Source organism: Bradyrhizobium sp. BR2003 (genome assembly GCF_009720285.1).
Classification (GTDB): Bacteria; Pseudomonadota; Alphaproteobacteria; order Rhizobiales; family Xanthobacteraceae; genus Bradyrhizobium; species Bradyrhizobium elkanii.
This window is the reverse complement of sequence record NZ_SMYJ01000009.1, coordinates 1-111,831: the sequence shown is the minus strand read 5'-3', so window position 1 is coordinate 111,831 and position 111,831 is coordinate 1. Positions and strand designations below refer to the sequence as shown.

Annotated in this window: 112 protein-coding genes and 1 tRNA gene (1 of these 113 only partly in view); 47 read left to right on the top strand and 66 right to left on the bottom strand. The window is 64.8% G+C overall.

What is annotated here, in order from left to right:
- Nucleotides 1–184, bottom strand: partial view of a RelA/SpoT family protein gene (locus E2I15_RS04960; protein WP_137477714.1) — the start only. 2,108 nt of this gene lie to the left of the window's left edge; the window shows 184 of its 2,292 coding nt (coding positions 1–184); the start codon lies at nt 182–184; its stop codon lies off the left edge, out of view.
- 210 nt (nt 185–394) lie between these two features.
- Nucleotides 395–787, bottom strand: coding sequence for a DNA-directed RNA polymerase subunit omega (gene rpoZ, locus E2I15_RS04955; protein WP_016844003.1), 393 nt, complete (start codon nt 785–787; stop codon nt 395–397).
- 360 nt (nt 788–1,147) lie between these two features.
- On the opposite strand from rpoZ, the gene E2I15_RS04950 reads away from it, so the two are divergent.
- Nucleotides 1,148–1,780 (top strand): LabA-like NYN domain-containing protein, encoded by a 633-nt coding sequence (locus E2I15_RS04950; protein ID WP_016844002.1) that lies wholly within the window; start codon nt 1,148–1,150, stop codon nt 1,778–1,780.
- Entirely contained in the window at nt 1,761–2,420 is a 660-nt protein-coding gene (locus tag E2I15_RS04945) for a uracil-DNA glycosylase (protein WP_137477713.1), read from the top strand. Before E2I15_RS04950 ends, E2I15_RS04945 begins: the two co-directional genes overlap by 20 nt.
- 181 nt (nt 2,421–2,601) lie before the next feature.
- Here the strand turns inward: E2I15_RS04945 and E2I15_RS04940 are convergent, their stop codons facing one another.
- The 4 genes from E2I15_RS04940 to dapA all read right to left on the bottom strand — a co-directional run bounded on the left by E2I15_RS04940 (nt 2,602) and on the right by dapA (nt 5,125).
- On the bottom strand, nt 2,602–3,183 hold the full coding sequence (locus E2I15_RS04940; protein ID WP_137477711.1) for a peroxiredoxin: 582 nt from the start codon (nt 3,181–3,183) through the stop codon (nt 2,602–2,604).
- Nucleotides 3,184–3,283: 100 nt separating this feature from the next.
- Nucleotides 3,284–3,757, bottom strand: coding sequence for an SsrA-binding protein SmpB (smpB, locus tag E2I15_RS04935; RefSeq protein WP_016843999.1), 474 nt, complete (start codon nt 3,755–3,757; stop codon nt 3,284–3,286).
- Between the two features lies 1 nt (nt 3,758).
- On the bottom strand, nt 3,759–4,175 hold the full coding sequence (mscL, locus tag E2I15_RS04930; protein WP_026192850.1) for a large conductance mechanosensitive channel protein MscL: 417 nt from the start codon (nt 4,173–4,175) through the stop codon (nt 3,759–3,761).
- A 59-nt stretch (nt 4,176–4,234) separates the two neighbouring features.
- Nucleotides 4,235–5,125 carry a 4-hydroxy-tetrahydrodipicolinate synthase gene (gene dapA, locus E2I15_RS04925; RefSeq protein WP_028333835.1) on the bottom strand — a complete coding sequence of 297 codons (891 nt, stop codon included), beginning with the start codon at nt 5,123–5,125 and terminating at the stop codon, nt 4,235–4,237.
- 331 nt (nt 5,126–5,456) lie between these two features.
- Here dapA and E2I15_RS04920 point away from each other — a divergent pair, with 331 nt between their 5' ends.
- The 5 genes from E2I15_RS04920 to E2I15_RS04900 all read left to right on the top strand — a co-directional run bounded on the left by E2I15_RS04920 (nt 5,457) and on the right by E2I15_RS04900 (nt 10,099).
- Nucleotides 5,457–7,898, top strand: a complete 2,442-nt coding sequence (locus tag E2I15_RS04920; RefSeq protein ID WP_422109821.1) for a transglycosylase SLT domain-containing protein — start codon at nt 5,457–5,459, stop codon at nt 7,896–7,898.
- A 239-nt stretch (nt 7,899–8,137) separates the two neighbouring features.
- Nucleotides 8,138–8,230: transfer RNA gene (locus tag E2I15_RS04915), tRNA-Ser, on the top strand.
- A gap of 100 nt (nt 8,231–8,330) precedes the next feature.
- Entirely contained in the window at nt 8,331–8,711 is a 381-nt protein-coding gene (locus tag E2I15_RS39130; RefSeq protein ID WP_246667968.1) for a hypothetical protein, read from the top strand.
- Nucleotides 8,712–8,977: 266 nt separating this feature from the next.
- On the top strand, nt 8,978–9,652 hold the full coding sequence (locus tag E2I15_RS04905) for a hypothetical protein (protein ID WP_137477709.1): 675 nt from the start codon (nt 8,978–8,980) through the stop codon (nt 9,650–9,652).
- A 165-nt stretch (nt 9,653–9,817) separates the two neighbouring features.
- Nucleotides 9,818–10,099 (top strand): hypothetical protein, encoded by a 282-nt coding sequence (locus E2I15_RS04900; protein ID WP_137477708.1) that lies wholly within the window; start codon nt 9,818–9,820, stop codon nt 10,097–10,099.
- A gap of 428 nt (nt 10,100–10,527) precedes the next feature.
- Here the strand turns inward: E2I15_RS04900 and E2I15_RS04895 are convergent, their stop codons facing one another.
- Nucleotides 10,528–11,436, bottom strand: coding sequence for a DMT family transporter (locus tag E2I15_RS04895; RefSeq protein WP_137477706.1), 909 nt, complete (start codon nt 11,434–11,436; stop codon nt 10,528–10,530).
- Nucleotides 11,437–11,547: 111 nt separating this feature from the next.
- On the opposite strand from E2I15_RS04895, the gene E2I15_RS04890 reads away from it, so the two are divergent.
- On the top strand, nt 11,548–12,321 hold the full coding sequence (locus tag E2I15_RS04890) for an AraC family transcriptional regulator (RefSeq protein WP_246667966.1): 774 nt from the start codon (nt 11,548–11,550) through the stop codon (nt 12,319–12,321).
- Between the two features lie 19 nt (nt 12,322–12,340).
- On the opposite strand, the gene gcvA is transcribed toward E2I15_RS04890, so the two are convergent.
- Nucleotides 12,341–13,243 carry a transcriptional regulator GcvA gene (gene gcvA / locus E2I15_RS04885; protein WP_155262221.1) on the bottom strand — a complete coding sequence of 301 codons (903 nt, stop codon included), beginning with the start codon at nt 13,241–13,243 and terminating at the stop codon, nt 12,341–12,343.
- Nucleotides 13,244–13,429: 186 nt separating this feature from the next.
- Here gcvA and E2I15_RS04880 point away from each other — a divergent pair, with 186 nt between their 5' ends.
- The 4 genes from E2I15_RS04880 to E2I15_RS04865 all read left to right on the top strand — a co-directional run bounded on the left by E2I15_RS04880 (nt 13,430) and on the right by E2I15_RS04865 (nt 16,825).
- Nucleotides 13,430–13,936, top strand: coding sequence for a PaaI family thioesterase (locus E2I15_RS04880; protein ID WP_137477702.1), 507 nt, complete (start codon nt 13,430–13,432; stop codon nt 13,934–13,936).
- A complete protein-coding gene (locus tag E2I15_RS04875; protein WP_246667965.1) occupies nt 13,933–15,195 on the top strand; it encodes an MFS transporter in 1,263 nt (420 codons plus the stop codon). The genes E2I15_RS04880 and E2I15_RS04875 overlap by 4 nt, the downstream gene beginning before the upstream one ends.
- Nucleotides 15,196–15,202: 7 nt before the next feature.
- Nucleotides 15,203–15,988 carry an AraC family transcriptional regulator gene (locus E2I15_RS38985; RefSeq protein WP_210241870.1) on the top strand — a complete coding sequence of 262 codons (786 nt, stop codon included), beginning with the start codon at nt 15,203–15,205 and terminating at the stop codon, nt 15,986–15,988.
- A gap of 72 nt (nt 15,989–16,060) precedes the next feature.
- Nucleotides 16,061–16,825, top strand: a complete 765-nt coding sequence (locus E2I15_RS04865) for a sulfite exporter TauE/SafE family protein (RefSeq protein WP_137477700.1) — start codon at nt 16,061–16,063, stop codon at nt 16,823–16,825.
- 45 nt (nt 16,826–16,870) lie between these two features.
- On the opposite strand, the gene E2I15_RS04860 is transcribed toward E2I15_RS04865, so the two are convergent.
- From E2I15_RS04860 to E2I15_RS04820, 9 genes are all read right to left on the bottom strand, one after another.
- Nucleotides 16,871–17,137, bottom strand: a complete 267-nt coding sequence (locus E2I15_RS04860; RefSeq protein WP_018271956.1) for a hypothetical protein — start codon at nt 17,135–17,137, stop codon at nt 16,871–16,873.
- 1,530 nt (nt 17,138–18,667) lie between these two features.
- Nucleotides 18,668–20,155 carry an Asp-tRNA(Asn)/Glu-tRNA(Gln) amidotransferase subunit GatB gene (gene gatB / locus E2I15_RS04855; RefSeq protein ID WP_137477698.1) on the bottom strand — a complete coding sequence of 496 codons (1,488 nt, stop codon included), beginning with the start codon at nt 20,153–20,155 and terminating at the stop codon, nt 18,668–18,670.
- A gap of 118 nt (nt 20,156–20,273) precedes the next feature.
- Nucleotides 20,274–21,635, bottom strand: coding sequence for a patatin-like phospholipase family protein (locus E2I15_RS04850; RefSeq protein WP_137477696.1), 1,362 nt, complete (start codon nt 21,633–21,635; stop codon nt 20,274–20,276).
- Nucleotides 21,636–21,895: 260 nt separating this feature from the next.
- Nucleotides 21,896–22,186 carry a hypothetical protein gene (locus E2I15_RS04845; RefSeq protein ID WP_016843983.1) on the bottom strand — a complete coding sequence of 97 codons (291 nt, stop codon included), beginning with the start codon at nt 22,184–22,186 and terminating at the stop codon, nt 21,896–21,898.
- A 3-nt stretch (nt 22,187–22,189) separates the two neighbouring features.
- Nucleotides 22,190–23,665, bottom strand: a complete 1,476-nt coding sequence (gatA, locus tag E2I15_RS04840; RefSeq protein ID WP_137477694.1) for an Asp-tRNA(Asn)/Glu-tRNA(Gln) amidotransferase subunit GatA — start codon at nt 23,663–23,665, stop codon at nt 22,190–22,192.
- Complete coding sequence (locus E2I15_RS04835; protein ID WP_137477692.1) at nt 23,662–23,916, bottom strand: hypothetical protein; 255 nt, start codon at nt 23,914–23,916, stop codon at nt 23,662–23,664. The genes gatA and E2I15_RS04835 overlap by 4 nt, the downstream gene beginning before the upstream one ends.
- Before the next feature lie 78 nt (nt 23,917–23,994).
- Nucleotides 23,995–24,282: an Asp-tRNA(Asn)/Glu-tRNA(Gln) amidotransferase subunit GatC gene (gene gatC, locus E2I15_RS04830; protein ID WP_057020773.1), complete on the bottom strand. Its 288-nt coding sequence runs from the start codon at nt 24,280–24,282 to the stop codon at nt 23,995–23,997.
- A 374-nt stretch (nt 24,283–24,656) separates the two neighbouring features.
- Complete coding sequence (locus E2I15_RS04825; protein WP_137477690.1) at nt 24,657–25,736, bottom strand: NAD(P)H-dependent flavin oxidoreductase; 1,080 nt, start codon at nt 25,734–25,736, stop codon at nt 24,657–24,659.
- A 115-nt stretch (nt 25,737–25,851) separates the two neighbouring features.
- A complete protein-coding gene (locus E2I15_RS04820; RefSeq protein WP_246667964.1) occupies nt 25,852–26,868 on the bottom strand; it encodes an NAD(P)H-dependent flavin oxidoreductase in 1,017 nt (338 codons plus the stop codon).
- A gap of 118 nt (nt 26,869–26,986) precedes the next feature.
- Here E2I15_RS04820 and E2I15_RS04815 point away from each other — a divergent pair, with 118 nt between their 5' ends.
- The gene (locus E2I15_RS04815; RefSeq protein ID WP_137477688.1) at nt 26,987–27,877 is read left to right on the top strand and encodes a LysR family transcriptional regulator; all 891 of its coding nucleotides are present in this window, start codon (nt 26,987–26,989) and stop codon (nt 27,875–27,877) included.
- Nucleotides 27,878–28,145: 268 nt separating this feature from the next.
- On the opposite strand, the gene E2I15_RS04810 is transcribed toward E2I15_RS04815, so the two are convergent.
- The gene (locus E2I15_RS04810) at nt 28,146–29,426 is read right to left on the bottom strand and encodes a serine hydrolase domain-containing protein (protein ID WP_137477686.1); all 1,281 of its coding nucleotides are present in this window, start codon (nt 29,424–29,426) and stop codon (nt 28,146–28,148) included.
- 531 nt (nt 29,427–29,957) lie between these two features.
- Between E2I15_RS04810 and ruvX the strand changes: the two genes are divergently transcribed.
- Both ruvX and E2I15_RS04800 read left to right on the top strand, forming a co-directional pair.
- Nucleotides 29,958–30,440 (top strand): Holliday junction resolvase RuvX, encoded by a 483-nt coding sequence (ruvX, locus tag E2I15_RS04805; RefSeq protein WP_018271965.1) that lies wholly within the window; start codon nt 29,958–29,960, stop codon nt 30,438–30,440.
- 2 nt (nt 30,441–30,442) lie between these two features.
- Complete coding sequence (locus E2I15_RS04800; RefSeq protein WP_137477684.1) at nt 30,443–31,369, top strand: AEC family transporter; 927 nt, start codon at nt 30,443–30,445, stop codon at nt 31,367–31,369.
- 60 nt (nt 31,370–31,429) lie between these two features.
- On the opposite strand, the gene E2I15_RS04795 is transcribed toward E2I15_RS04800, so the two are convergent.
- The 10 genes from E2I15_RS04795 to E2I15_RS04750 form a co-directional block, all read right to left on the bottom strand.
- Nucleotides 31,430–32,548 carry a GNAT family N-acetyltransferase gene (locus tag E2I15_RS04795; RefSeq protein WP_349629365.1) on the bottom strand — a complete coding sequence of 373 codons (1,119 nt, stop codon included), beginning with the start codon at nt 32,546–32,548 and terminating at the stop codon, nt 31,430–31,432.
- Between the two features lie 348 nt (nt 32,549–32,896).
- Complete coding sequence (locus E2I15_RS04790) at nt 32,897–34,108, bottom strand: ABC transporter substrate-binding protein (protein ID WP_137477683.1); 1,212 nt, start codon at nt 34,106–34,108, stop codon at nt 32,897–32,899.
- Between the two features lie 199 nt (nt 34,109–34,307).
- On the bottom strand, nt 34,308–34,751 hold the full coding sequence (locus E2I15_RS04785; RefSeq protein WP_137477681.1) for a hypothetical protein: 444 nt from the start codon (nt 34,749–34,751) through the stop codon (nt 34,308–34,310).
- A gap of 334 nt (nt 34,752–35,085) precedes the next feature.
- A complete protein-coding gene (locus tag E2I15_RS04780; protein ID WP_170991438.1) occupies nt 35,086–35,415 on the bottom strand; it encodes a CPBP family intramembrane glutamic endopeptidase in 330 nt (109 codons plus the stop codon).
- Nucleotides 35,382–35,717 (bottom strand): hypothetical protein, encoded by a 336-nt coding sequence (locus tag E2I15_RS04775; protein WP_137477677.1) that lies wholly within the window; start codon nt 35,715–35,717, stop codon nt 35,382–35,384. Before E2I15_RS04775 ends, E2I15_RS04780 begins: the two co-directional genes overlap by 34 nt.
- Before the next feature lie 198 nt (nt 35,718–35,915).
- The gene (locus E2I15_RS04770; protein ID WP_137477675.1) at nt 35,916–36,686 is read right to left on the bottom strand and encodes a CPBP family intramembrane glutamic endopeptidase; all 771 of its coding nucleotides are present in this window, start codon (nt 36,684–36,686) and stop codon (nt 35,916–35,918) included.
- 10 nt (nt 36,687–36,696) lie between these two features.
- On the bottom strand, nt 36,697–38,340 hold the full coding sequence (locus E2I15_RS04765) for an acyl-CoA dehydrogenase family protein (RefSeq protein WP_137477674.1): 1,644 nt from the start codon (nt 38,338–38,340) through the stop codon (nt 36,697–36,699).
- A 145-nt stretch (nt 38,341–38,485) separates the two neighbouring features.
- Complete coding sequence (locus E2I15_RS04760) at nt 38,486–38,938, bottom strand: hypothetical protein (protein WP_137477672.1); 453 nt, start codon at nt 38,936–38,938, stop codon at nt 38,486–38,488.
- Nucleotides 38,939–38,970: 32 nt separating this feature from the next.
- On the bottom strand, nt 38,971–39,384 hold the full coding sequence (locus E2I15_RS04755; protein ID WP_092078151.1) for a hypothetical protein: 414 nt from the start codon (nt 39,382–39,384) through the stop codon (nt 38,971–38,973).
- 126 nt (nt 39,385–39,510) lie between these two features.
- Nucleotides 39,511–40,245, bottom strand: coding sequence for a M15 family metallopeptidase (locus tag E2I15_RS04750; protein ID WP_137477898.1), 735 nt, complete (start codon nt 40,243–40,245; stop codon nt 39,511–39,513).
- Nucleotides 40,246–40,514: 269 nt separating this feature from the next.
- Between E2I15_RS04750 and E2I15_RS04745 the strand changes: the two genes are divergently transcribed.
- The 3 genes from E2I15_RS04745 (at nt 40,515) to plsY (ending at nt 43,696) form a co-directional block, all read left to right on the top strand.
- Nucleotides 40,515–41,468 (top strand): aspartate carbamoyltransferase catalytic subunit, encoded by a 954-nt coding sequence (locus E2I15_RS04745; protein WP_026192854.1) that lies wholly within the window; start codon nt 40,515–40,517, stop codon nt 41,466–41,468.
- A 4-nt stretch (nt 41,469–41,472) separates the two neighbouring features.
- The gene (locus E2I15_RS04740) at nt 41,473–42,774 is read left to right on the top strand and encodes a dihydroorotase (protein ID WP_092078157.1); all 1,302 of its coding nucleotides are present in this window, start codon (nt 41,473–41,475) and stop codon (nt 42,772–42,774) included.
- A gap of 325 nt (nt 42,775–43,099) precedes the next feature.
- Nucleotides 43,100–43,696 (top strand): glycerol-3-phosphate 1-O-acyltransferase PlsY, encoded by a 597-nt coding sequence (gene plsY / locus E2I15_RS04735; RefSeq protein ID WP_137477670.1) that lies wholly within the window; start codon nt 43,100–43,102, stop codon nt 43,694–43,696.
- A 98-nt stretch (nt 43,697–43,794) separates the two neighbouring features.
- On the opposite strand, the gene E2I15_RS04730 is transcribed toward plsY, so the two are convergent.
- Entirely contained in the window at nt 43,795–45,033 is a 1,239-nt protein-coding gene (locus E2I15_RS04730; RefSeq protein WP_137477668.1) for an amidase, read from the bottom strand.
- Between the two features lie 125 nt (nt 45,034–45,158).
- On the opposite strand from E2I15_RS04730, the gene dprA reads away from it, so the two are divergent.
- A complete protein-coding gene (gene dprA / locus E2I15_RS04725; protein WP_137477667.1) occupies nt 45,159–46,274 on the top strand; it encodes a DNA-processing protein DprA in 1,116 nt (371 codons plus the stop codon).
- 151 nt (nt 46,275–46,425) lie between these two features.
- On the opposite strand, the gene E2I15_RS04720 is transcribed toward dprA, so the two are convergent.
- Nucleotides 46,426–46,833 (bottom strand): winged helix-turn-helix transcriptional regulator, encoded by a 408-nt coding sequence (locus tag E2I15_RS04720; protein WP_137477665.1) that lies wholly within the window; start codon nt 46,831–46,833, stop codon nt 46,426–46,428.
- 99 nt (nt 46,834–46,932) lie between these two features.
- On the opposite strand from E2I15_RS04720, the gene E2I15_RS04715 reads away from it, so the two are divergent.
- The gene (locus E2I15_RS04715; protein WP_137477663.1) at nt 46,933–47,541 is read left to right on the top strand and encodes an FMN-dependent NADH-azoreductase; all 609 of its coding nucleotides are present in this window, start codon (nt 46,933–46,935) and stop codon (nt 47,539–47,541) included.
- 57 nt (nt 47,542–47,598) lie between these two features.
- Here E2I15_RS04715 and E2I15_RS38630 read toward each other — a convergent pair whose 3' ends face one another.
- Complete coding sequence (locus tag E2I15_RS38630) at nt 47,599–47,757, bottom strand: hypothetical protein (RefSeq protein WP_016843954.1); 159 nt, start codon at nt 47,755–47,757, stop codon at nt 47,599–47,601.
- Between the two features lie 254 nt (nt 47,758–48,011).
- The gene (locus E2I15_RS04710) at nt 48,012–48,785 is read right to left on the bottom strand and encodes an SDR family NAD(P)-dependent oxidoreductase (protein WP_016843953.1); all 774 of its coding nucleotides are present in this window, start codon (nt 48,783–48,785) and stop codon (nt 48,012–48,014) included.
- Nucleotides 48,786–48,894: 109 nt separating this feature from the next.
- Between E2I15_RS04710 and E2I15_RS04705 the strand changes: the two genes are divergently transcribed.
- The 8 genes from E2I15_RS04705 (at nt 48,895) to E2I15_RS04670 (ending at nt 58,918) form a co-directional block, all read left to right on the top strand.
- A complete protein-coding gene (locus E2I15_RS04705; protein WP_137477661.1) occupies nt 48,895–49,371 on the top strand; it encodes a winged helix-turn-helix transcriptional regulator in 477 nt (158 codons plus the stop codon).
- Nucleotides 49,372–50,100: 729 nt separating this feature from the next.
- On the top strand, nt 50,101–52,872 hold the full coding sequence (gene topA, locus E2I15_RS04700; protein WP_137477660.1) for a type I DNA topoisomerase: 2,772 nt from the start codon (nt 50,101–50,103) through the stop codon (nt 52,870–52,872).
- The gene (gene rnr / locus E2I15_RS04695) at nt 52,873–55,233 is read left to right on the top strand and encodes a ribonuclease R (protein WP_137477658.1); all 2,361 of its coding nucleotides are present in this window, start codon (nt 52,873–52,875) and stop codon (nt 55,231–55,233) included. It begins immediately after the preceding gene.
- The gene (locus tag E2I15_RS04690) at nt 55,224–55,661 is read left to right on the top strand and encodes a DUF983 domain-containing protein (protein WP_137477656.1); all 438 of its coding nucleotides are present in this window, start codon (nt 55,224–55,226) and stop codon (nt 55,659–55,661) included. The genes rnr and E2I15_RS04690 overlap by 10 nt, the downstream gene beginning before the upstream one ends.
- Nucleotides 55,662–55,697: 36 nt before the next feature.
- A complete protein-coding gene (locus E2I15_RS04685) occupies nt 55,698–56,456 on the top strand; it encodes an NUDIX hydrolase (RefSeq protein ID WP_137477654.1) in 759 nt (252 codons plus the stop codon).
- Nucleotides 56,457–56,656: 200 nt separating this feature from the next.
- Nucleotides 56,657–57,982, top strand: a complete 1,326-nt coding sequence (locus tag E2I15_RS04680; protein ID WP_137477652.1) for an LLM class flavin-dependent oxidoreductase — start codon at nt 56,657–56,659, stop codon at nt 57,980–57,982.
- Between the two features lie 128 nt (nt 57,983–58,110).
- A complete protein-coding gene (rpmG, locus tag E2I15_RS04675; protein WP_018271988.1) occupies nt 58,111–58,278 on the top strand; it encodes a 50S ribosomal protein L33 in 168 nt (55 codons plus the stop codon).
- A 109-nt stretch (nt 58,279–58,387) separates the two neighbouring features.
- A complete protein-coding gene (locus E2I15_RS04670) occupies nt 58,388–58,918 on the top strand; it encodes a hypothetical protein (RefSeq protein ID WP_137477650.1) in 531 nt (176 codons plus the stop codon).
- Here the strand turns inward: E2I15_RS04670 and E2I15_RS39525 are convergent.
- Nucleotides 58,915–59,043, bottom strand: coding sequence for a hypothetical protein (locus E2I15_RS39525; RefSeq protein WP_256438757.1), 129 nt, complete (start codon nt 59,041–59,043; stop codon nt 58,915–58,917). The two genes, E2I15_RS04670 and E2I15_RS39525, sit on opposite strands and share 4 nt — an antisense overlap.
- Nucleotides 59,044–59,115: 72 nt before the next feature.
- Nucleotides 59,116–60,513 carry an ammonium transporter gene (locus E2I15_RS04660; protein ID WP_137477648.1) on the bottom strand — a complete coding sequence of 466 codons (1,398 nt, stop codon included), beginning with the start codon at nt 60,511–60,513 and terminating at the stop codon, nt 59,116–59,118.
- A gap of 34 nt (nt 60,514–60,547) precedes the next feature.
- Between E2I15_RS04660 and E2I15_RS04655 the strand changes: the two genes are divergently transcribed.
- On the top strand, nt 60,548–60,748 hold the full coding sequence (locus E2I15_RS04655; RefSeq protein ID WP_137477646.1) for a hypothetical protein: 201 nt from the start codon (nt 60,548–60,550) through the stop codon (nt 60,746–60,748).
- Between the two features lie 262 nt (nt 60,749–61,010).
- On the opposite strand, the gene E2I15_RS04650 is transcribed toward E2I15_RS04655, so the two are convergent.
- Nucleotides 61,011–62,243 (bottom strand): MFS transporter, encoded by a 1,233-nt coding sequence (locus E2I15_RS04650; protein ID WP_137477644.1) that lies wholly within the window; start codon nt 62,241–62,243, stop codon nt 61,011–61,013.
- 133 nt (nt 62,244–62,376) lie between these two features.
- On the opposite strand from E2I15_RS04650, the gene E2I15_RS04645 reads away from it, so the two are divergent.
- Complete coding sequence (locus E2I15_RS04645; protein ID WP_137477642.1) at nt 62,377–62,979, top strand: TetR/AcrR family transcriptional regulator; 603 nt, start codon at nt 62,377–62,379, stop codon at nt 62,977–62,979.
- A gap of 148 nt (nt 62,980–63,127) precedes the next feature.
- Entirely contained in the window at nt 63,128–64,333 is a 1,206-nt protein-coding gene (locus E2I15_RS04640; protein WP_246667963.1) for a serine hydrolase domain-containing protein, read from the top strand.
- Here the strand turns inward: E2I15_RS04640 and E2I15_RS04635 are convergent.
- Nucleotides 64,330–65,703 carry a PleD family two-component system response regulator gene (locus E2I15_RS04635; RefSeq protein WP_137477638.1) on the bottom strand — a complete coding sequence of 458 codons (1,374 nt, stop codon included), beginning with the start codon at nt 65,701–65,703 and terminating at the stop codon, nt 64,330–64,332. The two genes, E2I15_RS04640 and E2I15_RS04635, sit on opposite strands and share 4 nt — an antisense overlap.
- Nucleotides 65,704–65,718: 15 nt before the next feature.
- Entirely contained in the window at nt 65,719–66,084 is a 366-nt protein-coding gene (locus tag E2I15_RS04630) for a response regulator (protein WP_016845968.1), read from the bottom strand.
- Between the two features lie 228 nt (nt 66,085–66,312).
- On the opposite strand from E2I15_RS04630, the gene E2I15_RS04625 reads away from it, so the two are divergent.
- A complete protein-coding gene (locus E2I15_RS04625) occupies nt 66,313–66,612 on the top strand; it encodes a DUF3572 domain-containing protein (RefSeq protein ID WP_016845967.1) in 300 nt (99 codons plus the stop codon).
- Nucleotides 66,591–67,907 (top strand): DNA polymerase IV, encoded by a 1,317-nt coding sequence (locus E2I15_RS04620; RefSeq protein ID WP_137477637.1) that lies wholly within the window; start codon nt 66,591–66,593, stop codon nt 67,905–67,907. Before E2I15_RS04625 ends, E2I15_RS04620 begins: the two co-directional genes overlap by 22 nt.
- Before the next feature lie 133 nt (nt 67,908–68,040).
- Here E2I15_RS04620 and E2I15_RS04615 read toward each other — a convergent pair whose 3' ends face one another.
- The gene (locus E2I15_RS04615; protein ID WP_137477635.1) at nt 68,041–68,442 is read right to left on the bottom strand and encodes a RidA family protein; all 402 of its coding nucleotides are present in this window, start codon (nt 68,440–68,442) and stop codon (nt 68,041–68,043) included.
- A gap of 181 nt (nt 68,443–68,623) precedes the next feature.
- The gene (locus E2I15_RS04605) at nt 68,624–69,490 is read right to left on the bottom strand and encodes a cell envelope integrity EipB family protein (RefSeq protein ID WP_137477633.1); all 867 of its coding nucleotides are present in this window, start codon (nt 69,488–69,490) and stop codon (nt 68,624–68,626) included.
- Nucleotides 69,491–69,755: 265 nt separating this feature from the next.
- On the opposite strand from E2I15_RS04605, the gene E2I15_RS04600 reads away from it, so the two are divergent.
- From E2I15_RS04600 to E2I15_RS04585, 4 genes are all read left to right on the top strand, one after another.
- Entirely contained in the window at nt 69,756–70,223 is a 468-nt protein-coding gene (locus tag E2I15_RS04600) for a RidA family protein (RefSeq protein ID WP_016845428.1), read from the top strand.
- A gap of 3 nt (nt 70,224–70,226) precedes the next feature.
- Nucleotides 70,227–70,979, top strand: coding sequence for a glycerophosphodiester phosphodiesterase (locus E2I15_RS04595; RefSeq protein ID WP_137477631.1), 753 nt, complete (start codon nt 70,227–70,229; stop codon nt 70,977–70,979).
- 165 nt (nt 70,980–71,144) lie between these two features.
- Nucleotides 71,145–72,395, top strand: a complete 1,251-nt coding sequence (locus tag E2I15_RS04590; RefSeq protein ID WP_137477629.1) for a GNAT family N-acetyltransferase — start codon at nt 71,145–71,147, stop codon at nt 72,393–72,395.
- A 52-nt stretch (nt 72,396–72,447) separates the two neighbouring features.
- Nucleotides 72,448–72,873, top strand: a complete 426-nt coding sequence (locus tag E2I15_RS04585) for an HIT family protein (protein WP_137477627.1) — start codon at nt 72,448–72,450, stop codon at nt 72,871–72,873.
- A gap of 608 nt (nt 72,874–73,481) precedes the next feature.
- Here the strand turns inward: E2I15_RS04585 and tsaA are convergent.
- The 5 genes from tsaA to E2I15_RS04560 all read right to left on the bottom strand — a co-directional run bounded on the left by tsaA (nt 73,482) and on the right by E2I15_RS04560 (nt 77,326).
- Entirely contained in the window at nt 73,482–73,973 is a 492-nt protein-coding gene (tsaA, locus tag E2I15_RS04580; protein WP_137477626.1) for a tRNA (N6-threonylcarbamoyladenosine(37)-N6)-methyltransferase TrmO, read from the bottom strand.
- A gap of 3 nt (nt 73,974–73,976) precedes the next feature.
- Nucleotides 73,977–74,957: a Bug family tripartite tricarboxylate transporter substrate binding protein gene (locus E2I15_RS04575; protein ID WP_246667962.1), complete on the bottom strand. Its 981-nt coding sequence runs from the start codon at nt 74,955–74,957 to the stop codon at nt 73,977–73,979.
- A gap of 60 nt (nt 74,958–75,017) precedes the next feature.
- The gene (locus E2I15_RS04570; RefSeq protein ID WP_137477624.1) at nt 75,018–75,362 is read right to left on the bottom strand and encodes an AzlD domain-containing protein; all 345 of its coding nucleotides are present in this window, start codon (nt 75,360–75,362) and stop codon (nt 75,018–75,020) included.
- Complete coding sequence (locus tag E2I15_RS04565; RefSeq protein ID WP_137477622.1) at nt 75,359–76,111, bottom strand: AzlC family ABC transporter permease; 753 nt, start codon at nt 76,109–76,111, stop codon at nt 75,359–75,361. The genes E2I15_RS04570 and E2I15_RS04565 overlap by 4 nt, the downstream gene beginning before the upstream one ends.
- Before the next feature lie 105 nt (nt 76,112–76,216).
- Nucleotides 76,217–77,326: a lytic transglycosylase domain-containing protein gene (locus E2I15_RS04560; protein ID WP_155262220.1), complete on the bottom strand. Its 1,110-nt coding sequence runs from the start codon at nt 77,324–77,326 to the stop codon at nt 76,217–76,219.
- A 91-nt stretch (nt 77,327–77,417) separates the two neighbouring features.
- Between E2I15_RS04560 and E2I15_RS04555 the strand changes: the two genes are divergently transcribed.
- Complete coding sequence (locus E2I15_RS04555) at nt 77,418–78,353, top strand: glycine/sarcosine/betaine reductase selenoprotein B family protein (protein WP_137477620.1); 936 nt, start codon at nt 77,418–77,420, stop codon at nt 78,351–78,353.
- Nucleotides 78,354–78,734: 381 nt separating this feature from the next.
- On the opposite strand, the gene E2I15_RS04550 is transcribed toward E2I15_RS04555, so the two are convergent.
- Both E2I15_RS04550 and E2I15_RS04545 read right to left on the bottom strand, forming a co-directional pair.
- A complete protein-coding gene (locus tag E2I15_RS04550; protein ID WP_137477618.1) occupies nt 78,735–79,787 on the bottom strand; it encodes a phenylacetaldoxime dehydratase family protein in 1,053 nt (350 codons plus the stop codon).
- A 30-nt stretch (nt 79,788–79,817) separates the two neighbouring features.
- Complete coding sequence (locus tag E2I15_RS04545) at nt 79,818–80,828, bottom strand: carbon-nitrogen hydrolase family protein (RefSeq protein WP_137477616.1); 1,011 nt, start codon at nt 80,826–80,828, stop codon at nt 79,818–79,820.
- Nucleotides 80,829–81,035: 207 nt separating this feature from the next.
- Between E2I15_RS04545 and E2I15_RS04540 the strand changes: the two genes are divergently transcribed.
- The 3 genes from E2I15_RS04540 to E2I15_RS04530 all read left to right on the top strand — a co-directional run bounded on the left by E2I15_RS04540 (nt 81,036) and on the right by E2I15_RS04530 (nt 84,106).
- The gene (locus E2I15_RS04540) at nt 81,036–81,992 is read left to right on the top strand and encodes an AraC-like ligand-binding domain-containing protein (RefSeq protein WP_137477614.1); all 957 of its coding nucleotides are present in this window, start codon (nt 81,036–81,038) and stop codon (nt 81,990–81,992) included.
- A gap of 214 nt (nt 81,993–82,206) precedes the next feature.
- Nucleotides 82,207–82,560: a PilZ domain-containing protein gene (locus E2I15_RS04535; protein ID WP_137477611.1), complete on the top strand. Its 354-nt coding sequence runs from the start codon at nt 82,207–82,209 to the stop codon at nt 82,558–82,560.
- 124 nt (nt 82,561–82,684) lie between these two features.
- Nucleotides 82,685–84,106, top strand: a complete 1,422-nt coding sequence (locus E2I15_RS04530) for an MFS transporter (RefSeq protein ID WP_137477609.1) — start codon at nt 82,685–82,687, stop codon at nt 84,104–84,106.
- 99 nt (nt 84,107–84,205) lie between these two features.
- Here E2I15_RS04530 and clpA read toward each other — a convergent pair whose 3' ends face one another.
- On the bottom strand, nt 84,206–86,611 hold the full coding sequence (gene clpA, locus E2I15_RS04525; protein ID WP_026192862.1) for an ATP-dependent Clp protease ATP-binding subunit ClpA: 2,406 nt from the start codon (nt 86,609–86,611) through the stop codon (nt 84,206–84,208).
- Between the two features lie 260 nt (nt 86,612–86,871).
- Complete coding sequence (clpS, locus tag E2I15_RS04520; protein ID WP_137477608.1) at nt 86,872–87,204, bottom strand: ATP-dependent Clp protease adapter ClpS; 333 nt, start codon at nt 87,202–87,204, stop codon at nt 86,872–86,874.
- Here clpS and E2I15_RS04515 point away from each other — a divergent pair.
- Together E2I15_RS04515 and E2I15_RS04510 are read left to right on the top strand one after the other, a co-directional pair.
- Entirely contained in the window at nt 87,197–87,553 is a 357-nt protein-coding gene (locus tag E2I15_RS04515) for a hypothetical protein (RefSeq protein ID WP_137477606.1), read from the top strand. The two genes, clpS and E2I15_RS04515, sit on opposite strands and share 8 nt — an antisense overlap.
- 166 nt (nt 87,554–87,719) lie before the next feature.
- Complete coding sequence (locus E2I15_RS04510; RefSeq protein ID WP_137477604.1) at nt 87,720–89,600, top strand: TadE/TadG family type IV pilus assembly protein; 1,881 nt, start codon at nt 87,720–87,722, stop codon at nt 89,598–89,600.
- Between the two features lie 71 nt (nt 89,601–89,671).
- On the opposite strand, the gene E2I15_RS04505 is transcribed toward E2I15_RS04510, so the two are convergent.
- A complete protein-coding gene (locus E2I15_RS04505; protein ID WP_137477602.1) occupies nt 89,672–90,010 on the bottom strand; it encodes a phasin family protein in 339 nt (112 codons plus the stop codon).
- A gap of 424 nt (nt 90,011–90,434) precedes the next feature.
- Between E2I15_RS04505 and E2I15_RS04500 the strand changes: the two genes are divergently transcribed.
- Nucleotides 90,435–92,225: a serine hydrolase gene (locus E2I15_RS04500; RefSeq protein ID WP_137477600.1), complete on the top strand. Its 1,791-nt coding sequence runs from the start codon at nt 90,435–90,437 to the stop codon at nt 92,223–92,225.
- Between the two features lie 238 nt (nt 92,226–92,463).
- On the opposite strand, the gene E2I15_RS04495 is transcribed toward E2I15_RS04500, so the two are convergent.
- The 4 genes from E2I15_RS04495 to E2I15_RS04480 all read right to left on the bottom strand — a co-directional run bounded on the left by E2I15_RS04495 (nt 92,464) and on the right by E2I15_RS04480 (nt 96,351).
- Nucleotides 92,464–93,183, bottom strand: a complete 720-nt coding sequence (locus E2I15_RS04495; RefSeq protein ID WP_137477598.1) for a DnaJ domain-containing protein — start codon at nt 93,181–93,183, stop codon at nt 92,464–92,466.
- Between the two features lie 84 nt (nt 93,184–93,267).
- Nucleotides 93,268–94,008, bottom strand: a complete 741-nt coding sequence (locus E2I15_RS04490; protein ID WP_137477597.1) for a vWA domain-containing protein — start codon at nt 94,006–94,008, stop codon at nt 93,268–93,270.
- An 89-nt stretch (nt 94,009–94,097) separates the two neighbouring features.
- A complete protein-coding gene (locus tag E2I15_RS04485; RefSeq protein WP_050999547.1) occupies nt 94,098–95,039 on the bottom strand; it encodes an alpha/beta hydrolase in 942 nt (313 codons plus the stop codon).
- 388 nt (nt 95,040–95,427) lie between these two features.
- The gene (locus E2I15_RS04480; protein ID WP_137477595.1) at nt 95,428–96,351 is read right to left on the bottom strand and encodes a division plane positioning ATPase MipZ; all 924 of its coding nucleotides are present in this window, start codon (nt 96,349–96,351) and stop codon (nt 95,428–95,430) included.
- A 294-nt stretch (nt 96,352–96,645) separates the two neighbouring features.
- Here E2I15_RS04480 and panC point away from each other — a divergent pair, with 294 nt between their 5' ends.
- Together panC and E2I15_RS04470 are read left to right on the top strand one after the other, a co-directional pair.
- Nucleotides 96,646–97,497, top strand: a complete 852-nt coding sequence (gene panC, locus E2I15_RS04475) for a pantoate--beta-alanine ligase (RefSeq protein ID WP_137477593.1) — start codon at nt 96,646–96,648, stop codon at nt 97,495–97,497.
- 119 nt (nt 97,498–97,616) lie between these two features.
- The gene (locus E2I15_RS04470) at nt 97,617–98,363 is read left to right on the top strand and encodes a hypothetical protein (RefSeq protein WP_137477591.1); all 747 of its coding nucleotides are present in this window, start codon (nt 97,617–97,619) and stop codon (nt 98,361–98,363) included.
- Between the two features lie 43 nt (nt 98,364–98,406).
- On the opposite strand, the gene E2I15_RS04465 is transcribed toward E2I15_RS04470, so the two are convergent.
- The 5 genes from E2I15_RS04465 to E2I15_RS04445 all read right to left on the bottom strand — a co-directional run bounded on the left by E2I15_RS04465 (nt 98,407) and on the right by E2I15_RS04445 (nt 101,633).
- A complete protein-coding gene (locus E2I15_RS04465; protein WP_137477589.1) occupies nt 98,407–98,847 on the bottom strand; it encodes a DUF1489 family protein in 441 nt (146 codons plus the stop codon).
- Nucleotides 98,848–98,986: 139 nt separating this feature from the next.
- Nucleotides 98,987–99,931 carry a hypothetical protein gene (locus E2I15_RS04460; protein ID WP_137477587.1) on the bottom strand — a complete coding sequence of 315 codons (945 nt, stop codon included), beginning with the start codon at nt 99,929–99,931 and terminating at the stop codon, nt 98,987–98,989.
- Between the two features lie 153 nt (nt 99,932–100,084).
- Nucleotides 100,085–100,288 (bottom strand): hypothetical protein, encoded by a 204-nt coding sequence (locus E2I15_RS04455; RefSeq protein WP_018272021.1) that lies wholly within the window; start codon nt 100,286–100,288, stop codon nt 100,085–100,087.
- A 217-nt stretch (nt 100,289–100,505) separates the two neighbouring features.
- On the bottom strand, nt 100,506–100,874 hold the full coding sequence (locus tag E2I15_RS04450) for a YidB family protein (RefSeq protein ID WP_018272022.1): 369 nt from the start codon (nt 100,872–100,874) through the stop codon (nt 100,506–100,508).
- Between the two features lie 105 nt (nt 100,875–100,979).
- Nucleotides 100,980–101,633, bottom strand: coding sequence for a glutathione S-transferase family protein (locus E2I15_RS04445; protein WP_170991437.1), 654 nt, complete (start codon nt 101,631–101,633; stop codon nt 100,980–100,982).
- Nucleotides 101,634–101,753: 120 nt separating this feature from the next.
- On the opposite strand from E2I15_RS04445, the gene E2I15_RS04440 reads away from it, so the two are divergent.
- Nucleotides 101,754–102,431: a DUF599 domain-containing protein gene (locus E2I15_RS04440; protein ID WP_018272024.1), complete on the top strand. Its 678-nt coding sequence runs from the start codon at nt 101,754–101,756 to the stop codon at nt 102,429–102,431.
- Between the two features lie 13 nt (nt 102,432–102,444).
- On the opposite strand, the gene tolA is transcribed toward E2I15_RS04440, so the two are convergent.
- The 8 genes from tolA to E2I15_RS04400 form a co-directional block, all read right to left on the bottom strand.
- Nucleotides 102,445–103,353: a cell envelope integrity protein TolA gene (gene tolA, locus E2I15_RS04435; protein WP_137477583.1), complete on the bottom strand. Its 909-nt coding sequence runs from the start codon at nt 103,351–103,353 to the stop codon at nt 102,445–102,447.
- A gap of 187 nt (nt 103,354–103,540) precedes the next feature.
- A complete protein-coding gene (locus tag E2I15_RS04430; protein WP_137477582.1) occupies nt 103,541–104,326 on the bottom strand; it encodes an aldo/keto reductase in 786 nt (261 codons plus the stop codon).
- Between the two features lie 72 nt (nt 104,327–104,398).
- A complete protein-coding gene (locus E2I15_RS04425; protein ID WP_137477580.1) occupies nt 104,399–105,730 on the bottom strand; it encodes a cytochrome-c peroxidase in 1,332 nt (443 codons plus the stop codon).
- Nucleotides 105,731–105,931: 201 nt separating this feature from the next.
- Entirely contained in the window at nt 105,932–107,578 is a 1,647-nt protein-coding gene (locus E2I15_RS04420; protein ID WP_155262227.1) for a phospholipase C, read from the bottom strand.
- A 477-nt stretch (nt 107,579–108,055) separates the two neighbouring features.
- On the bottom strand, nt 108,056–108,940 hold the full coding sequence (locus tag E2I15_RS04415) for an alpha/beta fold hydrolase (RefSeq protein WP_137477576.1): 885 nt from the start codon (nt 108,938–108,940) through the stop codon (nt 108,056–108,058).
- Between the two features lie 29 nt (nt 108,941–108,969).
- Nucleotides 108,970–110,382, bottom strand: coding sequence for a dihydropyrimidinase (gene hydA, locus E2I15_RS04410; protein WP_210241869.1), 1,413 nt, complete (start codon nt 110,380–110,382; stop codon nt 108,970–108,972).
- Nucleotides 110,382–111,146, bottom strand: coding sequence for an aspartate/glutamate racemase family protein (locus E2I15_RS04405; protein ID WP_137477572.1), 765 nt, complete (start codon nt 111,144–111,146; stop codon nt 110,382–110,384). Before E2I15_RS04405 ends, hydA begins: the two co-directional genes overlap by 1 nt.
- The coding region (locus E2I15_RS04400) for a GntR family transcriptional regulator (protein WP_196238886.1) at nt 111,143–111,831 on the bottom strand (689 nt) is incomplete at its 5' end. The genes E2I15_RS04405 and E2I15_RS04400, both read right to left, overlap by 4 nt.

Here is a 111,831-nt window from a genome sequence, read left to right as displayed (position 1 = left end):
CGCGGTTGAGCAGGTCTTCGTTGGTGTCGGGGTTATAGGAGCGGACGCGCTCGACGAGGTCATATTGTCGCATCATTCGCGTCCGCGGCTTGGCCGGCCTCTCCGCCGTGGACGACGTCGGCGCCACCGCTACCGTTTCGGTTGCAGCCTGCATCTGGATGGAACTGCGGCGTCGGTACGCCATGAACTCGTTGCCTCTCGCGCGGGACCGGAACGTCCCACCTTTCCTCAATCTAGTGCGCTTTCGAATGAAGCAGCACCCCGCGCGGGCCCTGGAACCATTCAATTTCCCGCGTCCGCATAGGACGCACCGTAACAGCAAAATTGTCAACAAAAGCAAAGGCCCGGAGCAATGTCCGGGCCTTCGGCAAATCGGTTCGAAACGACGGCGAGCTTACTCGTCTTCCTCGGGCTGTTCCTCCGGGGGCGCCAGACCCTCGAGGCCCTTCAGCAGCTCTTCCTCGGTCATCCGCTCGACCGCCACCTCGGTGTCGTCGGCGTCGACGCTGGCACCGGCGGAACCGATCAACGGCACGGTGTCGGGCTCGGGCTCGTCGACCTCGACGAACTTCTGCAGGGAGTGCACGAGCTCCTCTTTCAGGTCTTCCGGCGAGATCGTCGAATCGGCGATCTCCCGCAGCGAGACGACCGGATTCTTGTCGTTGTCGCGATCAACCGTGAGTTGCGACCCCGACGAGATCATCCGGGCGCGATGCGCGGCCAACAGGACGAGGTCGAAACGATTGTCGACCTTGTCAATGCAATCTTCGACGGTGACGCGAGCCATCTCGAGGCGCTCCGTGGTAAAAGGGACCGAACATGTAGGTTATGAGGGTTAGTTATAGGCCTAGCCCCCGTTTCGCAAGGTAAATTTGTGATTTGCCTTCCGAACAGGCTCTGATAACCCGGTCTCACGGGGGCCAGAAGGGCCGGAGCGTCTGACGACATGGCTAGGTTGCTGTCCCAGGCGAGTAAATCTCTTCATTGCAATGTCAAAGGTCTAGGCTTTTTGCCCTCGCCTCACCATAATTGCGGTGGTGACTATCGTGGGGAAAGATTCACAGAACTTTAGGCAGCAACGCCGGAAATTGCGCGCGGTTGATCACCGCCGCGCTAAGAACACTAACAACCACGCGAGAACACTTTGATGTCGTCACCTGTTTCCAACAAGATCGCGCTCTTCATCGACGGAGCGAATCTTTATGCCACCGCTAAGACGCTGGGCTTCGACATCGACTACAAGCGCCTCCTCAAGGAGTTCCAGAGTCGCGGTACGCTGCTCCGTGCGTTCTACTACACGGCGATCATCGAGGATCAGGAGTATTCGTCGATCCGCCCGTTGATCGATTGGCTCGATTACAACGGCTACACCGTCGTCACCAAGGCGACCAAGGAATTCATCGACGCCAGCGGCCGCCGCAAGGTGAAGGGCAACATGGACATCGAGCTCGCCGTCGATGCCATGGAACTCGCCGAGCACATCGACCAGATGATTCTGTTTTCCGGCGATGGCGACTTCCGCTCGCTGGTGGAGGCCGTGCAGCGCCGCGGCGTTCGCGTCACGGTCATCTCCACCATCGCCAGCCAGCCGCCGATGATCGCCGACGAGCTGCGCCGCCAGGCCGACGTCTTCACCGACTTGGTCGAGCTGCAATCCAAGCTCGGCCGCGATCCGTCGGAACGTCCGGCCCCGCGCGAACCGCGCCACCATTCCCCGCAATTCTTGCAGCGCGCGACCACCATGGCCCCGCGGGGAGCCGATGACGATTTCGACGAGTAACCTCGTCGCCGCTGCCACGCGCCCCGACAGCAACTGTCCGCTCTGTCCACGGCTGGCCGAGTTCCGCGCGCAGGCGCGCGCGCGAGAGCCGGGCTGGTTCAACTCGCCGGTGGAATCGTTCGGCGATCCGAACGCGCGGCTGTTGATCGTCGGGCTTGCGCCGGGCCTGCAGGGCGCCAACCGCACCGGCCGTCCCTTCACCGGCGACTACGCCGGTGATCTGCTCTACGCGACCCTGCTCGAATATGGCTTCGCCAGCGGCGTCTATCAGGCGCGGCCGGACGACGGGCTGAAGCTGGTGGACGCCCGGATCAGCAACGCGGTGCGCTGCGTGCCGCCGCAGAACAAGCCGCTGCCGGCCGAGATCAACACCTGCAGGCAATTCCTCCGCGCCACCATCGCGACGATGCCGAAGCTGCGCGCGATCGTGGTGCTCGGACGAATCGCCCACGAATCGACTCTCAAGGCGCTGGACGTTCGCTTGGCGGCCGCGCCCTTTGTGCACGGTGCCGTGCATAGTGCAGGCAAATTCAAGCTTTACGACAGCTACCACTGCTCGCGCTACAACACGAACACCGGCGTGTTGACGGCCGATATGTTCCGCAAGGTCTTCGCGACCGTGCGCAAGGAGCTGGGCTAGCATACGCGACGCCCCCGGGGCGGAGGCCGCGCGACTTCTGGATATTAGAAATGTATCCCCGAATTGCCCGACGTGTCAAGGATGCTTGGTCGAACGCCGGTCGCCGCCGGCTACTTTGCATGGGGTTGTTTTCGATATTTTGGCAGCGTGACCTGCGACCGCCCCATCGCATCATATTGGTCTAGTCCCTCCGCGGATTGGCCTTCAGCCAAGCCAGCACGTCGCCGGCGTTCCGGTCGGGCGGAAACACCGGGTAGAACACGTGCGTGATGCGTGCATCGTCGATCACCAGCGCGAGCCGCTTGATCAGGGTCAGGCCGGCCACCGACATCGTCGGCAACCTCAGCGTGCGCGTCATTTCCAGCGCTTCGTCGGACAGTACCGGAAACGGCAGATGCAGCCGCGACGCCATCTCGGTCTGGTACTCGTTGCTTTGCGTCGACAGCCCGAACACCTGGGCAGCACCGGCCGCCTTCAGCTCGGCGAACAGGTCGCGGAATGCGCAGGTCTGCGGGGTGCAGCCGCGGGCGCCCGGGATCATGTCCCAATCGTCGACCAGCCCGATCTTGCCGGGCTCGCCGGTTCGCGGATAGGCGAACACCACGGTGCGGCCCTTGAGCGCCGACAGCGCCACCGCGGTGTCGTCGGTCGCGCGCAGCCTGACCGGTGGGATCGTCATGCCGGTCAGATGCGCCGCGCCACCGTCATCCGTGGGCGCCGGGATCTTGCTCCAGTCGACATCGGTCAGGCTCGATTGGCTCATGGCCCAAATCTCCATCCACCGTCATCGCGAGCAGCTCGCGACAAAATTGCGGAGCAATTTTGCGCTGAAGCGACGACGCGATGACGACAAATCAACCGCCCTACCCGCGCGCCCGCATCAGGCGGCCCTTCTCGCGGCCCCAGTCGCGCTTCTTCACGGTCTCGCGCTTGTCGTGCAGCTTCTTGCCCTTGGCGACCGCGAGCAGCAGTTTGGCACGGCCGCGCTCGTTGAAGTACAGCTTCAGCGGAATGAGCGTCATGCCCTCGCGGTCGACCGCTCCGAGCAACTTGTTGATCTGCTTGCGATGCAGCAGCAGCTTCCGCGGCCGCTTCGGCTCGTGGTTGAAGCGGTTGGCCTGCAGATACTCAGGAATATTGGCGTTGATCAGCCACAGCTCGCCGTTCTTGGAATCCGCATAGGATTCCGCGATCGTGCTCTTGCCGCTGCGGATTGATTTCACCTCGGTGCCGGTCAGCGAAATGCCGGCCTCGATCGTGTCCTCGATCGCGTAGTTGAAGCGGGCCTTTCGGTTCTCGGCTACGACCTTGATTGGACGTTCGTTCTTCTCGGCCACTTTAGCTCTTCTTGAGGAGGTCGCGGATTTCCGTCAGCAGCACGGCCTCGGCGGACGGCTTCGGCGGCTCTGCAGGCTTGACCTCTTCCTTGCGCTTGAACTGGTTCATGGCGCGAATGACCATGAACAGCACGAAGGCGACGATCAGGAAGTTGAGCGTCAGCGTCAGGAAGTTGCCCCAGGCCAGCACCGCACCCTGCTTCTTGGCGTCGGCGAGGTTGGTTGCGGTGACGGCCTTGGAAAGCCCGGTGAAATAGTTGGAGAAGTCGAGACCGCCCGTGATCGCGCCGATGATCGGCATGATGATGTCGCCGACCAGCGAGGTGACGATCGCGCCGAAGGCCGCACCGATGATGACGCCGACGGCGAGGTCGACGACATTGCCCTTCATGGCGAACTCGCGGAATTCCTTCAGCATGCCCATCCCCTTCTGTTCGACATTGCGCACGGCACTGTTCACGGCGGTCGCGGTCCGGCTCAGTTGATCAGGCCGGCATGCACCATGGCGCTGCGAACCGCCTGGCGGGTCGCTTCGGTGACCGGCACCATCGGCAGGCGCAGCTTCTCGTCCAGCTTGCCGAGCAGCGACATCGCGTACTTCACCGGCGCCGGATTGCTCTCGATGAACAGGTTGGTGTGCAGCGGCATCAGCTTGTCATGGATCTTCAGTGCCGTGGTGACGTCGCCCTTCTGCCAGGCGGTCTGGAACTCCGAGCACAGCCGCGGCGCGACGTTCGAGGTCACCGAGATGCAGCCATGGCCGCCATGGGCCATGTAGCCGATGATGGTGGCGTCCTCGCCGGAGAGCTGGTTGAAATCCTCGCCCATCGCGGCGCGCTGCTGCGAGACCCGCACCATGCTCGCGGTGGCGTCCTTGACGCCGGCAATGTTCTTCAACTCGAACAGCCGCTTCATGGTGTCGACCGACATGTCGATCACCGAGCGCGGCGGGATGTTGTAGATGATGATCGGAATGCCGATCGCATCGTTGATCGCCTTGAAGTGCTGGTACATGCCTTCCTGGGTCGGCTTGTTGTAGTACGGCGTCACGACCAGTACCGCGGTGGCGCCGGCCTTCTCGGCGTGCTCGGCGAGCTCGATCGCTTCCTTGGTCGAATTCGAGCCGGCACCCGCGATCACGGGCACCCGGCCCTTGGCCTCCTCGATGCACCACTCGACAACCCGCTTGTGCTCGTCGTGGCTCAGTGTCGGGCTCTCGCCTGTGGTGCCGACCGGCACCAAGCCGTGGGTGCCCTCGGCGATCTGCCAGTTCACGAGGCTGCGGAACGCTGCTTCGTCCACCGAGCCGTTTTTGAAAGGCGTCACCAAGGCAGTGAATGATCCCCGGAATTTTGTCTTGGCTGCCATGGACTTCCTCCAAACGCTTCAGGCTAAAGGCTAGGTCGACGGACCCTTGTTGTTGGCGCGCTTCAGGTCCGTGCGACCGGCACCCGATTGTTGCGAAACGCCATGAAAGGCAATTCATATCGGGTCTGGCCGGCAGGCGAAAGGGCCGTACCGTACCTATTCCCAACGGTAATCTGCGGCGCGCGAAATCGTTTCCAGCCGCGATTTTGCCGTTGTGCTGGCGCAAACAGCCGCACCGGCAGGCTTCTTAGTATTTTGTGTACGTTTTCAATCAAATAAGAACCCATGGCCCAAACGACCAGATGATTCGGGGCCGCAGAGGACTTCTGTGATCCGTTCCGTTCGCGCGAGCACATTGCGGTCGACGGCGCTGGCGACGAGCCTGGCGTTCGTTGTCGGCCTTGCCGCCATCACGGCCGACGCCTGGGCCGCCGAAGATGCTTCAACCGCAAAGCCGGCGGCCCAAGACACGGCTTCCAAGCCTGCCCCTTCCAAGACCGCGCCGAAGTCCACGGCTCCGAAGGCGGCGGCTTCAAAATCAACGGCAGCCAAACCCGGCGCTGCCAAGACTGACACTCACAAGACCGAGGCTCACAAGACCACGTCGCCCAAGTCCGGCGCGGTGAAGACCGATGGGGCCAAGGCCGCTCCTGCCAAGACCGAAGCTCACAAGGCAACGGCTCCGAAGACCCCGGAATCCAAGGGCACCACGTCCAAGACCACCGCGGCCAAGCCGGCCGCTCCGGTTGCGAGGGGAACCGTATCGAACAGATCGGTGCCCGCGCCCGCGCTGGTTCCGGCAACCCGCCAGCATGCCGCGCCGATCGCGCGAAAGCCGGTGCTGCCTGCGGCCGTGGCCGCGACATCCTCGACGTCGCAGTCGGACAAGGAAGCGCTTGCAAGCGTCGTCGAGCTGCTGCGCAAGCGCAGGCCGGCGGACGCCACCGAGGCCGAGGCCTCGATCTCCGATCCGGTCGCGCGCAAGCTCGCCGAATGGTTGATCCTGCGCAGCGAGGACAACGGCGCCTCGGTCGAGCGCTACCGCACCTTCCTCGATGCCAATCCGAGCTGGCCGTCGCAGACCTTCCTGCGTCGCCGCATCGAGGCCTCGCTGTGGGACGACCGCCGCGACGACTCCGCGGTCTGGGCCTGGTTCCAGAATGAATCGCCGGTCTCGGCCAAGGGCCGGCTGGCGCTCGCCAAGGTGATGATCGGACGCGGCGACCGCGGCAATGCCGAGCGTCTGGTCCGCGAGGCCTGGCGCAACGACGGGATGAGCGAGGACACCGAAAACACCGCGCTCGACCTGTTCGGCTCGCTGCTGACTGCCGGCGACCACAAGGCGCGCATGGACACCATGCTGTACGGCACCGACAACGAGGCCGCCGGCATGCGCGAAGCCAAACGCCTTGGCTCCGGCTACGTGGCGCTCGCGAAGGCACGCATCGCCGCCACCCGCAAGGGTTCGAACCTGCGCGCGCTGCTGGAAGCCGTGCCGAGCGAGCTCTCCGGCGACACCGGCTATTTGTTCGCCAAGATTCAGTTGCTCCGCCGCGAGGAGAAATTCGCCGAGGCCGCGCGGCTGATGCTGAGCGCACCGAAGGAAGCCTCCCGCCTCTACAATGTCGACGAATGGTGGATCGAGCGCCGGCTGCTGGCGCGCAAGATGATCGACAGCAACGAGTTTCGCACCGCCTATCTGATCGCGCGCGACGCGGCACTGCCGGCCCGCGACATCTACAAGACCGAGCAGGAATTCACCTCGGGCTGGATCGCGCTGCGCTTCCTCAACGATCCCGCCCTCGCCGCCCAGCATTTCGCGCGGATCGGCGTCGGCAGCGCCAACCCGACCGCGCTGGCGCGTGCCGGCTATTGGCAAGGCCGTGCGGCCGAGGCTGCCGGCCAAGGTCAGGAGGCACGTGCCGCCTATGCACGCGCGGCCGAACAATCCACCAGCTATTACGGGCAGCTCGCGCGCGCCAAGCTCGGCCTGCCGCAGATCGCGCTGAACAGCGCGCCGCGCGGCCGCGGCGCCGAACGGCTGGAGATCGTGCGCGCGGTGGCGCTGCTCTACGAAATCGACGCGCGCGAGCTCGCGATCCCGATCTTTGGCGACATGGGCGACAATGGCGATCCAGAGGCCCTCGCCGGCCTCGGCGAGCTCACCGCGCGCCACGGCGATGCCCGCGGCATGCTGCTGATGGGCAAGGCCGCGCTCAACCGCGGACTGCCGTTCGACCACTACGCCTACCCGGTCAACGGCATCCCCTCGTTCCGCCAGGTCGGGCCGGAGGTCGAGCAGAGCGTCGTCTATGCGATCGCGCGCCAGGAGAGTGCGTTCAATCCGGCGGTGGTGTCGCCGGCCCAGGCCTACGGCCTGATGCAGGTGACGCCGGACGCCGGACGTTACGTCTGCAAGCGCGCCGGCATCGGCTTCGACCTCAACCGGATGAAGACCGATCCGGTCTACAACGCGATGCTCGGCGCCGCCGAGCTCGGCGGCCTGCTCGAGGACTATCGCGGCTCCTACATCCTGACCTTCGCCGCCTACAATGCCGGCCGCGGCAGCGTGCGGAAGTGGATCGAGCGCTATGGCGATCCGCGCGATCCAAAGGTCGACGCGGTCGACTGGGTCGAGCTGATTCCGTTCTCGGAGACGCGGAACTACGTCCAGCGGATCATGGAAAACCTGCAGGTCTATCGCGCCCGGTTCGGCGGCGGCACCAAATTGCAGATCGAGGCCGATTTGCGCCGCGGCGCCAGCGTGGAATGAGCCGGCGCAACCGGTTTTCAACAGGCTTGGCGCCGGGCGCTTCCAATCCCCACCCAATATCGCGCTAATTGTTTGTTATATCTTGTATTTTATGCATCCGCGCGTTCCGCTGCCTACCGATTGGCACGGTGTATAAAGGTTCGGGGAAGGCCGACGGCCGAGCTGCCCTCAAATCACCTTGTCGCAATCTGAATCTGCCGCTTGCGGCTCAGCGCCCACTCGGGCATATCGGCGCCATTGGAGAGGTGGCCGAGTGGCTGAAGGCAACGCTTTGCTAAAGCGTCATACGGTCTCAAGCTGTATCGAGGGTTCGAATCCCTCCCTCTCCGCCAGCCCCCACAACTGGCTACCCAACGATGGTCCCTAGGGATCTCCGTGGAGAAATTCGGGCGTCGGCCCGCCCGGTATGAACCGGCAGTAACCTCCGCGTGAATGAAACATCATTCCCGGCGCCGCGAAGCGAGCGCGCAACAAACCGCGCCCACAATACCCGCATTGTCTTTTTCACCTGAACATTTCCGGGGTAAGGCCATGCAGCAAGACAGTGGCATCCAATTCCAGGATCTCGACCAGGTTCTGCATACCGCCCAGCTTCGCCGATCCGACGACTTAGGCTTCTGGTTGCGGCAGCGCTTCTCATCGAAAGCAGGCAGGCTCGTCGTCGCAACTTCGCTGGCTTGCATGGTTGTCATGCTGGCGATCATTGCTGCCCCACGGCCGGTCTCAAGCGCTGCGCTCGGCAGCGAGTGGAAATGTAGCAAGGCGGCGTTTGTTTTGACGACCTGTCGTCAGGCCGACCCTGCGCGCTCATAGCAATCGGCCGCATCGGCGGGCGTACGGTAGCGACGCCAATGGACAGCGGTGAAACCATTGTCCGGCGGCTCCGTAGCTGGAGCGCCGGCCCATTTCTTCCATTTTGGCACTACGGGCCGGCTGGGGCCGTTCGATCTTTCCCAGTCACGAACGGCCTCACTTTTAGGTCCATCTACGAACTCAGCTTTCCCTCGGCTTGATTATTTGGCATCAAATGATCATGAAGCGCGCTCGAAGATCCGCCGGCCGGTCGAGAGGCGAAATAGATGGATAGCCCAAGTCGCGGTCTCAGGTTGGCGATCTGTTTCGCGCTGGTTCTCGTTCTGCCTGCTGCTCAGACGCCGCCGACGCTGCATTCGCGCGACGAGTGGCGTGTGGTTGACAAGGAATGTCGCGATGTCTCGCCTGCTCAGGCAAAGATACGGGCATGCCTCAACCTGCTGACCGATCGCCGCCTCCCGACCGCCTATCTCGCGCCGATCACCGGCGAAATATCGAGCACGTTCCAAAGCTTGCGGGACTACGGCAACGCCATCAAATACAAACAGATCGAAATTGAACGTACCTCGGCGAGGCAACCTTCCTCGTCGGGTGAAGCACTTCCTGCCAGTTTTGGCGCGATGTCGCTGCGTTACACGGAGCTCGGGACACTCCTGGCGCTCAATCGCCAAACCAATTTCGGCAGTCAGTCGGATGAAGCGCGCCGAGGCGCCACTGAGGAGCAAAATAGCTACAACCTGGCGCTTCAGTACAACCCGATGAACTACAGGGCATATCGATACCGGGCTGAAATTCGCAGCCAATTCTGCCAGAGCGCGTCGGCCGCTCAGGACATGGAGGCAGCGGTTAGGTTTGCCGAACAGGCTGGAGATCAGGACGCCGCGCGAGACTTCAAACGCGTCAAGCTGGGCGCTTGCGTTCCGGCGTGGCGGCGAGACTAACCTGCGAGACCCATCGGACTGTCGTCACCCGGTGGCGCATCCCGCGCCAGACCGCCCGACCGTATTCCTACGGTCCCGCGACTGGCAGGCAACTTGCGATGTATCCGTGAATAGTTCGGCGCCGCTGTCCTCGATGTGCCGAACTCAGACATTCGGAGCACGCAAATGAACATGCATCATCGTTTTGAGACAGCTCGCGGACGTGGCGGACGAGAGTCGACGGTCAGCAAGATGCTGTCCGATCTCATCCTGGCCTGCAAGCAGATCGAAGCCGATATCGCGACCGAAGAGGCGCGCGCGGGCATTTACGACCGATCGGACGCGAGGTATCCGATCTTGGCAAGGTCCCTCAACGACCGGCACGCCAATCTCAAGGGAACGATTGCGACGCTCGAAAAGCGTGTCGCCGAGAGTTCTCAGCACAAATTGGTCACCGACGCAGCATAGCGCGGTCTTTGACCAACTGCTTGGACGCGGGCAGAGCGACCGATGCGATGAACCATCAGTGCGGGCGCTGACCGATATCAGCCGCTGCCGCGGGTGGATGGATCGAGATTTCGGTTCTCGCCGGGTGGTATCGGGCCAAAGCCCGGATACACGTACCGGTCCGGAGGAGCGACCTGTTCACTTGGACGAATGATGAGGTGCTGTCGCGCGCGACGGTGATGCCCCGTTGCGGCGCCGGCAAACGAGCTCCACAGCATCACAAGCGGCAACGTCAGGGCCAGGGAAATACGCAAGCATAGGCGCAAGGCAACACGCATCGTGATCACTCCGTCTCACCGAACTGGTGATCGCCGAGCGTAGCGCCCTATTCTGCCCTGGCCCCTCACATGCGATCAAAACGTCGAGATCGCCAATCCTTGACTTGCGAGTCATCGCGCATCGCGGGCCGTCTTGACCGGCTGCGGCAAGGCCTGCGCGCAGGCCACGCCGAGCAGCGCGAGGCCGCCGCCGATGACGTGGAATGGCCTCACCGGCTCGCCCAGCACCACGATAGCGGCCGCGGCCGTCAGCACCGGCAGCAGGTTCATGAAGATCGCGCAGCGGTTCGGGCCGAGCTGCGCGACGCCGCGGATCCAGAGAAACGGCAGCACGACCGAGGCCAGCGCGCCGGCATAGACGATCAGCGGCCACGTCTCGGCATTGACCTGCCGCAGCGCCGCCGGCGTCGCGAGGAAGGCGGGAAACATCACGGCCAGCGCGCACAGCGCCTGCATGTAGGTGGATTGCCATCCGGTGATCGGCAGATTCCAGCGCTTCAGCAGCACGCCGTAGAGCGCATAGACGATAGCGGCCAGCAGCATCAGCGCGTCGCCCGCATGCACGCCGTTCTGCAACAGCGACGACAAGTCGCCGCCACTGACGAGATAGACGAGGCCCGCAAAGGACAGCGGCGCGCCGCAGATCATGCCAAGCGTCGGCGGTTCGCCGAGCAGCGCGGCACTGAGGGCGACCGTCAACAGCGGCGTCAGCGCGGTGAACACCGCCATGTTGGTCGCGGTGGTGGTCTCGGCCGCCAGATACGACAGGCTCTGGAACAGGCACATCGCAAGGAGGCCGAGGATCGCGAGCGGACCGAGATGCGGCCAGATCGCACGGCGATTGCGCCAGGCGCCACGCGCCACGAACGGAGACATCAAGAGCACGGCGACCAGCAGGCGATAGAAGGTGATCGCCTGCGGACCGATCGTGTGCGCCGAGAGGCGAGAGACGATGACGTTGCCTGCCCACAGCACGATGGCAACGAATGGATAGAGAAGTGCAACTTTCTGCTTGAACATGACCCGGCAGCGCGTTGGTGAAGGACACACCAGCAACTAGCTGTCGCGCCAACGTCCGTCTCACGCTAGAATGACCTCGCCTAGCGAGATTGGGACAGGCGAGATGAAGACGTGTTGGACGAGCTGATCACGCGGCACCTCGGCTATCACGCCACGGCGCGGCCGATGGCGGCGATGGAGATCGACTATCCGAGCGGCGCGTCGACCGGCCTGCACGCGCATCCGCGCGGCCAGCTGCTCTACGCGATCGAAGGCGTGATGGTCGTGCGATGTGCCGAGGGCACCTGGGTAGTGCCGCCCAATCGCGCGGTGTGGCTCGTGGCCGATCTCGAGCACGAGGTCCGGATGTGCGGCGCGGTCAAGATCCGCACCGTGTTCGTGGACGCCGACGCGGCTCCCGATCTGCCGCAGGCCAGCTGCGTGTTCGCGGTCTCGCCGCTGCTGCGCGAATTGTTCGTCGCCGCGATGCGCGTCCCGCTGGACTATGCGCCCGCGACCTCCGACGAGCGCCTGATGCGCGTGCTGCTCGACCAGCTGCGCGAGGTCGATGTGCTGCCGCTGCATCTGCCGATGCCGCGCGACGAAAGACTCGCGCGTGTCTGCGCCGCGCTGGTGGCCCGCCCGGACGATGGCTCCACGGCCGAGCAATGGGCACGCCGGCTGAAGCTGACGTCGAAGACCATCCATCGTCTGTTCGCCAGGGAGACCGGCATGACGTTCGGCGAATGGCGTCAGCAGGCACGTCTGCTGTTCGCGCTCGAACGCCTCGCGCGCGGCGCGCGCGTGGTCGATGTCGCGCTCGATTCCGGCTATGCCAGTCAGAGCGCCTTCACCGCGATGTTCCGCAAGCATTTTGGCGTGCCGCCCAACGCGTTCTATCGGTAAGCCGCCACCGGATCGCTTGCTACCGCCCAGCGTCGGCTGACTGGGCGACCGGTCCCAGGATCCATTCCCTGAACGCCGCGATCTTCGGTAGCGACTGGCTGTTGTCGGGACAGACGAGATAGTACGCGAACTCCTCCAGATGCGCGGTCTCGAGCAGCTGGATCAGTTCACCGCTCGCGATCTCATTTGCCACCATCGCGGCCGGCAGCAGGCCCGCGCCCTGCCCCGTCAGCACGGCCTTCAGCAGAAGGCCGCTGTCATCGAACGAGGGTCCGCGCGGCGTACGAACTTCCGCGATGCCGTTGGCCTGAAACCACAGGCTCCATCCCTTGCGATCGGCATCATGCACCTGCGGCCAGCTCGCGAGCGCGCCAGGAGATGCCGGTCGCCCGAGGCGCGCCACCAGCGACGGCGATGCGACCGCCACCATCTCCACGGTGACGACGCGGTCGCTGCGCAGCCCCGGATAGCGGCCAAGGCCGTGGCGTACCGCGACGTCGACGCCGCTGCGCGAGAAATCGACCACTGTGTTGCTGGTGACGACCTGCAGATCGATCTCAGGATGCGCGCCCTGAAACGAGGCCATGCGGGGCACCAGCCAGGCCGACGCAAAGAACGGCGTGACGCTCACCGTCAGCGTACCGACATCGACGGATGCCGCGACGCGGCGCGAGGCATCCGCGATCTGGCGAAACGCATTGCGGATCGACGGCAGATAGTCGCGGCCGGCGTCGGTGAGATAGATGCCGCGCGGCACCCGCTCGAACAGCTTCACGCCAAGATGGGCTTCGAGCGTCTTGAGCATCTGGCTGACCGCACCCGGCGTCACGCATAGCTCCTCGGCCGCGAGCTTCACCGAGAGATGGCGAGCGGCGGCTTCGAACGCCTTGAGCGCGTTCAGGGGTGGAAGCCTGCTTTCCATGATTTAGATTTTCTAATCTGATTTGACCAGCAAATCTGGTTTGCCAACTCGGCCTTCCGGGCGCTCTATCAGCTTAATCCAATGCTGAACGCCGCGTCAACGCAGAGAAAGTCGAACCATGGAACTTAGATTTTCTAATTTCATATGGCATCCCCGGCGACCCCACTTTCTTGATGGGGCCATGCCATGACCGAGGTCGCAAACAGCCTCGCTCACCGCGAAATCGCTGCAGGCGGCCAGACCGGCCCGCTCGTCGAGCGCATCAATGCGTCGCTAGCCGGCAGCCTGCCCGGCCTTTTGGACTTTCAATGGCTCGAAGCCGGACGCGGCCACATCCGCGGCCGCTTCGAGATTGCGGCAAAACACTTCTCGCCGCACGGTCTGCTGCACGGCGCAAGCATCGTCGCATTGGCCGATACTGCATGCGGGTTCGGCTGCCTCGCGTCATTGCCGGACGGCGCCATCGGCTTCGCCACCGGAGAGTTGAAGACCAACTTCATCGGCGTCGCGCGCGAAGGCGGCGTGAGCTGCGAGGCGCGCCTCGTTCACGCCGGGCGCACCACCCAGGTGTGGGACGCCGAGATCCGCAGCGAGGCGACGGGCAAGACCATCGCGCTGTTTCGCTGCACGCAGATGCTGCTCTACCCGCCGGGCAAGGCCGGTGGTCACGCGGCACAGGGAGAACGATCATGAGGAATGTCGTCATGCACGCCGGTTATCAACGAACCAAGCCCTTCTACGGCTGGTATGTCGTCACAGCAGCCTTCGTCGTCACTTTGATCGGCTTCGGCAGCGCCTACACGTTCTCGTCCTTCGTCGAGTCCCTGCAACGGGAGTTCGGCGCCTCGCGCGGCTCGGTGTCGCTGGTGTTCTCCTTCGCGGGCTTCCTGTATTTCGGCCTGGGGATGATCTCCGGTCCGCTTGCCGATCGCTGGGGCGCACGCCGGCTCGCTGGCCTCGGAATGGCGCTGGTCGGTCTCGGCATGGTGCTGGCGGGACAGGCCCAGACCATCCTCCAAGTCTATGCCGCCTACAGCATCGGGATCGGCGCCGGCGTCGGCTGCGCCTACGTTCCGACCTTGGGCGCCGTGCAGCGCTGGTTCGTCAGGCGGCGCGGTTTTGCGTCGGGCCTCGCCGTCAGCGGGATCGGGGTCGGCACGCTGGTGATGCCTCCGCTCGCGACCTGGCTGATCACGAGCCTCGGCTGGCGTGATGCCTATGTCGTACTGGGCGTTGTCGCCGCCGTCGCGGGGATCGGTGCATCGCTACTGATCGCGGACGATCCGCGCCGCTACGGCACCGGACCGGACGGCGATCCGCTTGAGACGGTCTCGGGCGCGCCGCTCGGCCAGGGCGTCTCGATCCGCGCTGCGGTGCGGACCGCCCGCTTCGCCGGGCTCTATGCCGCCTGCCTGATCAGCGCGTTCGGGGTGTTCGTGCCCTTCGTGCACCTTGTGCCCTTCGCGGTCGATCATCAGGTCGCGCCGACGCTTGCCGTGCTGCTGCTCGGGATGATCGGGGTCGGCAGCACCGCCGGCCGGTTCTTCCTCGGCGGCATCGCCGACCGCGTCGGCCGCGATGCATTCCTGGTCGCGATGTACCTCGGCATGGCCGTCTCGCTGGCGATCTGGGCGATCGCCGGCACCTTCTGGTCGCTCACGGTCTTCGCGCTGCTGTTCGGCCTGTTCTATGGCGGCTGGGTCGCGATCCTGCCCGCTGTCGTCACCGACCATTTCGGCGGCCGCAATGTCGGCGGCATCATCGGCATCCTCTACACCAGCGTCGCTGTTGGCACGCTGCTGGGCCCAAGCGCCGCCGGCTTCGCCTACGACATCGGCCACAGCTACTTTATTCCGGTGGCGATCAGCGCAGCCGCCAACCTCGTCGCCGCCCTCATCGCAATGGCGACCATGCGAACGGCCTCGCCGATCATCTTGGTTGCGCAGGCGTGAGGCCCTCATGACGGTCGGCGATCCCTGTGCTAACGTTCCGGATCACCTGCCCGATCGCTTCAAGGCCTCCGTGATCACTCCGTTCGCCATGACCAATGCCTGGAGTTACCGGCGAGCGGACGACGCCGGCATCGTCGAGCTGGCATCGTGGCGCGGCGCCGGCTCGCTTGGCCTCAAGCCGCACTTCCATGACGAGAGCCAGATCGTGCTGGTGCTGTCGGGGTCGCGCGCCTTTCGCATCGGCGGCGCGACCGTCACCGTGCGTGCCGGCCATGCCGCGCTCATTCCGGCGGGAATGCTGCATGCGCCGATGACGATGTCGGACGAGGAAACGGTCTGCCTCAACGCCTACGTTCCAGCCGGCCGCGTCTGCTCGTCGGTGCGGATCGTCCGCTTCCGGCAGCGTTGGCGCAACGTCGACGAAATCTCGCCTGAGCAGGTCAGCGAGATCGCCGACGACATCCTGTCGTGCACGCCGTCTCACCCCGCCGGGTGCACCGACAGGACGAAGCTCGGCATCGCGCTGACCGAGAGCGTCGCGCCGATCGGAGCGATTGCCGCCGGCTTCGGGCGAAGCCGCGAAGGGTTCAGCCGCATGGTCAGCCGCGAGTTCGGCATCCCGCCGCATACCTTCCGCCTGCTGGCCCGCCTCAATCTTGCCCGGCAATTGCTGCGCGCCGGCGAGCCGATTGCGGCAGTCGCGGCCGATGCAGGCTTTTCCGACCAGAGCCACCTTACCCGGCTGTTCCGCCGCACCTTTGGCACGACGCCGGGCGTCTACTGGCGCGGCTGAACCGACGTCACAGACGTTCCAGACCGATTGGCGCGCCGCCCGCTAGCCTGCTCACCCTCAAGAGGGTGAAGGATGGATACCCAGACAAGTCTTCTGTTGCTCGCGGCCGGGGTCGCCGGAGGCATCATCAATGCACTGGCGGGCGGCGCGACGCTCATCACCTTTCCGGCGATGCTCGCTGCGGGCCTGCCGGCCGTCATTGCCAACGCGTCGAATGCGGTGGCGATCTCGCCGGGGCATTTGATCGCAGCGCTCGCCGATCGCGGCAAGATGCCGCCGCCGACGCGGCGCACGATCAGCTTCGTCGTGATCGCCACGGTGGGCGGCACGGTCGGCGCCGGCGTGCTGTTGCTGCTTCCAGAACGGCTGTTCGTGCTGCCGGTACCGGCTCTGATCGCATTTGCAACGCTGTTGTTTGCCCTCGCGCCGCGGATCCAGGGATGGACCGTCGGGTGCGAGAGGGCCGCGGCCCCGTCGTCGACCGGCGCGAGCGGTGCCGCCCTGGGATTGGCGTGCGTCTATGGAGGGTTCTTCGGTGCCGGATTAGGCGTCATCCTGACCGCGGTGCTGTCGATCACCGAGCCCAACGACATCAGGGCGATCAAGGCGTTGAAGAACCTGCTCGCGACCTGCGTGTCGCTCGCTGCCACATTGATCTTTGTCTTTCAGGGAGCAGTGCGGTGGCCGGAAACCTTGGCGATGCTGCTCGGCGCCGTGATCGGCGGCTATGCCGGAGGCTTCCTGATCCGGATCCTTCCCGCCCACATCGTCCGGCAGTTCGTCATCGTGGCCGGAGCACTGATGACCGTGATCTACGCGGCGCGATACTGGTTCTAGGTGGAGCGAGGGAGCCGAGGCTCCCATCGATATCGGTTGCCTTGCTTAGTGCGTCGTCATCCAGGCGCGGGCTTCGCGCTGGGCGGCCGCGATCTCGACATCGGACATCTGCTCGGCGACTTCGCGGCGGTGCGCGATCGCGTCGGTACGTCCCTTGAGCGCCGCCAGGTTGAACCATTTGTGCGCCGCGATGAGGTTGACCACACCGGAGCGGCCGCTCGCCCAATACATGCCACGTTCGAACAGCACGTCCTGGATTGCCGTTGCGGCAACCGGGACAGCGCTTTCCTGATCGATGACCCCCTGAAACATTCTCATTCCCCTTTTTGTTGTTGGCCGCCCTCCCCCGAGCGCGGCCCCCGTCCACTGTTAAAACTACCCTGTCATTCCCGGGCTGATCGCTTGATCATGCCCCGCGCCGATCCTTGGGATCACCGCGTGCCGTTTGCCGGCTTGTTGGGATGATCATGGCCCATCAAATTTGAAGAGCGGTTTAAGTATCGCGATGAACGGGATGTAAATCGGCACCGCCAGGTGGGCCGCCAGGAATCGTAGAAGTGCCTGTGCCGCAGGCACTTCCTTACATTCGTGAACGCCGGTTTACCCTGGTGCTTGGGACAACGATAACCATCGCGGACATTGGCCGCGGGCGCCGGCGGGTCCCGCCAGGCAATCAGTTTCGAAATTGACGGAGGGACGGCGCGACCGATTGACGAACTGCGGAACGGCGTGCGGTCGGCTGCACAGACAAAAGCAAAGCGAGGCCGTCAGGCCCAACGTCGATCCAGCAGGGGGATGGGGAAAGTGGCTGCCGGGCGCGGACTGCGCGGGCCGCCGGAACGAGGGGGTCGGCGAACACGTCAGGACCAGATTTCAGCTCGGCATTCTCGCCGGTGAAATTGCGGAACCAAGCGGGCTCCGCACCGAACGAAGAAATCTCTGTTTCTTCTGCCGGACCGGTTTTGGGAAGGTTGCCCTCTCCGAAATTCGATCCAGCCGTTTGACCTGATGTCTCGCCGACACCCTCTTTCGTCAGCCAGAGCCTTGGGTGGATGTGCCTCTCAGCAGTCCGTCCGCTGGCTCTCGCGACGTGCCGGCGTCAAGCCGCCGACAATCCTCTCGAGGCGAGAGGCTTACTTCTTCTTGGCGACCTTGCGGGTCTTCTTCGCAGTCTTCTTCACTGCGCTCTTCGCCTTCTTCGCCTTCTTCGCCTTCTTTGCCTTCTTAGCCATGTTGCCCTCCAGTATGTGAGATGGCTCTACTTCGCTGCGTGCACTCGGGAATCGATATGCACTTCTTCCCGAATACACCAACAGACCGAAAAAAACAGTGTCCCGCTTAAGGAAGTGTTGACGGAGCGGTGGCAACGCGCACAGCGCGCGTCGCCGTTCAAATCGGCGATGCATTGGCGCGACGATGCAAGAAAGCCAACAGCCGCCGACATCGGCATTTGTCAACGTTGCAGGAAACGCTTGTATTGCAGGCCTTTCTTGAATTCGCATTCAAGCCATCGACGCGCGACCTTCATTGCGTTGAGTCGCGAGCGCCGACGAAAAGCGGCGCGTCGCCGACGCCGAGTCGCAATTTTTGGCAACGAAAAAATTTTCGTGGGTAAGACGGGTTTTGCCTCGTTTGAGGTCATCCGAACCGGATTTGCGAACGAATCGCGGTTTCGGCGATTCGGCGCCGATCGCGCTGGCGCGACCGTGAACGGAGGGTGTGAGGCAGGATCACGCCGCGTTCACGCACGCGCGACGACGCCGCAGGTGACCGCAAGGAAGCATACAAGGGAGCATGATCCGGTTGGATCATGCTCCAAGGACAACATCATTGTCCTGTTGTTCAGATGCCGAGCTTCGACTTCAAGAGGTCGTTGACCGCCTGCGGGTTCGCCTTGCCGGCCGACGACTTCATCACCTGGCCGACGAACCAGCCGACCAGTTGCGGCTTCGCCTTCGCCTGCTCGACCTTGTCGGGATTGGCCGCGATGATGTCGTCGACCACCTTCTCGATCGCGCCGAGGTCGGTGACCTGCTTCATGCCGCGCGTCTCGACAAGCGCGCGCGGATCGCCGCCTTCCTGCCAGACGATCTCGAACAAGTCCTTGGCGATCTTGCCGGAAATCGTTCCCTCACCGATCAGATCGACGATCGCGGCGAGCTGCTCCGCCGACACCGGCGAGGCTGCGATCTCGACGCCTTCCTTGTTGAGACGACCGAACAGTTCGTTGATCACCCAGTTGGCGGCGAGCTTGCCGTCGCGCGCCTTCTCGGCAAGACCTGACAGCACCGTCTCGTAGAACTCCGCGCTCTCGCGCTCGGCAACCAGCACGCTCGCATCATAGGGCGACAGGCCGAAGCCCGTAATAAAACGGGACTTCTTCTCGTCCGGCAGTTCCGGCAGCTGCGCCTTGAGATCGTCGACGAAGGCCTGGCTGAACTCGAGCGGCAACAGATCGGGATCGGGGAAGTAACGGTAGTCGTGCGCCTCTTCCTTGGAGCGCATCGAGCGGGTCTCGCCCTTGTTCGGGTCGAACAGCCGGGTTTCCTGGTCGATCGAGCCGCCGTCCTCGATGATCTCGATCTGACGCCGCGCCTCGTACTCGATCGCCTGACCGATGAAGTTGACCGAGTTCATGTTCTTGATTTCGCAGCGGGTGCCGAACGCGGTCTCGCCGTAACGGCGCACCGAGACGTTGACGTCGGCGCGCAAATTGCCCTTCTCCATGTCGCCGTCGCAGGTGCCGAGGTAGCGCAGGATCGAGCGCAGCTTGGTGACGTAGGCCTTGGCCTGCTCGGCGTCGCGGATGTCGGGCTTGGAGACGATCTCCATCAGCGCGACGCCGCACCGGTTGAGGTCGACATAGGACATCGTCGGCGACTGATCGTGCAGCAACTTGCCGGCGTCCTGCTCCAGATGCAGCCGCTCGATCCCGATCGTGACGCTGCGGCCGCCGTCGAGCTCGAGCGACACCTCACCCTCGCCCACGATCGGCGACTTGTACTGGCTGATCTGATAGCCCTGCGGCGAGTCCGGATAGAAATAGTTCTTGCGGTCGAACACCGAGCGCAGGTTGATCTTCGCATTCAGCCCGAGACCGGTGCGCACCGCCTGGCGGACGCACTCCTCGTTGATCACGGGCAACATGCCCGGCATCGCGGCATCGACCAGCGAGACATGGGAATTGGGCTCGCCGCCGAACGCGGTCGATGCGCCGGAGAACAGCTTTGCGTTCGAGGTGACTTGGGCATGGATCTCCATGCCGATCACGACCTCCCAATCGCCGGTGGCGCTCTTGATCAGTTTGTGCGGGGCGGCAGATGCGGTCATGGATCTCGGTTTCCGGATAAAAGGATATCTGGGATGGATTGGGCTTCGCGCAACCAATCGCGCCAGTCAAGCCGCCTTGCCGTCCACTTGCAGCCCGCCGCCGTCGCCTGAGGCGGGATCAGAGCCCGCGCCGGAACTGCTGGTAGGCCTTGCTCGAGCGCAGCGCGTCGGCGCCGCCCGCGATCAGCTGGTCGACCTGCTCCGGCGGCAGCGACAGCCGCGTCGGGATGGCGTTCAGGATGCCGGCGCGGTCCGGTCCGAGCCGGTCGAAGCCGAGCCGCTCGACATAGATCGCGACGTCGCCGCATTTCCAGCCGGCGCCGACGCCGAGCCGGCTGCGCTCCGCCGCCGACAGCCCGCAGCGCCAGCGCTTCAGCTTGCCGGACCAGTCCTCGGCGAGCGCCGTGAAGGCGGCGTAGCTGGAGCGCACGCTGGCATCGATCGCGGTGTCGGCGGCTGCGGAAACCAGTTCGACGCCGCTCGGCCCTTCGAGCGTCTGCACGAAGTCGCCGGAGATGCCGCGGCCGGCGTCGACCACCAGGAACAGGATGCGCTTCAGCTTGGCCGCCTGCCGTTCGTTCAACGGCTCGTAGGGACGTTGCGCGGCGAGCAAGCCGATGCTGAGCCCCGACAGGCCGTAATTGTCGACAAGGCCGCCATCGAGCAGCTTGACGTAGCGCATCGAGCCGTCGCGGTAATGTGCCTGGGCCTCCGCATAGGCGCGCAGCAACGGCTGGGCATTCGGATCGTTGCGCACGCGCTCGAGCCAGGCCGGCAGCGGCGCGGCGCAACCGCCGGGATAGGTTTGCAGCACGATCGGGGCGAATGCCAGCGGCACCGCGGCGGATGCCGCCACCGCTTCGGCGACACGATAAGACCTGATGTCGCTGCACAAGGCATCGAACGATGTCTTGCCGAACACGAACGGCGTGCGGTTGTAGATATCGGACGCGTTGATCCAGACCCGCGGCCGGCGATCGTCGGCCAATGCCTCGAACCGTGCGCCGTCGAACAAATTCTGATCAAGCCAGTCGGTGAACTGGCTGTCGTTGACGCCGCCGCCGAGCGCGCGCCCGATATTGCCGAGCGAGATCCGGGTCTTCAGTCCCTCCTCGGCATTGCGCAGCAGGAAGCGCTGGCGGAAATCGTCGAGCGCCGCGCGGCGCTTCAGTCCGAAATAGGCGGCGGTGATCGATCCGCCGGAGACGCCGGAGACGAAGTCGACGCGGTCGAGCAGCGTCTTGGTGCCCGCCGCGCTCGAACGCGTATGGTCAAGCTCCTCCAGCACGCCGAACGAGAACGCCGCCGCGCGGGTGCCGCCGCCGGAGAACGACAGCGCGAGCAGCAGATCATCTTCATAGGCCGGAATGTCGCGGGCGCTGCTGTTGTCGGCGAGCGCGGCGCCGAGCGGCACATTGCCGGGCAGATTGTAGACGGAGGCGCAGCCGGCAAGGCCCGCCGCCACCACGGCCACCAGCATTGCTGACAGCCATCCCCCTATGCCCGACCCACGCACGAATACTCTCTTTTGCCGCTGGCCCCCGCCCGGTTCCATAAGCCTATCACGGCCAATCTGGGCGGCGGCATGGCGGCCGAAACAGGGTTAATGCTCGCGGTGCCTCCGCACCGGCGTCCTTCAGAGCGTTTTCGAGCGAAGTGGATGCCGGTTCGCGTGAAGAAAACGCGCCAAAACAAGAAACTAGAGCTTCGGTTCTGATGCAATCAGAACCGAAAAATGCTCTAGCCGCGCTGCGCCAGCAGCGTGGCAACGATCCGCTCCCACTCGGCCTCGAGCGTGTCCTTTGCGACCGGCTGGCCGGCCTGGCGATACCAGTAGCCGGCATTGCCGAGATCGCCCTCGACGCGATGCAGATGGGCATGCACCCAGGCCGAATTGGCGTCGCTCTCGTCCTGTACGATGCGGTGCGCCTGGTCCCAATCGCCCTTCTTCGCCCACCACAACGCGGCGAGCGGCGGTGACAGCGCCGCATCAGGCGCAGTGTCAGCGAGACTGGCGCGGAAATCCGCCATCGCTCACCACCATTTCGGCGCCGTGAACCGGCCCGCTGCCTGCTCGATCACCTCGCCGAGCGAGAACAGCGTCTCCTCGTCGAACGGGCGGCCGATCAACTGCAGACCGAGCGGCAGGCCTTGCGAGTCCTTGCCGGCGGGCACGGCGATGCCCGGCAGGCCCGCCATGTTCACGGTTACCGTGAAGATGTCGTTGAGATACATCTCGACCGGATCTGCGCCGCCCTTCTCGCCGATGCCGAACGCCGCCGACGGTGTCGCCGGCGTCAGGATCGCATTCACGCCCTTGGCGAAGCAATCCTCGAAGTCCTTCTTGATCAGCGTCCGCACCTTCTGCGCGCGCAAATAATAGGCGTCGTAGTAGCCGGCCGACAGCACATAGGTGCCGATCAGCACGCGGCGGCGTACCTCGTCGCCAAAACCATCGGCGCGGGTGTTCTCGTACATCTCGATGATGTTCCTGCCGGGTTCGCGCAGCCCGTAGCGCACGCCGTCATAACGCGCGAGGTTCGACGAGGCCTCGGCCGGCGCCACAATGTAATAGGCCGGCAGCGCATATTTGGTGTGCGGCAGCGACACCTCGACGAGCTCGGCGCCGGCGGCCTTCAGCCATTGCGCGCCCTCGCTCCAGAGTTTCTCGATCTCGGCCGGCATGCCGTCGAGGCGATATTCCTTCGGAATGCCGATCTTCATGCCCTTCACGGACTTGCCGATCGCGGCCTCGTAATCCGGCACCGCGATGTCGACCGATGTGGTGTCCTTGGGATCGTGCCCCGCCATCGAGCGCATCAGGATCGCAGCGTCGCGCGTCGTGCGCGCGATCGGGCCGGCCTGGTCGAGCGAGGATGCGAACGCCACGATGCCCCAGCGCGAGCAGCGGCCATAGGTCGGCTTGATGCCGACGGTCGCGGTGAACGCGGCGGGCTGGCGGATCGAGCCGCCGGTGTCGGTCGCGGTCGCGCCCATACAGAGCAGTGCCGCCACCGCCGAGGCCGAGCCGCCGGACGAGCCGCCCGGCACCAGCGTGGTGTTACTGCCTTCGCGCTGCCACGGATTGGTGACCGGGCCGAAGCACGAGGTCTCGTTCGACGAGCCCATCGCGAACTCGTCATTGTTGAGTTTGCCGAGCAGCACCGCACCGTCGCGCCACAGCTGCGAGGTCACCGTCGACTCGTAGGGCGGAATGAAATTGCCGAGGATCTTCGAGCACGCCGTGGTCCTGATGTCGCGGGTCGCGAACAGGTCCTTGATGCCGAGCGGGATGCCGGCGAGCGGTCCGCCCTCGCCCTTGGCAATTTTCGCGTCGGCGGCGTTGGCCATCTCGCGGGCGCGGTCGGGCGTCTCGAGCACATAGGCATTGAGCACGCGCGCGGCTTCGATCGCGGCGAGATGCGCATCGGTCAGTTCGCGAGCGGTGAAAGACTTGCTCGCCAGGCCCTCGCGGGCCTCGGCGATCGTCAGCGATGTCAAATCAGTCATTTATTGATCGGGCTGCAGAAGAACGGAGACAGGGTCTTGTCGTTGGCGGGGTCGTCTTGGCGTGCCAGGTTATTTGCCTTGGCGTTCTCCTTGGCATTTTCCTTGGCGCGCTCGGCGTCGAGCGCCTCGAGATGGTCGAGCACGGCGTCCATCGCCGCGTCGGGATCGGCGACCTTCCCCTTGCGCTCCATGGCATCGAGGAAATCCATATAGGCCTTGTAGGCCTTCTCATCGTCGCACAGCAGACACATTGGACTTTGTCGCTTTTGTTTGACGCGTTTTCTTCACGCGAACCGGTATCCACTTCGCTCGAAAACGCGATGCTTGCGTTACTCGACCACCTTCGGCACCAGGAAGAAGTCGTTCACAGTGTCGGGCGCGTTGCGGACGATGACGTCGGCGATCTCGCCGTCATTGACCACGTCGGCGCGCTTCTTCATCTCCATCGGCGTCACCGAGGTCATCGGCTCGACACCGTCGATATTCACTTCCGACAGCTGCTCGACAAAAGCCAGCATCGCGTTCAGCTCGCCCTGGAGATGGGGAACTTCGGCGTCGCTGACCGCGATCCGCGCCAGATGCGCGATGCGGCGGACGGTCGTGGCGTCTACGGACATTATATAGGGCCTCGGGGCTGAAAGGTCAGGCTGAAAGGTCAGCCTGCCGTATAGCAGAGGCCGGTTTTGCGCCGCAACCGCGCGAATTTGCCCGTCCAACGGGGCTTTGAAGCCCATCCGGCGACCGGGCAAGACATCCTGCCACGCATTCCGGCTGCGAAACGCATGACGAAACCACTTCGCGGCCACCGCGAAGTCGTCCCGAAACATTCACGGCGCCTACTTGATCCGAACAAAAAGTTCGGAGCGCGTCATGTCAATGCTCAACGGCAGCCCCCGCCCGGAGGGCTGGGACCCCGCCCTGTGGTCGATCGGCACGGCGCTGGGGGTCGCGATCCTTTACGTGGCCTGCCTCGTCTGAAAGAGCTCGCGCGTCAGGCCTGAGACAGAGCCCCCATCCGCGCCAGCGCGGCGCCGGCCAGCGCCCGGGTCAACTCCGCCGCCGGCATTTCCTTGCCCATCCGCACCGCCTGCCCGGCCCACAGATTGGTGAAATCGACCTTGCCCTGCTTTTCGGCAGCCGCCTTCAACGGTCCGAGGGCGGTCGCTGCGTGCGGGAACGCCGGCGCGTCGGGCGAAATCGGCCCGACCTCGCGCATCACGCGATTGGCGACGCCGCGCGCCGGGCGGCCGGTCATCACATTGGTGATGACCGTCGATTCGTCGCTTGCCTGCGCCAGCATCACCCGCGCCGCCGGAATGACCTTGGACTCCGGGCAGCGCAAATAGGCGGTGCCGATCTGCACACCTGATGCGCCGAGCACGAACGCCGCCGCGATCCCGCGCCCGTCGGCGATGCCGCCGGCGGCGATGACGGGCACCTTCACCGCATCGACGACCTGCGGCACCAGCGCGAAAGTGCCCGGCTGCTGGGCGATGTTCTCGGTCAGGAACATGCCGCGATGGCCGCCGGCCTCCGCACCCTGCGCGACGATGACATCGGCGCCGTTCTCCTCGAGCCAGATCGCCTCCTTGACCGTCGTCGCCGACGACAGGATGACGGCGCCAGTCGCCTTCACGCGCTCAAGCAGCTTCGGGTCCGGCAGGCCGAAATGGAAGCTGACGATCTCGGGCTTCAGCTCCTCGACAACAGCGCAGAACGCGGCATCGAACGGCGCGCGGTTCGCGGCATTGATTTGCGCGTTCGGGTCGAGCCCGTGCTCCCGATAATAGGGTGCGAGCCGCTGCCGCCAGATCGCTTCGCGCGCCGGATCGGCGTCGACCGCCTTGTGACAAAAGAAGTTCAGGTTGATCGGTGCCGAAACCCGCTGGCGGAAGGTGTGGACCTGTTCGCGCGCCTTGTCCGGCGTGATCATCGCGCACGGCAGCGAGGCCACGCCGCCGCCCTGCGCGACCGCAGTCGCAAGCTCCGCATCCATCACGCCCGCCATCGGCCCCAGCACAATCGGGAATTCGGTCTTGAACAGGTCGATAATCCGGCGGTCGGGCCACATGGTGCGTCTCTTTCGTGCTTGCTCAGAATTGCCCTCTCCCCCTGTGGGAGAGGGTGACTTCGATACGGAAGCATCGAAGTCGGGTGAGGGGTTTGTCTCCGCGGGGACAGACACCTCATCCGTCGCGGACTGCGTCCGCGCCACCTTCTCCGACAAGGGGAGAAGGAAAAAAGTTGCGCCGGCCCTGCAGCGACTGCTCGGCCTCGGCGACGATGCGACCGAGGATCTCGGCCGCAGGAACGATATCATGGATCAGGCCGACGGACTCGCCGGCAAACACCGCGGCGACATCGAAGTTGGCCGCGGCCTTCGCGGCGGCATACTCCACCGCGACCTCGTCCGCACGCTGCATCAGTTCGATCTCGCGCCCGCTCCAGCGCCGCAGATGATCGTTGGCAAGCGAACGCGCGGTGAATGGCGCCGGCCACATCAGCTTGCGTGACCAGTCGAACACCACGCCGCGCACCGTCTCGCCGCTCTTTGCCGCGCAGATCAGCTGCTTGGCCTGCTCGGCCGCGTCGGCCTCGACGCTGGCGTAGAAGCGCGTCCCCATCAGCACGCCGGATGCGCCGAGCATCATCATCGCCGCGAGGCCACGCCCGTCCGCGATGCCGCCGGCCGCGACCACAGGCACGCGCCCCGCCGCGAAATCGATGATCGCCGGCACAATGTCGAGCGTGGTGCGCGATGCGCCGTGACCGCCCGCCTCGGTGCCCTGCGCGATCAGGATGTCGGCGCCGCAATCGAGCGCCTGCTGTGCCATCTCTTCGCTCTGCACCTGGCAGATCAGCAGCGCGCCTGCGGCCTTGATGTCGGGCGCGAACGGCGCGGGATCGCCGAATGACAGCATCACCGCGCGCGGCCGCGCCTCCAGCGCGATGTCGATCAGCTCGGGCTGCCTGGCGAGGCTCCAGGTGATGAAGCCGATGCCGAACGGCTTTGCAAACCCCTTCAGCTTCGCGGTCTCGGTCCGCAGCCGCGTCTTATCGCCATAGCCGCCGCCCAGAATGCCGAAGCCATCGGCATCGCTGACCGCCTTGACCAGCCCGCTGCCGGCAATCGTGTCCATCGGCGCGAGCAGGATCGGATGCTCGATGCCCAGACGTGCCGTCAATTCGGTGCTGATCGGCATGCGTTCGCTCCCTGTTCTGGACTGGCTGTTCTGGACTTGCAGCCTAAGCGGGCCTAACATTCTCGGATAATGAATACTAGAGAACGCTACCATCTCTAAGTCAGAACGGTGGTCCCAGATGGAATTGACCGACCTGCTCACCTTTTCCACGGTCGCCCGGCTCGGCGGCATCACCCGGGCCGCCGACGAGCTGAACACCGTGCAATCCAACGTCACCCAGCGCATCAAGGCGCTGGAGGCCGAGATCGGCACCGCACTGTTCGAGCGCCACAGCCGCGGCATGTCGCTGACCGGCGCCGGCCGCCGCCTGTTGCCCTATGCGCAGCGCATGGCGGCGCTCTCGCGCGAAGCCGTGCTCGCCGCGCGCGACGATGGCGAGCCGAAGGGTCCGCTGTCGATCGGCTCGATGGAAACCACGGCCGCGGTGCGGCTGCCGACGCTGCTCGCCGAGTTTCATCGCCGTTATCCGGCGGTGCGCCTGACCTTGCGTACTGCGCCGACGGCCGACCTCGTGGCCGCCGTGCTCGACGGCTCGCTCGATGGCGCCTTTGTCGCCGGTCCGATCGAGCATGCCGAACTGTCGGCGACATCAGCCTTCACCGAGGAACTGGTCCTGGTCACCGCGCAGCGCTGGAAATCGCTCGCCGCGTTGCGCGCCGGCACACCGGAGTCGGGCCCGACCGCGCTGGTATTCCGCACCGGCTGCACTTACCGGCAGCGTCTCGAACAGGTGTTCACCGAATTCGGCTGGCCGTCGGCCGTCCGCTTCGAGTTCGGCACGCTCGACGGCATGGTCGGCTGCGTCGCCGCCGACATGGGCGTCACCCTGCTGCCGCGCGCCGTCGTCGAACGCGATCACGTCCAGCGCGACATCAACATCCACAAGCTCAACCCGCAGCATGCGCGTGTCGAGACGCTGTTCATCCAGCGCCGCACCGCGCATCAGTACAGCGCGTTGCAGGGACTGGCCGCGTGCCTTCCCGGCGACGACCGGGTGATCGCCGCCTGACCGGCGGGGCAATCACAATTGGGGGATCGGCACGATCAGTGTCTCCAAAAACTCGTCATGCCCGGGCTGATTCTAACCGAGGCAGACATCTGTTGACCACGGCGATTTGTCGCTCGTTCCGCCACCGGTCTTCACACAAAACAGAACTACTGCAAGTCTCATTGAGGAGAGAATCCGTTGTCTCTGTGGACGAGCGCCTGGAAGGCGACGGGCGCCAGCCGCTCCGCTCGCAGCCGGCTGCGGTGGCGCGCTCTTGTTCGTTGGACCGCTAACTGATGTTTGCCTGCAGATGCCTTTCGACGATGCTTGGGATGTTCGTCGAGGCGATGGGTGAATTCACGAAGACAGCGATTAAAGTATCATCTGGCGCGAAGGTGACCGAACATTGTTGCGTTCGACTCATGCCATCTGACCAGTAACCGCTCTTCATGAAGCAGTCCTGTACGCCGTCCGAGAGCTGCCACTCTTTCGTGTCGTCAAGACCGAAGTTATAGCGAAGAGCTTGATGCGATGCGGACTTGCGAACAATCCCGTCGCCGTCCCAATAAGCCGACATGATGTTAAGAATCTCATCGACAGAGAACCACCAGGCGTCGGTACCGGCACCTAACCAGGGGTCGGCCTTCCAGCCTGGCGCTCGAAGTGATGCGGAATAGGCTAGGCTGTCCTCGTCGGCGGGATGGATTTTTGCAGTGACGGAGGCGGGCCTCAGAATATTGCGGCTCACGTATTTGACGTAATCATCAACCGAGAGGGCGTCCCAAAGCGTGTCATGTGCATCGGGGTCTTCTGGAACGCCAAACTCAGCACTAGGATCGATCATGCCTGACATGACTGCCATTGCGATCCGAAGACCGATGAAGTTGCCGTTATGATAACTCCACTGACCGAAATTTGCCGGATCGACGCCGCGTTCGACGTACTGTTTAAAATCGTAATAAGTATAGCCGTCGTTTAGTCCTCCATATTGGATCTGGCGAAAGCCTGAAGTCATGGTGAGCAGATGGCGGAGGGTGATCTGCCGCGAGGTCGGAGCAACCCGAAAATGGCGTGGCAGAAAGTTTGTTATCGAGGTGTCGACATCGATACCCTTGTCGAGCAGGAGCTTCGTAACCGCCATCGACGTAACAAGCTTGCTGACGCTGGCAACGTGCATTTTGATAGTCGTGTCCCAGTTCTTTGCATCTGAGTCAGGCGAAATCCTTGCTGACCCGCCATTTAGGGTGAAGACAGTTTGTCCGCGGCGACGCACGCGCATAGAGTACCCGGCGACGCCTAAACCGCTTAGAGCCGCGCTCATGTCGGCCTCGAAATTGCTATCGTTGACGGTACGCCGAGTCTTCGGATCGGTGTTAGCTCCGATGATCGGGAAGTCTGGTTCTTTGACGTTTGGCGGAGTGCTGACAATCGTCGCTGTATCGAACGCACCGCGCGCGTCTAGATATCGATCGATGCTTCCTGGCGTTAGATGATGCTTAGAGAGAAACTTTGAGGCTTGCGCTGATCGGAAGGTTTTCCTCAATTCAGAGGATTTGCGGTTCTCAATCATTTTCACTCCTGGAAAAATTATGTGCAAGGCTGCGATTGCTTCAACACATGACTTGAACTCATCGCGATCGCATATCTGGAGTCAGTCGAAAGTCTACTGCCGGCGAGAAATCCGCCTGCTTGAGACGCTGCTCCGATGCGGTAATGAGTGTCGGCTTGATCAGGCATGATGCTCTCCGTTCAAAATCAAAAATAAATGGCGCGCCGTGAAAGCCTTACGAATTCACGTCGATGAAACGGCTGGCCGAAACGGGTCGATTGCTGCCCCGGATCATAACTTGACATAATATCGTAACAGAAATTCACGCGTATCATGTGACCTCCCTCACAAACTGAACCACAATCACAACGACAGTTTACCGCAACGTGAACGTTTTGGGTGTATGCGGCCAAGCCGGTTGATGTGACCGTGACCCAAGCCGATCGCCGACTTACGCGGGCCGCCCGCTCCCCGCGCTGTGGCGTTTTCGCATGGACGCTCGCCCGCCGCCGGGCTTTGCCTCGGCGCGCGGCTGCGTGCTAATCGCAAGGCATGCCCGCCCCCATCCTTCCCCTGATCGAAGCCGCGCCGCACTGGCCGGAGCGCGGCGCGCTTGTCGGCCTCGACCTCGGCACCAAGACCATCGGGGTCGCCGCCTCCGATCCGGACCGGCGACTCGCCACCGGCGTCGAGACCATCCAGCGGAAGCAGTTCAAGGCCGACGCAGCGCGGCTGCTCGCGATCGCCGCCGAACGCAACGCCGTCGGCTTCGTGCTCGGGCTGCCGATCAACATGGACGGCAGCGAAGGCCCGCGCGCGCAATCGACCCGGGCCTTTGCCCGCAACCTCGCCGGCCTCACCGCGCTTGCGATCGGGTTGTGGGACGAGCGGCTCTCGACCGCGGCGGTCGAGCGCGAGCTGATCGGGATGGACGTCAGCCGCGCCCGGCGCGCCGAGGTGATCGACGAGCACGCCGCGATCTTCATCCTGCAGGGTGCGCTGGACCGGCTCGCGAAACTGCGCGGAGAGCGCTGACCATGGCCGTGGTGATCGCGGCGCTGCTGCCGGTGTTCCTCTTGATCGTGCTCGGCTTCGTCCTGAAGCGCACGCTGATGCCAACAGATACGCAATGGCACGGGCTGGAGCGGCTGACCTATTACGTGCTGTTCCCGGTGCTCCTGGTGCAGACACTGGTGAAGGCCGACCTGACCAAGGTGCCGGTCGCGGGTGTCGGCGGCGCGCTGCTGCTCGCGGCGCTGGTGATGTCGCTGTTCTGCCTCGCGCTGCGCCGCCCGCTGGCGCGCGCCGGCGTCGACGGTCCCGCCTTCACCTCGATTTTCCAGGGCGCGACCCGCTGGCAGACCTATGTCGCGCTGTCGGTGTCGCGCAATCTCTATGGCAGCACAGGCCTTGCGCTGGCCTCCGTCGCGATGGTCGCGATCATCCCGCTGGTCAACGTGTTCAGCGTCGCCGTGCTGGCGAAATATGCCTCGTCGGAGAAGCGGTCGACCGGCGTCATCGTGATGACGGTCGTGAAGAACCCGCTGATCTGGGCCTGCGTCATCGGGCTCGTCATCAATGTCGCACACGTCCCGCTGCCGCAGATCTGGCATGACGTCGCCGACGCGCTCGGCGGCTCGTCGCTGGCGATCGGCCTGCTCGTCACCGGGGCCGGGTTGCATCTGGACGGCATCTTCCGGCCCAGCCTGGCTGCCAGCGTGGCATTGGTCCTGAAACTCGTCCTGATGCCGGTGCTGACGGTGGCGCTCGCGGTGTGGTTCGGCGTCACCGGGCCCAATCTCGCCATCGTCGCGGCCTGCGCCGCGGTGCCGACCTCGCCGTCAGCCTATGTGCTGGCGCGCCAGATGGGCGGCGACGCGCCGCTGCTCGCCCAGATCATCACGCTGCAGACGATTTTGGCCGCGATCACGATGCCGATCGTCATCGCCGCGGTGGGGCCTTAGAGGGCGTATCCGAGCGGCCTTGGCTGGAACCGAGGCAGCATGGCGCCGACCTATCGGATGCTACCAGACTTCGCGATAGTTCGCGAACTTGCGCAGGGTCTTGTCATAGCGGGCCGGTACGATCCAGGGCAGCAAAAGCCTGAAGATCGCGTTCGGAAGCGGAGAGCGAAGCCGCACATAGAGGTCGAGCGGATCGAGGTCATGCCGCATCCGGAATTTCGGTTCGTAGCTGAGACCCGTGCTTCGAAGCCACCTGTAACCGTTGGCGATCGCCCAATTCATCATGTCGCGAATGGTGTAGTAATAAAGATGAAGGTCGAGCGCGACAGCATAGTCGAGGCCGACATACTCCCAGAACAGACTGTCGCCCTCGACCATGCAAAGGCTGAAGGCGATCACCTTCCCGCCACGGCGCCAGATGAAGAAGCGGACCTTGTCCTTCATGTCGCTGCCGAGCCGGCGGAGATAGTCGGCTGTCAGTTTCTCGAAACGGAATTTCGAACGGTCGAAGACCTGCAGGTAGAGCGGATAGATCTCGTCGACCGCATCCCTTGCGTCGTCGGTGACGGTAAGAGCGATGGTTTCACCGTCGGTTGCCTTGAATTTCTTGCGGAGCTGCCAGCGCGCCGACCGCGGCAGCGCATTTTGCATGTAGGCATCGAAGTCGTCGTGCTCGATATTGAGCGCCGTCATCGGCATGCTCGGCGCGCGGGCGAAGCCGCGCCGGACGAAGCAATCCAGCACCGGCCTATAGCGCGCGGGAAATTCCTTCAGGACGATGAGCTGCGCCCGGCACGATCTTGCGAGAGTGACGATTTCGCTGCAAAGGATCTCCGCGATCTTGCCGGACGGCACCGTGCTTGACCCCGCAAGATGCCCTTCGCCGGCGAAGCATCCGACCATCAGGGTGCGCATTCTGAGAAATCCGGGAACGAAGCGCCGGATGCGCGCCAACAACGGCTGCCATTCCGCTCCAAGCCCTTCGAGAACGTCCTGGTCGAGAAGAAAAAACGGCTGGACGGCATGGAGACAACCTGCCCGGTCGATGATCGCGAAGTACCGGTATTCGACACGCTCGCGGAGCGTATCTTCCAGGATCTCGTAGTAACGGTGATCCTTGCGCAGGTCGGCGAAACTGGCAGCCCAGGCGGGACAACCGGCGATTTCGTCGCGCGTCACGATCTTTACGCAAAAAGGTGGTGTAGCAGCCGCCGCGTGCGCTACACTTGTTGTATCAGCCAGACTGACTGCGTCTGACGCCAACGCAATGCTCCGGGTGATGAAAAGTCTTTCAATACAGTATCAATGTACCCGATTTAGCCGGAGACTCCTGTACCATCCGCGCAACAAGTCATTTCTTTCGAAGCCGCGTCTCTTTCGAAGCCGCGTCGCGCCGGGCGGCGCGCGCTTTCCCGGAACGGACCGGCCCGCCGGTCGCAGCAGCGCCACAACGCGCCCTTGCGCTTCAGCAAGCAGCGAAGGCCCGCAACAATTGGGCGCGGCCCGTACGGCTTCTCCTGATCGTCGCTATTTCCCGGACGAACCGACGAACGCCGTATCGAGCACATCACCGATCGGCTGCCAGCTGCGGCCGTCGAACTGAAGCAACCGCAATTGCTCGACCGGTCGGAACTGAGCGGTGTTGATCTTGATGCCGGGGAGCAAGGCGGACGCCTGATAATCCCTGAGCGCCGCAGCCTGCTTCATGACGTTCTCGCGTGACAGGTCGTTGCCGCATTGCCTGAGCACCTCGACCATCGTTTCGGCGGCGGCATAGCCGTATACTGCCGCCGCGTCATCCTTGCCGCCGGCCTTGGTATACTTGTCCAGGAAGCTGTGCCAGCCGCCCTGCTCCGTCCTCCAGGCCGGATCGCTCGCATCCTTCAGGAACGCGGCGGTGATGACGCCGGTCGCATTCTCCGTGCCGGCCGGCTTGAGCACCGTCTCGATCGATGACGCCATCTGGTTCACGACAAACACCGGCCGCCAGCCGTGGTCGGCCGCGGCGCGGATCACCTTGGCGGCATTTTCCGGCACCCCGGCAAACACAAAGACCTCGGCGCCCGACTGCTTCAGGATCGAGACGTGGCCGTCCAGATGCTGATCGTCGACATCATAGGCGATGTCGACCCTGATGTTGTGGGCGACGTCACCAAGCCCTTGCACCAGTCCCTTGAACAATTCGCGCCCGAACTGGTCATTCTCCCAAAGCGCCACGATTTTCTTGCCGGGGTAGAACGCCTGGATGTAGTTGGCATAGATACGCCCTTCCTCGCGATACGAAGGCTGCCAGCCCATGGTCCACGGATAGAGCGACGGCTCGCTGAGATCATGATCGCCGGAAGCAACGAAAAGCTGGGGGATCTTCCGTTCGTTGAGATATTTCCGCACCGCCAGATTCCCCGGCGTGCCGAACGAGCCGAACATCAACAGCACATTGTCGGTCTCGACCAGAATGCGCGTGAGATCCATGGCGTTGGAAGCATCCGACAGATCGTCATAGGACATGAAGCGGATCTTGCGGCCATTGACTCCGCCGCGTTCGTTGATCATCTCGAAATAGGCGGCTTCGGCCTTGCCGATCTGACCGAAAATCTCCAGCGCGCCGCTATACGGCATGACATTGCCGATGCGGATTTCGGTGTCGGTGACGCCCTGGTCGCGCACCTGCTGCGTGATGGCGCCGAGAGACGCCAGCGCGACGACGCTGGCCAAAAGAATTCGGAACAACGTAGCCATGGGAAGAGCTCACACGACGGCAGCCGCCGCTGCCTGGTTTCGATCCGGCCCGCGCTCGTTCATTGGTCGAGATCATAGCACTCGAGGGGGCCGCTGGCATCCCCTCTGTCATCCCCTGAGCGCACGCTCGTGCGCCGACCCATACCGGCCTACAATCACGATGCCGATCGTGATTGTAGCGGGTGGCTTTGACGCCCCCTCATAAATAAGCTCGATCTCCAGCCCTGATCCAATGCCGTTCAAAGTGCACGGGCACCGTAAGGACGCAGAGCGGCGCGCTCAGCGTATCAGGAAATTCGATTTCGCAACGATCTGCGCTGTCGCTGTAGACAAGCGCCCCTTGCGAGATTCGTAGCACAATCGAACCGCGCTGCTGTTCGTTCGACCACCGATCCAGAGCCGCACTACTGTCCGGCGTCGCGAACTCTTGAAACGGTTTGATCGCGGAAACGAGCTGCTTGGCCCCAAGCACACTCCCAAAAATGCGATCAGCATCGACCGTCACCCAAATATCCTTCTCGCTTGCCCGGACTTTGATACGATCCGTCAGTCCTTGAAGCCCCCGGATGCTACCGTGCACCATGCGATGGAAATTTGGGAGCCATGGCGAGAAAAGCAGATGCCCTGCCAGTTGGTAGCGCATGTTCCCGCTCTTTGTTCGCCGCCATGGCCAAGGGCACTCCGGGCCGGTGTCGGTTGATCGAATGAAGAGTGTGCCTCTTGCCTTGCGGATCACCGGCCAGAAATTCCTCGCGGGCGATCGACGAATTGCATCGTGAAACTGTGCGATAGCGAGAGCAATAGGGACCGCATGGCCAACTCGTCGATGGCCATGGACACATAGTGACTGTGCTCGAGTATGTATTCTTCCGCCAAGGCGCGGTTCAAGCGATGAAGATGCTCGCGATACGTCCGCATATGCGCGTCGCATGCTTCGGTTGTTGGAACAGGCATCAATCATCCACCTACCGATGGGCCTAAACGTAAGGACCCGCCACGAAGCAGATGTAAGTGTTGAGTGCAGAATGCATCATGACCGTCGGCCAGGTTGAGTTGCTGCGCCAACGGCAATAGCCCAGGGCCAATCCCATCCCGAAAATCTCCAACTTCCCATAAACGTCGTACTGTGTGTGGGTCATCGCCCAGACGGAGGCGGTCAGTACGATCGCTCCGATCGGACCGAGAAACGATTCTGACCAGCCGCGATACAAGAAGCCGCGGATGAGGAATTCCTCCATGACGGGTCCGGCAATGCAGATACCGATAAGAAAGATCAGCAGGCCGCCCGCCCCGTTGACCACGTACATGCGCTGGTCATCCAAGCGGAGCCGTCGTCGCCGACACACCATTTGATGACCGACTCAATGAGCAGAATGCCGGCGAAGATTGCAAATGCGCGCATGACTTCGGCCGTGCTCGGCCAGTTGAGCGCGAGATATTCCGCGAACCCGCGGCGAACCTTCCGGATCGCGATCCAGAGCACGCCGATCGTTAGCGGGCTCGCGATGGTAAGGCCAGCGCCGTACCATCGCCCTTGAGCCGCGAAATCCCGCAATTGAGCCGGCGACATCCTGGCCACGCCGTCTTGCGCCGCGATGATGATCGTCATTGCCCAACCTCCTGCCAGCGTAAAAACGCCATAGGCGATCAGGATAACGAATGCCGTCTCCCAGAAATCCCAGGTCCGCGGCGGCGGAGCCGAAGCGGGTGTCCGCGCGCCGGCATTTTCGAAGTTCGACATATGGATTTTTTCTGCAGCAATTTTGCAGCGAAGCTGGGCCTAGGTTCAACCTAGCATAGGGAACTCTCACCCCGCCAGCCACCAGGTCTGGATCGTCGCCGCGAAATTGTTCAGCCCGTGCAGCAGGATGGTCAGCCAGGTCGAGCCGGTGCGGAAGCGCAAATAGCCGAACAGGAGACCGATCGTCAGCACCTGGCAGAGGAAGAACCAGTCGTACTGCAGGTGCATCACGGTCCAGACGATCGACGACAGCAGGATCGCGCCATAGGGACCGAGCGCGGATTCCGACCAGCCGCGGTAGAGCCAGCCGCGTGCGAACAGTTCCTCCCAGAGCGGCGCGGCGACGGCGAACGCGATCACCAATAGCCACAGCGCGCTGTGCTCCTGCGCCGATTTCAGCACGTCGCCCATGAAGCCGGGCGTCACCTCGCGGCCGGCGGCGCGGGACACCGTGTCCCAGGCGCCGACCAGCACGACGAGCGCGACGACGCCGATGATGACGTTCTGCCACGACGTCCCGCGCAGCCCGAGATAATCGGCGAACGAGATCCCCGTCCGGCGGATCGCGAACCACAGCACCAACAGCACCATCGGCAGGCCGGCGAGGACCGAGAGTGAGATCGTCAGGCCGTCGGCGACCACGTGGGTGATGCCGGCCGACGACACCTCGCCGCCCTGCGCGACGATGCGCCAGACGATGACCGCGACCTGGCCGAGGAACATCGCGGCGAAGATCAGAAAGCCCCACAGCGCGGTGCCCCAGAATTTCCAGACCCGCGGGGGGAGTGGCGGCGGTTCGATAGCGGCCGGCGGAGTATCGGGGTTGAGTGCGTCCATTAGCAAACCTTCATGGCAGCGCCCGCGCCAGCAGCGCGCGCTGATCGGCATCGGATAAGTCCACGGCGCCGTACATGCCGGCGTGGCGTTCGGCAAGCCGGCTCGCCGCGAACAGCTCGGCGTTTTTCGGCGAGACCTGGTTGAGCGCCGCGGCAGCCGCCAGCAGCGCCAGCTGCTCGACCGCAAGCCGCGCGACGCGCTCGCCGTCCGGCCGCCGGAACGACTGCCCGATCGAGGCAACAGCCTCAGCGGCGCCGGGCAGCCCCTTGGTCTCGTCGGCGAGCGCACGGAGCACCGCGAGTGCGGCATCGGCCTCGCGGCCGAGTGCGCGCAGCACGTCGAGGCACATCACGTTGCCGGAGCCCTCCCAGATCGCGTTGACCGGCGACTCCCGGTAATGGCGCGCCAAAATGCCTTCCTCGACATAGCCATTGCCACCGAGGCACTCCATCGCCTCATAGAGGAAGCCGGGCGCGCTCTTGCAGGTCCAGTATTTGATCGCCGGCGTCAGCAGCCGCATATAGGCGGCCTCGCCCGCATCGGCCGGCGCGCGATCGAAAGCACGGCAGAGCCGCATCACCAGCGCGATGGACGCCTCGACATGCAGCGCCATGTCCGACAGCACCGCCTGCATCAGCGGCTGGTCGGCGAGATGTTTCTGGAACACGCTGCGATGCCTTGCGTGATTGAGCCCATGCGCCAGTCCCGAGCGCATCAGCCCGGCGGAGGCGATCGCGCAATCCTGCCGCGTCAGCTGCACCATCTGGATGATAGTGCGGATGCCCTTGCCCTCCTCGCCGATCAGCTCGGCATGAGCGCCGTGGAATTCGACCTCGGACGAGGCATTGGAGCGGTTGCCGAGCTTGTCCTTCAGGCGCTGGAAGTGGATCGCATTGACCGTGCCGTCGGGCGCAAAGCGCGGCATGAAGAAACAACTCAGCCCATCCATCGTCTGCGCCAGCACCAGGAAGGCGTCGCACATCGGCGCCGACATGAACCATTTGTGCCCGGTGACACGCCAGGCGCCGCCGTCGCGCTCGGCGCGCGTCATATTGGCGCGCACATCGGTGCCGCCCTGCTTTTCGGTCATGCCCATGCCGAGCGTCATGCCGCGCTTGGTCCACCACGGCGCAAAGCTGGGGTCGTAGGCGCGCGTTCCGATGAGCGGCATCGTCTTCGCCAGAATATCGGGCTGCGCGGCCAGCGCCGCGACCGAGGCGCGCGTCATCGTGATCGGGCAGAGATGGCCGGTCTCGACCTGGGAAGCGATGTAGAACTTTGCCGCACGCACCACCTCGGCCGCCCCGCCGGCCGGCCTGCCGTCGGCGCTCCAGGTCGAGTTGTGCACGCCGGCATGCGCGGAGTGCGCCATCAGCTCGTGATAGGCCGGATGAAACTCGACCTCGTCGCGGCGATTGCCCCTGGCGTCGAACAAGCGCAGCTTCGGCGTGTTCTCGTTGGCAACGCGGCCGCGCTCCGCCATGGCAGCCGATCCCCAATGCTTGCCGAAATCGGACAGCTCGGCGGTTGCCGCCGCCCCGCCATTGGCAGCGACCGCCGCGGCGAGCGGCGCATCCACCGTGAACAGGTCGACATTTTCGAACGGCGGCGACTGGTTGAAGACGTCGTGGGTGGCAAACGGAGCCTGCGTCATGGTCTCCTCGGGAATGGTCTATACGCATGCGGCCCGGACAACCGGCCTTCTCTGGCCGGGATCACGGGCCAGCCGCGGCGCAATGGAATCGGAGGATCATAAGCCTGCGAGCCGGCGCGGGGCAGCGAAAAGATGCTTCCATGCTTTAGATGCTTGCGCGCTTGGGCGCGTGGCGGCCGAGCCAGCGGTCGACCCAGTCATTGACGCGGGTCCGGTTCGCCTCCTTCCTGGAAGCCTGAACAGGAAAAATGTCGCCGCTGCTGAGTTGCCGGTTATCGGGATAGGCCGCCAACTGCAGGTTGGACTCATGCGCGGCGCCGTCCACCGGCGAGATATAGGCAAACCGGATCTCGATCTTGTGCTTGATGTCGGAGCCCTGCCATTTCGGATGATGGCGCGCCAGCAACTCGGTAAGCTCGCATGGCAACAGATCGGAGGTCGAGCTTCGCGATCCCTCGGTCTTCTCCATGTAGCATTGCTCCTTGACGCTGCTGACGCGCGCGTCGATCGGCCGGAAGTTCAGCCGCTTGTCGAGCTCGCTATAGACATAGAAGCTCGCGACGGCGATAGCGATCATACCATAGAGGCCAAGGCGCATGGTCGTGCTCCCGTCCCGTCGAACCGTGGCGGTCAGATCGAACGCGTCTTGTCCGCCTTGGTCTTGGAGGCAAGGACAGGAAACACGTCCCCGGCGCGCAGCGGCTTGCCATTGGGGAAATAGGACATCTGCAGGCTCGACTGGTGCGTGGCCCCGTCGACCGGCGAGACATAGACGACCTTCACCTCGATCTTGTGCTTCACGTCATAGCCCTGCCACTTCGGATGCTCCTTGCGCAGCAGCTCGGCAATCTCGCAGCGGGTCAGGTCGGAGGTCGACGTCGTCTTGGTGATGACGCCGCGTTCGACCTTTTCCAGATAGCATTGCTCGCTGACGCCGCTGATGCGGGCATCGACGCGCTGATAATTCGCGCTCTTGTCGTGTCGATCGTAGATCAAGACGCCGGCGACGCCGACGACAACAATTGCGATGGCTGCGAACCGCATGCTGCATGCTCCCGTATTGCCCGCACCTCATACGGCCACAATTAAGGAGTGTTGAAAGCGCGCTCGGCTACTTTTGCGATGGCAAGCGTCGTCTTACGAAAATGCTTCGGATTTGAGGAAAATGCGCTATCGCGCCCGGACGATCGGGAAGTCGTAGGCCTGCCCACCTGCCCCCGGCAGCGAAAAGTGCCACCATTCCTTGGCATAGTTCGCGAACCCCTGCCGGGCCATCGCCGCGACCAGCATGGTGCGCCAGCGCCTCTGCCCAGGGGTGATCGATCCCGTCGCGGTATGGGCCTTCGCGTCGGAACAGTCGTAGCCGGTGCCCATGTCGACGCTGCCCTCCGGGGCGCGCGCGGCGGCCGGCGCGGTGCAATCGGCATAGTCCCTGGCCGGATCGAACTTGCGCGAATTGTCGGCGCCAAGATCGACCAGCGTGAGATCGACCGCGCCCCCGGTCGAATGCCCCGAATGGGTGGCGATGTAGCCGAGGCGGAACAGATCCGCCTTCGAGAAGGCCGGGTTGTAGCGCCGCTCGGCGGCGGTCTCGGTGCCATTTTTCGACCATGCCACCATGTCGGCGACGGCACGGACCGGCCGGTAGCAATCGAACATTTTTAGCGACAGTCCTTGCCGGGCCAGTTCCTGCTGCACGGCCTTGAGGCGAAGCCCCACCTCCCTCTTCACCACGCATTCCGCCGCGCCGTAGCCCGCGATCGGCCGGCCCATGAAATTGTTCGCGCTGGCGTAGCGGATGTCCTGGATGATGGTCGGGTCGATGTCGCGGAGGAACGCGAAGTCGCCGGGCAAGTTCTGAGCGAAGGCAGGCGAGATCGCCGCCGGGATCAACGCGATGGCCATCCATGCGATCACGACAATTCTCACGAGGTCTCGCTCCGGCGTCACGGACCGGGTATAGCCCGTCAGGACGACGGCGTCGCTGCCGCTCCGCCTATGCCCGGCCATCCACGTCTTGTTCCGGAAAACCCCGCAAAAGCAAGGCGCGGATGTCCCGCGGCGAGCCCTGGCAGGACCGCCGAGAAGGCGGCGACATCTTACTCGGGGAAAACTCCCGCGAGCCCTCTTCGCGCTTGCCCCACCGGCCATCCGCGCCTATAGCTCTCGCTTTAATGACCCCATCATTGAAATCGACTTTTGTCCTCGGTCACCGGCATCTGCTGGGCATCGAGGGCCTTTCCGCTGACGACATCACGGGCCTGCTCGACCTCTCCGAGGAGTATGTCGAGCTCAACCGCCAGGTCGACAAGAAGCGCGCCAGCCTGCGCGGCCGCACCCAGGTCAATCTGTTCTTCGAGGCCTCGACCCGGACCCAGTCCTCGTTCGAGATCGCCGGAAAACGCCTGGGCGCGGACGTCATGAACATGTCGGTGTCGTCGATGTCGACCCGCAAGGGCGAGACCCTGATGGACACCGCGGTGACGCTGAACGCGATGCACCCGGACATCCTGGTGGTACGCCATCACGCCTCCGGCGCGGTCGAGCTCCTGGCGCGCAAGGTTGACGGTTCCGTGATCAATGCCGGCGACGGCAGCCACGAGCACCCGACCCAGGCGCTGCTCGACGCGCTGACCATCCGCCGCAACAAGGGCCGGCTCGAGGGGCTGACGATCGCGATCTGCGGCGACGTGCTGCATTCGCGCGTCGCGCGCTCCAACATCTTCCTGCTCAACACCATGGGCGCGCGCGTCCGCGTGGTGGCGCCCTCCACCTTGCTGCCGCCCGGCATCGAGCGGATGGGCGTCGAGGTCGCGCGCGACATGCGCGAGGGGCTGAACGGCGCCGACATCGTGATGATGCTGCGGCTGCAGCGCGAGCGCATGAACGGCTCCTTCGTGCCGTCGTCGGGCGAGTATTTCCACTATTTCGGCCTCGACCAGAAGAAGCTCGGCTACGCCAAGCCGGATGCGCTGGTGATGCATCCCGGCCCGATGAACCGCGGTGTCGAGATCGACACCTTCGTCGCCGACGGCGCGCAGTCGCTGATCCGTGAACAAGTCGAAATGGGTGTGGCAGTGCGTATGGCGGTGCTCGAAGCGCTCGCCCGCAACCTGCCGAACGCGTGATGCCATGCTGACCGACCGCCGCCCTATCCTGCTCGCCAACGCCCGCGTTATCGATCCCTCGCGTGATTTTGACGGTCCGGGCGATGTCCTGATCGCCGACGGCGTCATCCGTGACGCCAAGCGCGGCATCGGCGCCGCCGGCGTCCCCGAAGGCACCGACATCGTCAATTGCGCCGGCAAGATCGTCGCCCCCGGCCTGATCGACATGCGCGCCTTTGTCGGCGAACCCGGCGCCAGCCACCGCGAGACTTTCGCCTCCGCCAGCCAGGCCGCCGCGGCCGGCGGCATCACCACCATCATCTGCCAGCCCGACACCTCGCCGGTGATCGACAATTCCGCGACCGTGGACTTCGTGCTGCGCCGCGCCCGCGACACCGCGATCGTCAACATCCATCCGATGGCGGCGCTGACCAAGGGCATGCAGGGCCAGGAGATGACCGAGATCGGCCTGCTCAAGGCCGCCGGCGCCGTCGCCTTCACCGACGGCGACCGCAGCGTCACCAACGCCCAGGTGATGCGGCGCGCGCTGACCTATGCCCGCGATTTCGACGCGCTGATCGTGCATCACACCGAGGACCCGCATCTGGTGGGCGAAGGCGTGATGAACGAGGGCGAATTCGCCACAAGGCTCGGGCTCGCGGGGATTCCCACGGCGGCCGAGTCGATCATGCTCGAGCGCGACATGCGGCTCGCCGGGCTGACCGGTGGGCGCTATCACGCGGCCTCGCTGACCTCGATCGAGTCGCTGGAGATCCTCAAGCGTGCCCGCGACGCCGGCCACAATGTCTCGGCCTCGGTCTCGATCAACCACGTGACGCTGAACGAGAACGACATCGGCCCCTACCGCACCTTCCTCAAGCTGGCGCCGCCGCTGCGCACCGAGGAGGACCGCAAGGCGCTGGTCGCAGCGCTCGCCTCCGGGCTGATCGACGTCGTGATGAGCGACCACAATCCACAGGACGTCGAGGTCAAGCGGCTGCCGTTCGCGGAAGCGGCGAGCGGCGCGGTCGGCCTGCAGACCATGCTGCCGGCGGCGCTGCGGCTGATCCACAATGGCGAGATGGACTTCAAGACACTGATCCGGGCGATGTCGACGCGGCCGGCGGAACTGCTCGGCCTGCCCGGCGGCACGCTGCGCGCGGGCGCGCCGGCCGACGTCATCGTGATCGACGCCGACACGCCCTGGGTGCTCGACCGCGACGATCTCAAATCACTGTGCAAGAACACGCCGTTCGACGACGCCCGCTTCTCAGGCCGCGTGACGCGGACGATCGTCGGCGGACGGACCGTATACGAGCACGTCTGAGGCGTTTTCGAGCGAATTGGATACCGGTTCGCGTGAAGAAAACGCGTCAAACCAAAAAACCAGGGCCCCGTTCCGATTCAATCGGAACGGAAAGGACTCTGAAACCGGGTGGAACTCAGCGCGACGCGAGTTGCGACATCGCTTCCATCGTTGTGCCAACGACGATGGCCGCGACGTAAACGACAAAGAAAAACTGCTCCAGCCGCCTGCGAACAGAAGCCATGATAAGCTCCCTCATTACCAAAGCCATGGTGCGGATTTATGGTTAATATTTCATTGACGGCATTGCCCCATTCGGGCGGGACCGACCGAAGGAACCACCGCGATGTCTGCTGATAGCTTGCTGCCGGTCGCCTTCCTGATCGGCTACCTGCTGGGCTCGATCCCGTTCGGCATGGTGCTGACCAGGATGGCCGGCACGCAGGATCTGCGCACGGTCGGCTCGGGCAATATCGGCGCCACCAATGTGCTGCGCACCGGCCGCAAGGGCCTCGCCGCGGCGACGCTGCTCGGCGACATGCTGAAGGGCACCGTCGCCGTCATCATCGCCGGCACCATCGACGGCCCGAACGCGGCGATGCTGGCGGCGCTGGGGGCTTTCCTCGGCCACCTCTTCCCGGTCTGGCTCAAGTTTCGCGGCGGCAAGGGTGTCGCGACCTATATCGGCGTGCTGCTCGGCCTGTTCTGGCCGGCGGCGCTGATCTTCGCCGTGATCTGGCTCGGCACCGCCTACACCACGCGCTACTCGTCGCTGTCGGCGCTGATCGCGGCGTTCGTGACGCCGCTGTTCCTGTGGTGGTTCGGCCACAACGCGCTCGCCTCGCTGTTCGCCGTGCTGACGCTGCTGCTGTTCTACATGCACCGCGAGAACATCCAGCGCCTGCAGGCCGGCACCGAAGGCAAGATCGGCGAGCGGAAGTGACGTAAGTCATTCCGGAGCATCGCGATGAACCCGGAACCCAGAGGTTGTGGCGCGAGATTCCGGGTTCGATGCTGCGCATCGCCCCGGAATGACCAAGCCTATCGCTTCAGCGCGTCCTCGACAAAGCTCGCCGCCGCCAGCGCCTTCGCATCATCGCCAAAACCCGCGATCACGGTCACGCCGACCGGCAATCCGCCCTCGGCGGTCAGCGTCGGCACGTTGACGCAGGGCACGCCCATCAAGGTCCAGAGCCGGTTGTAACGGGGATCGCCGGTCGATGCCAAACCCTCGGGCGCCGCGCCCGGCGCCGACAGCGTCAGCAGCACGTCGACCTCGGTGAGGATCGCGGCCAGTGCTTGCCGCGCGCGCAGCGTGACGTCCATCGCCGCATCGTATTCGGCCGGCGTGCCGCCCTTGCTCTCGTCGAGCCGGCCGCGCAGCAGCGGCGGCATCGCATCATAGTTCTGGCCGTATTCCCAGGCGAAAGACTGATGCGCCTCGAACTCCTGCACCACCGGATGGATCCGCCACGCTTCCGCGATGATCTCGGGCACAGCGAGCTCGCGCACGGTCGCACCGGCCTGCTCCGCCGTACGCGCGGCCTTCTGCAACGCCTCCGCGCCGGAAGGTTCAGGCGAGCCGGCAAAGGCCTGCGTGACCACGCCGATGCGCGGCGCGGAAAGCTTCGACGGCACCACCAGCTCAGGCCGCCTGGTCATCGCAGCGAGCCCCAGCGCGACGTCGCGCACGCCGGCGCCGAACAGCCCCACCGTATCGAGGGTCCAGGAGAAGCATTTCACGCCGACGGTCGGCAGCAGGCGGTAGCTCGGCTTGATCCCGGCGACGCCGCAGAACGAGGCCGGCCGGATCACCGAGCCGCCGGTCTGCGTGCCGAGCGCGAGCGGGATCATCCCGGCGGCAACGGCTGCGGCCGAGCCCGATGACGATCCGCCCGGCGTGTGCGCGTGATTGTGCGGATTGAGCGTTGCGGTCGGATCGTTCGCCGCGAATGCCGTCGTCGTGGTCTTGCCGATGATGGTGGCGCCGGCCTGCTTCAGCGCCATCACGACCGGCGCATCGGCGCGCGGCTGATGCCCGCGGTAGATCGCGGCGCCCATCTCGGTCGGGAGGTCAGCGGTATCGATGATGTCCTTGATACCAACCGCAATCCCGCGCAACGCCCCGGTCTGTTGCGCACGCGCCGTCTCGTCGAGGCGGACGAAGGCGCCGATGGTCTTGTCCTGCGCCGCGATGACGTCCCGAGTCTGCGTGATGGCGGCATCGGTGGACAATTCGCCGGAGGCGATGCGGCGTTGGAGATCGGCAAGCGAAATCATCGGCGGACATCCTGTTTCTTGACGGTTTTTGGCGGCTTCTTGGCAAGCGGTTTTAGCGCGTCGCGCGCGGCTGCGCCAATGTCGCAGTTGATCACAATCTCAGGTTGGGCGAAGCTGCGCCCCGCATGCATGACCGCTCGCCCAGCCCCGCAAAACTCACCGACACCGAACGGCTCAACCGCCTGCGGCTGATCCGCTCCGACAATGTCGGCCCGCGCACCTTTGCATCGCTGCTCCGCCATTTTGGCGATGCGGCGCACGCGCTGGAGCGCCTGCCTGACCTCGCGCGCCGCGGCGGCGCATCCGGCCCCGGACGCATCTGCAGCGAGGCCGACGCCGCTGCCGAGCTCGCCGCCTGCCGCAGGTTCGGCATCGATCTCGTCGCACCGGAGGAAGCGCATTATCCGGCGCGGCTTGCCACCATCGACGACGCGCCGCCGCTGCTTGCCGTGCGCGGCGCGCGCGAGGTCCTGATGCGGCCGATGATCGCGATCGTCGGCTCCCGCAACGCCTCCGGCGCCGGGCTGAAATTTGCAGGCACCCTTGCGCGCGATCTCGGCGCTGCCGGCTTTGTCGTGATCTCCGGCCTCGCCCGTGGCATCGATCAGGCGGCGCATCGCGCCACCGTCGCAAGCGGCACGGTCGCCGTGCTGGCCGGCGGCCACGACAGAATCTACCCGTCCGAGCACGAGGATCTGCTGGCCGCCCTGCTCGTACACGGCGCGGCAATCTCGGAGATGCCGCTCGGCCATGTGCCGCGGGCGCGCGACTTTCCCCGCCGCAACCGCCTGATCTCGGGCGCCTCGCTCGGCGTCGTGATCGTCGAGGCCGCGCATCGCTCGGGCTCGCTGATCACGGCGCGGATGGCGGCCGAACAGGGCCGCGAGGTGTTCGCGGTGCCGGGCTCGCCGATCGATCCGCGTGCCGCCGGCGCCAACGACCTGATCAAGCAAGGTGCCACCTTGGTCACCGAAGCCGCCGACGTCATCAGCGCGGTCATGCCGATCATGGAGCGGCCGGTGATGCTTGGCGTGCGCGAGGACGACGAGCCGCTGGACTTTGCCACCGATAGCGGCGATCGCGAGCGCATCATCGACCTGCTCGGGCCGAGCCCGATCAGCATCGACGATCTGATCCGGATGGCCGATGTGTCACCCGCCGTGGTCCGCGCGGTGCTGCTCGAGCTCGAGCTCGCCGGCAGGCTCGAGCGCCACGGCGGCGGACTGGTGTCGATGATTTAGGGCTCCGGCTTGGCGGCTTACGCCAGTCCATCCCCGTCATCTGAGGAGCCTGCGCAGCAGGCGTCTCGAAGGATGCACGGCCAAGCTGGTGGCCGTCGCCCCTTCGAGACGCGTTCCGCGCTCCTCAGGGTGACGGATCGCGGAGGAAGGATCACTCAGCATTCCGCGCATCGAAGTCGTTTCGCGCGCCCTCGATCTCCGGCAGATGCGCGAACGCCCATTCGCCGAGCGCCATCACAGGCACGGCCAGTCCGCGCCCGAGATCGGTCAACTCGTAATCGACGCGCGGCGGAATGGTCGGAAACACCGTGCGCGTGACCAGGCCATCGCGCTCCAGCCCGCGCAGCGTCAAGGTCAGCATGCGCTGCGAGATGCCGTTGATCATCCGCTTCAGCTCGTTGAAGCGGCGCGGTCCATCGCGCAGCAGCATGATCACCAGCACGCTCCATTTGTCGCCGACCCGCGACAGCACGGAGGCCACGCCGCGGCAGTCCTGATGCGTCCCGGGACCACGCGGCAGGCCGGTCTCGGCGGTTACATCGATGTGCTCGGGTTCCATAGATGTGCTCGGGTTTCAAAAATGTGCGTTCTTGCGGAGATTTAGGGCGGTCACTCATATAGCGCCAGTTACAAACCTATACCAAAGGTGACCTCTGCCATGAAACTTCTGCACATCGACTCCTCGGTCCTCGGCCCCCACTCCGTCAGCCGCCAGGTCTCCGCCGCCGCCGTCGAGCGGCTGCGCCAGGCCAATCCCGGTCTCGTCGTCAGCTACCGCGATCTCAGCCAGACCCCGCTCGCCCACCTCTCCGGCCTGCACCTCGCCGCCAACCAGGGCGCGGCGCCGGATCCGTCGGTACGCGACGATATCGCGACCGGCCAGGCGGTGCTGGACGAGTTCCTGGCCGCCGACATCGTCGTGATCGGTGCGCCCATGTACAATTTCACGATTCCGAGCCAGCTCAAGGCCTGGATCGACCGCATCCTGGTTGCGGGTAAGACCTTCAAATACGGCGCCGGCGGCGTCGAGGGATTGGCCGGCAACAAGCGCGTCATCATCGCGATCTCGCGCGGCGGTTATTACGGCGCCGACACGCCGATGGCCGCGCTCGAGCACCTCGAGACCTATCTGCGCGGGGTGTTCGGCTTCATCGGCGTCAGGAATGTCGAGTTCATCCCCGCCGACGGCATCCAGGTCGGCCCCGAGCATCGCGAAAAGGCGGTCGCGGGCGCGCTGCAGGCCGCCGGCAGCCTGAACGCCGCCTGATGTAATTCATAGCGCCTGCCGTCGCGCGGCGGCGGCAGGTCGTTCGGGTGGAGAAACTCAGAACCAGACGCCCTGAATGCCGAGGATGACGGCCACCAGCGAAATCAACAGGCCGATGCCGGAAAACAGTGCGACGGTTACGAACTGCGTTGTATCCGAACTTTCCGATGCGGACGAAACCGGGATCGACGTCGAAATGCGAGCTGCTTTCGGCATGGCGGCACTCCAAATGATTCCGTGGTGAAAAATTCCCCGCCCAATTAGGAGTCCGGGGAGTACGTCAAAGGTTCAATACGCGCGATGATAGTCGCGCACGAAATCGGCCGGTGTGAAGCGCTTCACACCGGCCGTTCGTTACAATGAGAAACAAACCAGAGGGTTTTCGAGCGAAGAGGACGCCGGTTCGCGTGAAGAAAACGCGTCAGAATAAAGCCAGAGCCCCGTTCCGATTTAGTCGGAACGGAAAGGCTCTATCCGCGATAGATCGGCGCGCCCGCCGGTGATGCCGTCGCGCCGCCATCGATGAACAATTCCTGCCCCTGCACATGCGCGGCGTCGTCTGACGCCAGGAACAGCACGGTCTTCGAGATGTGGTCGGGTTCGCCGATCCGGCCGAGCGGCGTGGTCTTGCCGATCCGCTGCTCGAAGATCTTCTCGGCCTCCGGCGTTGCGATCGCGGCGCCCCAGATCGGGGTGCGCACCGCGCCCGGCGCCACCACATTGACGCGGATGTTGCGCGGCGAGAATTCTGACGCCATCACCCGCGCCATCGCGCGCACGCCGGCCTTGCTCGCGGCATAGGCCGAATAGCCGGGATTGCCGAGCACGGAGATCACCGAGCCGTTGAGAATGATCGACGCGCCGTCGTTGAGGTACGGCGCGACCGCCTGCACCGTGAAGAACACGCCGGTGAGATTGGTGCGGATCACATTCTCGAATGCGGCCAGCGTGGTGCCGCCGACCGGCGTCTGGCCGGGAATACCGGCATTGGCGAACAGCACGTCATACTTGCCGAACTTCTCGGCGCCCTGCTTCACCGCAGCTTCCAGCGCCGCGACGTCGGTGGCATCGGCCGCCACCGCGAGCGCGTTTGGCCCGAGCTCCCTGGCTGCCGCCGCAAGCGTCTCCTTGTTGCGCCCGGTGATGACGACCTTGGCGCCCTCCGCCACGAACAGCTTTGCTGTCGCGAGCCCGATGCCGCTGTTGCCGCCAGTGATCAACGCCGTCTTGTTCGCCAGTCTCATGTCCGCTTCCAGTTGGTTGCATTATTAAACTTCGTTGCCTAACTAGGGCATACGGTTTAATATTGCAACTACACAAGGTCGTGATGGCCCAAATTCCTGGAGACGGTCGGTGAAACGAACCAGCCTTGCAGGCGACAGCTGTCCCGTCGCACGCGCGCTCGACGTGTTCGGCGACTGGTGGTCGCTCCTGATCATCCGAGACGCCAGCCTCGGCCGCCGCCGCTTCGGCGAATTCCAGGCGAGCCTCGGGCTTGCCAAGAACATCCTTGCCACACGGCTGCGCACGCTGGTCGAGCGCGGCATCCTGAAGACGGTCCCCGCCTCCGACGGCAGCGCCTATCAGGAATATGTCCTGACGCCGAAGGGCCACGGCATCTTTCCGATCCTGGTCGCGCTGCGGCAATGGACCGAGGAATTCGACGAGCATCCGGACGAGATCGCGACCATCCTGGTCGACCGCGACAAGGGCAAGCCGGTGAAGAAGCTTGCGCTTTACTCGCAGGATGGACGTGTGCTTGGCGCGGCCGACACTGCGCTGAAGCCGCGGCCTGCAGCAAAGCGCGCGCGGCGCCTCGCGACTGCGTAGGATGCGTGTTGCTGGTACGATACGACGGGCAACTCGGCAAAAACCTGCCAATCCTCGCGCGCGAAAATATTTCGCCTTATCAGAAGCGTAACTGGCGCGAAAGCCAGGACCCATTACCCCAGATCTCGATTGATGCGCGACGCTGGGGCCGCGAACCCGTTCATCACCGAATGCGGTGGTTACGGGTTCTGGCTTTTCGCCAGGACGACGAATGGAGAGAGCACCGCTCATAGGCCGACCCTGCATCCCGCGACGCCCCTCACGACAACTTCCGCCGGCTGCGCGAACGCTGCTGCTCGTCGGCCTCCAGGCGGGCCATCGCGAACAGGCGCTCGAGGACTTCGAATTTGTGGCGCCGGGCAAGTTTGGCGAGTTCGGTCGCGGCGCCCGCAATCAGGACCAGGGCGTCGTCCGGGTCGCCCTCCCCAGCTGTCTCGTCGCCCGCCGGTCCCCACGGGCCCGGACGCCTTGCGCTTCCGGCCGCCCCCTGTGCTGCTCAAAAGGCCTAATCCGATTCCCACCCCATATTTAAAAAGATACGCCCTTTCCGGCCGCAACTCTAGGACGCATTTTTCAACCCCTGGGATAGAAACTCCACAGCTTGGGCCCGCCCTTCAATATCTGGCGATTTGACAGGGACCGCCCCAACACCCATGTTCGCCCCGACACGGCGGGCCGCGAGTCTAGCGGAATCCGCCTTCAAGTTTTCCCGTAAGCCATTGGAATGACATGAATATCGTCATTGTGGAGTCGCCGGCCAAGGCCAAGACGATCAACAAATATCTGGGGTCCTCCTACGAGGTCCTGGCGTCGTTCGGCCATGTTCGCGACCTCCCGGCCAAGAATGGTTCCGTCGATCCCGACGCCAATTTCCAGATGATCTGGGAGGTCGATGCCAAGGCCGCGAGCCGGCTCAACGACATCGCCAAGGCGCTGAAGGGGGCCGACCGCCTGATCCTCGCCACCGACCCTGATCGCGAGGGCGAGGCGATCTCCTGGCACGTGCTGGAGGTGATGAAGGAGAAGCGCGCGCTGAAGGACCAGAAGGTCGAGCGCGTGGTGTTCAACGCCATCACCAAGCAGGCCGTCTCCGAGGCGATGAAGGCGCCGCGCCAGATCGATGGCGCGCTGGTCGACGCCTATATGGCGCGTCGTGCGCTCGACTATCTGGTCGGCTTCACCCTCTCCCCCGTGCTGTGGCGCAAGCTGCCCGGCGCCCGCTCCGCCGGCCGCGTGCAATCGGTCGCGCTGCGGCTGGTCTGCGACCGCGAGCTCGAGATCGAGAAGTTCGTGCCGAAGGAGTACTGGTCGCTGGTCGCGACGCTGCTGACGCCGCGCGGCGAGGCCTTCGAGGCGCGGCTGGTCGGCGCCGACGGCAAGAAGATCGCGCGGCTCGACATCGGCTCCGGCGCGGAAGCCGAGGACTTCAAGAAGGCGATCGAGGCCGCGCTGTTCAAGGTCGCGACCGTCGAGGCCAAGCCGGCGCGGCGCAATCCGCAGGCGCCCTTCACCACCTCGACCCTGCAGCAGGAAGCGAGCCGCAAGCTCGGCTTCGCGCCGGCGCACACCATGCGCATCGCGCAGCGGCTCTATGAGGGCATCGACATCGGCGGCGAGACCACCGGCCTCATCACCTATATGCGAACCGACGGTGTGCAGATCGCGCCCGAAGCGATCACGCAGGCGCGCAAGGTGATCGGCGAGGACTATGGCAACGCCTACGTGCCGGACGCCCCGCGGCAGTACCAGGCCAAGGCCAAGAACGCGCAGGAAGCGCACGAAGCGATCCGCCCGACCGATCTGTCGCGCCGCCCGGCCACCATCGGCCGAAGGCTCGATGCCGATCAGGCGCGGCTCTATGAATTGATCTGGAAGCGCACCATTGCGAGCCAGATGGAGTCGGCCGAGCTCGAGCGCACCACCGTCGATATCGAGGCCAAGGCCGGCTCCCGCGTGCTGGAGCTGCGCGCCTCCGGCCAGGTCATCAAGTTCGACGGCTTCCTCGCGCTCTACCAGGAAAGCCGCGACGACGAGGAGGACGAGGATTCGCGCCGCCTGCCCGCGATGAGCGAGGGCGAGGCCGTGAAGCGCCAGAGCCTCGCCGTCACCCAGCATTTCACCGAGCCGCCGCCGCGCTTCTCGGAAGCCTCGCTGGTAAAGCGGATGGAAGAGCTCGGCATCGGCCGTCCCTCGACCTACGCCTCGATCCTGCAGGTCTTGAAGGACCGCGGCTATGTCAAGCTCGAGAAGAAGCGGCTGCACGGCGAGGACAAGGGCCGCGTCGTGGTCGCGTTCCTGGAGAACTTCTTCTCGCGCTATGTCGAATACGACTTCACCGCCGATCTCGAGGAGCAGCTCGACCGCATCTCCAACAACGAGATCGCCTGGCAGCAGGTGCTGCAGGATTTCTGGCGCGGCTTCATCGGCGCGGTCAACGACATCAAGGACCTCCGGGTCGCCGAGGTGCTCGACGCGCTCGACGAGATGCTCGGCCCGCACATCTATCCGCCGCGCGCGGATGGCGGCGACGTCAGGCAATGCCCGACCTGCGGCACCGGCCGGCTCAACCTCAAGGCCGGCAAGTTCGGTGCCTTCGTCGGCTGCTCGAATTATCCGGAATGCCGCTACACCCGCCCGCTCGCGGCCGACAGCGCCGAGAGCGCCGACCGCGTGCTCGGCACCGATCCCGACACCGGCTTCGATGTCACGGTGAAGGCCGGCCGCTTCGGCCCCTACATCCAGCTCGGCGAGCAGAAGGATTACGCCGAAGGCGAGAAGCCGAAGCGTGCGGGCATTCCGAAAGGCACCTCGCCGGCCGATGTCGACCTCGAACTGGCGCTGAAGCTGTTGTCGCTGCCGCGCGAGATCGGCAAGCATCCGGAAACCGGGCAGCCGATCACCGCCGGCCTCGGCCGGTTCGGGCCGTTCGTCAAGCACGAGAAGACCTATGCCAGCCTCGAGGCCGGCGACGAGGTGTTCGATATCGGGTTGAACCGCGCCGTCACGCTGATCGCGGAGAAGATCGCCAAGGGCCCGAGCGGCCGCCGCTTCGGCGCCGATCCCGGCAAGCCGCTCGGCGATCACCCGACGCTCGGCGCGGTCGCGCTGAAGAACGGCCGCTACGGTGCCTATGTCGCGGCCGGCGGCGTCAACGCGACGATCCCGAGCGACCGTACGCCCGACCAGATCACGCTCGCGGAGGCGATCGCGCTGATCGACGAGCGCGCGGCCAAGGGCGGCGGCAAGAAGGCCAAGAAGGCGAAGGCGGAAAAGCTGGCCAAGGCGAAGAAAGCCAAGCCCGAGGCGACCGAGACTGACGGCGACGCCGAGGCCAAGCCCGCCAAGAAGGCTGCGTCGAAGAAGGCCGCGGCGAAGCCGAAGACGGATGCGACCAGCAAGGCGCGCGCGCCGGTCGCCTCCGGTGCCAAGACGTCGCCTGCAAAATCATCGGCACCAGCGAAAGCGCCCGCGAAGAAGAGCGCCGGCAAGGCACGAGGATAAGTGAAACGAAAACCCGACCATGGCTTTCCGGGCCGGGATGCCATCGTCGCCTTCATCCGCGCCAATCCAGGCAAGGTCGGCACCCGCGAGATCGCGCGCGAGTTCGGCCTGAAGAACGCCGACCGCGTCGAGCTGAAGCGGATCCTCCGCGAGCTCGCCGACGACGGCACGATTGCCAAACGCGGCCGCAAGATCCACGAGCCGGCGGCGCTGCCGCCGACCGTGCTGGCCGACATCACCGGCCGCGACAGCGACGGCGAGCTGATCGCCACGCCCGCCGAGTGGGACTCGGACGAGAACGGTACCGCCCCGAAAATCCGCATCGAGACGCCGCGGCGGCCGAAGCCCGGCACCACCGCCGGCGTCGGCGACCGCGCGCTGCTGCGCGTCGAAGTCACGGACGAACAAGATGGCACGCCCTATCGCGGCCGTGTCATCAAGGTGATCGATCACGGGCGCACTCGGATCCTCGGCATCTTCCGCCGCAATCCCGATGGCGGCGGACGCCTGATCCCGGTCGACAAGAAGCAGGCCGGCCGCGAGCTCAACATCGCCAAGGCCGACAGCGGCGATGCCGAGGACGGCGACCTGATCAGCGTCGACCTGATCCGCACCCGCGGCTTTGGCCTGGCCTCCGCCCGCGTCAAGGAGCGGCTCGGCTCGATTGCCAGCGAAAAGGCGATCAGCCTGATCGCGATCAACACCCACGACATCCCGCAGGTGTTCTCGTCTTCTGCGCTGCGCGAAGCGGAAGAGGCAAGACCCGCGACCTTGCAGGGTCGTGAGGACTGGCGTGACGTGCCGCTCGTCACCATCGATCCGCCGGATGCCAAGGATCACGACGACGCGGTGCATGCGGAAGTCGATCCCGATCCGAACAACAAGGGCGGCTTCATCGTCCATGTCGCGATCGCCGACGTCGCCTTCTATGTGCGGCCCGGTTCGGCGCTCGACCGCGACGCGTTGCAGCGCGGCAACTCGGTCTATTTCCCTGATCGCGTCGTGCCGATGCTGCCCGAACGCATCTCCAACGATCTCTGCTCGCTGGTGCCGGGCGAGCCGCGCGGCGCGCTCGCGGTGCGGATGGTGATCGGCGCCGACGGCCGCAAGCGCTCGCATACCTTCCACCGCGTGCTGATGCGCTCGGCCGCAAAGCTCAATTACGCGCAGGCACAGGCCGCGATCAACGGCAGGCCCGATGACACGACGGGCCCTATCCTCGATCCGGTCCTCAAGCCGCTGTGGTCGGCCTACGAGTTGGTCAAGCTTGCACGCAACGAGCGCGACCCGCTCGATCTCGATCTGCCCGAGCGCAAGATCCTGCTGAAAGCCGACGGCACCGTTGATCGCGTGATCGTGCCGCAGCGGCTCGACGCCCACCGGCTGATCGAGGAGTTCATGATCCTCGCCAACGTCGCCGCGGCCGAGATGCTGGAGAAGAAGGCGCTGCCGCTGATCTATCGCGTGCATGACGAGCCGAGCCAGGAGAAGGTGCACAACCTGCAGGAATTCCTGAAGACGCTCGACCTGCCCTTCACCAAGCAGGGCGCGCTGCGTCCCACGCAATTCAATCGCGTGCTGGCGCAGGTTGCCGGCGAGGACTACGAACCGCTGGTCAACGAGGTGGTGCTGCGTTCGCAGGCGCAGGCCGAATACTCCGCCGAGAACTACGGCCATTTCGGCTTGAACCTGCGCCGCTATGCGCACTTCACCTCGCCGATCCGTCGCTATGCCGATCTGATCGTGCATCGCGCGCTGATACGCGCGCTCGGGCTTGGCGAAGGCGCCTTGCCGACCGATGAGACCGTGGAGACGCTCGCCGAGATCGCCGCGCAGATTTCCGTCACCGAGCGCCGCGCGATGAAGGCGGAGCGCGAGACCACCGACCGGCTGATCGCACATTTCCTTGCCGATAAAGTCGGCGCCTCGTTCCAGGGCCGGATTTCCGGCGTGACGCGATCCGGCCTGTTCGTGAAGCTCGACGACACCGGCGCCGACGGCCTGATCCCGATCCGCACCATCGGCAGCGAATATTTCAATTACGACGAGACCCGCCATGCGCTGATCGGCACGCGCAGCGGCACCATGTATCGGCTCGGCGACGTCGTCGATGTACGTCTGGTGGAAGCCGCGCCGATAGCGGGCGCGCTGCGGTTTGAGTTATTATCCGATGGTCAGGCCATTCCGCGCGGCAGAAAACGCGACAGCGTTAGGGCCGAGCGCCGTGCCGCCGGATTTGGCAAGGGACCAAAAGGATCAGGCAAGAAGGCGCACAAGGAGCGGAAATCGCGCAACAAGAAAGATCGCAAGCCGGCGCAGCAGAAGTCCGGCAAATCGAAGCGAGGCAAGTCATGGAAGTGACACCGCCGACGGTGGTCTGGACTCGCGAGGCGGCCGAGCCCGAGAAGCGCGACGTGTGGAGCGCGATGAAGCGCGGGTTCCGCTGCCGCTGTCCGCGCTGCGGAAAAGGCAGACTGTTCCGCAAGTTTCTCAAATGCGACGGCCATTGCCCGGTCTGCGATCTCGACTTCACGCCGCACCGCGCCGACGATCTGCCCGCCTATCTCGTCATCGTTATCGTCGGCCATATCGTGGTACCGATGGCGCTGTGGATCGAGACTAATTATTCGCCGCCGGTGTGGCTGCAACTTGCGATCTATCTTCCCTTCACGCTGTTCGCATCGCTGGCTTTGTTGCAGCCGGTGAAGGGCGCCGTGATCGGCTTGCAATGGGCCCTGCGCATGCATGGCTTTGACGAAAATGCCCCTAGCGACATCCCGCCGGTCTAGCTAAACCGGACCGCAAGAAGAACTGAAAGGGATGAAATGACTGAAGCTGCCGCACCCGCCGCCGTCGTCCACCAGGGCGAAAAAGAAGCCGATCATCACGCGTACTTCCGGCCGAAGGATGCCGCGACGCTGATCCTGATCGATCGCTCCGGCGCCAAGCCGAAGGTGCTGGTCGGCAAGCGCCACGACAAGGTGGTGTTCATGCCCGGCAAATTCGTCTTCCCCGGCGGTCGCGTCGACAAGGCCGACAACCGCGTACCGGTCGCAGCGCCGATCACGCCGGAGCTGGAAGCCAATCTGTTGAAGGGCAGCCCGAAGATCACGCCCGGCCGCGCGCGTGCGCTTGCCAACGCCGCGATCCGCGAGGCCTGCGAAGAGACCGGGCTCTGCCTCGGCCGCAAGGTCGAGCACAAGCTCGACGGGCCCAAGCTTCAAGGTCCTTGGGCGCCGTTCGCCGACGCAGGTCTCTTGCCCGATCCGTCCGGCCTGTTCCTGATCGCGCGCGCGATCACCCCGCCCGGCCGCGTCCGCCGCTTCGACACGCGCTTCTTCACTGCCGACGCTTCGACCATCGCGCATCGCGTCGAGGGCGTGGTACATGCCGATGCCGAACTGGTGGAGCTCGTGTGGGTCGAGATCGGCTCCGAGCCGCTCGCCGACGCACATGCCATGACCAAGAACGTGCTCGCCGAGCTCGACCGCCGTCTCGCCACCGGCCCGCTCCGCCACGACGCGCCGGTGCCGTTCTTCCATTTCTACGGCGGCAAGATGCAGAAGGACGTGCTGGGGGCATAAGATGATCCGCGTCATTCCGGGCGATGCGCAGCATCGAACCCGGAATCCCGAGATTGCGGCGCGAGATTCCGGGTCGCTGCGCGATGCCCCGGAAGGACATTGTCGAGAGAGCCGCCAAAAACAAAATAATCTTCCCGATGGCGCGCCGCGAGGCGCCTCCCTATCTGTCCCGTTAACGACATCAAGGACGGAACGGGGCAATGGCGAAGCGTCAACTCAAGCTCGGCGCGTTCATGCGGCCGATCAGCATTCACACCGGTGCCTGGCGTTATCCCGGGGCCTGGCCCGACGCCAATTTCAACTTCGACCACATCAAGACGCTGATCCGCAAGCTCGAGGCCGGCAAGTTCGACGCCTTCTTCATGGCCGACCATCTGGCCGTGCTGAACGTGCCGATCAATGCGCTGAAGCGCAGCCACACCGTGACCTCGTTCGAGCCGTTCACGCTGCTCTCTGCGCTGTCCGCCGTCACCGAGAATATCGGCCTGATCGCGACCGGTTCGACCACCTTCGACGAGCCCTATCACGTCGCGCGGCGCTTCGCCTCGCTTGACCACATCTCGGGCGGCCGCGCCGGCTGGAATATCGTCACCACGTCCAATCCGGACGCGGCGCTGAATTTCGGCCTCGACGATCACATGGAGCACGCCGAGCGCTACAAGCGCGCTCGCGAATTCTACGACGTTGTCACCGGCCTGTGGGATTCCTTCGCCGACGATGCGTTCGTGCGTGACGTCGAGTCCGGGCTATTCGTCGATCCCGACAAGATGCATGTGCTCAATCACAAGGGCAAATATCTCTCGGTCCGCGGCCCGCTGAACATCGCCCGCCCCGTGCAGGGCTGGCCGGTGATCGTGCAGGCTGGCGCGTCCGATGACGGCAGGCAGCTTGCGGCCGAGACGGCGGAAGCCGTGTTCACCGGCGGCGGCAGCCTTGCCGACGGACAGAAGCTCTACGCCGACATCAAGGGCCGCATGGAGAAGATCGGCCGCGATCCCGAGCACCTGAAGATCCTGCCCGGTGCCTTCGTCGTGGTCGGCGACAGCGTCGAGGAAGCAAAGGAGAAGCGCGCGCTGCTCGACAGCCGCGTGCATTACGACAGCGCGATCGCCTCGCTGTCGGTGATCCTCGGCACCGATGCGTCCGGCTTCGATCCCGACGGACAGTTGCCGCCGATCCCGGAAACCAATGCAAGCAAGAGCGGCCGCCAGCGCCTCGTCGATGTCGCGGCGCGCGACAAGCTCACCGTGCGCCAGCTCGCCCAGCGCGTCGGCGGCTATGGCGGGCTCGCCTTCGTCGGCACGCCGCAGACCATCGCCGACCAGATGGAGGAATGGCTGACCGGCCGGGGCAGCGACGGCTTCAACATCATGTTCCCCTATCTGCCGCAGGGCCTGTTCGACTTCGTCGACAAGGTGGTCCCGGAACTGCAAAAGCGCGGGATTTTCCGCACGGAATACGAGGGACGGACCTTGCGCGAGAATTTGGGCCTGCCGCGGCCGAAAAATCAGTTCTTCGAGGGGTAATCGGTCCGGAATCGGGGGTGTTTTGGCTCGGAAATCCTTGACTTTGGGTGGTTTGTGGCTAGTTTCCCGGCCAAACGCGGGCCGATTTGGCCGGCTCCTGAATTCCCCCGATTTTCGAGGTTTTGCACATGGCCAAGGCGGTCACCATCAAGGTCAAGCTCGTGTCGACGGCCGATACCGGCTTCTATTACGTCGCCAAGAAGAATTCGCGCACCATGACCGACAAGCTGGTCAAGAAGAAGTATGACCCGGTCGCGCGCAAGCACGTCGAGTTCAAGGAAGCCAAGATCAAGTAAGATCGCCCGCTTCCGACTTTTCGAACGGGGCCCTCGCGGCCCCGTTTTTGCTTTGTGGTCTGGCGTCGTCCCTCATGTGTCCCGGACACGTCCCGGGCGCGGGGCTCACATGATCGCAAGCTTGGACGAGGGAAACGTCGGCGGCTATTCTGTCGCCTACGGCCGCGAGGACATCTACTTTCCGGTCTATGTCACGGCGGCGCTGGCCGCGATCTTCCTGACCGCGAGCTGGATCACCGGTGCGATCTACTGGCTGGCGCCGGCGGCGGCCGCCGCCGGCTTCACCTACTACAACATCCCCCTGCTGGAGGCCGGTCGTCCGACCATCGGGGCCAACCAGTACGGCATCTTCATCCAGGCCTTCGGGCTGATCCGCTGGCGCGCCATCGCGCGCATCGACCTCGTCGAGATCGCCGAGCGCGCGATGACCGTTCACGAGTTGCAGATCGCGCTCGACGGACCGCTCGGCAGCGCGCTGGTGGCCGATTGGCGCAAGCGGCCGGCCTATCGGCTGCTGATGCGCCTGCCGTGGCGCATGGACCACCGTGGCGTGGTTCGCGTCAATCTCGAGCCATTCGACCGGGCGCCCGATGAGATCCACCGGACGTTCCTCAGGATGTGGCGCTATTACCGGAGCTAGCCCTTGAACGCCTCATCGCGCAGATGCGCATCTGCTATCTGCGCATCCGGATTGTGTGTGATGGTCATGAACCAAACGAGGCTGAAGAACAGCGACCACGCTGTGTTCCAATAGAACCAGTTCATCGGATCACCTCGAACAGCTTCGTCCCGCGCCGGCCGGCGAACCATCGCCGGCCTTGCGGAACGCCGCCAAGCCTACTGCACGACCTCGCCGTGCAGTGCCAGATCCAACCCCTCGCGCTCGATGTCCTGCGTCACGCGAAGCCCGACGAAGAGATTGATCACGAACAGGATGATCAGGCTCACGACCGCATCATACACGAAGACCGTCGCGACGCCGATGCATTGATTGACGAACTGCCCGGCATTTCCCTCCAGAACGCCGGCGGTCCCACCATACTGCTCGACCGCGAAAACCCCGGTCAGCAGCGCCCCGACGATGCCGCCAAGGGCATGGACGCCGAAGCAGTCCAGCGCGTCATCGTAGCTGAACAAGCGCTTCAGGCCGGTGCATCCCCAGTAGCAGCAGACGCCGGCGGCGATGCCGATGGCGAAAGCGCCGACCGGGCCGACGAAGCCGGAGGCCGGCGTGATCGCGACGAGGCCGGCGACCGCACCCGAGCAGATGCCGACGACGGTCGGCTTGCCCTTCAGCGCCCACTCCACCAGCATCCACGTGAAGCCCGCCACCGCGGTCGCGATCTGGGTCACCAGCATGGCCATGCCCGCCTGCATTCCGGCCGTGACGGCGGAGCCGGCGTTGAAGCCGAACCAGCCGACCCACAGCAGCGAGGCGCCGATGAAGGTCAGCACCATATTGTGCGCCGGCCCCGTCTCGACGCGCTTGCCGAGCATGATCGCGCACATCAGTCCGGCGACGCCGGCATTGATGTGCACCACGGTGCCGCCGGCGAAATCGAGAACCTTGACATAGGCAGCGTCGTTGCCCGCGGAGAAGATGCCGTCGGGTCCCCAGACCCAGTGCGCGATCGGCGCATAGACGAAGATCGCCCACAGCCCGATGAACCAGAGCATAGCCGAGAATTTCATCCGCTCGGCAAACGCGCCGGCGATCAGCGCCGGCGTGATAATGGCGAACGTCATCTGGAAGCAGATGTAGACGGACTCAGGGATCGTCGCGGCGAGCGGATTGGGATTGCCGATGCCACCCTTGCCGATGTCGCTCAGGATGTCCTTGAGGAACAGCCGATCCAGACCACCGATAAACGGCGTGCCGGCACGAAACGCCAGGCTGTAGGTCAGGACGGCGAACAGGATCGTGACCAGGCAGGTGACGGCGAAGCTGGTCATCACGGTATCGCCGACGTTCTTCTTGCGCACCATGCCGCCATAGAACAGGCCGAGCCCCGGGACCGTCATCATCAGGACGAGCGCGACTGACGTGAGCATCCAGGCGGTGTCGCCGGAATTCGGCGTGCACTTCTCAAGGATCTTGCCGCCGCAGGCGGGCGGCGCAGCCGCATCCTCAGCCAGCGCTGGATCGCTGAACAGCAGGCAAAGGAACGCCACTCCCAGCAGGGCAACCACGATTCTCACGAGCTTCTCGCGCGTGTATGTCGCAGACTCCATCATCAACCTCCCATCACAAGAAATGCTGGTGTTCGGAATGACGCGGCGCGTTCGGAGCGCGAGCGCCGAAAGACGGCGCGCGTTCGGCTATCGGGATGTCGCGATGTGCCGCGATGCGGGTGGCGGGGTGCAGCGAAGTCGCAGCGGCATCGACCCGGACACGAGGCACAAGGGCGACTTGCTCGGCGGCGCGGCGAAGGCCGTGGTGCGCGGATGGCTGGAGAATGACGGCGACTAGCCTCATCGCGGCCAGCCCTTCCCAAAAATCCCCAGGCCGGAACCTCAGCGAGGGCTTCCGGCACGATTTCTAGCCAAATTGAAACAAGATTCGTGCCACCGAAGCGCGCCGCGTAACACTTTGAAAGCACTACGACTTCGATCCGCGGGCGGAACGGCATCGCGCCCGTTGCACGTTCTCGCAGCACACGGCCGATCGAAAAATAGGCAATAACGATGACTGCCCTCACAAGGGGCAGTCACCGACCTCACGGGATCTGAAGCTAAGCGGTCTTGAGCAATGGCGGTTGCGCCGGCCGGATCAGGGCGAAGGCGACCTGGATGATGCCGCCGGCGAGGCCCAGCGCGACGCCGATGCGCCAGGCCATGGTGTAGGAGCCGAGCGAGTCGTAGATCAGTCCTCCTCCGTAGGCGCCGAGAAAACTGCCGACCTGGTGGCTCATGAAGGCAAGGCCCTGGATCATCGCTTGCCAGCGCAAGCCGAACATCTCGGCCACCGCGCCCGCGACCAGCGGACCGACGCCCATCCAGAGGAAGCCCATGATGGCGCCGAACAGCAGCGTCGAGCCGGGCGTTGCCGGCAGCATGAAGTACCAGGCGAGCGCCAGCGACCGCAGGATGTAGATCGCGCCGAGCAGCGCCAGCTTGTTCCAGCGCTGACCGGCCCAGCCGAAGAACAGCGAGCCCAGCACGTTGAAGCCGCCGATCATGCCGAGCGTCTGCGCGCTCAGCATCGGATCGAGCCCGCAGATCGCCAGATACGACGGCAAATGCGTGGTGAGGAAGACGAGTTGCATGCCGCAGACCATGTAGGCGCAGGTCATCACCACGAAGGATGCGTTGCTGAACGCGGTCTTCGCCGCAGTCGCCGCGGTGGCGTTGCCGATATCGTCGGCCGCGGGCTTCGGCAGCGGAATCTTGTCGACGCGCCCGGCGTACAACGCCGCCGGGATCATGAAGATCGAGAGAATGACAAAACCGGCAAGCCCGACGCGCCAGCCGAAACCTTCATTGAGCATCTGGCCGATCGGCGCCGACAGCAGCGCGCCGAGCGAGCCCGCGGCGGAGACCATGCCGAGCACGGTCGAGCGTACCGTCTCCGGCACCGCGCGCGCCGAGACCGACATCGCGATCGCATTCGCGGTGCAGGCGAGCGAAAGGCCGATCAGGACACCGGCGCCGATCATGATGGCAACGAGCCCATGCGCCGTGGTCATCAGCACGAGGCCCGCGATGTAGGCCAGCGCGCCGACCACCATGATCGGGCGGAAGCCGTAACGCACCGTCATCGCGCCGGCGACCGGCTGCAGAAAACCCCAGGCGAGGTTCTGCACCGCGAGCGCCAGCGTGAAGTGGGATATCGAGATGCCGATGTCGTGCGTCAGCGGCTGCATGAAGATGCCGAGGCTCTGCCGCAGTCCCATGCTCAGCGTGAGCATGATGGAGGCGCCGATCAGAATGGGAAGCGTGGGACGCAGGACCTGCAACAGGGGCATTGTTCTTGTTCTCCCATCACGGCACGGCACGCGTGCCATGGCCTGCGATTCATGCATGTTTTGGTTACACAGACCTGTGTACTTAGGCTATACAGGGCGCCGACTGTCAAGCGAAGAGGATCACGGCTGGCGCATGGCTTCCCCGCCTCCCAAACAGACCATGAAGGAGCGGATCCTCGAGACCGCCGACAAGCTGTTCTACCTGCAAGGCATTCGCGCCATCGGCGTCGACACCATCGCGGCCGAGATCGGCATCAGCAAGCGCACGCTCTACAACCACTTCCCGTCGAAGGACGCGCTGATCGAAGCCTATCTGCAGCGCCGCTTCGTGCAGCCGCGCCCCTCCGACAAGCCGCCGGCCGAGCAGATTCTCGCCACCTTCGATTCGCTGGAGCGGCGGTTCTCGGCGAGGGACTTTCGCGGCTGCCCGTTCGTGAACGCGGTCGCCGAGCTCGGCCCGGAGGACGACGACCGCACGGTCCGAAACATCGCAATCGCCTTCAAGGAAAGCCGCCGCCTCTGGTTTCGCAATCTGCTGCGGCAGCTCGGCGTCGCCGATGCCGAGGGACTCGCGACCCAGCTCACGCTCCTGGTCGACGGCTCGATCGCGCAGGATCTGGTGCGCGACGATCCGGCGATGGCGCGCGCGGCCAGGGAAGCCGCGCGGGTGTTGCTGGCAAATGCGGGCGTCAAGGTCGGCAGCCCCGCCCCCGCGGGCAAGAAACGCGCCGGATAAATCCGGTTGCGTGCGGAAGTCAGGTTTGGTTGTTAACACCGACCGCAGGCGACGGCATTCCCGATCGGATATTCCGTCCGGCGAGATTGACAGCGACCGCGCAAAGACCTGCTACACGGAAGACCTGCGGCACAACAGGGGAACGACCATGGAAGATCTGAAAGTGACCGCCACCGGCTATGATTTCGCGCCGGCGCGTGCGGCCATGCAGCGCTTTACCGACAATGATCTCCTGTCCGGCATCTCCTGGACGGTTCTGGTCGGGCGCGACATCGCTGACACGGGCTGCGTCGGATGGGCCGACAAGGAAGCACAGATTCCGCTGCGCACCGATCACATCTTCCGCGTTTTCTCCAACACCAAGCTGATCACCTCCTGCGCGGCGCTGCTGCTGGTCGAGGAAGGCCGCTTGCGGCTCGACGATCCGATCGAGACCTTCATCCCGCAGCTCAGAAACCGGAAGGTGCTTCGGCCGGGTGCGACGTCGATCGACGACACCGAGCCGGCGCAACGGTCGATCACCATTCGCCATCTGCTGAGCCACTCGGCCGGCCTTAGCTACGGCCTGTTCGATCCGGGCACACCGATCTTCAAGGCCTACAATGAGCGCAAGATCCTCAATCCGATGACGACGCTCGCCGACATGGTCGACGGTCTGTCCGATCTGCCGCTGGTGTTCCATCCCGGCTCGTCATGGGAATATTCCGTTGCCATCGACGTGGTCGCACGCCTGGTCGAGGTGGTGAGCGGCCAGCCGTTCGACACCTTCATCAAGGCGCGCATCCTCGATCCGCTCGGTATGGTCGACACTGGCTTCCATGTTCCGGAGAAGGACCACGACCGGCTCGTCGCCTATTACGCCGGTGCCGACCTGATGGATCCGATGAAGCCCGGGCTGACGCGCACCGACAACGCGCCCTACCCTGGCGCCTATCTGCGCCCGGTGCCGCGCTTCAACGGCGGCGGCGGCCTGGTCTCGACGCTGCATGACATGGTCGCGCTGATCCGCAGCCTGCTGCCCGGCGGCCCGACGCTGCTGAAGCCGGAGACGATCGCGCAGGCGATGGCCAACCAGCTCACACCGGGCCAATGGATCCGCTTTGCGATGATGGGCGAGCAGCCCGGCAAGACCTACGGTCTCGCCGGCGGACTGATCCTCAACCCCTCCCCGATCGATCATCCCGACGCCGCCGGCGAGCTCTATTGGGGCGGCGTTGCAGGCACGCAGTGGTGGATTTCGCCCAAAACGGGCATCGCCGGCGTGATGATGGCGCAGCGCCAGATGGCGTTCGTCCATCCGTTCTCGTTCGAGTTCAAGCGGATGGCCTATGACGCGGTGAAGCGCGGGCGTTAGGCCGCGGCCGACACCACGCGGTTGCGTCCGTCGTGCTTGGCGCGATAGAGCGCGGTGTCGGCGCGCTTGAGCACATCGGTGACCAGTTCGCCCTTCCGCTCCAGCGTGGTGAGACCGATCGAGATCGTGACGGTGATCCGCTTGCCGCCCTTGTCGACGGTGAAGGGCTCGCCCGCGATCGAGCGGCGCAGCCGCTCGGCGACCATGCCGGCGACATGCAGATCGGTCTCGGGCATCACGATCACGAACTCCTCGCCGCCATAGCGGCAGGCGAGATCGATGCCGCGGATCGACTTGCGGATACGGACGGCGAATTCGCGCAGCACGTCGTCGCCGGCATCGTGGCCGTAGGTGTCGTTGATCGCCTTGAAGTAGTCGATGTCGAGGATCATCAGCGCCAGCGGCTTGCCGCGGATCGAGGCTTGCTCCGCCAGCGTCGCGAGGTGGCTTTCCATGTAGCGCCGGTTGTTGAGACCGGTCAGCGCATCCGTGATCGCCATCTCGATCGAGTTCTGCACATTGTCGCGCAGATGATCGGTGTAGCGGCGGCGGCGGATCTGGGTGCGCGCCCGCGCCAGGAGTTCGTTCTTGTCGACCGGACGCAGCAGGTAGTCGTTGACGCCTATCTCGAGCCCGCGCATCAGCCGCGTGTTGTTGTCGGCATCCGAGATCGCGAGGATCGGGACCTGGCGCGTGCGCTCCAGCGAGCGGGCCTGGCTGCACAGCCGCAGGCCGTCGTAATTGTCGAGGCTCAGCGACACGATCAGCAAGTCGTAATTGCCCTCGGCGGCATGGAACAATGCTTCCGACGGATTGATCTCGACGTCGACGGTATGCTCGGCCGAGAGGATCGGCGCCAGCTTCTCGTAGGACGACGGCCGGTCGTCGACCAGAAGGATGCGGCCGCCGGTCCCCTTGTCGGCGATCGCGCTGCGCTCGGGCGCCTGCATGCCGATCTCGAGCGAGGTGATGGCGCGCATGCGCAACTCGTCTGTCATCATCTTCAGCCGCGTCAGCGAGCGCACGCGCGCGATCAGCACGACGTCGGACACCGGCTTGGTCAGGAAGTCATCGGCGCCGGCCTCAAGGCCGCGCACGCGATCAGCCGGGCTGTCGAGCGCGGTGACGATGACGACGGGAATGAAATGGGTCGCCGGATTCGACTTCAGCCGGCGGCAGACCTCGAAGCCGTCCATGTCAGGCATCATGACGTCGAGCAGGATGATGTCGCATTCGGCGCGTGCACAGATTTCCAGTGCCTCGGTCCCGTTGGAAGCAGTCAGCACGTCGAAATATTCGGCTGACAGACGGGCTTCCAACAGCTTGACGTTCGCCGGAACGTCATCGACCACGAGGATACGCGCGGACATTGCACCACAACTCCCCTATCCGATAAAGCGTCGGACAGTCTCAATAAATTTGCCGACCGAGATCGGCTTGGACAAATAGGCTTCGCAGCCGCCCTCGCGGATGCGTTCTTCGTCGCCCTTCATGGCGAAGGCGGTGACCGCGACCACCGGAATCGTGCGCAGATCGGGATCGTCCTTGATCCAGCGCGTGACCTCGAGACCGGAAACCTGGGGTAGCTGGATGTCCATCAGGATGAGGTCGGGGCGCAGCTTGCGGACGAGATCGAGCGCTTCGAAGCCATTGCTGGTGCCCGAAGTCTGATAGCCGTGCGCTTCCAACAGATCGCGAAAGAGCTTCATGTTGAGCTCGTTGTCCTCCACGATCAGGACGGTTTTGGCCATCCCGTCCCTCCCAAACCCAGGAGACGGGCCCGGCTGCGGCACCTCACGCACCGCGCTCGGAGCGCGTCGAAAATGTGAATTCAAACTAGCGCCAGAATCGCTCTAACCCGTTAACCCGAAGTCCAACTTCCGCAGCGTGGTTTCCGTTGCTTGAACACCCGCGGAAGACTCGGGCATGATGGGCCTCTCAATAGAGACCATAAGTTAACGGAAAGGCAAACCGGCGCGTTGAAAAAGCCTGTTCACAACCCCCGGGAAGTTGCTGAAATCGTTGCGATTCAGGCGCTCGGCTTCATTGCCGGCGATCCCGAGCGGCTGGGCCTGTTCCTGGCCGAAACCGGAATCGGTCCAGAGACGCTGCGGAACGCTGCGTCCGATCCTCAATTTCTTGCGAGCGTGCTCGATTTCGTGATGCGCGACGACGCCACCGTGACGGCGTTTGCCAAGGCCTCGGAACTGCACCCGACCAATATCGCCGCCGCCCATCAGGCGCTGGGCGACCCGAAATGGGAGCGCGACGTGCCGTGACGACGGCAGCGGCAGCTTCCGACGGCCCCCTCAGTTTCTGCCGAGACTGCCTCGGCGATCTCGATATCAAGGTGAAGCGGTGCAGCCATTGCGGCTCGCCGCGGCTGGTGCGTCATCGCGCCCTGCCCGCGCTGGCGCTGGCGCATATCGACTGCGACGCGTTCTATGCCACCGTCGAGAAGCGCGACAATCCCGCCATCGCCGATCGCCCGGTCATCATCGGCGGCGGCAAGCGCGGCGTGGTGTCCGCCGCCTGCTACATCGCCCGCACCTACGGCGTCCGCTCGGCGATGCCGATGTTCAAGGCGCTGGAACTCTGCCCGGACGCGACTGTGATTCCCCCGGACATGGCGAAGTATGTCCGGGTCGGGCGCGAGGTGCGGCAGGCGATGCAGGCGCTGACGCCGCTGGTCGAGCCGCTGTCGATCGACGAGGCCTTCCTCGATCTCGCCGGCACGCAGCGCGTCCACGGCATGATCCCGGCCAAGGTGCTCGCCAAATTCGCCCGCGATGTCGAGCGCGACATCGGCATCACGGTGTCGGTCGGGCTGTCCTGCAACAAGTTCCTCGCCAAGATCGCCTCCGACCTCGACAAGCCGAGGGGCTTTGCCACGCTCGACCAGGACGAGGCGCGCGAGATGCTCGCGGCCAAACCGGTCGGGTTCATCTACGGCGTCGGCCCTGCGACCCAGGAGAAGCTGGTGCAGCGCGGCTTTCGCATCATCGCCGACCTGCAGCGCGCCGACGAGAACGAATTGATGAAGCAGTTCGCGAGCGAAGGCCGCCGGCTGTGGCGGCTGGCGCGCGGCATCGACGACCGCCGCGTGGTCGCCGATCGCGGCGCCAAGACGATCTCGAGCGAGACCACCTTCGAGACCGACATCCGCGACTTCGCGACGCTGGAGAAACTGCTCTGGAAACTGTCCGAGAAGGTCTCGGCGCGGCTGAAGACCAGCGAGCTCTCGGGCTGCACCATCACGCTGAAGCTGAAGACCGCGGACTTCCGCCAGCGCACCCGCTCGCAATCGATCCAGACCCCGACCCAGCTTGCCGCCAAGATCTTTGCGGTCTCGCGCGAGATGCTCGCGAAGGAAATCGACGGCACCGCCTTCCGCCTGATGGGCACCGGCGTCAGCGCGCTGCGCCCGGGCGCGCAGGCCAATGATTCCGACATGCTCGACCGCCGCTCGGCGCACGCCGAGCGCGCGATGGACAATCTGCGCAAGAAGTTCGGCAATGCCGCCGTGATCCGGGGCATCGCCTATGAGGGGCCGCAGAAAAACGCGGAGGAATAATCAGTCGCCATGGCCGGGCGTAGCCGTCCAAAGGACGGCGTCGCTTCCGCTCGCCTATGCCCGGCCATCCATCAAGAAAGATTGTTTGGAGAGCGATGGATGCGCGGGTCGAGCCCGCGCACGACGGCTGGTGTCAATCAGCGACCGCCACCGCCTCGATCTCGATCAGCCATTCCGGCGCCGCGAGCGCGGTGACGCCGACCAGCGTAGAGGCCGGCGGCTCCATGCCCTCGAAGAATGCCGAGCGCGCCTTGCCGATGATGGGACGGAGCTCCGGCTTGTAGCCGACGACGAAGGTCGTGATCTTGACGATATTGGAATAACTGGCCCCGGCGGCCTTCAGCGCCATGCCGAGGTTCTGCATCACCTGCGTCGTCTGCGCGGTGAGATCGCCGACGCCGACCACGCGGCCCTCCTCGTCGACGGAGACCTGTCCCGAAATGTAGATCGTGCGCGCGCCGGAGGCGACGACGACGTGGGAGTAAGCCGGATTGTGATGCAGGCCGCTGGGGCGAAGATGGTTGAGCTCGCTCATGATGTGCCTCCCTGACACGCGTGTTTGTGGGAAGCCTATCCGGCTACGGCGCGCTCGCCTAGAGAGGACGTCATTCCGGGATGGTCCGTAGGACCAGACCGCAGGTGCGCAATCGCGCACCGGGGAATCTCGAGATTCCGGGTTCGATGCTTCGCATCGCCCCGGAATGACAACTGCGTTGTCACTTGCAGGGCTTGGAATCCCTGACGTCGAACTTGTCGAGCGCGCCCGAGATCACGAAATCGTTGTAGTCCAGTACCAGCGCGCGGGAGACGCCGTTCTCGTACAGCTCGAACGACATCGCGTAGACCGGCGTCTGCTCGCCGTCCTTCGCGCGCGCGTCGCTGTCGTAATAGCTCACCGTCACCGGCCAGCGCGTCATCGCCTTCATCGCATTGCTCGCCGTCGACGGATCGGGCGATGACGGCACGCGGTCGCCCGCGATCGGGCGGCCGATCACGGTCAGCGTGTTGTAGACCTTCTCGCCGTTGTCGGAGCCGTCATAGACGGTCTGCTCGAGCACCGATTTGCCGTCGCGGGCGGCAGCGATGATGTGCTGGATCTGCTCGGTCGGGAACACGATCTTGCCGTCGATATTGAACGTTTTCTTCACCGGCTGGGTCAGCTTCACGGTGATATGATCGCCGACCCGCTCGGCGATGCCGTCGACCGGCGACGATTCGCTGTCGTTCATCCGCGTGTCGATCTTGAAGCGGTAGCTTTTGCCCGACGCGTCCTCCCAGGACGTGGAGCGAAGATCTGATAGCGTCACCTTGCCTTCGCCGCTGTCGAGCTCGGACACTTGGCGGAATTCGGAGGTATAGCCTTCGCAGGAGTTGCCGGAGAAATTGTAGAGGATGCGTCCGCGCGCATCGCTCACCGAGTTGGAGCCGCGCGACTTCACCAGGCTGAGGTCGTAGAGCGCCTGATGCGCGAGAAACGGCCCGCTTGCCGCCGCGATCGCGGACCCCTGAACCAGGCCGGATCCTGCGGCAACGGCGATCGCAAACACCAGGGCACGCGACGGAGTCCGGAACGGCAGAGTCATGTGGTTTCCTCAAGGAGGCAGGGATTCGCCACAATAGTGACGGTGGTATTGCGCCGCAACTGGGGCAAGTCTGACAAAATGGCAATGTACGCAGCGAAAATGCCGTCATTTTCGGCAGCTTTCCATGCGATTCGGCACGTCATAGCCGCGTTGTCCTCACCTTACCGTCGCTTGCAACCGGCGGCACGATGCGCGAAACAATCGAAACAAACTTGGCCCTGACCGCGTTTCAGGCTTCGTGCAATCCAATTTGGGGGACCAAAAAATGGCGGGTACCGTCGAACAAAAACTGGCGTCACAGGGCATCACGCTTCCCGAGCCGACCTCCCCGGTCGCAAACTATGTCCCCTTCGTCCGCAGCGGAAACCTGCTGTTCGTGTCCGGCCAGGTCTGCTTCAACGCCGAAGGCAAGCTGATCGCCAAGGGCAAGCTCGGCGCCGGCGTCACGCTTGAACAGGGCGCCGCCGCCGCGCGCGGCTGCGCAATCAACCTGCTGGCTCAGATCAAGGCCGCGCTCGGCGACCTCGATAAGGTGGTGCGCGTGGTGCGGCTCGGCGGATTCATCAATTCGGCGCCCGACTTCTTCGACGGGCCGAAGGTGCTGAACGGCGCCTCCGATCTGATGGTCGAAGCATTCGGCGACAAGGGCCGCCATGCCCGCACCACCGTCGGCGTCGCCTCGCTGCCGGCGGACGCCGCGGTCGAAGTCGAAGGCGTGTTCGAAGTCGCCTGATCGATGCGCGCTCCTGATTGGCTGACGAAACGGCCGGTCGCCCATCGCGGCTTGCACGATGCCGCACGCGGCATCATCGAGAACATGCCGGCCGCGGCCACCGCCGCGGTCGCCGGCAACTTCGCCATCGAATGCGATATCCAGCTCACCGCCGACGGCGAGGCCATGGTGCATCACGACGATGCGCTCGGCCGCCTCACCGAGGGCTCGGGCCTGCTGGCGACCAAGACAGCGGCCGAGCTGAAGGCCGTCAAGTTCAAGGACACCGCCGAGCTGATGATGACGCTCGGCGATCTCTGCGCGCTGGTCGCCGGCCGCGTGCCCCTGGTGGTCGAGGTAAAGAGCCATTTCGACGGCGACCGCAAACTGGTCCGGCGGATGGCCGAAGTGCTGGCGTCCTATTCCGGCCCGGTGGTCGGCATGTCCTTCGATCCCGACCAGGTGCTGGCGCTGCGCGAGATCATGCCGAACCTGCCGCGCGGCATCACCGCCCAGCGCACCTATGACGACGGCCATTGGGACAAGCTGACGCCGGCGCAGCGCGACGGCATGCTCTACCTGCGGCACGGCTTTACGACCGAGCCGCATTTCGTCGCCTATTGGGTCAACCAGTTGCCGGCGCCGGAGCCGTGGATCGCCCGCAACGTTTTCGGCTGTCCGCTGCTGGCCTGGACCGTGCGGACCGTGGAACAGCGCGAACGCGCGGCGCGCTACGCCGACCAGATGATTTTCGAGGGGTTTGTGCCGGGAACCTGACATGTCCGAGACATGCCCTTGCAGTCTTGAACTCGTCGCTGCGACGCACGATGTTGGCGAAGGTTGGTCGTCATCGGCGATGGCGGAATGCGGGGCATGATCCGGAAGTGGAGCCAGCTGTTCCGGAAAGATCATGCTCAAACGAGGCACCGGTCTTCATTCTCGATGGCGTCTTCTGAAATCACCCTAGAGGCTGTAGCTGACATCGGCGGCATTCCGGCCGCCGAATGGGACGCCTGCGCCAATCCCAAGGCGGACGCGGACAGCATCCATAACCTCAACACGCTGGCCTCGCCCGGCTCCGCAAACGATTGCCAGACCACCGCAAGTTCGAGCTATAACCCGTTCGTTTCCCACGCCTTTTTCGCCGCCGCGGAAACCTCCAATTCGGCCTGCCCGCGGACCGGCTGGGGCCCGCGGCATCTGGTCGCCAAACTCGATGGCCGGATCGTCGGCGTCGTGCCCTGCTATCTGAAATCGCATTCGCAGGGCGAATACGTGTTCGATCGCGGCTGGGCCGAGGCCTATCACCGCGCCGGCGGCAGCTATTACCCGAAGCTCCAGGTGTCCGTCCCCTTCACTCCCGCGACCGGGCCGCGGCTGTTGATCCGCGACGGCGTCGACCGCGAGGTGATCGGCTCGGCGCTGGCGCGAGGCCTGCGGGCACTCTGCAACGCCACCGAGGCCTCCTCCGTGCATGTGACGTTCGCCCGCGAGGACGAGGCCAGGTTCCTCGGCGCACACGGTTTCCTGCAGCGGACCGACCAGCAGTTCCACTGGCACAATCAGGGCTACAAGACTTTCGACGACTTTCTCGGCTCGCTGAACTCGCGCCACCGCAAGGGCATCAAGCGCGAGCGCCGCGAGGCGGTTGCCGCCGGGATCACCATCCACTGGCTGACCGGCTCCGACATCACCGAGGACGCCTGGGATGCGTTCTTCGAGTTCTACATGGAGACCGGCTCGCGCAAATGGGGCCGGCCCTATCTGACCCGAGAATTCTTCTCGCTGATCGGCGAGACCATGAGCCGGGACGTGCTGCTGGTGATGGCCAAGCGCAACGGACGCTGGATCGCGGGCGCCATCAACTTCATCGGCTCCGACACGCTGTTCGGCCGCAACTGGGGCGCGATCGAGCACCACCCGTTCCTGCATTTCGAGGTCTGCTACTACCAGGCGATCGATTTCGCGGTTCAGCGCGGGCTCAAGGTGGTCGAGGCCGGCGCGCAGGGCGAGCACAAGCTGGCGCGCGGCTACCTGCCGCAGACCACCTATTCGGCGCATTTCATCGCCGATCCCGGACTGCGCCGGGCGATCGCCGATTACCTCAAGCGCGAGCGCGACTATGTCGCCGAGGTCGGCCGCGAGCTCGCCGAGGCCGGCCCGTTCCGCAAGACGGTCGACGACGACGCTTGACGCCTCCGTCGCCACCTAGGCAATAAAGCAATCCAATTGAGGAGCCGCCGCCATGCCCGCCGCCTACGACAGCAACAACATCTTTGCAAAGATCCTGCGCGGCGAGCTGCCTTGCTACAAGGTCTATGAGGACGAGCACGTGTTCGCCTTCCTCGACATCATGCCGCGCTCGCCGGGGCATACGCTCGTCATTCCGAAGGCCGCTGCCCGCAACATCCTCGACATCAAGCCCGACGACTACGCGCACGTCGCGCGCGCCTCGCACAAGATCGCCGCCGCCGCGATGACGGCGTTCGAGGCCGACGGCATCACCGTGCAGCAATTCAACGAGCCCGCCGGCGGCCAGGTCGTGTTCCATCTGCACATGCACGTGATGCCGCGCAAGGACGGCGTCGCGCTGCTGCCGCCTGCCAGCCGCAAGGAAGACGGCAAGGTGCTGGAGGCGCATGCGGCAAGCCTGATCGCGGCGTTGAAGTAGGTCACCTCTCACCCCGTCAATCCGGGGCGCGTCTCTTGGCGCGAGCCCGGAATCCATCCATTTCACCGCACCTACCGCACTTCGCGAAACGGCTCCGCGACAACCTGATAGTCATCCTGGAAAACGACATATCCAGGCTTGGTCGTTGCAACCTCGGACACGTGAAGCCATTCCTCTCCAGGATGACCGCCAACGCACGCAGCTTAGCGACGTGCTCCCGCGCGGTGGATTTCAACCACGAAACGCCGGCGGTCTTCCTTCGGTAGAAGCCCTTTGACTTGGTACGGTTGAACCGTTCCGGCACTGCCAGATTAGCCTTGAACCACAATAGCAGGCTCTCCAGCAATTCGCGGTCCTGAACTGGCATATCAGTCTTGTCGCGAAGTTCATATGCAGCGCCGAAGATGCCATCCTCCACACCCGTGTCCGGATGCTAGCGCTGCAATACAAAGCGCAAGAGCGTTTCGTTCGATTCTCTCGCGACCAAGGATCAGTCCAGTCCGATTTGCGATTCCGATACCTAACTAACTCAGATGGGGCGCGATCGATTCCGGGCTCGTCGCTCGCGACGCCCTCAGGTGCGCAATTGCGCACCGGGGAATGACGAGCTACTCCGTCTCGAAATCGCCCGCCTGCGGCGGGGCCAGCGGGGTGAACTCGCAGCGGTCGGGCTTGACGTCGATCAGCGGCGTCTCGTCGAGGCAGTCGAGGCCGCGCACCAGGATGACGTTGCCCTCGACACCGACCAGCTTGACGATCGCGGTGCCGATCGGGTTGGGGCGCACTGGCGAGCGCAGCGAGAAGGTGCCGCGGGTGTTGCCGTTGTTCTTCGGGCTTTGCAGCACGATGTCACGGCGCGACTGGTGCAGCCAGTACAGCACCTCGAGATTTGAATAGAAGTCGACGCCCTTGATCGCCGCGACCCAGGGCTCGAAAATCTCGAGCCGGCACACCGGGCCATCATGCCGCCCCTGCCGCGGCGTCGCCAGCCGGGAGGTCCAGGGCGTGCGGATGCGGCCGATGAAGACGAGCCCGGCATCGCGCGCCGTCGGCATGTCGACGGCGACCTCGCCCGGGCGCAGTTCCATTTCACGTACCATGTGTCAATCCAGCGATATGTTCAGCGCCTTGACCACGCCCGCCCATCGCGCGCGATCGGTATTCACGAACTTGTCGATCTCGACCTGGCTCTTCGCGCGCAGCGGCGGGAAACCGATCTTGAGCAGCGAAGCGCGGAACGCCTCGTCGTTCAAGGCCCGGTCGAGGCTCGCCTTGATCTTGTCGGCGACGTCGTCAGGCACTTTCGACGGCGCTGCGATACCATACCAGACGCTGACCGCATAATCGGGATAGCCGCTCTCGGCAATCGTCGGCAGATCGGGCAAATCGGGGATGCGCTCGGTCGAGCTGACGCCGAGCGGCCGCAGCATGCCTGATTTGACCGGCGGCAGCGCGGTCCCGAGCGTGTCGAACATCAGCTGGATGTTGCCTGACAGCAGGTCGGTCAGCGCGGGCCCTGCGCCCTTGTAGGGCACGTGGGTCATCTCGACGCCGGCCATCTGCTTGAACATCTCGCCGGCGAGATGAACCGTGCCGCCGGTGCCGGCCGAGCCGAAATTGAGCTTGCCGGGATTCTTCTTCGCGTAGGCGACGAACTCCGCGATCGTGGTGGCCGGCACCGAGGGATGCACCTCCATGATCATCGGCGCGTCCGTGATCACGGACAGCAGGCGAAAATCCCTGGCCGGATCGTAGGGCAGCTTCTTGTAGAGCAGCGGATTGAGCACGAAGATCGAGGCGGCCGTCACGAACAGCGTGTAGCCGTCGGGATCGGACCGCGCCACGGCCTCGGCGCCGATCGCGCCCTGCGCGCCGGCCTTGTTCTCGACCACCACCACCTGCTTGAGATCGCGCCCGAGATATTCGCCGACGACGCGACCGAGCACGTCGGTCGGCCCGCCCGCGGCATAGGGCACCACGAGCTTGATCGGACGCGTCGGATAATCCGCGGCACGCGCCGGCAGCGTTGCCGCCAACAACGCCGTCAGAACAACAATGAATAGCGATGATGCGCGCCGCTGCATGCCGTTTCCCCGTTGTCGTGTTCTTGGGGGCGAGAGTAGCGGATAATGCGGACGCCGCAATCAGCCGAGCCAGTATTTGCCCGCGATCATGACGACTTCGCCCGCGATCACGCCGGCGAAGATCGATTTCCTCGCCAGCATGAACACCGCAAAGCCGGCGGCGACGGCACTGTAGCGCAGCCAGTCCGGCACGCTGGCGAGCGCGCCGGGCGGCTGCACCACGATCTGCGCGATGATCCCGGCGAGGATCGCGGTGGCGACCGCCCTCACCCAGACCAAGAGTTCGGAGTTCTCGTCGATGCCGCCGCCGAACCACAGGCCGAGCATGCGCCAGATCTGGTTGGGAATGACACCCGCGACGAACAGGATTGCGAGCGCGTGCCAGTCGCCGATGAAACCGCTCATGCGCGCGCCCCGACGATGCCTGCCCTCGCCCGGTGCACGGCATAGGCGATGGTGCCTGCGACGACCCCGCTGACCAGGATGTCGACGCCGCTGTTCAGCATCGCGGCCAGCGGGAACAGCAATAGGCCAAGCACCAGCGCGATGACATCGGCGAGCTCGCGGCAGTTGCGCGCGGTCGAGAACAGGAAGGCGAGCGGCGTCAGCATCAGCATGCCGGCGGCGAACAACGGCGTGAGGTTGGCCGCGAGCGTGTAGCCGATCGTGTTGGCGATCAGGCAGACCGAGACCAGCCCCAAGCCGAGCCCGTGGATGAAGGCGATCCGGCGGTTGCGCGGCACCTGCGGCAGGAAGCGGTAGCATTCGACCCACAGCGTGACAGCGGTCAGATGCGCCACCAGGATCAGATGCCGCCGCTTGGTCTGCTCGGTGCGCATCATCGGCAACACCGACACCACCATCGGGAACAGGCGGATCGCGCTGACGGTGACCGCGATTGCCGATTGCAGCACGGTGGCGCCGGAGCCGAGCGTCGTGATCACGATGATCTGCGCGGGCCCTGCCCAGACGAAGGCGGTGCTCGCCAGGGTCCAACCCAGCGAGAAGCCGCTATCATGCGCCAGCGCGCCGATGCCGAGATAGGTCGCAAACAGCACCAAGGTCAGCACGGTCGCACCGATCGAACGCGCACCCCACAGGAAGGCGCGGAACGAGGTCTGCCATTGCGGTGAATCGAGCGGAGGAAGCGCCACGGGGAACCGGCTGGTTTTGCAATCGCGGCGGCTTAGGGCGCTGACAACGCAGGGTCAAGCAAGAGACGGCGCACGGCGGGTATGCATTAGCCCGGATGAAAGCAATCACGCCCTGTTCTTCAGCACGAAGCACGCCCCGCCCGCCTTGCGGATGCGGTTGCACAGGCCGTCGGCTTCGGGGCGCGTATCGGCGCCGATGCGCACCTGGTAGAAGGTCGCGCTGCCGCGGGTGCGTAGTCGCGAAGAAAGCAAGCTCGGATCCTGATCACCGATCACGTTGGCGAGGCGCTTGATGGCGCGGGCATACATCGCGAGCGCCTTGTCGCGGCTGAAGCCGGCGGCGAGCTGGACGCCCCAGACCTTGGCCGCCGACAGCGTGATGTGCTGCTCGAGCCCTGCGACGAACGGGTTGGGTGCGCGCTTCAGCAGCGCCATCAGCTCGCGGCAGCTCTTGGTCGGCGCGCGCTGTGGCATCTTGCCGTTGCGCCCGGCGGCGGCCCAGTCGTCGACGCTGGAGCCGGTGATCGCGGAGACGTAATTGCGTGTCTCCTGCGGCATGTAGCCGGAGCCGGCGAGCCAGTCCTGGATCCGGCGCGGGCCGGCATTGTAGGCTGCGGCCGCGAGGCCGAGATTGCCGAACTGGTTGCGCAGTTCGCTGAGGAATTCGGCCGACTTCGGCAGCGCCTGCACCGGATTGAACGGATCGAGCAGCCCGCGCTCGTTTGCCGTGCCCGGCATGAATTGCGCGATGCCCTGCGCGCGCTGGCCGTTGCGGGTCATCGGACCAACCGCATCGGCCTGGAAGCGGCTCTCCTGCCAGATCACGCGTGCGAAGAATTCGAGCGGCAAATCGTTCGCCCGTGCCGCCGACTCGATCATCAGGCACATCGCCTCGCGGGTGTCGCTTTCGCGCGCGTCATCCGCGGGCTTGTCGGTCGTCGCGGCGGACTTCTCGGGCGGCGCCGCGGGCGTATCTGCCGGCGGCACGGCAGGTTTCTCGGCCGATGGTGCGGCCTGCTCTCCCGGCGGTGGCGCAGGCTGATCCCCCGGCGCGGCCGCGGGCTTCTCAGCGGGCTTGTCCGCGGGCGGCGCGGCCGACTGCTCGGTGCCCGGCGGCTGTGCCGGGGCTGCGGCCGGAGCGTCCTCCGCTCCGACCCGGGCCGGCGGCACCAGCAGCACAAGCACGACCAATGCGGCGCAACGACCTGTTCGCATGGCAATTCTGTTCCCGCGCGGGCGCGGCTTGACACCGCAAGCTCGTGGTCTAGCTATGGACTGAAATGATGGCGCGCAAAGGGAGCGCAAAATGGCCGCAGCATCCGACGATCAACTCGGCTTTGCCCCGGACGGCGACGCCCCGATCGGCTATATGAAGCGGACCCGCGATTATTACGCGGCGATCGGCTACACTACCCCCTACCGCTGGGCGCATTACACCTCCGCTCCGTTCCAGCCCCTGAAGAAGCCGCTGAACCAGTCCAGCGTCGCCATCATCACGACCGCGGCGCCGTTCGATTCCGCCCGGGGCGATCAGGGCCCCGGTGCGAAATACAATGGCGCGGCCAAATTCTATGCGGTCTATGACGGCGACACGTCAGAGCAGCACGATCTGCGGATTTCGCACATCGCCTATGACCGCACCCACACCACGGCGACCGACAGCGGCACTTGGTTCCCGCTGGCGCAGCTCAAGCGCCTCGCCGCGGCCGGCACGATCGGCGAGGTCGCCCCCCGCTTCTTCGGCGCCCCGACCAACCGCAGCCATCGCGTCACCATCGAGACCGATGCGCCCGAAATCCTCAAGCGCTGCCGTGACGACAAGGTCGACGCCGCGGTGCTGGTGCCGAACTGCCCGGTCTGCCACCAGACGGTCAGCCTGGTGGCTCGACATCTCGAGGCCAACGGCATCTCCACCGTCGTGATGGGCTGCGCCAAGGATATCGTCGAGCACGCCGCCGTGCCGCGCTTCCTGTTCTCCGATTTCCCGCTCGGCAACTCCGCGGGCAAGCCGCAGGACATAGCCTCGCAAGCGTTCACGCTGGAGCTGGCGCTGCGCGTGCTGGAGTCCGCGCCCGGTCCGCAGACCACCGTGCAGTCGCCGCTGCGCTGGAGCGCGGACCATGCCTGGAAACGCGACTACAGCAACGCCGACGCGCTCAGCGCCGAGGAGCTGGCCCGCCTGCGCCGCGAGTTCGACGCGCAGAAGGAAGTCGCCAAGGGGCTGCGCGAGCGCGTCGCGTAAGGCTTACCCAATTTGCGGTGTCATCGCCCGGCATGCCGCCTTCGCTCAAGCTTCGACGCGCCGAGGACAAATGGCCCCGTCGAAGCCTTGGCGTAGACCGGACCGGGCGATCCAGTACGCCGCGGCCTCTCGGCTCAAGCGTGAGCGTCTCTGGAATACAGGATCAACCGCCCGCGCGGGTGATGACACTGAGCGAACTGAGGAAGCGTCAGCAAGAGTTCTGAATAATAGAAACATGCCCCTGATTTGCCCGACGAGTCAAGTCGTCATGTCGTCGTCATGTTGAACGCCGGCAGCCGCCGGCGCCTTTGCATGGGGTTGTTTTCGATATTTTGGCATCGCGCCCCCGCGACGGCAGGCTATTGCACCTGGAGGCCCGCGTCAGGCGGCTGGTGCTGCCGCGACCTGCACCGCACAAAGCATGCCGGTGCGCGCGTGACAGCCGAGATACTCGAAGAACTGCTCGTCGGCCGCTGCCACCGTGACCTCGTGGTACAGCCTAAGCTTGGCATTCGGCCCCAAAGTCGAGAGATATTTCATCGCCGCGCCAAAAATCCGGACATGGGTCGGATGCGATTCCGCCCAGCGCTCCAGCGCGGCGAGGCTCTTCCACCAGCTCTGGCCGTAGGACTTTTCGGTTGGCCGCCCCTCCGCGTCGACCACGCGCATGTAGCGGTTGGCGTAGCAGCCGATCGGGACGCCGTCGTCGCGCAGGAAATCCATGCCCTCGCGCAGCACCGGCTCGACATCGTCGAGGTACATCTTGCGTTCCGACGCTTCGGTGTCGCTCCAGTCCTGTCCGGAGCGGATCAGGCAGAGATTGTCATGCGCGACCACGCGGACGCGCGCGCCGTCGCGGATCGCGCGCGGCTCGCTGCCTGGCGTCATCGCGTCGGTTTGCGACAGCGGGATACGGTCGCGCATGCCGCCCCAATAAGCGTGCTCCTGCACCTCTCCGCTCAAGCCGTCGGCGAGCACAGCGACCCCCTCCGGGCGGCCGAGCGACGAGAACAGCGTCTCGTAGCGCGCAACATGCGGCCGCAGCACCTCGATGAAGCGGCCGACGCCCTCAGTGGCGCCGCTACCGGTCCAGGCCTCGCGCGCGCCGTCGAACCAGGCGTCGAAATGCCCGGCGTCGTCCCAATAGGCGACCGAGACGACGTTGGTGAAGCCGGCCTGGTCGACATATTGCGCACGATCCCAATGCGCCGGACCGTTTTCCCTGGCAAAGCGCGTTGCGATCTGCGCCAGCGCCGCGGTCGCCGCCGCGCTCGGCTCACCGCGAGATTGCACGCCGAAATAGGCCATGATCACGCGCGTGACCGCGGGCTTGTGGCGTGCGACGAAGGACGGATAAGGCGGCGCATAATCGTCGGGCACACGCCGATGACGCGATCGGGCCGTCTGCAGATGAGATGGAATGGCTGATTCCATGGCAGTCGCCTCCGGTTGGATGTCGTGCGTTCAGCTCGCGGCCGCGTCGATCTCCTCAAGGCTGTCGAGCGGCAGCGCGAAATGCTCGACGCGCTTCGAGGGCTTCTTGTTCAGCAGCAGGCGCGTGACATCGGGGCGCGAATAATGCCCGGCCGGATCAGCGGCGTTCTTGGCGATCCCGATCGCGCCGAGATCGATATCGGCGAGCAGCAGGCCCTCCTGCTCGGGCGGCAGCTTCTCGGCGATCGAGCTGCCGTCCGGCCCGTAGATCGCGGCGTGTCCGCCGCCGACATGCAGCAGCGCGTGCTTGTCGTCGCGGTCGCACATCTCGTCGATCATCGCCTGCGAGACCGTGGCGCAGGGCGCCAGCACGAAGCACGAGCCCTCAACGGCGTAGACCCGCGAGGCTGCGTTGTTGACCTCCCAGCCGAGCGCCGGGGCGAACGGATCGTACAGCGAGAAGCTCGGCCAGGCCGCGACATGGACCTGCTCGTTCTGGGCGTACATCGCGTATTTCGACAGCGGCTGCAGATGCTCCCAGCAACACAGCGCGCCGAGCCTGCCGATGCCGGGACGGTCATGCACCGCAAGGTCGCTGCCGTCGCCCTCGCCATAGACGGTGCGCTCGGCATGGGTCGGCCGCAGCTTGCGCCGCTTGGCGATGGTCTCGCCGTCGGGGCCAACAAGCCATTGCGCGAGATAGAGGCTGCCGCCGTCGCGCTCGGACAGGCCGAGCACCGCGGTCATGCCGGCCTTCTTGACCGCGAGCCGCAGCTTCTCGGCCTGCGGGCTGTCGTAGCACAGCGAATTGTCGAAATAGCGCTGCACGAAGCCGCGTCCGATCGCCCAGGCCGGCGAGTCCAGCCAGATGTACCAGGGATAGCCGGGGATGAACGCCTCGGGGAATGCGATCAGCTTCGCCTCTTTGGCGGCGGCCTCCTCGATCAGCGCGATGGACTTGGCGATGGAGGCGTCGAGGTCGAGCCAGGCAGGTGCGGCCTGCACCACCGCAACGCGGTATTTCGGATGTTCGATGCCCATGATGTCCTCCTGGCGGCCGACGCTTCCGGCCGGTTCGTGCTTGATCGGGCACGGCGGCCTCTGACATCATGCTGCCCCGGGACCGGGCACGCCGTTCGACCAGGACGGAAGGAAAATTCGACTGCGGAGGAGATTCCCCGGCCGTCCCCGGTACGAAGCTTGCTTTGTTTGCGTGGCCAGCGTTTGCACTCGTGAAGGGAGGAAATCATGCCGGCCCTGTTCACCACGGAAGACGCGCCCACCCATCGGCGCCTTGCGCTCTGGCAGGACATCGTCTGCGACGTGTTCGTGCAGCTCGACTGCAAGTCCGATCTCGGCACCGCCTTCCACGGCGCCATCACCAGCGCGCAGCTCGGCGCGGTGAAATGCTCCGTTGTCTCGTCGAGCCAGCAACGGGTGCTGCGTACGCCGTCGCGGATCGCGCGCGCCAGCGAGGATTTTGTGCTGTTCGCGCTCGGCCGCAGCGGCGCGGGCGCCGTGCTGCAGGACGGCCGCGAGACCGTGATCCAGCCCGGCGAGTTCGCATTCTACGACACCACCCGGCCCTATGAATTGCGCTTCAACACCGACTTCACGCAGACCATCTTCCAGGTGCCGCGCGCCATGCTGCACCGGCGCTTCGCCGGCACCCAGGGCCTCACCGCGACCACGTTCACATCGGATCGCCCGGTGCAGCGGCTCGCCTGGCAGTTCGTCTCGGGCCTCTCCGAGATCGCCGACAGGCTCGATCCTGACAACGCGATCCGCCTCGCCGACCAGGCCGCCGATCTGCTCGCGATGGCGATCAGCGAGCGGCTCGGCGGCGCCGCGCTGCCCGCATCGACCCACCGCTCCGCGCTGCTCTACCGGCTGAAGGCACATGTGCTCGCGCATCTGCCGAACCCCGAGCTCGGCCTCACCGAGACCGCCGCGGCACTCGGCATCTCGCCGCGCTACGTCAACAGCCTGCTGGCCGACGAGGACACCTCGTTCCAGCGCTTCGTGCTGGCGCAGCGGCTGGAGCGCTGCAAGCGCGACCTCGCCTCGCCGGCGCACGCGCATCGCCACATCGGCGAGATCGCGTTCGCCTGGGGCTTTAACGATCTCTCGCATTTCGGCCGCGTGTTCCGCGACCATTACGGCCTGTCGCCGCGCGACTGGCGGCAAAGCCGGCTGCCGAACTAAAGCGTTTTCGAACGAAGTGGATACCGGTTCGCGTTAAGAAAACGCGCCAAAAAAGAAACCAAAGCCCGTGGATCTTTGCGGCGCAAAAAATACCCGGGAAATCCGGACCCCCGCAGAGCAAACAATTTACACTAACTGCAACGGGTTCCGCCGACGCCCTTCTTTTCGCAGAGACGGACCGGTACAGTCGTGCCGTTCATTTGGAGGATTTCCGATGCAGGACCGGCGCCAGAGCGTACGCGACAAGGTGTTTTACGGTGCAGTTGCGGAGATCAATGAACGCGGCTCGACGATGGATTGCGTCGTTCGCAATATCAGCGAAGGCGGTGCCTGCGTTGAATTTGGCGATGCTGTGCATCTGCCCGAAGAGATGAATCTCAGCGTCGCACGCAAGGGCCGCTCGTTCCTGGCCCGCCTGATCTGGCGTCAGGCCAACAAGGTCGGCCTCGCCTTCCGGATCATGACCTCGGACACGCCGGTCAGCGATCTCGACGAGCGGGTCCGCCGCAGCGAGATCAAGAAGCGGCAGCTGCAGCGGCGCATCAATGAGTTGCTCGGCCAGGGCTGAGCCAGCTCGGCTGGTAGCCCTCGTTTCCGTCGCGGCCGGCATCCGGCATTCGGGGTTGCAAAGGCCGGACTAATCCAGCATGCGGTAATCCCCGCAACGCCGGAACCGAGAGCCACTCCACGACATGTCGTCCGCGATCATCGAGCATCCCGACGGGCTGCCGCAGCCGCAGCGCAATTGGGCCATTCTCACGATCGCGCTCGGCCTTGTGATGGCCGTCGTCGACGGCTCGATCGCCAACGTTGCGCTGCCGACCATTGCCCGGGATCTGAACGCCAGCCCGGCGTTCTCGATCTGGATCGTCAACGGCTATCAATTGGCGATCACGATCTCGCTGCTGCCGCTGGCCTCGCTCGGCGAAATCATCGGCTATCGCCGCGTCTACCTGGCGGGGCTGTTGCTGTTCACGCTGGCGTCGCTGTTCTGCGCGCTGTCGCACACGCTGCCGCTGCTGACGGTCGCCCGCATCCTGCAGGGGTTTGGCGCTGCCGGAATCCTCAGCGTCAACACCGCGCTGGTTCGCTTCATCTATCCGCATTCGCAGCTCGGCCGCGGCATCGGCGTCAACGCGCTGGTGGTCGCGATCTCGGCCGCGGTCGGCCCGACCATCGCCTCGCTGATCCTGGCGGTCGGGACCTGGCCGTATCTGTTCGCCATCAATGTCCCGCTCGGCATCGTCACGCTGGCGCTGGGCTGGCGCTTCCTGCCGCACACCAGGCCGGCGGTTCACGCCTTCGACTGGCAGAGCGCCGCGATGAGCGCCATCGCGTTCGGGTTCGGCATCAGCGCGATCGACAGCGCCGGCCACGGCGGAGCGCTGTATCTCTGCGCGTTGGAGTTCGCCGTCGCCGCGGTCGCCTCGCATTTGCTGTACCGCCGGCAGCAGCATCTGCCCTCGCCGCTGCTGCCCGTCGACCTGCTACGAATTCCGATCTTCGCGCTCTCGATCGGCACCTCGATCGCCTCGTTCTGCGGCCAGATGCTGGCCTTTGTCGCGATGCCGTTCTATCTGGAAAACCATTTCGGATATTCGGCGGTGCAGATCGGCCTGTTGATCACGCCCTGGCCGATCGCGGTCGCATTCGCCGCCCCGCTCGCGGGCTGGCTGGTGGAACGCTATCCGGCCGGCCTGCTCGGCGGCATCGGCTTGCTGCTGTTCGCGACGGGATTGGGCACGCTGGCCTTGATGCCGGCCAACGCAACGCCGATCGACGTGATCTGGCGCATGGCGCTCGCCGGCGCCGGCTTCGGCCTGTTCCAGACCCCGAACAACCGCACCATGATCGCCGCCGCCCCGCGCGAGCGCTCGGGCGGCGCCAGCGGCATGCTGGGGACCGCGCGCCTGCTCGGACAGACCATCGGCGCCGCTTTGGTGGCGCTACTGCTGGCGCGCTATCCGGCTGACGGCACCCGGATCTCGCTGATGGTCGGCGTCGGCTTTGCCGTCGTGGGGGCCGTGCTCAGCACGCTCCGGCTATCCTCGGCCGGCAGCCGCGGCGCCGATCAGGTCCGGGTCCATGAGGGCCAGCGCCTGAAGGGGGAATGACGCCGCGTACAATGCGGATCGCATCGGGCCCCTCCACCGCCGCAAACAAAAAGGCCGGCTGTTCAGCCGGCCTTTCCATTTCGTTGCTCGGCTCGCGCCTCAGACCTTGACCATCGGCCCCTTTGAGGCCGGCCCCTTGGTGCCGCCTCCGCCGCCGTTGGGACCACCCTTCGGCGGCTTGCGCTTGCGCGGCGGCAGGTTCTCGGGCTTCGGTGTGACCGGGCCCTCGACATATTCGAAGCCGATCTTGTCCTTGGCGGCCGCCTCGTCCTTGACCAGGATGACGCGAACGTGTCCGCCGCCCTTGAGCTGGCCGAACAGCACCTCATCCGCGAGCGGCTTCTTGATGTGCTCCTGGATGATGCGCGCCATCGGCCGTGCGCCCATCTGCTCGTCATAGCCGTGCTCGATCAGCCAGGCCTTTGCAGGCTCGGACAGCTCGATCGTGACGTCGCGGTCGGCAAGTTGCGCCTCGAGTTGCAGCACGAACTTCTCGACCACCATGCCGATCACCTCGGCATTGAGGTGCGCGAAGGAAACGATCGCATCCAGCCGGTTGCGGAACTCCGGCGCGAACTGGCGATTGATCGCCTCGTGATCGTCGCCTTCCCGCTTCGAGCGGGTGAAGCCGAAGGCCTGCCGCGCAAGATCGGCCGCGCCGGCATTCGTGGTCATGATCAGGATCACGTTGCGGAAGTTGACCTGCTTGCCGTTGTGGTCGGTGAGCCGGCCATGATCCATGATCTGTAGCAGCACGTTGTAGAGATCCGGGTGCGCCTTCTCGATCTCGTCGAGCAGCACCACGCAATGCGGATGCTGGTCCACGCCATCGGTGAGCAGGCCGCCCTGGTCGAAGCCGACATAGCCGGGAGGCGCGCCGATCAGGCGCGACACGGTGTGCCGCTCCATGTATTCGGACATGTCGAAGCGCAGCAGCTCGACACCGAGCGACGCCGCCAGTTGCTTGGCCACCTCGGTCTTGCCGACGCCGGTCGGACCCGAGAACAAATAGCTGCCGATCGGCTTCTCCGGCTCGCGCAGGCCGGCGCGCGCCAGCTTGATCGACGCCGCCAGCGACTCGATCGCCTTGTCCTGGCCGAACACCGTGCGCTTCAGGGTCTGCTCGAGATGCTTCAGCACCTCGGCATCGTCCTTCGACACGCTCTTCGGCGGGATCCGCGCCATGGTCGCGATCGTGGTCTCGATCTCCTTGATACCGATCGTCTTCTTGCGCTTGCTCTCGGCGACCAGCATCTGCGCCGCGCCGGACTCGTCGATCACGTCGATCGCCTTGTCGGGCAGCTTGCGGTCGTGGATATAGCGCGACGACAGCTGCACCGCCGCCTCGATCGCCTCATTGGTGTATTTCAGCCGATGGTAATCCTCGAAATAAGGCTTCAGGCCCTTGAGGATCGCGATCGCGTCTTCCACCGTCGGCTCGTTGACGTCGATCTTCTGGAAGCGCCGCACCAATGCGCGATCCTTCTCGAAGTGCTGACGGTATTCCTTGTAGGTGGTCGAGCCCATGCAGCGGATCGTGCCCGAAGCCAACGCAGGCTTCAGCAGATTGGACGCATCCATCGCGCCACCCGAGGTGGCGCCGGCACCGATCACGGTGTGGATCTCGTCGATGAACAGAATGGCGTTCGGATGCGCCTCCAGCTCCTTCAGGACCTGCTTGAGCCGCTCCTCGAAATCGCCGCGATAGCGGGTGCCCGCGAGCAGCGTGCCCATGTCGAGCGAGAACACGGTCGCGGCCGCCAGCACTTCCGGCACGTCGCTGTCGACGATGCGCTTGGCGAGGCCTTCGGCGATCGCGGTCTTGCCGACACCGGCCTCGCCGACGAACAGCGGGTTGTTCTTCTGGCGGCGGCACAAGACCTGGATCGCACGGTTGATCTCGGCATTGCGGCCGATCACCGGATCGATCTTGCCGTCGCGCGCCTTCTTGTTGAGGTTGACGCAATAGGTCTCAAGCGCCTCGCCCTTCTTCTTGGCGTCCTCGTTGCCCTTGGTCTCGGTTTCCTCGTCGACGCCGCGCACCGGCCGCGCCTCGGACACGCCGGGCCGCTTGGCGATGCCGTGGCTGATGTAGTTGACGGCGTCGTAGCGCGTCATGTCCTGCTCTTGCAGGAAGTACGCGGCATGGCTCTCGCGCTCGGCGAAGATTGCGATCAGGACGTTGGCGCCGGTCACTTCCTCGCGACCGGACGACTGGACGTGAATCACCGCGCGCTGGATCACGCGCTGGAACCCGGCGGTCGGCTTCGCGTCATCGGCGCCGTCAGTCACCAGGTTTTCGAATTCGGTCTCGAGATAATTAACGAGGCTCGTCCTGAGCTTGTCGAGATCGACGCTGCAGGCCCGCATCACAGCCGCCGCATCCGAGTCATCGATCAGCGACAGCAGCAGATGTTCGAGCGTCGCGTATTGATGGTGACGCTCGTTTGCGATCGCCAATGCACGGTGCAGCGATTGTTCAAGGCTTTGGGAAAAAGTTGGCATTCGCGTCCTCTATGGCCCCCTGCCATCATGATCGCCATTACCGGGTCAGGCAATAACAACCTTCGTGATCGCCTTTGATATAGTTACGACGGATCGTGGCGAAAGACCGGTCCCGCGATGATGGTTTTCTTCTAAATTCGGGGCATCGGGGCGTCGCGCGGCGGCGCCCCGTGATCGTACGGGAACGCCGTTCACCACCATCAAAAACCGCAATGCAAGACCCGTTCCGCGCCCCGCGGCGGGTCAGTCGTTCCAGCGAGCTATTTCTTTTCCATCACGCATTGCAGTGGATGCTGATGCTTGCGCGCGAAGTCCATGACTTGCGTCACTTTGGTCTCGGCGATCTCGTAGGTAAAAACGCCGCACTCGCCGATCCCGTGGTGGTGAACGTGCAGCATGATCTTGGTCGCCGCCTCGGCGTCCTTGTTGAAGAATCGTTCCAGCACGTGAACGACGAACTCCATCGGCGTGTAGTCGTCGTTCAGGATCAGGACGCGGTACAGGTTCGGGCGCTTGGTCTTCGGCTTGACCTTGGTGATGACCGAGGTCGACGGGCCGCCGCCCGTCCCATTGCGGTTGTCATCATTGCTCATTTTCGGCGCCGGCGCGGCGGCCACCGCCGGCATCGACGAAACCGGCTCGGAAATCGGGACTGTCAACGTGGATCGCAACATGGCTCAGGCGTTCGAATTCCCCAAGGGAAGCCGGATGGCGGAAAACCCGGATGGCAGTTGGACGGTGGTCGCGATTGCCGCAAGACTGATCGCGGAACCCCCAGCAATGCTTTCCAGATTGCCGCTCCCGGTCCGATCCGGCGGCCGGATCGACCTCCCGAATATGGGCCTCGCGAGGCCCTGCCGCAAGCGCAGACCCGGCGCGGCCCACCGGTCCGATTCCCGGCGCGGCAACCCTCGGAAGGTTAATCATTTCTGCCTGATTTGACAAAGGAGTCGGGCGGCCAATTTAGACGTCATTGAGGATAGCCAGCGCTTTTGCCCGGCTTTTGAGCCTCCCCCGCGCCACCCTGCCGGGTTTCCCGCGCCCGATTCACCATCTGTTTAGCGGCGCCGGTCGAGATGCCACCGCAATTCATTTCGACGAGAGTGCCATGCTTGGTTCAGCCATTTCCGATCGCGTCTGCGCGGTTGCTCGCCGGTTTTCCAGGGCAAATAACGGCAATGTCGCGGTCATCTTCACCTTCGCAATGCTGCCTCTCCTCGCTTTCGTGGGAGCCGCGATCGACTATACCCGCGCCAACAACGCCCGCTCCGCGATGCAGGCGGCGCTCGATTCGACCGCGCTGATGCTGTCCAAGGATCTGACCATGGGCAACATCACGGCCGCGGAGATCCCGAGCAAGGCGCAGACCTATTTCACCGCGCTTTACACCAACAAGGACGGCCAGGGCATTTCCGTCACGGCCAACTACACCACCCCGACCTCGAGCGCGGCGGCCAACATTCTGCTGGGCGGATCCGGCTACATCAAATCCGATTTCATGCAGCTGGCCGGTTTTCCGACGCTGGGTTTCAAGAGCTCGACCACCACCACCTGGGGCAACGTCAAGATGCGCGTCGCCCTCGCCCTCGACAACACGGGATCGATGTCGGACGACAACAAGATCACCGCGCTGCGCAACGCGGTGGCCGGAACCGGCGGACTGATCGACCAGCTCAGCGCGCTGAGCAAGAACAATGGTGACGTCTATATCTCCATCATTCCGTTCGAGAAGGTCGTCAATGTCGGCACCAGCAATGTCGGCCAGAGTTGGATCGACTGGACCGACTGGCTCAATCCCCCGACCACGCAGCCCGCCAACGGCACCATGCAGGCAAGTCTGCCGATGAACTGGCACGCGGTCGGACCAGGTGCGCGATGCCCGTGGACCAACAGCAATGGCGGCTTCACCTGCCAGAAGAGCCCGACCAATACGGGCAATGCGAACTACATCCCCTCGAGCGGGACCTATTCAGGCTACATCTGCCCCAGCGTCGATGCGAACTCCTACACGCGCTACAACGGCTGCTGGGTGAGCACGCAGGTCGGCACCGGCGTGTTCTGCAGCGGCTCGACGTCGTGCAGCTGTCCGAAGAATTCTTCCGGTAACGATGTTTCCGGCTGCAGTTGCGGCACCTCCGGCGGCGTCTATCAATGCACCGGCAAGCTGTACACCCACGACTGGACGCAGCCCGGTCCCAACGACACGGCCGACAACCAGGGCCAGCCCCGGGTCAGCGCCGTCGTCGGATGGACCAACAATCAATGGACCTCGACCAACCAGATCCCCACCGTGAAGAACGACTGGCGGCAAGCGTCCACCAACCCGATCGGCAACTGGACGGGCTGCATCGCCGACCGCACCCAGCCGAACGATGCGACCGGCGTGCTGCCGGCGTCATCCGACGTCACCACGCTGTTCCCAGCCAATGAGCTGTTTGAGAACGGCTACTCCTACTGCAGCAGCAACTCCTCGCCGCAACTCGAGCCGATCATTCCGCTGAGCTACAACTGGACCGCGCTCAAAAATGCGGTCAACGCGATGCAGCCGACCGGCGGCACCAACCAGGCGGTCGGCCTGGCGTGGGCATGGCAGTCTCTGCTGGTGGGCGGCCCCTTGAACACGCCGGCGGAGGACTCCAACACGACCTACAACCGGGTCATCATTCTCTTGTCCGACGGTCTGAACACCGAAGACCGCTGGCCCGAATATGGCGACGGCCGGACCCAGGCCTCCGGCAACCCGATCGACGCCAGGCAGGCCCTGCTGTGCCGAAACCTGCAGGCCGCGAAGGACTCCAGCGGCCAGCCGCTGTACACGATCTACACGATCCAGGTGAACACGCACTCGCCCGCCGATCCGACCTCGACCGTCCTGAAGAACTGCGCCAGCACGCCCGACAAATTCTTCATGCTGACCAGTTCGACCCAAATTCTGACGACGTTCAACACGATCGGAACCGCCCTCAGCAAGCTGCGACTGGCGAAATAGCCGCCCGCTTCAGGCACAACAAAAAGCCCGGCCAAACGGCCGGGCTTTTCGCTTGTCTTGGTCGGCGACGCTTACTGGGCGGCGGGCGCGAACTTGGAGATCAGGCCCTCATAGGGCTTGAAGGTCTGCTTGGCGCAGTCGCTGTAGAGGCCGGCGATCTTCTGCGATTCCGCGACGAAGGTCTCGTAGGACGAGCGCAGGTACTCGGTCTGGGCCTCAAGCGCCTTGTCCAGCGACTTCACGCCCGACAGCTTCTCGACGAACGACTTGGTGTCCTCAAAGGACTTCTTGGCATAGTCGCCATAGGCGGTGGCGATGGCCTGAACGCCGCTCTGCAGGTTGTTCGCCGACGCGGTGACCGACTCGAAATGCTCTTTGCCGTAGTTCTGAATGTCTTCGATCTTGACCATGGATGGAATTCCTTTTCCCAGACTTGAAGGCGCAAATTCCCATTGCCGGGAAGCTCCCGGCCCCCTGACGCCGATAGCAATATCGCATCGCACAATATAGTCAACAAATATTGTGCAACGCACAAATCACACAACCCCGAATCTCCGGCATTTGCGATAAACCCCGGGGGACTACGCAACGGTTGCTTAATCTTTTGGAAACTCGGCCCGCCTAACCTGATTCCCGGACTTTGTTCGCCTTCCGACAGACAGCCTCGAAAGCTGTTTGTGAACAACACCTTAGCTAGAAGAGCGACCTGAGCCGCCACGTGGGCCGATGGTTCTGCCCGAAGTGGCTTGTTGCGCAGGCAAGGATCGATGGCCGCCGGGCACAATTTCGCCTCACGAGCCAGTGATCTAGATAGAAATTGGGACGGGGAAGTAGATGCTTCGAACAACCTTGGCCTCCTCGCGGGCGCTGCGAGTTGGCGTTCTTGGGCTCGTAACCGTCACGACGGCGATCCTGATCACGAGTGATAGCGCCGAGGCGCGCCGTCACCGGCGCCACTACGCCCGTCACCACCACAGCCAGGAAGCGCGCGAGAGCTACAGCCCGCAATTCGCGTCGATCATCGTCGACGGCAACACCGGTTCGGTGCTGACCGCCACCAGTCCCGATGGCCTGCGCCACCCCGCCTCGCTGACCAAGATCATGACGCTCTATCTGCTGTTCGAGCGCCTCGATTCCGGAAAGATGAAGCTCGACACCGAAATGCCGGTGTCCGAGCATGCCTCCGAACAGGACCCGACCAAGCTCGGCCTGCGGCCCGGCTCGACCATCAAGGTCGAAGACGCCATCAAGGGCCTGGTCACCCGCTCGGCCAATGACGCCGCGGTCGTGATCGCCGAGGCGATCGGCGGCAGCGAAGACGATTTCGCCCGGATGATGACCCGCAAGGCCCGTGCGCTCGGCATGAGCCGGACCGTCTATCGCAACGCCTCCGGCCTGCCCAATGATGAGCAGGTGACGACGGCGCGCGATCAATCGACCCTCGGCCGCGCGATCCAGGACCGCTTCCCGCGCTATTACCGCTACTTCTCGACCTCGGTGTTTAACTTCCGCGGCCAATCGATCCGCAACCACAACCATCTGCTCGGCAACGTCGAGGGCGTTGACGGTATCAAGACCGGCTACACCCGCGCTTCCGGTTTCAACCTCGTGACCTCGATGCGTCGCGGCAATCGCTTCCTGGTCGGCGTGGTGCTCGGCGGCCGCAGCGGCGGCTCGCGTGACGCCATCATGCGCAACCTGCTCGCCGAGAACGTCGGGAAGGCCGCGACCACCCGCACCGCCGCCGCGATCACCGAACGCAATCCGGCCGACGCCAATGTCGAGGTCGCCGACGCGGATAATGCGCGCGCGCCGGACACTTCGCCTGCCGCGGCGTCGGAGCCCGCCGCAACGGCTGCGATGCAGGCGCCGCGCCCGGCCAGCAAACCCTCGCTGATGGCGGCGGCCGCCGCCGCGCTGCCGCCGCTCCCGGTCAAGCCGGAGCCGCAGGCCAAGCCCGAGCCGGCGCCGCTGACCTCAGGCGTGATCCAGACCCAGCCGATCGCCGCGATCCCCGGCTCGGCTGAACCGATGAAGCCGGTCAAGGTGAAGACGGTGCAGGTCAAGGCCGGCCAGATCAAGCTCGCCGCGGCCGGCCCGGCGCAGTCCGCGCCCCCGATCACCAACACGATCCCCGCGCGCGGCGAAGTCCCTGAGACCTCCAATGCGATGATGGCGCGGGCCGCCGAGACCAGCCGGCCCGAAATGCCGCCGCAGCCGGCCAATTTCGGCACCGGCAACGGCATCCTCGGCGTGCTGCCGGCCTCGGCCGTGCATGCACCTGCTGCTCCGGCATCGCAGGCCGTGGCGTCGATTGAACCCGCCACTCGCAGCGTGCAGGCCGCCCCGCCGACCAGCTCAGCAAAGCCGAGCGCCGCCCACACCGGCTGGATCATCCAGGTTGGCGCGCTGGAGTCCGAAGGCGAGGCCAACAAGCGCATCGACCTCGCGCGCAGCTCGGCCCGCGGCCTGCTCAGCAAGGCGGATCCGTTCACCGAGGTGGTCGCCAAGGATAATCGCAAGCTCTATCGCGCCCGCTTTGCCGGCCTCGAGCGCGATCAGGCCGAGGCGGCTTGCAAGACGCTGAAGCGCGCCGAGATCTCCTGCATCACCGTTCGCAACTAATCGTCGGCATCAGCTGATTTCAAACGGCCGGCGCCGCAAGCGCCGGCCGTTTTGTTTTTGCCGTCGCGAAACGGCCGGCCGGCCACGCGCGGCACGACCATGAAACTTCTCGTCAAGATTTTACGGTTAAGTTTTCCCGAAAGAGCGATCGGCCACGCCGGACAGCGGCGGGCCAGACGGGGCATCAATCAGAAACGGAAGGCGGCTCTCGGCTGTGGCGTTGGTAGCGTAGCCGGAGTTAGAGATGCGTGCGAAGCAAAGTATCCTTGGCCTCGTTCACACGGGCCGCGAGGTACGTCGAGCCCCCCTGGTCGGGATGGAGTTTCTTCATCAGGGTACGGTGGGCCCGGCTGATGTCGTCGCGCGACGCTCCCGGCTGCAGGCCAAGGATCTGATAGGCCTCCTCGTTCGTCATTTTGCCACCCGACGCCGCACGGCCCTGCCCCCGTGCCCGGTCGCCCTGTGCGTCCTGACGCCAGGCGGGAAAACGGCGGTCCAGATAGCTTTCAAGTAGCGCGACGCTCTCGGCGTCGAAGCCCGGGACCATCGCCAATAGCTGCGACAGGTCGAACTCGTCGAGCATGCGGCCGGCCTGCGGTCCGGCCACGATCTGGCCCCTGAGCACGCCGCTGCCGTGATCGAGGCTCATATCGAGATATTGCGAGCGCACCCGCGAGCTTTGTCCCTGGCTGCGCGAACCGCCGAACATGCCGCCCAGATTGGGAAATCCGGTGCTTCCGAACGGCGACCAGCCGAGCAGTCCGGCGCCGAAGATGCCGAGCGGAATTGCCACTGCCAGTTCGCCCCGCACGCCGGTAAAGGCCGCGACCGCCAGTGCGAGCACGCCGCCACCGATCTTGATCGCGCGCGCAAGCACGGCGGGATTGGCCGCACGAAACATCTGCAGCGCGGAATAAAGGACGACAACGGCGACGACGCCAGCGATCAGGGTTGGCATGTCCGGAATATAGGCGGCCCGGCGGCAAAAAGCATGCGAAGCTTCGTCTCACCGGCATCAGGCGGAGCCTGACGCGACGCGGCGCTATTTCATCTGACCGATCAGCTTCGCCGCGCCGCTCGCGGTCTTGGCCAGTTGCAGCAGCGCCTCGCGGCCGCCGGCGGCATAGGCCGCGGCGGCACGCAGCAATTCGCGGAGCTGCGCGGCCGCGCCGGGATCGAACCTGCACCATGCACCGCCGGTCAGCCGGGCGACCTCGCGAAATGTCTGCTCGGCGGTCGCGTCGTGCCCCTCCTGGAACATGAAGACCGGCACCTTGAGCAGGCCGAGCTCGCCGGCTTTGGCGCAGAGATCGTCGGCGCTTTCCTCCATCGCGTCGCCGACGAACACCAGCGCGCGCACCCCTGCCTCGACCGCCTCGCGGCGCGTCTCGGACAGCACCTTGCCGATCTGGGTATTGCCGCCCTGGCAATCGATCTTGCTCATCAGCCGCGCGAGCTGCGCGCTGTCGGAGATCCAGCCCGACGCGCGGCACTCATTGAAGCCGCGATAATAGACGAGGCGGATATCGAGACTGCCGAGCGAGCCGGCCTCGCGGAACATGTCCGCCTGCAGCGTGCACGCCATGTCCCATGTCGGCTGCCGGCTCATCGTGGCGTCGAGCGCGAACACCAGCCTGCCGCGGGCGCCGGCGCGATGCGGCGACATCGCCCGCGCCTTGGCGACGAATGCCGCGATGTCGTTCGCGCTGGATGTCGGCACGCCAGGCGCATGAGCCGGGCGTATATCGTTTCCGGATGTCGGTTTGATCGTCTTGCCGGCCATCAGCGCTTGCCTCGTACAGCAAACACTATGTGGGCCGCGGCAGCGGATTGGTCAACGTGACGGGCCAGCCTGGATCCCGGGCCGCCCGGTCAATTCGTGACCGATGGATCCTTCTTCGTCTCGGTCTTGGTCAGCGAGAGCGACTTCTTGAGCTTGTCGGTCAAGGTCTGAGGTTTCTCGACCGGCACGTAGAGCGAGACGGGACCCGGCTCCAGAATCTTCGGCGGCGCATTCCTGGTGTCGACCGGCGCGACAGCGCTGTCGGTGTCGGCCAGGAATTTATCGAGCATGGCCTGGATCGAGTCCTTGGCCTTCTCGGGCCCGGTGTCCCGCATGTCGTTGTGCTGGAAGTTGGTGTTGACCACGGTGATGCCGGCCTTCTCGCATTCGTCGGCATCGGGAACGACACCCGGATCCGGCTTGAACTGCGAGTCATGCGAACGGAACGACAGGATCTTGAACTTGCCGTCGGTCATGAACGGCACGCGCAGATTGTCCAGCGTCACGACCTTCTTGATCTCGTCCGGATACTGCTTGGCGAAATACATCGCGATGTCGCCGCCATTGGAATGGCCGACCATCGTCAGCTTGCTGTAGTCCGCGTTCGGCTGGCGCTTCTTCATCTCCTCGATCGCGAACTTGATGTTGGTGATGCCGCGCTGGTACTGCGGCAGGCGGCCGACATAGAGCTCGCCGACCTTGGTTACCATCGGTCCGTCCGACGGCAGGTCGTTCTGAATGCTGATGGTCAGATAGCCGCGCGCCGCGAACACGTTCGCGAGGAAGGAATATTCGGTGAATTTGACGGTATTGCCATGATTGAGGATCGCAACCGGCAGCGTGATCATGCCAGCGTCGGCCTGCATCTCCTTGTCGAAGCGCACGGCAACGTCGACCGCGACCGGCCGCTCATCGCGCGTCGGGTCCTTGAACATGAGAGTTTCGTGACGGATCGCCCACTTGCTCGCGGTGAAATAGGCCGCCGTGATCACCACGGAGAGAGAAAGCAGAACGAGAATTCCACGCTTCATGACGTCCTCGAGGTGCCCGCCTTTTCAGGGCTATTCTTGGCCGGAGACTCTTCGGCCTCCTTTTGAGAATATATGTCACGGCGCTGTGACAGGAAGTCTAAAAGTTGGGACTTCGCAGCACGTTCATTGTGCGGTGCACACAACCTTTGTGCATTCGCTTCCAGCGCCATGGCTCTGCGGCACGATAATACCTCAAGACCAGCCGATAGGAGCGAGAACGCGGCTGGCTTGGGAAAACCGGATCTGGCCAGCTTTGTTCCGGCATATTGGCGACGGAGTGGCCGAAAACCCCGCAAGACTACCGTGCTTCTGCACCCTCCAAAAGTGACGATCGTCACCTGCTGCGCGCCAGCCGCCCTGGAACCTGCCCGAGGGAGTGCCCGGCGGCCTAGCTGCCGATGATGTCGTCGACTTCCAGCGGCTTGTCGACCTGGCTGAACCATTCGGCCCGGTTGGCGGCCCGGCGGCGGCCGCGCTCGTCCAGCGGAAGCTTGAGCTGGCGCAACAGGCTCATCACCTCCTCGCGGGCGGTGACGTGGCCGAGGCTCGGGCGGGTGCCGAGCGTCGCCTCGTCGATGTCGTCGAGCGCCGTCAGCCCGCGCGGGAAGAATTCGCGATAGACCACCCGCTCGGCAAAGCCGTCGACCGAACGGAACCCGAGCTGCAGCGACAGCTGCTTCAGGCCGTCGGCGACCAGCTGCTTGTTGCGCGAGCCGAGCATCGACAGGCGGTTGCGCACCACGATCCAATCGGTCGAGGCGCCGTCGAGCTGGCGGCGCTTGCGCCTGGTGTCGCGCACCATCTCCGCATAATGGCTCTCGCCGGTCACCGCATAGGTCGCGGGATCGACGGTGCCGAGCACGTCGAAATCGAGGAAGCTGTCGTTGATCGGCGTCACCAAAGTGTCGGCCATCGAATGCGCGAGCCGCATCAGGTAGCTGTCCGCGCCCGGGGTATCGATGACGATGAAATCATAGGCGCGTTCCACCGCGCTCACCGCGGCCATGAACTGCTGGAATTCCGCGTTCTCGTTCTCCTCGATCTGCATCGTCTCGCCGTACTTGATGCAGTGGTGGGCGGGGAGCTCGAGGTCGAGCCCGGTGCGTCGCGCCCAGGCCTGGCGATTGCCGATGTAGCGGGTGAAGCTCTGCTGGCGGCAGTCGAGATCGATGCTGGCGACGCGCTGCCCGGCCTTCAGCAGCGCGACGGCGATATGCAGGGCGGTGGTCGACTTTCCCGATCCACCCTTCTCGTTGCCCAGCACAATGACATGTGCGGAGCCGGATTGACCCTGACGAGCCTGCACCAACATGATTCAAATCCCGTCAATGATTTTCAAAGCGAGCGCCGCTGCGGTCAAGTGAAATGCATCGCCGCGACAGGAAATCAATTGCGGCCGTGCTTAATGACGAACCGATCAAGCAAGAATGCTGCGTCGATCGGCGGCACGGCAGCTGTGATCCACGCGCGTCCGAGATCGGGTAAGGCTTGTCGCGGCAGTTTGCCGATAGCGGTTCGGACTTGGTAAGCTGCGTGACCTGCCGAACGCCAACCCGTCCCACCCAGATTCGTCCCCACCCGGATTGCCCCACGAGCCCGAGACCAGATGCCGAGAAATCCCACCGTCGTCCGTACCGTCCCCGCCCTTCGTCGCGCCGTCGACGCCCTGCGCGCCAAGAAGGCGACCGTCGCGCTGGTCCCAACCATGGGAGCGCTCCATGACGGCCATGTGTCGCTGGTGCGCCTCGCCAAGCGCCGCGCCAAGCGGGTCGTCGTCTCGATCTTCGTCAACCCGACCCAGTTCGCACCAACCGAAGATTTCGGCTCCTATCCGCGTACCTGGAAGGAAGACGTCGCCAAGCTCGCCGCCGAGGGCGTCGACCTGATCTGGCATCCCGAGGTGAAGGCGATGTACCCGGACGGCTTCGCCACCAGGATCGTGCCGGAGGGGCCGGCCACTGCCGGGCTCGAGGATCGTTTCCGGCCGCATTTCTTCGGCGGCGTCGCCACCGTGGTCGGCAAGCTCTTCACCCAGGTCCGGCCCGACGTCGCGATCTTCGGCGAGAAGGACTTTCAGCAGCTCCGGGTCGTCACCCAGATGGCCGCGGACCTCGACCTCGGCGTCAAGGTGATCGGATCCAAAACGGTGCGCGAGCGCGACGGTCTCGCGATGTCGTCACGCAACGTCTACCTCTCGCCGGAGGAACGGCGCGCCGCCCCCGAGCTTCATCGGGTGATGAAGGAGACGGCCGGCCGCCTGCGCGCCGGCGAGGATACCGCGACCGCAATGGCCGACGGCGCCGCGGCGATCACCAGGGCCGGCTTCGTGCTCGATTATCTCGACGTGCGCCACGCCGCCTCCCTGGCGCCGATCGGCTCACTGAAGGACGGCCCGATGCGGATGCTGGTGGCGGCAAAGCTCGGCAGCACGCGCCTGATCGACAACATCCCGGTCTGAAGCAGGATCCGGAAAGTGTGATGCGGTTCATGCGCAAACGAGGTTCGAGCCTGTAATGAGGGTCGGCCTCATCTGCGCGACCGACGCGCGGATGATCGCGCCTTTCAGAGGCGATCAAAATGATCGGTTACTTCAGGCAAGGCATTGCTTTCGGCATCGCGCTCGCGGCCGCCGGCCTGGCGCAAGCACAGACCCGGCCGCCGGTCGGCGGGGTCAATTCGGCGCCCGGCGCGATGATCTTCTATGTCGCGCATGGTGCGCCCGATGCGTGCGGCCCGGGCTGCTCGGACTGGATCGCCGCCGAGGGCGCGGTGCAATGGGACACCTACAAGCGCCTGCTGGCGATCCTCGACCGGCAGAACGGCCGCAAGCTGCCGGTGGTGATCAACGTCAAACCCGGGTCCGACCTCACCGTCGCCGCCAGCCTCGGCCGCATCCTGCGCGGTCGCGGCATCGACGCGGCGGTGGCGGCGACCGAGGTCGAGGCATGCGACGGAAAATCCGAGGAGGAATGCTTTGCGCTGAAGCGGCCCGGCGGCCCGCTGGATGCAAAGGAAAAGCTCTCCAGTGTACCCTGCGAGCTTGCATGTGTATTGATGCTTGCGGGCGGGGTGCATCGCAGCCTGCCGGCCGGCAACCGCGTCATCCTGACCGCAAGGATGCAGATCTACGACCGGCTCGCACCCAACGTCTCTGCCGAGCACCGCGACAGCCTCACGACAATCTTCACCGATCAGTTCCGCAGATATCTCAGCGAGATGGGGATCGACCATGAACTGTTCGACGTCACGGCCGACAAGGCGGGTGGCCGTTATGTCGAGGTCCCGGCCTCAGAATGGGCCCGGCTGCATCTCGTGACCCAGTGATCCCGGATCACTGCCGCTCGATTGCTCAGAGCAATCGGATTGCTTACAGCAAGCCGAGGTCGCGCAACTCGCGGCGCATCGGCTCGGGCATCGATGCCACGCTGGCCGCGCTCGACTTGGTGAGATCGGTCGGCGCGGAGTCCGCGGTCAGGTAGCGCCAGCCCTGGAACGGCCGCATCGGCCGCGGCGAGACCGCGATCACCTTGGGCTGCATCACCAGCCGGCAACGGCCGATACCGTCCTTGTCGCGGAACGGCTCGATGGCGATGATCTTCTCGCGCGCGGCGATCTCGCCGCGGATCACCCAATAGAGCGAGCCGCCGGCAAGGATCTCCTCCTCGCGCTTCGGTGTCATCCGCGTGATGTGGACGTGACGGAGCGGCAGGCCCTTTTTCTTCGCAGTCGCCATCCGTTCGGCAACCCAGCCCTTGAGTTCCTTGACGGAGTCGCAACCGACGGCGAGCTTGATGAGATGAAGCGGCATGTGCCGGATGTAGCGGCCGGCGCGCGCTTTGAAAAGGGAGCGCTCTCCGCGGCGGTGGATATCGGGACTACAAGCGCATTTCGAGCGAAGCGAAGCCGGAACAGTGCAATGACGGCGGCTCAAGCCGTCGTCATCACGCTCATTGTTCGTTCGCAGCCGCCGGTGCGCTGGCGGCGGCTGGAGGCGGTGCCGGAGCTGCCGGGGCCGGCGCGATCTGGACCGGGCGCTTCGCTGCCGGCGGCCGCTTCGGGGCTGCAGGGGGCGGCGCGGCGGCGGCGCGCGCGGCCGGTGCGGCTGCGGCCGGCTTCGCCGGTTCGGGCGTCATGATGCTGACCGGCGGCGTGTTCGCCGAGCTCGGAAACTCCGCGTTGGTCGGCTTGCCGGTGGGCAATGACTGCGGCAGCGCCGCGACCAGGCCGGCGGCGGCCGACGCCTGGGCGCCGGCTGGCGCGTTCCAGGACCCCGCGTAGCGCGTGATCAGGTTCTCGTAGGTCCGCTCGTTCATGTTGGCGATGATCTGATGGTTGTCGCCGAGCGAGCGGAACGCGGGGCATGCGGTCGGCGTGCAGTGGTCGCGCGCCATCAGCGCATAGGCCACCAGGCCGTAGCGGTCATGCTCGATGGCGCGGCGCAGCGCCAGCAACTCGGTGGTCGAATTGCGCTCGGCGGTCGCGAGATCGCCCAGCGCGGTCAGGCGCGAGACCTGCGCCGCCGCGTAGCTGACCGCTGCGGCCGCCGTATCCGATGAACCGAACAGCACCTTCTCGCAGGCGTTGAGAACGGCGTCTCCGGCGAGGTCGTCGACGCAGGCCAGCGCCGGCACCGTCTGGCTGGCCAATTGCGCCGTCCGCGTCTCCGCCGGCGCCGCCTGCCCGCCCGGGCCGAAGCCACGTATCGTCGCGGCGACCGCAACCGCGATCGACAGCAGCGTGATCACGGTCAGCGCGCCGTTGGCGACGGATTTTTCCGCACGCAGCAGCGTAACCAGTACGACGATCCCAAAGAACCCCGCGGCGGCCAGCGTCAGCCACATCGGGAAGGTCGGTGAGCGCCAGATCTGATCCAGCGAGGAAGCCCAGTTCATGCGCGATGTCCCTCAACGCAGCGTAAGCACAATCCGCGACGGCGAACGCCGCCACCCCGACGTCCAACCTTCAGCACAATGGATCTGCGAACAGGGCCTTTTGACGGCGGCGGCGCGGAACCCGCGCCAGCCGCCGGCTTGCGCACAATTCCTTCAGGACAGCGCGAGCTGACTCTCCTTGGCCACCCGTTCGAAAGCTTCAGTCGAGCTCTTGATGCGATACTGGCAGTCGTCACCGTCGGTCGGCAGCAGACGGATCACTTGATAGGTGCCGCTCGCGGCGGGGCGCGCCACGTTGCTGGCCGTGAAATAGACGGTCTCGCCAATCGAGTACTTATGCTTCAACGCCCTCTCCATTTTCTTAGAGATTGCTGGCTGAGCTGACAGTCCCGATAGCTCAGGCCGGCATTTTGAGAACCCTGCGGCAAGCTAGCACATCGCACCTCCCCAAATCCAGCTAGATTGGGGCATAGCGAAGGTACGATTTTTGCAGGTTTTTCAGAGCGATAGGCAGCAATTTGCGTGCCAGCCGGAAATTGCCCGCCGAGCCCGGCCGGAACCCTGATTCCACCGCTCAGGCGGTGTGAGGCAGCTTGCCGTCCGGGCTCGCGCCATCGACCGCAGCCGGAAGTTGCTGGGCGAGCACCTTGGACAGCTGGTCCACCGGAATGTTGAATTTGGCGGCGAGTTGCTTGACCGTGTCGCTGCCGAGCACCTGCTGGAGCTGCTCAGCCGTGATCGGCAGGTTCTGACCGGTACCGATCCAGGATTTGACCTGCTCGCCGAGCCCGGCCTGCTCGAGCTTGGCGACAATCGCGGACAAGCCGCCCTGCCCGCCATTGCCAAGAACCTCGCCGAGCACGACAGGGATCACCGCCGCGCCAAGCTGGCCAAGCATGCCTTTCAGCTCCGGCGAATTCTCCAGGGAATCGAGAATGCCCATGGTCTAAGTCCTTTCACGACTTGCGAAACCAGCCTTGCCGGATTCGACGCCCTTGGCCCGGCGGCGTCAAGCCGCGATCTTCGCGACCGCTGTCACAATTCGGAATCAGACGTGCTCGAATCGATCGATCCGCAGGGTCTCGGCAATGCCGTCGCGGGTCCATTCGGCAAACGCCGGCAGCGCCATCATGGCATCGACATAGTGCTGCGCCTCGGCCTGCACCGGGATCGCGTAGGTGCGGAAGCGATGCACCACGGGGGCATACATCGCGTCCGCCGCAGTGAACGCGCCGAACAGGAACGGACCCTGCTTGCCGTAGCGCGCATGGCACTCTGCCCAGATCTCCTGGATCCGCGCCACGTTGGCGCGCGCATCGTCGGAGAGCGCGACGGCGCGGATCGGCCGGTGCAGGTTCATGCCGCATTCGTTGCGCAGCGGCATGAAGCCGGAATGCATCTCCGCCGAGATCGCGCGGGCATGCGCGCGCGCGACGCGATCCGCAGGCCACAGCTTCGCCTCGGGAAATCTCTCGGCGAGATATTCGATGATTGCCAGCGAGTCCCACACCGTGACGTCGCCATCGATCAGCGTCGGCACCTTGCCGGCCTTGCTGAAAGAGAGGATGCGGTCCTTGTCGGCCTGGTCCGTGTAGAGCGGAATGAAGACCTCTTCGAACGGGATGTTGTTGGCGCGGAGCGCCAGCCAGGGCCGCATCGACCATGACGAATAGTTCTTGTTGCCGATGACGAGCTTGAGCATGTCCGGGGAATCCTGTTGCCACGTTAGTTTGCCATAGTGCATTGCACGCGTTCAACCTGTACATGACGCGGATGCGGCCCGGCGCGGACAGTCGGCCGCGCGCTCACGAAGGAAGGCAACATGACCGGCTATTGGACCGACATCCTGGCCGTCGGCTTCTTTGCGCTGGAATGGCTGGTCTACGCCATCACGCTGGAGCACACCGCGTATGGGCGCGACAGCCTGTCGGCGCGGATGCACGTCTATCGCGAGATCTGGGTGCGGAATCTGCTCAACCGCGACGCACGGATGGTCGACATGCAGATCATGGCCAGCTTGCAGAACGGCACCGCGTTCTTTGCCTCCACCAGCCTGATCGCGATCGGCGGCGCGCTGGCGCTGTTGCGCGCCACCAATGACGCGCTCGCCGTGCTCGGCGCGCTGCCGGTCAACCTCACGCCCTCGCCCGCTTTGTGGGAGGTCAAGTGCATCGGGCTGATCCTGATCTTCATCTACACTTTCTTCAAATTCGCCTGGGCCTATCGCCTGTTCAACTATGTGGCGATCCTGTTCGGCGCGATGCCGCCGGCCGACCAGCGCGATACGCCGGAGGCGGAGGCCCATGTGATCCGCACCACGCGGCTGTTCGAGACGGCAGGCCGGCACTTCAACCGCGGCCAGCGCGCGTTCTTCTTCGCGCTCGGCTATCTCGGCTGGTTCGTCAGTCCCTGGGTGCTGTTCGTCACGACAGCCGCGGTCGTGATCGTGATCTGGCGCCGGCAGTTCGCCTCGAACGCCTGGCAGGCGATGGGAAGCTGACGCGCCCCCTTGTCTACGACGCGAAATCGCGCGGGCTGAAATCGAGGTCGAGCACCTTCCATTCGCCGTAGCGATCCCGCGGCAGCATCGCATAGGGCTGGCAGGCCTGCAGCGCATCGGTCGCGCTCTTCAGCAGCAGCGGCCCCTTTTCCGAGGCGGTGGCCTCGATCAGCAAGGGCTGCGCGGCGAGCTTGCCGTCGGGCTTCATGAACACCCTGAGCTTGATCTTCACGTCGTCGCCCGTGCTCAGCGTCGGCGGGAGTTTCAGGCAGGTCTTCAGATGACGGCGGAATTCGGCGACCACGCTCGAGCCGACGTCGGCCTGCTCGGTGGCGGCTGCGTCGAAATTGTCCTTGCCGGGTCCGGGGCCGGACGGCGCGCTGGCGGGCGGCTTCACGGAGATGTCGGGCGGCAGGCCGAGCATGACATTGTATTTGACCGAAAGATCAGGCTCGGGCTGCGCATAGGCAGGCGACGACGCCGCCGCCTGTTGCTGCGCCGTTGGCTGGGGCATCGGTGGCGTTTGCGGTACCGGCGGCGCGGGCGGCGGCTCGGCCGCGGCATGTTGCGGCGCCGGGCTGGGCTTGGGCGCCGGCGGCGTCGACTGCTTCTGCGGCGGCTGCCGTGGCGCGTTCTGCTGTGGCGCGGCCGCCTGGGCCGATGGTTCGGGCTTGGCTGAATCCACCGGCTTGTCGAGCGACGGCAACTGCAACTCGGGCGTCGGCGACGGGCTCGGTGCCGGTTCGGACTTGGTCTCGACCTCGGACCTGGCGACCTCCTGCGGCGTCACGATCTCGACCGGCACCGTGTCAGCGGCGACGGGATCGAATTGATGGACCTCCGAATAAAGGAAAATCAGCCCGAGCAGCATCAGGTGCACGAACACCGACGCCATCAGATCCGCGTTTGGCCGAAATTTCATCCCACTCGATCAGATCAGTGATGTCTCTCCCCGCCGATGACAATACCGGTCGGAACCCGCCTGCCTCAATCCCCATTCGGTCCAAAGCTGCAATCGGCCAGCGGGGCATTAGCATGATCGGGATCAGGACCCAGCCATTTTTCCGAGACTTGATGCTCAGGTAAAGACCCCATGCGTCGCGGGGCGATCATCGCGCGTCGGCGCTCCCGATCGCCGAGATTTCGCGCATGTCGTCAATCGACAGCTCGAAATCGAAGATGTCGATATTTTCCTGCAGCCGCTCGAGCTTCGAGGTGCGCGGGATCGCGGAGACATTTTGTTGCACCAGCCAGCGCAGGCAGACCTGGGCAGCGGTCTTGCGGTAGCGGTCGCCGATCCGCGCCAGCGCGCGGTCGCCCTTGACCCGTCCCTTCGCGATCGGACTGTAGGCAACGCATGCCATGCCGTGGCGTCGACAGGTCTCGATCACATCGGCCTGGTCGAGATAAGGATGGTACTCGACCTGGTCGCAGGCGAGCGGCTCGGGGCACACCGCCACCGCCTCCTCGATCAGCGCCACGTTGAAATTCGAGACGCCGATATGCCGCGCCAGGCCCGCCTGCCTGACCCGCGCCAGCGCGCCGACCGTCTCGGCAAGCGGCACCTGCGCATTGGGCCAGTGCAGCAGCAACAGATCGACCTCGGTGAGGCGCAGCCGTGCCAGGCTCTCCTTCGCCGACCGCTCGAGATCCTTGGCCATGAAATGCGTGGTCCAGATCTTGGTGGTGACGAACACGTCGTCGCGCTTGATGCCGGAGGCACGCAGCCCCTCGCCTACCTCGCGCTCGTTGTCATAGATCTCCGCGGTGTCGATGTGGCGATAGCCGAGCCGCAACGCCTGCTCGACGATGCGGGCGCAGGTCCGCCCGCGCAGCTCCCATGTGCCGAGCCCGATTGCCGGGATCCTGGCACCGTTGCCTTCGACAATATTCATGCGCCCAGTATGCGCGCATCACGAAGCCCTGCCAACTCGCGCTTCGGTTCCGCGATGGAACGTCGCGACGCCTTACCGCTCCGGCTGGTAACCGTCGGTCAGCGTCTTCAGGAAGGCGATAATATCGGCCTCGTCCTGCGCCGTCATCGCAGGCACGTCGCCGAGATGGCGCTCGAACGGCGGATCGCTGACGTCGACATTGCCGTGATATCTTTCCGGCAGGTCATCGTACTTGCGCACCGTGCCGTCGACGTCGCGCGGAAAGACCTTCTCCGGATTGGTGTCGCGGAAGTTATAGAAGTCGAGCACCTGCTCGAGGCTGGTGAAGACGCCGTTGTGGAAGAACACGCGACGCGTCGCCGTGTTACGCAAGGTCGGCGTCAGAAACATCCCGCAATACTGCGTCTGCTCGGCGATGTCGGTGCGGTACGGACCGCAGACCCCGAGATCGAAATGGTCGGGATCGCGGTTGCCGGCGAGCGCGGCGTTGCGCGGCGCGCCGAGCGCCTCATATTGGTGGTCGGTGAACAGCGGCGGCAGACCGTCCCGGGTCGGCTGCGACGTATGGCAGCCGCCGCAATTGGCCTTGTCCGGATCGTTGAACAATTGCAGGCCGCGCAACTCGCTCTCGTTCAATCGCGCCTTGCCCTCCAGCCAGTAGTCGAACTTGCTGGTGTAGGGATGGAAGCTCGGCTCCTCCACCTGATAACGCGCCACGGCAAACATGGCCTCCGCGACCAGCAGCCGCGTATTGTCGAAGACCTGGGCGCCGAACAACTCGGCGAAGCGCGGCGCGTAGCTCGCCCGGCGCAGCTTCTGCGCCACGATTTCGATGCTGCCGCCGTCCATCTCGTTGGGATCGAGCAGCGGGAAGATCGCTTGGTCCTGCAGCGTATCTGCGCGGCCGTCCCAGAACAGTCCGCCCTGCGGCACGATGTTGACCGCCGAGGCGGCAGTCCCGGTCGCAACTTTCCTGGCGCGCGCGGCCTGCTGGCCGAGCGCGGCCAGTTGCGCGAAGTCGACGACATTGTCGTCTTCGTCCTTTTCCGGCCCGATGCTGAAATTCGGCTGCCGCTCGAGATAGGTCAGGCCCGGCACGGCGCGTGTCCCTTGCCGGGATTGCGCTGGCCCGCCGAGCATCACCGGTCCATCGTTGGGTGGCCCGTAGGCGTGATCCGGACTGTGACAGGACGCGCATGACAATGCGCCCGAAGAGGACAGCGACGCGTCGAAGAAGATCTTCTGACCGAGCAGCGCCATGGCGGACAGCGGGGCGACCGGCGGACGCCTGAGTTGCACCGGGTTCGGATTGGTCCCCGGAAGTCCCTGCGTCTCGACGGCCGCAACAGTGCCGGCCATGCACAGCAGGGCGGCGCCGAGAAGCCACAAGGTGCGGCCGTTCATGTCATATCCAGTGTCGTTAAGCGTTTTCGAGCGAAGTGGATACCGGTTCGCGTGAAGAAACGCGTCAAAACAAGAACCTAGAGCCCGTTCCGATCCCATCGGAACGGAAAGGGCTTTTTCGCGCGAACTGGAGACCAGTTCGCGCGAGCAGAAGGCGTCAGGGCAGAGCTTCAGTTCTGAATGGATCAGAACCGAAGGGCGTTAGTGGTGATGGTGATCATCCGGCGGGCTGACGATGACCGTTCCGGCGGTCGGATCGAGGAACAGCGTGTCCTGCCGGTACTCGTGATCCTGGCCGTGGCCACGCTCGAAGTCGAACATGTCGGCGATCGATTCGACGTTGTCGTCGAACGAGCCGCCGCCGAGACGCTGGCCGTGCAGCCAGTTGTCCTCGATGAAGCGCACGACGGAGGCCTGCGAGATGCGGGTGTGGCTGACGTAATTCCGCTTGGCAAAGGGCGAGATCACCAGGAACGGGATGCGCGTACCGGGACCGCAGCGGCCATTCACCGGCTGGCCGTTGAGGCCCTTCGGCTGCGTCTGCTTGCCGATGCCGCGGCCGCACTGGCCGGGACCGTTGACCTGGTCGGCGGTCGGATCATACGAGGCGCTGATCGGCGCAAGGTACTGGTGGTCGTACCAGCCGTCGGAGTCGTCGTAAGTGATGATGACGGCGGTCTCGCCCCACTCCTTCTGCTTCTGCAGGAAGTTGATCAGCTCGACATTGCCGGCCTGCTCGTCGAGCGGATCGGAGTTGCCGGGATGACCGTCCTGATAGGCCGGCATCTTGATGTAGGAGACGGCCGGGAAGTTGCCGGCCTTCACCGCGGCGTAGAAATCCTCGAGATCGTAGGCATGATTGGCCGGATCGAGCGTCTTGCCGCCGGGCACATAGGTGTGTCCGACCGCATTCACCGAGCTCGGCCGCGCATGGGTCGGATTGGCGGTCGACTTGTAGTACTGGAACCAGGCGTGGTGCGGAATGTAATCCACGACGGTGCCGTTGACGTTGCTCGAGAACGTGCTGCGGCCGCAGTTGGTGGTGCCGTTGCTGTTCTTGAGCGTCAGGTCGAAGCCGCCCATGAAGCTGCCCCAGCTGATCTGCTCGGCATTGAGCAGGTCGCCGATGTTCTTGCTGGTCATCAGGACCTGGCTGGTGGTGCTCGAGCAGGCATCGTAGGCAGGGTCGGTATCACCGATCAGCGTCAGGCCACCCTGGCCGTCGGCGATCGACGATGACGAGCCGACGATGTTCTGCGCACCGTCGGTCTGGCCGGCAACCACCTCGAGCGCGCCGGGCGTCGACGGACCAAAGGTGTCGGTCCAGCTATTGTCGCTCATCGCGAAGTTTTGGGCGTAATTCCAGAACGCGGTGACGGTGTTGCCGTCGAAATAGCCCATCACCTGCCCGTTGGTGCCGAAAGCGCCGACGCCGCCGGCGGTGCCGCGACCGGTGAATTTCGGAAACAGGTCTTCCTTGCCGTCGTCGACCGCCTGCTGTTCGGGCGTGTAGGCGTGGTTTTGCGACTTGGTGTTGGCCTGGGTGCGGTCGAGGCGGAACGGATTGGTCGCGCCGGTGCCGTTGGCCGGGTTGGTGTTCGGGTTGTTGGTCAACAGATTGGCGCTGGCGAGGTTGTTGACCTTCGGCGTATGCGGCTTCGCCGTGAACGGGATCGAGCCGGTCGGGTTGGTCGCAACCGGGTAGGTTGCGAAGTAGTGATCGAACGAGCGGTTCTCGTTGAAGATGACGACGAGATGCTTGATCGGCGTTTGGGTGTGGATGTCGTGCGGATGATGATCGTGGCCGTTATTGCCCTTGTTGTCGTCCTGAGCGGCGGCGCTGCACATCACCGCAGCGGCAGCAACCAGACAGACTCCGACCGTCGAAAGAAATTTGGCTTTCACCGTAGTGCCCCTTATTTTTAAGGATTTATGACGTCGACCTGCGACAAGTTATCCACCACCGATGACAGCGCTGTGTCGATCGAATGAATGCGACGAACGATGATGTGCGCTGATGTCCGCATCGGTTGCAGCGGGCATCGAAGGATCAATTCTTGCGCGCATGACAGACGTCACTCCTCTGACGCGAGCGGCTATCCGTGGACGCGGCTTCGGTCAGAAGAGATGGAATTGAAGGGATCGCGTTGAACATGACGGCAGCAGTCAGCAATCATGCGAACGGATTGTGCGCCGCCGGCTGTCGCGGCTTGCTCACGCCCGAAAAAAATCCGCGCCTTCCGGGGATGTGTCCCGAAAAGCGGGGATCTTTGGTCTGGTCGCAGATGAAGGCCGCGAGTCAGTTCGCCGCGGCGGTGAACGAGGCTAATCCTTCATCCCCGTGATCGAGGCACTGACCGCTCTGGGATCGCGCTGCGGCCAGCGGCCGCTCTCGACCTGCGCCAGGAATTCGCCCACGATCCGGTTGTATTCGTCGGGCTCCTCGATGTTGATGGCGTGGCCGCAGTTCGGCATCACCGCGAGCGCGGCCGACGGGATGCTCTGCTTCATCAGGATGCCCGGCAGCAGGCAAGGCCAATCCTCGTCGCCGGTGATGATCAGCGTCGGCACCGTGATGCGCCTCATCTCGTCGACCAGCGTGTAGAGCGAGGGACGCTCCTTCTGCACGCCCTGCTGGGTGTTGGCCGATCCCACCGCCGAATGCTCGGCCAGCATGGTCTTGAACTCGGCGTGGCCGCGCGGGTCCTTGTTTTCATATTGCACGCGGGTCGGCCCATAGGCGTAGCGCTCGGCGAAGGCCGGCATGCCGTCCTTGCGGATCATGTTCGCGATCACGTCGGCCTCGGCGCGAAACGTCTCGCGCTTGTCGAGCTCGGCGCCGTAGCCGCAGCCGCCGATGCACAGCGACAACGCCCGATCAGGGTGACGCAATCCGAAATGCAGCGTCGCAAAGCCGCCCATCGACAGACCGACGATATGCGCCTTCGGCGCGCCGATGTGATCGAGCACGGCGAGGATATCGTCGGCGGCGCGCGCCTGCGAATAGGACGAGACCTGTTCCGGCACATCCGACGGCGGAAAGCCCCGCGCATTGTAGGCGATCGTCCGGAAACGCTTGCCGAAGTGCCGCATCTGCGGCTCGTAGCTGCGCAAGTCGCCGGCGAACTCGTGAACCAGGATCACCGGATGCCCCGATCCGGTCTCCTCGAAATAGAGCCGCACTCCGTCGTCTGTCACAGCATGGGGCATGTTGATCTCCTGCCTTCTCTGTTTGCTCGTTACGGAATGGTCGCGGCCTTCGGCGGCTTGGCGCGCGGCAGATAGGTGCCGTGGTCCTTGCCGCCGACGAGCGTACCGTTATCGACCACGACCTTGCCGCGCACCATGGTCAGCACCGGCCAGCCCGTGACCTCGAGCCCTTCATAGGGCGTGTAGTCCGCGCCGTCGTGAATCAGCTCGTGACGGATCGTCACCTTGCGCTTCGGATCCCACAGCGCGATGTCGGCATCCGAGCCTACCGCGATCGTGCCCTTGCGCGGATAGAGGCCGTAGATCCTGGCGTGGTTGGTGGCGCTGAAGGCGACAAAGCTGTTGAGGTCGATCCGCCCCTTCACCACGCCTTCGGAGAACAGGATCGGCAGCCGCGTCGCCACACCCGGAATTCCGTTCGGCACCCAGCGGAAGCTGGTGCGCCCCTTCGGCGCAAGCTTGCCTTGCGGGTCGTCGTAACGGAACGGACAATGGTCCGACGAGAACACCGAAAATACCTTCTGCTGCAGACCTTCCCAGCAGGCCTGCTGGCTGGCGACGTCGCGCGGCGGCGGCGAGCAGACGTATTTTGCGCCTTCCATGTTGAGCTGATCGAGATCCTTTTCGGTCAGCATCAAGTACTGCGGGCAGGTCTCGCCCATCACCCGCAAGCCGCGCTGCTGCGCGCGCCGGATTTCGTCCATCGCCTCGCGGTTCGAGACATGCACGATCATGATCGGCACGTCGACCAGCTCGGACAGCGAGATCGCGCGATGGGTGGCCTCGCGCTCGACCGGGATCGGCCGTGAGGTCGCATGGAAGCGCGGCGCCGTGTTGCCGGCGCGCTCCAGCCGGTCGGTCAGGAAGCGGATGGCGTCGAAATTCTCCGCATGCACCATCAGCATCGCGCCGGTCTCGCGCGCGACCGACATGGTCTCCAGCAGCTCGCGGTCCGACAGCGCGAGGCCCTCATAGGTCATGAAGACCTTCAGCGAGGTGTAGCCGTCCTCGACCAGCGCCGGCAGCTCCTGGCCCAGCACATGCTCGGTCGGATCGGTGAGGATGAGATGGAAGGCGACGTCGACATGGCACTCGCCTTCGGCCAGCGCATGGTATTGCTTCAGCGCCTCGCGCAGCGTCTGGCCCTTCTCCTGCAGGCAGAACGGCAGCACGGTGGTGTTGCCGCCGAACGCCGCCGAGCCGGTGCCGCTGGCAAAACCGTCGGCCATCACGATGCCGTCGCCGGACGGCTGGGCGAAGTGGACGTGGCTGTCGATGCCGCCGGGCAGCACCAGGCGGTCGGTCGCGTCGATGATCGTGGCCGCATCGCCGAGATCATGGCCGAGCGCCGTGATCTTGCCGCCGCGGATGCCGACGTCGCAGGCGAAGGTGTCGGCGGCGGTCACCACGGTGCCGCCGCGGATGATGGTGTCGAAGGACATCAGTTTGTCCCCTCCTTCGGTGAGCGGTGTTCGATGATTGCGGCGAGTGGCCCTGCCAGCCCGCGCGTCGGCTTCGGATCGGGACGGCGGAAGGTGCCGGCCACCGCCTTGCGCGGCTTGAGCACGGCGAGCGTTTCCGCCTGCCGCACCGCCGCCGCCACCGGATCGACCACCGGCACCGGAATGCGGTCGCGGACCTTTGCCGCGAGTCCGGCGAGCGGCGCGCCCGACAAAATGACGACGTCGGCGCTGTCCCGCTCGACCGCGCGGTTGGCGAGCGCGACCAGCAGCTCCTCCTTCTCGGCCTGCACCTCCGAGATCGACTGGAAACTACCGTCAAGCGTGCGGATGCCGGCGCAGCGCGCGCTTAGCCCGTGCATGGCGACGCATTCCTCGTACCAGGGCGCCAGCGCGCCGGCGAAGGTGACGATCGCAAACCGGCGGCCGAGCATGCAGGCCGTGAGCATCGCAGCTTCGGCCAATCCCACGACGGGAAAGGCGAATAGCTCACGCGCGCCGAACAGGCCGGGATCGCCGAACGCCGCGATCACGGCGGCATCGACGCCGGGGCCGGCTTCGGCCAGCATCTCCAGCGCGATCGCGCCGCCGATCTGGGCCTCCGCGCGAGTCGCAATATAAGGCACGCCGCGCGCGGCGGTGACCGGCACGAGCTCGGTCCCGGCCGACGCTGCCTTGCTGCCGGCGGCATGGAGCAGATCCGTCACATCAGCTGTCGTGTTGGGATTGAGCAGCAGGATCTTCATGGCGCAACGTTCCTCGTCTTGCGGCCACGCGGCCTTGCCGGTGGCTCCGGTACCGCAGCGTCGTCCGCCTTGTCGTTCATTGCCTTGGCATCCAGCGTCTCGGCGACGATCTCGCCGGTGCGGCGCACGTGATGGGCCAGTATCTGCCCGGCCCGGGCCGCATCGCGGCGCTTAAGCGCGGCCAAAATCTCCTGATGCTCCCGCACCGATTCATCCCAGCGGCCGAGCACCGACAGCGCAAAGAAGCGCGCGCGCTCCGCCCGCGCCAGCAGCGCCTCGTGCGTCGCCTTCAGCACGGCATTGCGGGCGAAGCCGACGATCGCCGAATGGATCTGCTGATTAACTTGAAAATAGTCGCGCAGCTCGCCGCGGCCGTGATGCCACTCGATCTTGTCCTGCAGCGCCGCGAGCCGTTCGAAGTCTTCCGGCTCCATGCGCAGCGCGGCGAGCTCGGCGGCGCAGCGTTCGATGCCGCTGACGGCCTCGAACAGTTCGGCGAGCTCGGCGCGGCGGAACGGCGCCACCACGGCGCTGTGGTTGAGCCGCAGCTCGACCAGACCCTCGCTCGCCAATTGCTTGAGCGCCTCGCGCAGCGGCGTGCGCGAGATGCCGAGCGCATCGGACAAGTCGGCCTCCCCCAGCGATTGCCCCGGCGCCAGCTCGCCGCGCACGATCATGGTGCGCA

Coding starts and splice junctions, on each gene's coding strand:
- E2I15_RS04460 (WP_137477587.1), bottom strand. CDS start 99,931: ATGAACTGGGCTTCCTCGCTGGATCAGATCTGGCGCTCACCGACCTTC.
- E2I15_RS04905 (WP_137477709.1), top strand. CDS start 8,978: ATGGATAGCCCAAGTCGCGGTCTCAGGTTGGCGATCTGTTTCGCGCTG.
- E2I15_RS04535 (WP_137477611.1), top strand. CDS start 82,207: ATGCAGGACCGGCGCCAGAGCGTACGCGACAAGGTGTTTTACGGTGCA.
- E2I15_RS04715 (WP_137477663.1), top strand. CDS start 46,933: ATGAAACTTCTGCACATCGACTCCTCGGTCCTCGGCCCCCACTCCGTC.
- E2I15_RS04605 (WP_137477633.1), bottom strand. CDS start 69,490: ATGACTCTGCCGTTCCGGACTCCGTCGCGTGCCCTGGTGTTTGCGATC.
- E2I15_RS04740 (WP_092078157.1), top strand. CDS start 41,473: ATGCTGACCGACCGCCGCCCTATCCTGCTCGCCAACGCCCGCGTTATC.
- gatB (WP_137477698.1), bottom strand. CDS start 20,155: ATGACCGCATCTGCCGCCCCGCACAAACTGATCAAGAGCGCCACCGGC.
- E2I15_RS04860 (WP_018271956.1), bottom strand. CDS start 17,137: ATGTTTCAGGGGGTCATCGATCAGGAAAGCGCTGTCCCGGTTGCCGCA.
- E2I15_RS04875 (WP_246667965.1), top strand. CDS start 13,933: ATGAGGAATGTCGTCATGCACGCCGGTTATCAACGAACCAAGCCCTTC.
- E2I15_RS04590 (WP_137477629.1), top strand. CDS start 71,145: ATGGCGTCTTCTGAAATCACCCTAGAGGCTGTAGCTGACATCGGCGGC.
- gatA (WP_137477694.1), bottom strand. CDS start 23,665: ATGACTGATTTGACATCGCTGACGATCGCCGAGGCCCGCGAGGGCCTG.
- plsY (WP_137477670.1), top strand. CDS start 43,100: ATGTCTGCTGATAGCTTGCTGCCGGTCGCCTTCCTGATCGGCTACCTG.
- E2I15_RS38985 (WP_210241870.1), top strand. CDS start 15,203: ATGACGGTCGGCGATCCCTGTGCTAACGTTCCGGATCACCTGCCCGAT.
- E2I15_RS04440 (WP_018272024.1), top strand. CDS start 101,754: ATGACCGGCTATTGGACCGACATCCTGGCCGTCGGCTTCTTTGCGCTG.
- E2I15_RS04670 (WP_137477650.1), top strand. CDS start 58,388: ATGATCGCAAGCTTGGACGAGGGAAACGTCGGCGGCTATTCTGTCGCC.
- tolA (WP_137477583.1), bottom strand. CDS start 103,353: ATGAAATTTCGGCCAAACGCGGATCTGATGGCGTCGGTGTTCGTGCAC.
- E2I15_RS04450 (WP_018272022.1), bottom strand. CDS start 100,874: ATGGGCATTCTCGATTCCCTGGAGAATTCGCCGGAGCTGAAAGGCATG.
- gcvA (WP_155262221.1), bottom strand. CDS start 13,243: ATGGAAAGCAGGCTTCCACCCCTGAACGCGCTCAAGGCGTTCGAAGCC.
- E2I15_RS04690 (WP_137477656.1), top strand. CDS start 55,224: ATGGAAGTGACACCGCCGACGGTGGTCTGGACTCGCGAGGCGGCCGAG.
- E2I15_RS04680 (WP_137477652.1), top strand. CDS start 56,657: ATGGCGAAGCGTCAACTCAAGCTCGGCGCGTTCATGCGGCCGATCAGC.
- E2I15_RS04720 (WP_137477665.1), bottom strand. CDS start 46,833: ATGGAACCCGAGCACATCGATGTAACCGCCGAGACCGGCCTGCCGCGT.
- E2I15_RS04755 (WP_092078151.1), bottom strand. CDS start 39,384: ATGCGGTTCGCAGCCATCGCAATTGTTGTCGTCGGCGTCGCCGGCGTC.
- hydA (WP_210241869.1), bottom strand. CDS start 110,382: ATGTCCTTCGACACCATCATCCGCGGCGGCACCGTGGTGACCGCCGCC.
- E2I15_RS04495 (WP_137477598.1), bottom strand. CDS start 93,183: ATGCCAACCCTGATCGCTGGCGTCGTCGCCGTTGTCGTCCTTTATTCC.
- E2I15_RS04620 (WP_137477637.1), top strand. CDS start 66,591: ATGGGAGCGCGACGTGCCGTGACGACGGCAGCGGCAGCTTCCGACGGC.
- E2I15_RS04800 (WP_137477684.1), top strand. CDS start 30,443: ATGGCCGTGGTGATCGCGGCGCTGCTGCCGGTGTTCCTCTTGATCGTG.
- E2I15_RS04485 (WP_050999547.1), bottom strand. CDS start 95,039: ATGAAGCGTGGAATTCTCGTTCTGCTTTCTCTCTCCGTGGTGATCACG.
- E2I15_RS04480 (WP_137477595.1), bottom strand. CDS start 96,351: ATGTTGGTGCAGGCTCGTCAGGGTCAATCCGGCTCCGCACATGTCATT.
- E2I15_RS04785 (WP_137477681.1), bottom strand. CDS start 34,751: ATGCGCTACCAACTGGCAGGGCATCTGCTTTTCTCGCCATGGCTCCCA.
- E2I15_RS04560 (WP_155262220.1), bottom strand. CDS start 77,326: ATGCGAACAGGTCGTTGCGCCGCATTGGTCGTGCTTGTGCTGCTGGTG.
- E2I15_RS04950 (WP_016844002.1), top strand. CDS start 1,148: ATGTCGTCACCTGTTTCCAACAAGATCGCGCTCTTCATCGACGGAGCG.
- E2I15_RS04630 (WP_016845968.1), bottom strand. CDS start 66,084: ATGGCCAAAACCGTCCTGATCGTGGAGGACAACGAGCTCAACATGAAG.
- E2I15_RS04425 (WP_137477580.1), bottom strand. CDS start 105,730: ATGAACGGCCGCACCTTGTGGCTTCTCGGCGCCGCCCTGCTGTGCATG.
- E2I15_RS04570 (WP_137477624.1), bottom strand. CDS start 75,362: ATGAGCGGTTTCATCGGCGACTGGCACGCGCTCGCAATCCTGTTCGTC.
- E2I15_RS04405 (WP_137477572.1), bottom strand. CDS start 111,146: ATGAAGATCCTGCTGCTCAATCCCAACACGACAGCTGATGTGACGGAT.
- E2I15_RS04445 (WP_170991437.1), bottom strand. CDS start 101,633: ATGCTCAAGCTCGTCATCGGCAACAAGAACTATTCGTCATGGTCGATG.
- E2I15_RS04745 (WP_026192854.1), top strand. CDS start 40,515: ATGACCCCATCATTGAAATCGACTTTTGTCCTCGGTCACCGGCATCTG.
- ruvX (WP_018271965.1), top strand. CDS start 29,958: ATGCCCGCCCCCATCCTTCCCCTGATCGAAGCCGCGCCGCACTGGCCG.
- rpmG (WP_018271988.1), top strand. CDS start 58,111: ATGGCCAAGGCGGTCACCATCAAGGTCAAGCTCGTGTCGACGGCCGAT.
- E2I15_RS04575 (WP_246667962.1), bottom strand. CDS start 74,957: ATGCAGCGGCGCGCATCATCGCTATTCATTGTTGTTCTGACGGCGTTG.
- E2I15_RS04770 (WP_137477675.1), bottom strand. CDS start 36,686: ATGGACGCACTCAACCCCGATACTCCGCCGGCCGCTATCGAACCGCCG.
- mscL (WP_026192850.1), bottom strand. CDS start 4,175: ATGCTGAAGGAATTCCGCGAGTTCGCCATGAAGGGCAATGTCGTCGAC.
- dprA (WP_137477667.1), top strand. CDS start 45,159: ATGCATGACCGCTCGCCCAGCCCCGCAAAACTCACCGACACCGAACGG.
- dapA (WP_028333835.1), bottom strand. CDS start 5,125: ATGGCAGCCAAGACAAAATTCCGGGGATCATTCACTGCCTTGGTGACG.
- E2I15_RS04585 (WP_137477627.1), top strand. CDS start 72,448: ATGCCCGCCGCCTACGACAGCAACAACATCTTTGCAAAGATCCTGCGC.
- E2I15_RS04835 (WP_137477692.1), bottom strand. CDS start 23,916: ATGTGTCTGCTGTGCGACGATGAGAAGGCCTACAAGGCCTATATGGAT.
- E2I15_RS39525 (WP_256438757.1), bottom strand. CDS start 59,043: ATGAACTGGTTCTATTGGAACACAGCGTGGTCGCTGTTCTTCAGCCTC.
- E2I15_RS04470 (WP_137477591.1), top strand. CDS start 97,617: ATGATCGGTTACTTCAGGCAAGGCATTGCTTTCGGCATCGCGCTCGCG.
- E2I15_RS04500 (WP_137477600.1), top strand. CDS start 90,435: ATGCTTCGAACAACCTTGGCCTCCTCGCGGGCGCTGCGAGTTGGCGTT.
- E2I15_RS39130 (WP_246667968.1), top strand. CDS start 8,331: ATGAAACATCATTCCCGGCGCCGCGAAGCGAGCGCGCAACAAACCGCG.
- E2I15_RS04945 (WP_137477713.1), top strand. CDS start 1,761: ATGACGATTTCGACGAGTAACCTCGTCGCCGCTGCCACGCGCCCCGAC.
- E2I15_RS04900 (WP_137477708.1), top strand. CDS start 9,818: ATGAACATGCATCATCGTTTTGAGACAGCTCGCGGACGTGGCGGACGA.
- E2I15_RS04820 (WP_246667964.1), bottom strand. CDS start 26,868: ATGCCGATCAGCACCGAATTGACGGCACGTCTGGGCATCGAGCATCCG.
- clpA (WP_026192862.1), bottom strand. CDS start 86,611: ATGCCAACTTTTTCCCAAAGCCTTGAACAATCGCTGCACCGTGCATTG.
- E2I15_RS04550 (WP_137477618.1), bottom strand. CDS start 79,787: ATGGAATCAGCCATTCCATCTCATCTGCAGACGGCCCGATCGCGTCAT.
- E2I15_RS04810 (WP_137477686.1), bottom strand. CDS start 29,426: ATGATTGAGAACCGCAAATCCTCTGAATTGAGGAAAACCTTCCGATCA.
- E2I15_RS04730 (WP_137477668.1), bottom strand. CDS start 45,033: ATGATTTCGCTTGCCGATCTCCAACGCCGCATCGCCTCCGGCGAATTG.
- rpoZ (WP_016844003.1), bottom strand. CDS start 787: ATGGCTCGCGTCACCGTCGAAGATTGCATTGACAAGGTCGACAATCGT.
- E2I15_RS04530 (WP_137477609.1), top strand. CDS start 82,685: ATGTCGTCCGCGATCATCGAGCATCCCGACGGGCTGCCGCAGCCGCAG.
- E2I15_RS04685 (WP_137477654.1), top strand. CDS start 55,698: ATGACTGAAGCTGCCGCACCCGCCGCCGTCGTCCACCAGGGCGAAAAA.
- tsaA (WP_137477626.1), bottom strand. CDS start 73,973: ATGGTACGTGAAATGGAACTGCGCCCGGGCGAGGTCGCCGTCGACATG.
- topA (WP_137477660.1), top strand. CDS start 50,101: ATGAATATCGTCATTGTGGAGTCGCCGGCCAAGGCCAAGACGATCAAC.
- gatC (WP_057020773.1), bottom strand. CDS start 24,282: ATGTCCGTAGACGCCACGACCGTCCGCCGCATCGCGCATCTGGCGCGG.
- E2I15_RS04420 (WP_155262227.1), bottom strand. CDS start 107,578: ATGTGCAGCGCCGCCGCTCAGGACGACAACAAGGGCAATAACGGCCAC.
- E2I15_RS04465 (WP_137477589.1), bottom strand. CDS start 98,847: ATGCCGCTTCATCTCATCAAGCTCGCCGTCGGTTGCGACTCCGTCAAG.
- E2I15_RS04880 (WP_137477702.1), top strand. CDS start 13,430: ATGACCGAGGTCGCAAACAGCCTCGCTCACCGCGAAATCGCTGCAGGC.
- E2I15_RS04850 (WP_137477696.1), bottom strand. CDS start 21,635: ATGCTGGTGGCCGTGGTGGCGGCGGGCCTTGCCGGCTGCGCCTCCGTC.
- E2I15_RS04555 (WP_137477620.1), top strand. CDS start 77,418: ATGGCCGCAGCATCCGACGATCAACTCGGCTTTGCCCCGGACGGCGAC.
- E2I15_RS04750 (WP_137477898.1), bottom strand. CDS start 40,245: ATGGCCATCGCGTTGATCCCGGCGGCGATCTCGCCTGCCTTCGCTCAG.
- E2I15_RS04490 (WP_137477597.1), bottom strand. CDS start 94,008: ATGGCCGGCAAGACGATCAAACCGACATCCGGAAACGATATACGCCCG.
- E2I15_RS04845 (WP_016843983.1), bottom strand. CDS start 22,186: ATGGCGGATTTCCGCGCCAGTCTCGCTGACACTGCGCCTGATGCGGCG.
- E2I15_RS04760 (WP_137477672.1), bottom strand. CDS start 38,938: ATGCGCCTTGGCCTCTATGGTATGATCGCTATCGCCGTCGCGAGCTTC.
- E2I15_RS04645 (WP_137477642.1), top strand. CDS start 62,377: ATGGCTTCCCCGCCTCCCAAACAGACCATGAAGGAGCGGATCCTCGAG.
- E2I15_RS04790 (WP_137477683.1), bottom strand. CDS start 34,108: ATGGCTACGTTGTTCCGAATTCTTTTGGCCAGCGTCGTCGCGCTGGCG.
- E2I15_RS04765 (WP_137477674.1), bottom strand. CDS start 38,340: ATGACGCAGGCTCCGTTTGCCACCCACGACGTCTTCAACCAGTCGCCG.
- E2I15_RS04615 (WP_137477635.1), bottom strand. CDS start 68,442: ATGAGCGAGCTCAACCATCTTCGCCCCAGCGGCCTGCATCACAATCCG.
- E2I15_RS38630 (WP_016843954.1), bottom strand. CDS start 47,757: ATGCCGAAAGCAGCTCGCATTTCGACGTCGATCCCGGTTTCGTCCGCA.
- E2I15_RS04865 (WP_137477700.1), top strand. CDS start 16,061: ATGGATACCCAGACAAGTCTTCTGTTGCTCGCGGCCGGGGTCGCCGGA.
- E2I15_RS04650 (WP_137477644.1), bottom strand. CDS start 62,243: ATGCCCCTGTTGCAGGTCCTGCGTCCCACGCTTCCCATTCTGATCGGC.
- E2I15_RS04545 (WP_137477616.1), bottom strand. CDS start 80,828: ATGGGCATCGAACATCCGAAATACCGCGTTGCGGTGGTGCAGGCCGCA.
- E2I15_RS04510 (WP_137477604.1), top strand. CDS start 87,720: ATGCTTGGTTCAGCCATTTCCGATCGCGTCTGCGCGGTTGCTCGCCGG.
- E2I15_RS04455 (WP_018272021.1), bottom strand. CDS start 100,288: ATGGAGAGGGCGTTGAAGCATAAGTACTCGATTGGCGAGACCGTCTAT.
- E2I15_RS04815 (WP_137477688.1), top strand. CDS start 26,987: ATGGAATTGACCGACCTGCTCACCTTTTCCACGGTCGCCCGGCTCGGC.
- E2I15_RS04655 (WP_137477646.1), top strand. CDS start 60,548: ATGACGCGGCGCGTTCGGAGCGCGAGCGCCGAAAGACGGCGCGCGTTC.
- panC (WP_137477593.1), top strand. CDS start 96,646: ATGCCGAGAAATCCCACCGTCGTCCGTACCGTCCCCGCCCTTCGTCGC.
- E2I15_RS04430 (WP_137477582.1), bottom strand. CDS start 104,326: ATGAATATTGTCGAAGGCAACGGTGCCAGGATCCCGGCAATCGGGCTC.
- E2I15_RS04540 (WP_137477614.1), top strand. CDS start 81,036: ATGCCGGCCCTGTTCACCACGGAAGACGCGCCCACCCATCGGCGCCTT.
- E2I15_RS04635 (WP_137477638.1), bottom strand. CDS start 65,703: ATGTCCGCGCGTATCCTCGTGGTCGATGACGTTCCGGCGAACGTCAAG.
- E2I15_RS04825 (WP_137477690.1), bottom strand. CDS start 25,736: ATGTGGCCCGACCGCCGGATTATCGACCTGTTCAAGACCGAATTCCCG.
- E2I15_RS04415 (WP_137477576.1), bottom strand. CDS start 108,940: ATGCCCCATGCTGTGACAGACGACGGAGTGCGGCTCTATTTCGAGGAG.
- E2I15_RS04780 (WP_170991438.1), bottom strand. CDS start 35,415: ATGTACGTGGTCAACGGGGCGGGCGGCCTGCTGATCTTTCTTATCGGT.
- E2I15_RS04710 (WP_016843953.1), bottom strand. CDS start 48,785: ATGAGACTGGCGAACAAGACGGCGTTGATCACTGGCGGCAACAGCGGC.
- E2I15_RS04595 (WP_137477631.1), top strand. CDS start 70,227: ATGCGCGCTCCTGATTGGCTGACGAAACGGCCGGTCGCCCATCGCGGC.
- E2I15_RS04660 (WP_137477648.1), bottom strand. CDS start 60,513: ATGATGGAGTCTGCGACATACACGCGCGAGAAGCTCGTGAGAATCGTG.
- clpS (WP_137477608.1), bottom strand. CDS start 87,204: ATGAGCAATGATGACAACCGCAATGGGACGGGCGGCGGCCCGTCGACC.
- E2I15_RS04775 (WP_137477677.1), bottom strand. CDS start 35,717: ATGACGATCATCATCGCGGCGCAAGACGGCGTGGCCAGGATGTCGCCG.
- E2I15_RS04940 (WP_137477711.1), bottom strand. CDS start 3,183: ATGAGCCAATCGAGCCTGACCGATGTCGACTGGAGCAAGATCCCGGCG.
- E2I15_RS04895 (WP_137477706.1), bottom strand. CDS start 11,436: ATGTTCAAGCAGAAAGTTGCACTTCTCTATCCATTCGTTGCCATCGTG.
- E2I15_RS04505 (WP_137477602.1), bottom strand. CDS start 90,010: ATGGTCAAGATCGAAGACATTCAGAACTACGGCAAAGAGCATTTCGAG.
- E2I15_RS04600 (WP_016845428.1), top strand. CDS start 69,756: ATGGCGGGTACCGTCGAACAAAAACTGGCGTCACAGGGCATCACGCTT.
- E2I15_RS04640 (WP_246667963.1), top strand. CDS start 63,128: ATGGAAGATCTGAAAGTGACCGCCACCGGCTATGATTTCGCGCCGGCG.